This window comes from Enterococcus malodoratus (assembly GCF_027659535.1).
Classification (GTDB): Bacteria; Bacillota; Bacilli; order Lactobacillales; family Enterococcaceae; genus Enterococcus_A; species Enterococcus_A malodoratus.
This window is the reverse complement of the sequence record NZ_JAQDPG010000004.1, coordinates 115,344-230,686: the sequence shown is the minus strand read 5'-3', so window position 1 is coordinate 230,686 and position 115,343 is coordinate 115,344. Positions and strand designations below refer to the sequence as shown.

At 40.6% G+C, this 115,343-nt stretch carries 102 protein-coding genes and 1 other annotated feature (2 of these 103 cut by a window edge); of the genes, 46 read left to right on the top strand and 56 right to left on the bottom strand.

Going from position 1 to position 115,343, the window contains the following annotated elements; all coding sequences use genetic code 11:
* The 13 genes from PGP85_RS08710 to PGP85_RS08650 all read right to left on the bottom strand — a co-directional run.
* Positions 1-971: the 5' portion of a glycoside hydrolase family 1 protein gene (locus PGP85_RS08710; protein ID WP_010741412.1), read on the bottom strand. Its footprint begins 439 nt before the window's first position; only the first 971 of its 1,410 coding nucleotides appear in the window; the start codon lies at positions 969-971; its stop codon lies off the left edge, out of view.
* A 27-nt stretch (positions 972-998) separates the two neighbouring features.
* Positions 999-2,846 carry a beta-glucoside-specific PTS transporter subunit IIABC gene (locus PGP85_RS08705; RefSeq protein WP_010741413.1) on the bottom strand — a complete coding sequence of 616 codons (1,848 nt, stop codon included), beginning with the start codon at positions 2,844-2,846 and terminating at the stop codon, positions 999-1,001.
* A gap of 286 nt (positions 2,847-3,132) precedes the next feature.
* Positions 3,133-3,966: a BglG family transcription antiterminator LicT gene (licT, locus tag PGP85_RS08700; protein ID WP_270327063.1), complete on the bottom strand. Its 834-nt coding sequence runs from the start codon at positions 3,964-3,966 to the stop codon at positions 3,133-3,135.
* A 324-nt stretch (positions 3,967-4,290) separates the two neighbouring features.
* Positions 4,291-4,527, bottom strand: a complete 237-nt coding sequence (locus tag PGP85_RS08695) for a hypothetical protein (RefSeq protein WP_010741415.1) — start codon at positions 4,525-4,527, stop codon at positions 4,291-4,293.
* A gap of 98 nt (positions 4,528-4,625) precedes the next feature.
* Complete coding sequence (glsA, locus tag PGP85_RS08690; RefSeq protein WP_010741416.1) at positions 4,626-5,552, bottom strand: glutaminase A; 927 nt, start codon at positions 5,550-5,552, stop codon at positions 4,626-4,628.
* A 22-nt stretch (positions 5,553-5,574) separates the two neighbouring features.
* Positions 5,575-7,002 (bottom strand): amino acid permease, encoded by a 1,428-nt coding sequence (locus tag PGP85_RS08685; protein WP_010741417.1) that lies wholly within the window; start codon positions 7,000-7,002, stop codon positions 5,575-5,577.
* 19 nt (positions 7,003-7,021) lie between these two features.
* Complete coding sequence (locus tag PGP85_RS08680) at positions 7,022-8,230, bottom strand: ammonium transporter (RefSeq protein ID WP_270327060.1); 1,209 nt, start codon at positions 8,228-8,230, stop codon at positions 7,022-7,024.
* A gap of 196 nt (positions 8,231-8,426) precedes the next feature.
* Complete coding sequence (pgmB, locus tag PGP85_RS08675) at positions 8,427-9,074, bottom strand: beta-phosphoglucomutase (protein ID WP_270327058.1); 648 nt, start codon at positions 9,072-9,074, stop codon at positions 8,427-8,429.
* Between the two features lie 2 nt (positions 9,075-9,076).
* Entirely contained in the window at positions 9,077-11,212 is a 2,136-nt protein-coding gene (locus PGP85_RS08670; RefSeq protein WP_270327055.1) for a glycoside hydrolase family 65 protein, read from the bottom strand.
* 59 nt (positions 11,213-11,271) lie between these two features.
* Entirely contained in the window at positions 11,272-12,714 is a 1,443-nt protein-coding gene (locus PGP85_RS08665) for a PTS transporter subunit EIIC (protein ID WP_270327053.1), read from the bottom strand.
* Between the two features lie 19 nt (positions 12,715-12,733).
* On the bottom strand, positions 12,734-14,167 hold the full coding sequence (locus PGP85_RS08660; RefSeq protein ID WP_010741422.1) for a family 1 glycosylhydrolase: 1,434 nt from the start codon (positions 14,165-14,167) through the stop codon (positions 12,734-12,736).
* Positions 14,168-14,321: 154 nt separating this feature from the next.
* Positions 14,322-15,176 (bottom strand): helix-turn-helix transcriptional regulator, encoded by an 855-nt coding sequence (locus PGP85_RS08655; RefSeq protein WP_010741423.1) that lies wholly within the window; start codon positions 15,174-15,176, stop codon positions 14,322-14,324.
* Between the two features lie 632 nt (positions 15,177-15,808).
* Positions 15,809-16,711: a helix-turn-helix transcriptional regulator gene (locus PGP85_RS08650; RefSeq protein WP_010741424.1), complete on the bottom strand. Its 903-nt coding sequence runs from the start codon at positions 16,709-16,711 to the stop codon at positions 15,809-15,811.
* 95 nt (positions 16,712-16,806) lie between these two features.
* On the opposite strand from PGP85_RS08650, the gene PGP85_RS08645 reads away from it, so the two are divergent.
* Positions 16,807-17,208, top strand: coding sequence for a hypothetical protein (locus tag PGP85_RS08645; protein ID WP_010741425.1), 402 nt, complete (start codon positions 16,807-16,809; stop codon positions 17,206-17,208).
* Between the two features lie 326 nt (positions 17,209-17,534).
* On the opposite strand, the gene PGP85_RS08640 is transcribed toward PGP85_RS08645, so the two are convergent.
* The 4 genes from PGP85_RS08640 to PGP85_RS08625 form a co-directional block, all read right to left on the bottom strand.
* Positions 17,535-18,098 carry a hypothetical protein gene (locus PGP85_RS08640; RefSeq protein WP_270327051.1) on the bottom strand — a complete coding sequence of 188 codons (564 nt, stop codon included), beginning with the start codon at positions 18,096-18,098 and terminating at the stop codon, positions 17,535-17,537.
* Positions 18,099-18,119: 21 nt separating this feature from the next.
* Positions 18,120-18,608 (bottom strand): hypothetical protein, encoded by a 489-nt coding sequence (locus tag PGP85_RS08635; RefSeq protein WP_270327049.1) that lies wholly within the window; start codon positions 18,606-18,608, stop codon positions 18,120-18,122.
* A 444-nt stretch (positions 18,609-19,052) separates the two neighbouring features.
* The gene (locus PGP85_RS08630) at positions 19,053-19,418 is read right to left on the bottom strand and encodes a potassium channel family protein (protein WP_010741427.1); all 366 of its coding nucleotides are present in this window, start codon (positions 19,416-19,418) and stop codon (positions 19,053-19,055) included.
* Between the two features lie 296 nt (positions 19,419-19,714).
* Complete coding sequence (locus PGP85_RS08625; RefSeq protein WP_010741428.1) at positions 19,715-22,237, bottom strand: YDG domain-containing protein; 2,523 nt, start codon at positions 22,235-22,237, stop codon at positions 19,715-19,717.
* A gap of 325 nt (positions 22,238-22,562) precedes the next feature.
* Here PGP85_RS08625 and PGP85_RS08620 point away from each other — a divergent pair, with 325 nt between their 5' ends.
* Positions 22,563-22,913, top strand: a complete 351-nt coding sequence (locus tag PGP85_RS08620; protein WP_010741429.1) for a DUF488 domain-containing protein — start codon at positions 22,563-22,565, stop codon at positions 22,911-22,913.
* 53 nt (positions 22,914-22,966) lie between these two features.
* Here PGP85_RS08620 and PGP85_RS08615 read toward each other — a convergent pair whose 3' ends face one another.
* The 4 genes from PGP85_RS08615 to PGP85_RS08600 all read right to left on the bottom strand — a co-directional run bounded on the left by PGP85_RS08615 (position 22,967) and on the right by PGP85_RS08600 (position 27,467).
* On the bottom strand, positions 22,967-24,115 hold the full coding sequence (locus tag PGP85_RS08615; RefSeq protein ID WP_270327045.1) for a cation:proton antiporter: 1,149 nt from the start codon (positions 24,113-24,115) through the stop codon (positions 22,967-22,969).
* Between the two features lie 368 nt (positions 24,116-24,483).
* Positions 24,484-25,704, bottom strand: coding sequence for a hypothetical protein (locus PGP85_RS08610; protein WP_270327043.1), 1,221 nt, complete (start codon positions 25,702-25,704; stop codon positions 24,484-24,486).
* Positions 25,705-25,792: 88 nt separating this feature from the next.
* On the bottom strand, positions 25,793-27,262 hold the full coding sequence (locus tag PGP85_RS08605; RefSeq protein WP_270327041.1) for an InlB B-repeat-containing protein: 1,470 nt from the start codon (positions 27,260-27,262) through the stop codon (positions 25,793-25,795).
* A complete protein-coding gene (locus PGP85_RS08600) occupies positions 27,222-27,467 on the bottom strand; it encodes a hypothetical protein (RefSeq protein WP_270327039.1) in 246 nt (81 codons plus the stop codon). The genes PGP85_RS08605 and PGP85_RS08600 overlap by 41 nt, the downstream gene beginning before the upstream one ends.
* A gap of 459 nt (positions 27,468-27,926) precedes the next feature.
* On the opposite strand from PGP85_RS08600, the gene PGP85_RS08595 reads away from it, so the two are divergent.
* Positions 27,927-30,476 (top strand): LuxR C-terminal-related transcriptional regulator, encoded by a 2,550-nt coding sequence (locus tag PGP85_RS08595; protein ID WP_270327037.1) that lies wholly within the window; start codon positions 27,927-27,929, stop codon positions 30,474-30,476.
* Positions 30,477-30,650: 174 nt separating this feature from the next.
* Here PGP85_RS08595 and PGP85_RS08590 read toward each other — a convergent pair whose 3' ends face one another.
* The 5 genes from PGP85_RS08590 to PGP85_RS08570 form a co-directional block, all read right to left on the bottom strand.
* On the bottom strand, positions 30,651-31,214 hold the full coding sequence (locus PGP85_RS08590) for a methyltransferase family protein (RefSeq protein WP_270327035.1): 564 nt from the start codon (positions 31,212-31,214) through the stop codon (positions 30,651-30,653).
* Between the two features lie 251 nt (positions 31,215-31,465).
* Positions 31,466-31,930 (bottom strand): hypothetical protein, encoded by a 465-nt coding sequence (locus PGP85_RS08585; RefSeq protein ID WP_270327033.1) that lies wholly within the window; start codon positions 31,928-31,930, stop codon positions 31,466-31,468.
* A gap of 271 nt (positions 31,931-32,201) precedes the next feature.
* Complete coding sequence (locus PGP85_RS08580; RefSeq protein WP_010741437.1) at positions 32,202-33,830, bottom strand: aryl-sulfate sulfotransferase; 1,629 nt, start codon at positions 33,828-33,830, stop codon at positions 32,202-32,204.
* A gap of 26 nt (positions 33,831-33,856) precedes the next feature.
* Complete coding sequence (locus PGP85_RS08575; protein ID WP_010741438.1) at positions 33,857-34,516, bottom strand: ABC transporter ATP-binding protein; 660 nt, start codon at positions 34,514-34,516, stop codon at positions 33,857-33,859.
* 19 nt (positions 34,517-34,535) lie between these two features.
* Positions 34,536-36,029, bottom strand: coding sequence for an ABC transporter permease (locus PGP85_RS08570; RefSeq protein WP_270327031.1), 1,494 nt, complete (start codon positions 36,027-36,029; stop codon positions 34,536-34,538).
* Positions 36,030-36,264: 235 nt separating this feature from the next.
* Here PGP85_RS08570 and PGP85_RS08565 point away from each other — a divergent pair, with 235 nt between their 5' ends.
* Together PGP85_RS08565 and PGP85_RS08560 are read left to right on the top strand one after the other, a co-directional pair.
* Positions 36,265-36,939, top strand: a complete 675-nt coding sequence (locus PGP85_RS08565; RefSeq protein WP_090407154.1) for a response regulator transcription factor — start codon at positions 36,265-36,267, stop codon at positions 36,937-36,939.
* A gap of 4 nt (positions 36,940-36,943) precedes the next feature.
* Complete coding sequence (locus PGP85_RS08560; protein ID WP_270327029.1) at positions 36,944-38,263, top strand: sensor histidine kinase; 1,320 nt, start codon at positions 36,944-36,946, stop codon at positions 38,261-38,263.
* 37 nt (positions 38,264-38,300) lie between these two features.
* On the opposite strand, the gene PGP85_RS08555 is transcribed toward PGP85_RS08560, so the two are convergent.
* The 4 genes from PGP85_RS08555 to PGP85_RS08540 form a co-directional block, all read right to left on the bottom strand.
* Positions 38,301-39,149, bottom strand: coding sequence for an aminoglycoside 6-adenylyltransferase (locus PGP85_RS08555; protein ID WP_010741442.1), 849 nt, complete (start codon positions 39,147-39,149; stop codon positions 38,301-38,303).
* 39 nt (positions 39,150-39,188) lie between these two features.
* Complete coding sequence (locus PGP85_RS08550; RefSeq protein WP_010741443.1) at positions 39,189-39,962, bottom strand: HAD hydrolase family protein; 774 nt, start codon at positions 39,960-39,962, stop codon at positions 39,189-39,191.
* A gap of 197 nt (positions 39,963-40,159) precedes the next feature.
* Positions 40,160-40,474 (bottom strand): pyrimidine/purine nucleoside phosphorylase, encoded by a 315-nt coding sequence (gene ppnP / locus PGP85_RS08545; protein ID WP_010741444.1) that lies wholly within the window; start codon positions 40,472-40,474, stop codon positions 40,160-40,162.
* A gap of 24 nt (positions 40,475-40,498) precedes the next feature.
* Entirely contained in the window at positions 40,499-41,383 is an 885-nt protein-coding gene (locus PGP85_RS08540; RefSeq protein WP_270327028.1) for a sulfite exporter TauE/SafE family protein, read from the bottom strand.
* 879 nt (positions 41,384-42,262) lie between these two features.
* Here PGP85_RS08540 and thyA point away from each other — a divergent pair.
* On the top strand, positions 42,263-43,138 hold the full coding sequence (thyA, locus tag PGP85_RS08535; protein WP_270327027.1) for a thymidylate synthase: 876 nt from the start codon (positions 42,263-42,265) through the stop codon (positions 43,136-43,138).
* Between the two features lie 132 nt (positions 43,139-43,270).
* Here thyA and PGP85_RS08530 read toward each other — a convergent pair whose 3' ends face one another.
* Positions 43,271-44,152: a LysR family transcriptional regulator gene (locus PGP85_RS08530; RefSeq protein WP_270327025.1), complete on the bottom strand. Its 882-nt coding sequence runs from the start codon at positions 44,150-44,152 to the stop codon at positions 43,271-43,273.
* A gap of 131 nt (positions 44,153-44,283) precedes the next feature.
* On the opposite strand from PGP85_RS08530, the gene PGP85_RS08525 reads away from it, so the two are divergent.
* Positions 44,284-45,246 (top strand): DMT family transporter, encoded by a 963-nt coding sequence (locus PGP85_RS08525; protein WP_270327024.1) that lies wholly within the window; start codon positions 44,284-44,286, stop codon positions 45,244-45,246.
* Positions 45,247-45,413: 167 nt separating this feature from the next.
* Here the strand turns inward: PGP85_RS08525 and PGP85_RS08520 are convergent, their stop codons facing one another.
* The 11 genes from PGP85_RS08520 to PGP85_RS08470 form a co-directional block, all read right to left on the bottom strand.
* A complete protein-coding gene (locus PGP85_RS08520; RefSeq protein ID WP_270327023.1) occupies positions 45,414-46,370 on the bottom strand; it encodes a restriction endonuclease in 957 nt (318 codons plus the stop codon).
* 12 nt (positions 46,371-46,382) lie between these two features.
* Positions 46,383-49,535, bottom strand: coding sequence for a type I restriction endonuclease subunit R (locus PGP85_RS08515; protein ID WP_270327201.1), 3,153 nt, complete (start codon positions 49,533-49,535; stop codon positions 46,383-46,385).
* Between the two features lie 11 nt (positions 49,536-49,546).
* Positions 49,547-49,969, bottom strand: a complete 423-nt coding sequence (locus PGP85_RS08510) for a restriction endonuclease subunit S (protein ID WP_270327021.1) — start codon at positions 49,967-49,969, stop codon at positions 49,547-49,549.
* Between the two features lie 95 nt (positions 49,970-50,064).
* The gene (locus PGP85_RS08505) at positions 50,065-50,820 is read right to left on the bottom strand and encodes a M48 family metalloprotease (protein ID WP_270327020.1); all 756 of its coding nucleotides are present in this window, start codon (positions 50,818-50,820) and stop codon (positions 50,065-50,067) included.
* A 17-nt stretch (positions 50,821-50,837) separates the two neighbouring features.
* Positions 50,838-51,521, bottom strand: a complete 684-nt coding sequence (locus tag PGP85_RS08500) for a hypothetical protein (RefSeq protein ID WP_270327019.1) — start codon at positions 51,519-51,521, stop codon at positions 50,838-50,840.
* Between the two features lie 629 nt (positions 51,522-52,150).
* Entirely contained in the window at positions 52,151-54,277 is a 2,127-nt protein-coding gene (locus tag PGP85_RS08495; protein WP_270327018.1) for a hypothetical protein, read from the bottom strand.
* Between the two features lie 207 nt (positions 54,278-54,484).
* The gene (locus PGP85_RS08490) at positions 54,485-54,853 is read right to left on the bottom strand and encodes a hypothetical protein (protein WP_270327017.1); all 369 of its coding nucleotides are present in this window, start codon (positions 54,851-54,853) and stop codon (positions 54,485-54,487) included.
* Between the two features lie 503 nt (positions 54,854-55,356).
* The gene (locus PGP85_RS08485; protein ID WP_010741555.1) at positions 55,357-56,460 is read right to left on the bottom strand and encodes a tyrosine-type recombinase/integrase; all 1,104 of its coding nucleotides are present in this window, start codon (positions 56,458-56,460) and stop codon (positions 55,357-55,359) included.
* Positions 56,461-56,991: 531 nt separating this feature from the next.
* On the bottom strand, positions 56,992-57,975 hold the full coding sequence (locus PGP85_RS08480) for an ADP-ribosylglycohydrolase family protein (protein ID WP_010741556.1): 984 nt from the start codon (positions 57,973-57,975) through the stop codon (positions 56,992-56,994).
* A gap of 1 nt (position 57,976) precedes the next feature.
* Positions 57,977-59,902 carry a beta-glucoside-specific PTS transporter subunit IIABC gene (locus PGP85_RS08475; protein ID WP_010741557.1) on the bottom strand — a complete coding sequence of 642 codons (1,926 nt, stop codon included), beginning with the start codon at positions 59,900-59,902 and terminating at the stop codon, positions 57,977-57,979.
* A 102-nt stretch (positions 59,903-60,004) separates the two neighbouring features.
* Entirely contained in the window at positions 60,005-60,835 is an 831-nt protein-coding gene (locus tag PGP85_RS08470; RefSeq protein WP_270327016.1) for a PRD domain-containing protein, read from the bottom strand.
* A gap of 213 nt (positions 60,836-61,048) precedes the next feature.
* Between PGP85_RS08470 and PGP85_RS08465 the strand changes: the two genes are divergently transcribed.
* On the top strand, positions 61,049-61,195 hold the full coding sequence (locus PGP85_RS08465) for a hypothetical protein (RefSeq protein ID WP_010741559.1): 147 nt from the start codon (positions 61,049-61,051) through the stop codon (positions 61,193-61,195).
* 73 nt (positions 61,196-61,268) lie between these two features.
* Here PGP85_RS08465 and PGP85_RS08460 read toward each other — a convergent pair whose 3' ends face one another.
* From PGP85_RS08460 to PGP85_RS08445, 4 genes are all read right to left on the bottom strand, one after another.
* Positions 61,269-62,414, bottom strand: a complete 1,146-nt coding sequence (locus PGP85_RS08460) for a Fic family protein (RefSeq protein ID WP_010741560.1) — start codon at positions 62,412-62,414, stop codon at positions 61,269-61,271.
* Positions 62,415-62,682: 268 nt separating this feature from the next.
* Complete coding sequence (locus tag PGP85_RS08455; protein WP_010741561.1) at positions 62,683-62,847, bottom strand: hypothetical protein; 165 nt, start codon at positions 62,845-62,847, stop codon at positions 62,683-62,685.
* A gap of 43 nt (positions 62,848-62,890) precedes the next feature.
* Positions 62,891-63,331: a GNAT family N-acetyltransferase gene (locus PGP85_RS08450; protein WP_010741562.1), complete on the bottom strand. Its 441-nt coding sequence runs from the start codon at positions 63,329-63,331 to the stop codon at positions 62,891-62,893.
* 87 nt (positions 63,332-63,418) lie between these two features.
* The gene (locus PGP85_RS08445; protein WP_010741563.1) at positions 63,419-64,117 is read right to left on the bottom strand and encodes a MarR family winged helix-turn-helix transcriptional regulator; all 699 of its coding nucleotides are present in this window, start codon (positions 64,115-64,117) and stop codon (positions 63,419-63,421) included.
* 467 nt (positions 64,118-64,584) lie between these two features.
* Between PGP85_RS08445 and PGP85_RS08440 the strand changes: the two genes are divergently transcribed.
* Complete coding sequence (locus PGP85_RS08440) at positions 64,585-65,457, top strand: cation diffusion facilitator family transporter (protein ID WP_010741564.1); 873 nt, start codon at positions 64,585-64,587, stop codon at positions 65,455-65,457.
* 35 nt (positions 65,458-65,492) lie between these two features.
* Here the strand turns inward: PGP85_RS08440 and PGP85_RS08435 are convergent, their stop codons facing one another.
* The 3 genes from PGP85_RS08435 to PGP85_RS08425 all read right to left on the bottom strand — a co-directional run bounded on the left by PGP85_RS08435 (position 65,493) and on the right by PGP85_RS08425 (position 67,843).
* On the bottom strand, positions 65,493-66,830 hold the full coding sequence (locus PGP85_RS08435; RefSeq protein WP_010741565.1) for an MATE family efflux transporter: 1,338 nt from the start codon (positions 66,828-66,830) through the stop codon (positions 65,493-65,495).
* A 13-nt stretch (positions 66,831-66,843) separates the two neighbouring features.
* Positions 66,844-67,125, bottom strand: a complete 282-nt coding sequence (locus PGP85_RS08430) for a metal-sensing transcriptional repressor (protein WP_010741566.1) — start codon at positions 67,123-67,125, stop codon at positions 66,844-66,846.
* A gap of 175 nt (positions 67,126-67,300) precedes the next feature.
* A complete protein-coding gene (locus PGP85_RS08425; RefSeq protein WP_034709075.1) occupies positions 67,301-67,843 on the bottom strand; it encodes an acyl-CoA thioesterase in 543 nt (180 codons plus the stop codon).
* A gap of 139 nt (positions 67,844-67,982) precedes the next feature.
* Here PGP85_RS08425 and PGP85_RS08420 point away from each other — a divergent pair, with 139 nt between their 5' ends.
* Positions 67,983-69,158: an AI-2E family transporter gene (locus tag PGP85_RS08420; protein ID WP_010741568.1), complete on the top strand. Its 1,176-nt coding sequence runs from the start codon at positions 67,983-67,985 to the stop codon at positions 69,156-69,158.
* A 66-nt stretch (positions 69,159-69,224) separates the two neighbouring features.
* Here the strand turns inward: PGP85_RS08420 and trhA are convergent, their stop codons facing one another.
* From trhA to PGP85_RS08395, 5 genes are all read right to left on the bottom strand, one after another.
* Positions 69,225-69,860, bottom strand: coding sequence for a PAQR family membrane homeostasis protein TrhA (gene trhA / locus PGP85_RS08415; RefSeq protein ID WP_010741569.1), 636 nt, complete (start codon positions 69,858-69,860; stop codon positions 69,225-69,227).
* An 88-nt stretch (positions 69,861-69,948) separates the two neighbouring features.
* On the bottom strand, positions 69,949-70,245 hold the full coding sequence (locus tag PGP85_RS08410; RefSeq protein ID WP_270327015.1) for a hypothetical protein: 297 nt from the start codon (positions 70,243-70,245) through the stop codon (positions 69,949-69,951).
* A gap of 87 nt (positions 70,246-70,332) precedes the next feature.
* Complete coding sequence (locus PGP85_RS08405) at positions 70,333-70,995, bottom strand: methionine ABC transporter permease (RefSeq protein ID WP_010741571.1); 663 nt, start codon at positions 70,993-70,995, stop codon at positions 70,333-70,335.
* An 80-nt stretch (positions 70,996-71,075) separates the two neighbouring features.
* The gene (locus PGP85_RS08400; protein WP_010741572.1) at positions 71,076-72,119 is read right to left on the bottom strand and encodes a methionine ABC transporter ATP-binding protein; all 1,044 of its coding nucleotides are present in this window, start codon (positions 72,117-72,119) and stop codon (positions 71,076-71,078) included.
* A 112-nt stretch (positions 72,120-72,231) separates the two neighbouring features.
* Positions 72,232-73,056, bottom strand: a complete 825-nt coding sequence (locus tag PGP85_RS08395) for a MetQ/NlpA family ABC transporter substrate-binding protein (RefSeq protein WP_090405963.1) — start codon at positions 73,054-73,056, stop codon at positions 72,232-72,234.
* Positions 73,057-73,196: 140 nt separating this feature from the next.
* Positions 73,197-73,431: a binding site (T-box leader), on the bottom strand.
* Positions 73,432-73,569: 138 nt separating this feature from the next.
* Here PGP85_RS08395 and PGP85_RS08390 point away from each other — a divergent pair.
* From PGP85_RS08390 to PGP85_RS08220, 35 genes are all read left to right on the top strand, one after another.
* A complete protein-coding gene (locus tag PGP85_RS08390) occupies positions 73,570-74,637 on the top strand; it encodes an iron-containing alcohol dehydrogenase family protein (RefSeq protein ID WP_010741574.1) in 1,068 nt (355 codons plus the stop codon).
* Between the two features lie 1,088 nt (positions 74,638-75,725).
* The gene (locus tag PGP85_RS08385; protein ID WP_010741575.1) at positions 75,726-76,574 is read left to right on the top strand and encodes a ParA family protein; all 849 of its coding nucleotides are present in this window, start codon (positions 75,726-75,728) and stop codon (positions 76,572-76,574) included.
* A gap of 12 nt (positions 76,575-76,586) precedes the next feature.
* On the top strand, positions 76,587-77,126 hold the full coding sequence (locus PGP85_RS08380) for a hypothetical protein (RefSeq protein WP_010741576.1): 540 nt from the start codon (positions 76,587-76,589) through the stop codon (positions 77,124-77,126).
* A gap of 653 nt (positions 77,127-77,779) precedes the next feature.
* Positions 77,780-78,865 (top strand): replication initiator protein A, encoded by a 1,086-nt coding sequence (locus PGP85_RS08375; RefSeq protein WP_270327014.1) that lies wholly within the window; start codon positions 77,780-77,782, stop codon positions 78,863-78,865.
* A gap of 54 nt (positions 78,866-78,919) precedes the next feature.
* Positions 78,920-80,440, top strand: a complete 1,521-nt coding sequence (locus tag PGP85_RS08370; RefSeq protein ID WP_010741578.1) for a chloride channel protein — start codon at positions 78,920-78,922, stop codon at positions 80,438-80,440.
* A 137-nt stretch (positions 80,441-80,577) separates the two neighbouring features.
* The gene (locus PGP85_RS08365) at positions 80,578-81,648 is read left to right on the top strand and encodes a M24 family metallopeptidase (protein ID WP_270327013.1); all 1,071 of its coding nucleotides are present in this window, start codon (positions 80,578-80,580) and stop codon (positions 81,646-81,648) included.
* Between the two features lie 174 nt (positions 81,649-81,822).
* Positions 81,823-82,581, top strand: a complete 759-nt coding sequence (locus PGP85_RS08360; RefSeq protein ID WP_010741580.1) for a threonine/serine exporter family protein — start codon at positions 81,823-81,825, stop codon at positions 82,579-82,581.
* Positions 82,582-82,639: 58 nt separating this feature from the next.
* Positions 82,640-83,104, top strand: a complete 465-nt coding sequence (locus tag PGP85_RS08355; protein WP_010741581.1) for a threonine/serine exporter family protein — start codon at positions 82,640-82,642, stop codon at positions 83,102-83,104.
* Between the two features lie 513 nt (positions 83,105-83,617).
* Positions 83,618-84,694, top strand: coding sequence for a M24 family metallopeptidase (locus PGP85_RS08350; RefSeq protein WP_010741582.1), 1,077 nt, complete (start codon positions 83,618-83,620; stop codon positions 84,692-84,694).
* A 15-nt stretch (positions 84,695-84,709) separates the two neighbouring features.
* Positions 84,710-85,591, top strand: coding sequence for a proline iminopeptidase (gene pepI / locus PGP85_RS08345; protein ID WP_010741583.1), 882 nt, complete (start codon positions 84,710-84,712; stop codon positions 85,589-85,591).
* Between the two features lie 27 nt (positions 85,592-85,618).
* Complete coding sequence (locus PGP85_RS08340) at positions 85,619-86,980, top strand: peptide MFS transporter (RefSeq protein WP_010741584.1); 1,362 nt, start codon at positions 85,619-85,621, stop codon at positions 86,978-86,980.
* 585 nt (positions 86,981-87,565) lie between these two features.
* Positions 87,566-88,855 carry a proline reductase-associated electron transfer protein PrdC gene (prdC, locus tag PGP85_RS08335; protein ID WP_172463192.1) on the top strand — a complete coding sequence of 430 codons (1,290 nt, stop codon included), beginning with the start codon at positions 87,566-87,568 and terminating at the stop codon, positions 88,853-88,855.
* A gap of 26 nt (positions 88,856-88,881) precedes the next feature.
* Positions 88,882-90,783 (top strand): D-proline reductase (dithiol) proprotein PrdA, encoded by a 1,902-nt coding sequence (gene prdA, locus PGP85_RS08330; RefSeq protein WP_010741586.1) that lies wholly within the window; start codon positions 88,882-88,884, stop codon positions 90,781-90,783.
* 10 nt (positions 90,784-90,793) lie between these two features.
* Positions 90,794-91,099, top strand: coding sequence for a CBO2463/CBO2479 domain-containing protein (locus PGP85_RS08325; protein ID WP_010741587.1), 306 nt, complete (start codon positions 90,794-90,796; stop codon positions 91,097-91,099).
* Positions 91,100-91,102: 3 nt separating this feature from the next.
* Positions 91,103-91,828, top strand: coding sequence for a D-proline reductase (dithiol) protein PrdB (gene prdB, locus PGP85_RS08320; protein WP_081631774.1), 726 nt, complete (start codon positions 91,103-91,105; stop codon positions 91,826-91,828).
* A gap of 148 nt (positions 91,829-91,976) precedes the next feature.
* Entirely contained in the window at positions 91,977-92,714 is a 738-nt protein-coding gene (gene prdD / locus PGP85_RS08315) for a proline reductase cluster protein PrdD (RefSeq protein ID WP_010741590.1), read from the top strand.
* A 26-nt stretch (positions 92,715-92,740) separates the two neighbouring features.
* Positions 92,741-93,220 (top strand): glycine/sarcosine/betaine reductase component B subunit, encoded by a 480-nt coding sequence (locus PGP85_RS08310; protein WP_010741591.1) that lies wholly within the window; start codon positions 92,741-92,743, stop codon positions 93,218-93,220.
* A gap of 69 nt (positions 93,221-93,289) precedes the next feature.
* Positions 93,290-94,306, top strand: a complete 1,017-nt coding sequence (locus PGP85_RS08305) for a proline racemase family protein (protein ID WP_010741592.1) — start codon at positions 93,290-93,292, stop codon at positions 94,304-94,306.
* 18 nt (positions 94,307-94,324) lie between these two features.
* Positions 94,325-95,206, top strand: a complete 882-nt coding sequence (locus tag PGP85_RS08300) for a sulfite exporter TauE/SafE family protein (RefSeq protein WP_010741593.1) — start codon at positions 94,325-94,327, stop codon at positions 95,204-95,206.
* Between the two features lie 302 nt (positions 95,207-95,508).
* The gene (locus tag PGP85_RS08295; protein WP_010741594.1) at positions 95,509-97,002 is read left to right on the top strand and encodes a PucR family transcriptional regulator; all 1,494 of its coding nucleotides are present in this window, start codon (positions 95,509-95,511) and stop codon (positions 97,000-97,002) included.
* A gap of 130 nt (positions 97,003-97,132) precedes the next feature.
* Positions 97,133-98,425: a cytosine permease gene (locus PGP85_RS08290; RefSeq protein ID WP_010741595.1), complete on the top strand. Its 1,293-nt coding sequence runs from the start codon at positions 97,133-97,135 to the stop codon at positions 98,423-98,425.
* Between the two features lie 3 nt (positions 98,426-98,428).
* Positions 98,429-99,526 carry a DUF917 domain-containing protein gene (locus PGP85_RS08285; RefSeq protein WP_010741596.1) on the top strand — a complete coding sequence of 366 codons (1,098 nt, stop codon included), beginning with the start codon at positions 98,429-98,431 and terminating at the stop codon, positions 99,524-99,526.
* On the top strand, positions 99,514-101,097 hold the full coding sequence (locus PGP85_RS08280; RefSeq protein WP_010741597.1) for a hydantoinase/oxoprolinase N-terminal domain-containing protein: 1,584 nt from the start codon (positions 99,514-99,516) through the stop codon (positions 101,095-101,097). The genes PGP85_RS08285 and PGP85_RS08280 overlap by 13 nt, the downstream gene beginning before the upstream one ends.
* Positions 101,098-101,286: 189 nt before the next feature.
* On the top strand, positions 101,287-102,309 hold the full coding sequence (gene selD / locus PGP85_RS08275) for a selenide, water dikinase SelD (protein WP_010741598.1): 1,023 nt from the start codon (positions 101,287-101,289) through the stop codon (positions 102,307-102,309).
* Between the two features lie 13 nt (positions 102,310-102,322).
* Positions 102,323-102,913, top strand: a complete 591-nt coding sequence (gene yedF, locus PGP85_RS08270) for a sulfurtransferase-like selenium metabolism protein YedF (protein ID WP_010741599.1) — start codon at positions 102,323-102,325, stop codon at positions 102,911-102,913.
* A 145-nt stretch (positions 102,914-103,058) separates the two neighbouring features.
* A complete protein-coding gene (locus PGP85_RS08265) occupies positions 103,059-103,325 on the top strand; it encodes a DUF3343 domain-containing protein (protein WP_010741600.1) in 267 nt (88 codons plus the stop codon).
* 4 nt (positions 103,326-103,329) lie between these two features.
* Positions 103,330-105,219: a selenocysteine-specific translation elongation factor gene (gene selB, locus PGP85_RS08260; RefSeq protein WP_010741601.1), complete on the top strand. Its 1,890-nt coding sequence runs from the start codon at positions 103,330-103,332 to the stop codon at positions 105,217-105,219.
* A 34-nt stretch (positions 105,220-105,253) separates the two neighbouring features.
* Positions 105,254-106,378: an aminotransferase class V-fold PLP-dependent enzyme gene (locus PGP85_RS08255; protein ID WP_270327012.1), complete on the top strand. Its 1,125-nt coding sequence runs from the start codon at positions 105,254-105,256 to the stop codon at positions 106,376-106,378.
* A 15-nt stretch (positions 106,379-106,393) separates the two neighbouring features.
* On the top strand, positions 106,394-107,770 hold the full coding sequence (gene selA / locus PGP85_RS08250) for an L-seryl-tRNA(Sec) selenium transferase (protein WP_010741603.1): 1,377 nt from the start codon (positions 106,394-106,396) through the stop codon (positions 107,768-107,770).
* Complete coding sequence (locus PGP85_RS08245; protein WP_333490236.1) at positions 107,771-108,289, top strand: CD3072 family TudS-related putative desulfidase; 519 nt, start codon at positions 107,771-107,773, stop codon at positions 108,287-108,289.
* Complete coding sequence (locus PGP85_RS08240) at positions 108,282-108,827, top strand: CD3073 family putative ECF transporter S component (protein ID WP_010741605.1); 546 nt, start codon at positions 108,282-108,284, stop codon at positions 108,825-108,827. Before PGP85_RS08245 ends, PGP85_RS08240 begins: the two co-directional genes overlap by 8 nt.
* Before the next feature lie 451 nt (positions 108,828-109,278).
* Entirely contained in the window at positions 109,279-110,856 is a 1,578-nt protein-coding gene (gene abc-f / locus PGP85_RS08235; RefSeq protein WP_010741607.1) for a ribosomal protection-like ABC-F family protein, read from the top strand.
* Between the two features lie 198 nt (positions 110,857-111,054).
* On the top strand, positions 111,055-111,414 hold the full coding sequence (locus PGP85_RS08230) for a YxeA family protein (protein WP_270327009.1): 360 nt from the start codon (positions 111,055-111,057) through the stop codon (positions 111,412-111,414).
* A 48-nt stretch (positions 111,415-111,462) separates the two neighbouring features.
* Entirely contained in the window at positions 111,463-112,215 is a 753-nt protein-coding gene (locus PGP85_RS08225; RefSeq protein WP_010741609.1) for an ABC transporter ATP-binding protein, read from the top strand.
* Between the two features lie 10 nt (positions 112,216-112,225).
* Positions 112,226-114,028 carry an FtsX-like permease family protein gene (locus PGP85_RS08220; RefSeq protein WP_270327007.1) on the top strand — a complete coding sequence of 601 codons (1,803 nt, stop codon included), beginning with the start codon at positions 112,226-112,228 and terminating at the stop codon, positions 114,026-114,028.
* Between the two features lie 46 nt (positions 114,029-114,074).
* Here PGP85_RS08220 and PGP85_RS08215 read toward each other — a convergent pair whose 3' ends face one another.
* Both PGP85_RS08215 and PGP85_RS08210 read right to left on the bottom strand, forming a co-directional pair.
* Positions 114,075-114,287 (bottom strand): helix-turn-helix domain-containing protein, encoded by a 213-nt coding sequence (locus PGP85_RS08215; protein WP_010741611.1) that lies wholly within the window; start codon positions 114,285-114,287, stop codon positions 114,075-114,077.
* A 28-nt stretch (positions 114,288-114,315) separates the two neighbouring features.
* On the bottom strand, positions 114,316-114,834 hold the full coding sequence (locus PGP85_RS08210) for a DUF2975 domain-containing protein (protein ID WP_010741612.1): 519 nt from the start codon (positions 114,832-114,834) through the stop codon (positions 114,316-114,318).
* Positions 114,835-115,256: 422 nt separating this feature from the next.
* On the opposite strand from PGP85_RS08210, the gene PGP85_RS08205 reads away from it, so the two are divergent.
* Positions 115,257-115,343 carry the start of an LTA synthase family protein gene (locus PGP85_RS08205; RefSeq protein WP_270327004.1) on the top strand. The gene runs 1,980 nt beyond the window's last position, so only the first 87 of its 2,067 coding nucleotides appear in the window; its start codon is at positions 115,257-115,259; its stop codon lies beyond the right edge, outside the window.

Here is a 115,343-nt window from a genome sequence, read left to right as displayed (position 1 = left end):
ATTCCGCCGATAATATTGCCCTCACCAGCTTCTTTGGTTGGATCGGCCGATTCGCAAATACTCATGTAATAACTAAAGGAAACAAAGTCGACCGTATGCTTCAAGTCCTCCAAATCCTGCGGCCGAATATCCAGTTCAATTTTATTTTCCTTAAACATTCGCTTCGAATAGCTCGGATAATAACCGCGGACCTGTACATCCGAAAAGAAAAAGTTCTCCCGCTCCGTTGCTAGCGATTGCAGCACATCCTCTGGTTTCGGAGTCAGCGGATAGACCGGCACACCTAAAATCATACAGCCGATTTGCGCCTCTGGAATCAACTCATGACACGCTTGAACCGCCCGACTGCTGGCAACTAATTCATGATGGATGGCTTGATAGATATCCTGTTGTGTCAGTTCTTCCTTTGGTGTGTTGATCCCGCCGCTAAGAAAAGGTACATGAGTGATCGAATTGATTTCGTTGAAGGTCAGCCAGTATTTGACTTTCCCTTTGTAGCGATCAAAAACGGTTCGAACATAATGCTCAAAGAAATCGATCATTTTACGATTGCGCCAACCGTCATAGGTCCGCGTCAAGTGCAGCGGCGTTTCATAATGAGACAGTGTGACTAACGGTTCGATACCATATTTTAAACACTCGTCAAAAACCGCATCGTAAAAGGCTAAGCCGGCTTCATTAGGCTCCTGTTCATCCCCTTTTGGAAAGATTCGGGCCCAAGCAATCGATAAGCGAAAAACCTTGAAGCCCATCTCTGCGAACAGCCGAATATCCTCTTTATAGCGATGGTAAAAATCAATGCCGACTAACTTCAAATTATCTTCCAGCGGCTCCTCAGTAGGTGCTTCATGCCAGCCTTTGCGCGTTACATCCTGCACCGTCAGCCCCTTTCCATCTTCTAAATAGGCACCCTCGCATTGATTTGCGGCGACTGCTCCGCCCCACAAAAAATCATTTGGAAATTTACTCATGTTTTCTCCTCCACTCAACCATTTACTTTAGATAACGTATAAAACCGCGTCCTCATAATCTGCTGTTTTCATCTCATCTTTTGGTACAACATCGATAAAGGTATCACTATTAGTGACTACGATTGGGATCACCGTATCATAACCAGCGGCTTTTACCCCAGCGAAATCAACGGTCAATAATGGCTGCCCTGCTTTAACTGTGTCGCCAACTGCGACAAGACTGTCGAAATATTTGCCATTCAATTCCACTGTATCAATCCCCACATGGACCAAAAGCTCCATTCCAGCTTCACTAGTCAGCCCAATCGCGTGTTTCGTTGGGAAAAGTGCCGACACGGTGCCGTCAAATGGCGCGACGATCGTGTTTTCTTCAGGGATGATCGCGATTCCCTGTCCCATCACCTTGCTAGAAAAAGCCGAATCATTCACTTTCTCCAATGGAATGACTTTTCCTTTTACAGGTGCCAACACTTTTTTCGGATCGCTGCTGCCGCTTTCGACAACCTCCAAAACAGCATCCGCTGTCGTAACCTCTTCTTCAATACCAAAGAACCACGTCAACGCAAAGGTGATCACGATCGAAGCCGCAGCTACGATACACGCATTAATAAAGTTTCCATCGATACTGCCGTTAATAAATTGTGGCAGCGCGACAAGTGAAGGTACCGCAAAGGCATAAGATTCCACCCCTGTGATCCCCATGAAGATCCCGCATAAACCACCAGAAATCATGGCCGCATACAATGGTTTTTTGTACTTCAATGTCACTCCGTATAATGCCGGCTCAGTAACACCTGCTAACAGAGCAGAAATCCCTGCCCCAAAAGCGATTTGCTTTAAATTTTTATCTTTAGCTTTCATAGAAACTGCCAGCGCTGCCGCACCTTGTGCAATATTCGCCGCCAGCATTGCCGGCAAGATCAAGACATCTGGTGTCGCTGCCGAAGCAATCAAGAAAATCGGTGCAAATGCCCAATGCATCCCTGTCATAACGATCAGCGGCATCAAAGCCGACATCAAACCAAGTGCCAACCAGCCAGCTTTCGCCTGAATCCAAATCACTGCTGCTGATAAGCCTTGACCCGCAAACGTGCCTAACGGACCAACAACAACCAGTGCGATGACACCTGACAACAATAGAACAGCTAAAGGCTGCAAGAGATTCTTCATAACTGCTGGGATGATCCGATTGAAAAACGCCTCAATGTATTTCATCAACCAAACCATGATCAAAATCGGAATAACCGATGACCCATAGCTGGCCAAAGTGATCGGCAAACCAAAGATACTGACTGGATCACCTGCTGCAACCATCGCTGCAAAGTTTGGATGCAGCATGATGCCGCCCACAGCGACCGCCAGCATCGGTGTTACGCCAAATTTTTGCGCGGCAGTAAAGGCCAGCATCACCGGCATAAAGTAAAATGGTGCATCTCCGAAAAACGACAGAACTGCATAGGTCGAAGAAGTCTCACTCAATACTCCGATCAAAGGCAGAATAATCAACAAAACTTTGACCATTCCGCCGCCAAGCAAGGCCGGAATCAACGGGGACATACAGCCTGATATCACGTCTATTAAGATTTCAAAGACATTTTTCTTCTCAGTCGACGCAACCGGTTCAGCACTAAAATTCCCTAATTTGGTAAATGCCCGATAGTAATTCGCTACGTCATTTCCCAAAATAATATGATATTGCCCCGCCTTTTTCATCACGCCCATCACACCAGGGATTGCTTTGACTTCTTCATCATTCACCTGATTCTGATTTTTTAGCGTCAAACGTAAGCGCGTAATACAGTGAGTCGCCGTTTGAATATTTTCGCTGCCGCCAACGGCAGTGTAAATTTCTTTTGCAGTTTGTTGATACTTCATTTTTTCTCCTCTTTTCTAAATGTAGTAACGGATCTGTTTACCTATCGCTGCGTGACAAACGCAGCTAGTTCATCTTGATTAATTCATTTTTCCAAGTTCGCGAAAAATGAGTTTGTTTTTCGTTGCGCGTACCATTCCACTAAGGTTATTGATCGATATTTTCATGCAAATCTATAATTTGTGAATTTACTAAATAAACTGCGAAGAGTGGAACTGGCAAAAAAAGACCTAAAGCTGCCTTGTTCGACAAGCTCTAGGTCATGCTCCGGTGGGATAACAATCCTAGTTACAAATTTTTCGTGATACGACGAATATGTGCCATTAAGTAAAGCAATTCGGTTGAGCTTAATTCATACTCAAAGTCCTTTTGCACATACTCTTTGATCTCCAATGCACTGGCGTATTCGCCTTCATATTTATGCTTCAATGTATTCAATAATTCCTCGTCTTCATCATCGTAATGATCCCCCGCCAGCAAACGCTGGGCAAAGAACTTCACGTGTGTGATGAAACGATAGTAATCCAGCGAATTTTCATCAAATTCCGTACGGTAATGGTTTTTAATGATTGTTTCAATTTTTTTAGTGATCTCAGCAATTTCATAAGCGAAATCCGATGATCGATCCATCTCGGCATTCACGAAATGAATCGCAATAAACGCCGCTTCATCGATCTCAAAGGTCACGCCTAGATCATTTCGCACAATCTCAATTGCTTTCTCTCCAACCGCGTATTCATCTGGATAGAAGCGGGCGATATCCCAACGCAATGGATTCTTCAAAATAATATCTTCCTGATACCGCTCAATCGCTGAATGGATATGGTCGGTCAAATTGACGTAAATGATTTCATTCAAATTCTTGCCCAGTTTGATTTTTCCAAAATTGATGATCTTCTCAGAGACCAAAATATACTCCATTGGTACATTGATCAACAGTTCTGTAAATTTACTTTGCGTCTCTTTATCCTTCAGCAAAAAAGTCTTTTCGATCTGTTCCATGTCGACCGGCTGTCCCTTTTTCTTTCCAAAAGCAACGCCTTTACCCATCAACAACACATCGACACCCTTGCTGTTAGAAGAAATGACTGTATTATTATTTAACACTCGTTTTATGATCATAAAATAATTCCCTCGCTAGCCACAAAAAAAGCCCATTTACATACACTACGATTGTGCGGTAAATAGGTCCTGCTCACATAAAGTGATAACATCCAACAATTTTCATTTTTTATCCTCGCATGCTTACCCGAAGTAATAACATCAAGAACTTATGGAAAGGTTATCATGCTCCTTGAGTTCTGTCAATATATTTTTTAATCCATTTCTCATAGAAAGCTGGTCCGCAATTTCAGCTGGCATCGTTTTAACTGCGGTTTGCATCAGATTTCTCGTTACGCGGAGAAATCTGAAACGCCACTAATTTGAATAAAGCAAAAAAGAGGGTTATGCCCTCTTCGCCAGATTTTTTATTGAATATTGGACCTTCTTTTTAAATGCCGGCATCTGATACCCCTGCTCTTGTAATTCACTTTTCCTAATCATATAGTGATACACGCCGCAAGAAATAATGACCACATGCTCGCCAAAGGATGTAATGACTCCAGTTTTAACACACTCATCAACTGTTGTAGCCGTAATCGTATCACCAATGTTCAGTTTCTTTATCTCTGTATCGTTCATTCTATGCGCCTTCTCTGTATTTTTCCGTGAATCTGTCTAACTTCTACTTGAAAAAACAGAAATGAAGAGCTTATCGTCTCTCCATTCCTGCCCTTGGTCTATTCAAAAATATCGGCATCTAATTCTTGAATGACATCCGTCAATAACTGAATACCCGCCGCGCTATTGCCGAAGGAATCCAATGCTGGACTGAAAACACCCATGCCGTAACGATTAGGAACAGCTGCCAGCAAACCGCCGCCGACTCCGCTTTTTGCGGGGACACCTACATGTACTGAAAACTCGCCAGATTCATCATACAATCCTGCGATGGTCATGATCGATTTAACGATCGTGGCGCTTTTTTCTGAAACGATCCGTTGACCATTCCAAGGAGCAATTCCTTTATTGGCTAAAACGGCCGCTAATTTTGCTATACCGACTGCCGTGACATTCACGGAGCATTGTTTGAAGTACGTATCCAAAATCGCTGGAACATCTCCTTCGATCATTTGATTTCCTTTCATGTAATAGGCCAATGATCGGTTGATATCACCTGTTCGTGATTCTGATTGGTAGATTTCTTCGTTTAGTGTGATTGCGGGATCATCACAAATTTCCTTCATAAATGCCAATATACGATCGAATTTTTCTTCCGCGTTCTTTCCGTTAATTAACGAAGTCGTCGCAATTGCCCCAGCATTCACAAAAGGATTCATCGGATGTTTGCGATGATTGATTTCCATATTCATGATGGAGTTGAAGGCAAAACCAGTTGGTTCTGTGTTAATTTTTTGAAAGACATGATCTATTCCGTTATCCTTGATCGCAAGTAATAAAACAGGAACCTTGGACATGCTTTCGACCGCAAAACGAACATTCGCGTCGCCTGCTTCAATCAAGTGATTTTCCTGCAAATCATATATCGCCATGCCCAATTGTTTCGGATCGACCTTCGCTAATGCAGGAATATAATCGGCCACGTGGCCTGTTTGATAATAATCAAAATTTTTACTGATTAATTGTGTTAATTCTGTTTTATTCATTTGAAAAACCAACTTTCATCTTTTATTTTTCCCCATGCTGAAATTTGTGCCGACAAGCGTAAATCGCAAATGGGACAACTAAAACAACTAAATAGGACACGACTAGAATTGCTTCATAAACACCATGCTGCCCCGCTGCGATGCTTGCAGGCGGAACGAAAGAAATGCAAAAAGCAAAGAGTGATGTCAAAAGCCCTAAACAAGCGATGATTATTTTAACTATTTTTCCGCCTGGCACTTGATACGCTCTTTCAAGCTGCGTATCTGAAAAGACCAGCTTTAAATACCCCGCGAAAAACAAGAAATACAGCATCAAATAAATCACGACCGTCAAAGACATCGCCGCAAGGAAGGATAAGTTGTTTCCGCCGCCGCTCAAAGTAAAGACCGTTGCCCAGATCGTAGCCACGATCCCATTAGCGATCATTAAGTGTGCAGGAACACCATGGGTATTTTCCTTAGCAAAGTATGCTGGAAGCAGCCCTTCCTCCGCTGCGATATGAAGTGCTTTTGATGGTGAAGTGACCCAAGATGAGATTTCTCCGATGACACCCAAACAAACTAATATCGCTAATACCTTTGCGATCCAAGCAATATGTGGATCGATATTTCGTAATAAGAATTCCAAGGATTGAATCACACCTGTATTCAACGACAATCCATGTTGAGGAACCGTCGTTGCCACAGTCAATCCGCCGAACGTGTCTAAAATGATTGCCAAGATTACGAGCACAAACATTGCCAACGGGTAATTTTTCTTCGGATTTTCCATTTCATTGGCATGACTAGCGGAGGTTTCTACCCCCATGTAGGCCAAAATAAATGACACAAACACGACCAATGTCGGCAATTTAGAAAAATCAGGAATCAACGTCTTCATGGATAAGGTCGTTTGCAAAGGAGCACCCGAAGCAACGTAGTGAATCCCTAGGCCGAATAAAACTAAGGCAGGGATCAAAATCCCAGCGACGAATCCAATCCGAGCAATCAAAGAGGTGTATTTTGTCCCTTTTAATTGCGACAATAAAATCGCCCAAAAAATGATCAGTAAAATAGCTAATTTTAAAAACTTATTATTTTGAATGGCACTGATTCCAGTTGCGTAAGACAACGCGCCAGTCAAAAAGTACAACATGGTCAAATAACCGACCGTGATCTCAAACCATTGGAAAAAGATCGCCGCAAAGCCGAAACGTTTGCCTAGCGTACGACTCACCCACGTGTAGACGCCGCCTTTTTCCCAGCCTTTCACTGTTGCCATTTCCGCCGCGCATAATGCTACCGGAATGAACCATAATAACCCGCCTAATAATAGAAAAAATACTAAACTAAAACCAGATGTCGCAAATGTTGGATACTCGTATAATGAAACCACCATCGAGATCGTCATGGCTAAAAAGCCAAAGAACGTCAATTTCTTCGCAGGAATTTTCGTTTTGCTCTGTTGCATGAATCTTCCTCTTTTCTATTTATTTTTTTGTGAAAAAGGTATAATCGAGGCCTTTTTCCTGTTCCTCTTTTGTCGTCGTTATTTGGGTAAAATGCATGATCCCTTTTAAAATCAAAGTGGTCAGTACATAAGCATAGATCGCTACGATTATCACGCCCAGAATTTGAACACCTAATAAAAACCAGCTCTTCGATTCTGTCAATAAATGGCTGTTGGCAGCAAAGATTCCAATCAGAATGGTCCCCGTAAAGCCGCCCATTCCATGGACGCCCCAGACATCCAGCGCATCGTCCCATTGCTTTTTCTTCCGATAGTCAACCGCCGCATGGCAAACAATCCCTGCGATGATTCCAATCACTATCGCGAACTTAGGCTCAACATAGCCCGCGCAAGGTGTAATCGTCGCCAATCCGGCAACTGAACCGGTCAGCACATCTACAAAATCAAAGCCCTTGCCCTTAACTTTGGCAACGATCAACCAAGTGATCATCGCAAACGCAAGTGCCGTGAAGGTCGAACCAAATGTATTGACTGCTTGATAATCCGCCCGCAGCGCACCGCCAGAATTAAACCCGAACCAGCCGAACCACAGCAGACCTGTTCCGATAGCCGCCGCCATTAAATTGCTATGCTTCTCTCTTTCAGCTAACGGAATCGTCCTTTGTCCAAGAGTCAGAATGCAGGCCAACGAACCAAAGCCCGCCGTTGTATGAATTACTGCGCCGCCCGCAAAATCTCTGAATCCCAGCTGCTCCAAGAAACCGCCGCCCCAGATCCAATGACAAACGGGGAAGTAGATCAGTAGATTCCACAGAATCACAAGCAGCACGTAGCCCTTTAAGTTTAATCTGCCCGCAAAAGCCCCAGTCATCAAAGGAACCGTAATCACCACAAACATCAATTGATATAAAAAGAACATTAAAAATGGGATCGTCGCTCCATGAAACAGATTGGGAAAACTTGTCACATGTCTCATTAAAAAGAAATCGGCCGGATTGCCAATGATGCCTCCAATGTCATGCCCGAAGGCTAAACCAAAACCGCCGAATATCCACATGATCGTTGTGATCCCAACAGACAAGAAAGATTGCCCCATGATGGTCAAAATATTGTTTTTCCGAGCAAGCCCGCCATAAAAGAAGGCCAATCCCGGAGTCATTAAACAAACCATTGCCGTGCATAAGATCATAAATGCCGTATCACCTGTATCAATAGGTAAATGGGTCATTTCTTATCACCTCTTTTCTACATAAACGAGTATAGAAAAAAGTTCTGTTGAATATTTGTTGATTTTTTTATTTTTCGGCGCCAAAAAAATAAATAATAGAGAAGTTATTTATTTTGATTTACTCATTCCCTATCATCCGATGGTTTTATGATTAAATCAAAAAAAGACCGACAGTTTCCTGTCAGTCTCCATTCATTTATAAACAAATCAATTCTTCAACTGTCACTTCAGATAAATCTCGGATCACTCGATCGGCACCGATTAATTGTTCCGAGGTCCCTAGGCCGATCGCATACATTCCGCAGCCTTTGATGCCATCGATGCCGGCTTGTGCATCTTCAAAGCCGATCGCTTCATTCGGCTTAAGCTTCATTAATTGGGCGGCTTTGATGAAAATTTCCGGATCTGGTTTGCCTTTAGTCAAGTCTGCTGGATCGACAATTCCTGCGAAATACTCTCGAATGCCTAATTTATCAAGGATAAAAGGCGCGCTCTTTGACGCTGAGGCCACGGTGCAAGGAATATTGTATTGCTGGGCACTTGCCAAAAACTCTCTGACTCCCGGCAACGCGTCTTCAGGTGATAGCTCGTCTAATAATTCAACATACTGCTGATTCTTCTTTTCCGCCATCGCAGCCGTTTCATGTTTTGAAAAAAACGCCGCTTTGTTCCCGTATTCCAAGATCCGCTCCAATGATTCTTGGCGGCTGATGCCCTTCAACTGTTCATTGAACGCTTCATCAATCTGAATACCGATCTCATCAGCTAACCTTTTCCAAGCAATATAATGATACTTCGCGGTATCGGCAAGGACGCCATCTAAGTCAAAAACAAATCCCTTCATAACTAGTTCTCTTCCCCTTGCTTTTCGATTCGATACTCTTTGTGGCTAGCATAAATACGATATTTTTGGTTTTTGAAATAGGTATAAAACTCAATTTCTTCGATCTCTTTCGGCAGATGTGGATCAATCGTCAATTGATTATCGACCACTTGAAGATTGCAGAAACCATAAACGATCGTCATAAAGGTTCCGCCCATCGATGCCGTATGAATGCCGTCTTTGGTATTTTTATGGCTATTGTCCAAGTCAGTTCGCGCGTTTTTAGTAAAGTGTTCGTAGCCTTTTTCGACCTGCCCTAAACGACTATAGACCGTTGAAAAGGTCGAGTAGGATAGCGAAGAATCATGCGTCGTCACCTCATCATAATAATTGATACTTTTTTCGATCGTAGCTTTCGCGAAAGAATCGGGAAACAGCATTAACGCCAAAACGGCATCCGCCTGTTTAGAAATTTGATAACGATAAATCGTCAACGGATGGTAATTCAATAATAACGGATACTTGGTTTCTTCCTTCGAATACGGCCACGGTCCCTTATTCAAGAAATCGCGGTCTTGCGCAATGATTCCCCGTTCTTGGTCAAATGGAAGTGCCATCGCGGACGCAAACTTGGCCAAATCCTGCAGCTCTTCCTCTTGCAGCTGAAGTTTTTCCGTTAAGGCGGTCCACGTTTCTGAACGAGTGCTTTTGAGCTCTTGTGCTAAGCGATTGATCCATTCAAATTGATAAGCCACTAGTTGATTGGTGTAGTAGTTGTCATTCACGAGAACGGTATACTCATCCGGTCCAGTGATTTTGTCGATATGGAAGATCCCATTTTTCATGTAGCCGATCTCACTGAATACGCGCGCGGTCTCTAACAATACCTCAAATCCGCATTCCGCTATAAAATCGAGATCACCCGTATAGCGATAATATTGAATAAACGCATAAGCAATATCCGCATTGATGTGATGCTGCGCCGAACCGCCTTCAAAAAATGGCGAGGACTCTGTCCCAGAAATCGTGCGCCACGGATAAAGTGCGCCGGTTTGATAGCCGAAAAGCTGGCGGTTTTCCCGCGCCTTGCCCAAAATACTGTAGCGATACATCAACAGCTGCTTCGCCAAATTCGGATTCAAATGCAAGAAAACGGGGAACACGTACATCTCGGCATCCCAAAAATAGTGCCCCTCATATCCGCTGCCACTCAATCCCTTAGCGGCAATACTGGTCGTCCCGTTGGTTCCAAGCGATTGCAGCAGCGCAAACGTACTATAATTGACACTTTCTTCCAGCATTTCCGTGCTTTTTATTTTCACTTGGGCACTTTGCCAAAATTCAGTTAAATAATCAGTTTGCTGCTGAACCAATTCCGCAAAACTACTTTCGATCCCAGCGTGTCCTTGTTGCTGAAACGCGTAGCTTAGGTTTTTCTGATAGCTCGTTCCTTCTAATTTGGTGTGGATCACGATTCGTTCTTCTTCAATCGTTTGACTCATTGTTTGGTTGTCGATCGACCAGGCCAACTCCGCTTCCAAATGTGAAGCATTTGTACCAAATCTGCAGCGTTGATTCGCCAGATCAATCGCCTGAATCGTAATCTTTTGCAGATCGTGGCTCATTCGCGGATCATTTTTATCGATCGTACGCACCGGATAAAAATTCAGGTGAGTCGTTAATTCAATCGTTTCGTCATGATTCAAGCGTTCGAAATCAATTTTCATAGAAAAAAGATTTTTAGAGTGGAATGAGGCCAAACGTGAAATCGTAATTTTTGTTTGGCGTCCCTGCGGAGAAGTCCAGACTAAACGACGCACCGTAATCCCTTTTTCCATATCCAAATAGCGCTCACTGTCGCTGATTTCTCCCGTGGTGATCGAAAACTGTTCACCACCAATCGTGATCAAGGTGGTTTGCCCATCGATCACGCTGATCATCGTCTCGCCTGTTGGAGTAAAACCATACATTTTTTCAGGGTAGTGAAGGTCTTTAGTTTCGTAAAAACCATTGATATAGGTTTCTCGATTGGTAGAAAAATGATCGTAATAGGCTTCTTCTAAATTTCCCCGCAACCCGATAAAGCCGTTCCCGTTAAAGAACAGGCTCTCGGCTTTTTCCAGTGTTTCGGTTTCGTAATCATTTAAATGGATTTTCATCAGATACTCCTTTAAAAAAGTAGAATAGAAGACTCCGCTTCTATCCTACTTTGATTTTTTTATGAATGAACAGCTAAACCTTCAGCCGCTTTTTCAGTTGGTGCTGCGACTTCGTTTTTTTCATCCTTTTGCAGAACAAGTGTCAATACAAAGGATAGAACGACAGACATTAGCATCATGATTAACCCAGCGATCACGTTGCTGGTGCCCTTGTCTCCTGAAAAACCTAAGATTGCCATCAAACTGTTTTGCGGTACATATAACGTAACGTGCATCAAGCCGGCAAAGCAGCCAGATATTCCGGCACTAATACAAGCCGCGACTAATGGTTTTTTGTATTTCATCGTGATCCCGTATAAAGCAGGTTCGGTGATTCCCATGATTGCGGAGATTCCCGCTGCGGCCGTGATAGATTTCACGTTTTTCTCTTTCGATTTAAACGCTACCGCTAACGTCGCACCGCCTTGTGCTAAATTCGCACAGATTTGGGCAACTAAAATCAGTGATTCTGTCCCAGTTGCCGCAAAGGATGCAACAAAAATCGGTGTCAAGGCATGGTGCATCCCAGTCATTACGATAAATGGCATCGCTGCGGCTAGTAAAGCCACCATAATAAAGCCTAATTGTCCTTGCATCAAGTTGATTACCCAAGCCAAGCCTTGACCGGCATAATTTCCTAAAGGACCAATCACGATCAATGCTAACGGTGCCGTGATCAATAAAGTCAACGTAGGATTCAAAAGGATTTTTAAGGATTGCGGCGTGATTCTATCAACGCCCCGCTCAATATATGACATCACCCAAATCGTTAACAAAGCCGGGATAACGGAGGCTGCATAGATCACGCCCTGAATCGGCATTCCTAGAAAAGAGATCGGGTCTCCTGAAGCGACCCATTGACTGAAATTCGGGTGCAGAAAAACTCCAACGACAATAATAGCGATCGATGTGTTGACTTTAAATTTGTTCGCCGCAAAAACAGCTAACAAGATCGGCATAAAGTAAAATGCGCCATCGCCGATAAAATCCAATACGCGATAAGTACTTGAGTCGGTCGACATCCAATTGAATGTAGTCGACAGCGATAAAATCACCTTGATCATCCCAGCAGCGGTCAAGGCTGGAATCATTGGCGTCATACAGCCAGTGATCGTATCCACGACTTTATTGAAAATGCTGGTTTCCTTCGCTGGTCTGTTTGGTGTTGCGCTGGTTCCATCAGAAGACAATTTTTTTACTTCTGCATCCCCATTGGTTACGCCTTGATGAATAACTTCTTCAAAGACCTCCCCAACATGGCTGCCAATAATTACCTGCAGCTGCGTCGGTGTCGGATTCACCCCTACTACCCCATCGATTTCTTTCAACTGATCCAGCTTTGCCGCTGCTGGATCTTTCAAATCAAACCTTAAACGAGTCGCACAATGGACGGCTGAATTTACGTTGTCCATTCCCCCAAGACCTTGAATAATTTCTTTCGATAATTGCTGATACTTTCTCATTGTTTGATACTCCTTTCATCTATTCAAATACGACGGCACCATTTGACGAAATAACCTTTTGATAAAATGCAAAACTATCCTTTTTATATCGCTGATGCGATCCATTGTTTTCATCGTCTTGATCCACGTAGATCACACCGTAGCGCTTACTTATTTTTCCTTCGCTGACACTCGGCAAATCGATAATGCCCCACATGAGATACCCCATTAAATCAATCCCGTCCTCTTCCACAGCCAGCAGCATGTTTTTAACATGTCCGTGAAGATAATGGATGCGATAATCGTCATGCACCTGTCCTTCAGTGAATACATCCTGCGTTCCGATCCCATTTTCTACAATGAATAATGGTTTGTGGTAGCGATCCTGCAATTGATTCAACGTGATTCTTAAACCTAACGGATCATCCTGCCACACGCTCTTGCCTTTTGGCAAATAAGGATTTCGCAGAGTCGTATAGCCATTCGTAGCTACACGATCGATCCCATTTTCTTCAGCCGCGGTACAGGCACTAGAATAATAACTAAAGGAAACAAAGTCGACTGTATTATCTTTTAAAATCGCTCGATCTTCCGGCTGAATCACTAATTTCAATCCTTTTTCGGCTGCAAAGTGAGCAAAGAATTTCGGATAGTCGCCGAACACTTGAACATCGGAAAAGAGCAAGTTTTCCTTTTCCTGCTGCAATGCCGCAAAGACATCTTTCGGATCACAGGTATAAGCATACGTTTTCCCCGCTGCCAGCATCGCACCAAATTGATTTTCTGGATCGATTTGCTTTCCAGCCTTGATAGCTAAGGCATTCGCTACTAATTGATGATGACCTGCTTGATATTGGATCGATAAATTATCTTTCCCTTCTTCAAACAAAATGCCGCCGCCAATAAAAGGAATGTGCAAGACCATGTTCATCTCATTAAAGGGAATCCAATACTTGATCCGCCCTTTAAAACGTCGCATCACGGTTTCCGCATAATGACCGAATAGATCAACAACCCTGCGATTTTCCCACCCGTTGTACTTTTTCACCAGCTGGATCGGAATCTCAAAATGCGACAGCGTCACAATCGGTTCTATTTGATGCTTTTCTAACTCCGTTAAAAGTTTTTCATAAAATTGAATTCCTGCTTCATTCGGCTCTGCTTCTTCGCCAGTCGGAAATATCCGCGACCACGAGATCGAAAAGCGAAAACTATTCACGCCTAATTCCTTTAATAAGGCAATATCCGCTTGATAATGATGATAAAAATCATTGCCGTTTCGGCCAGGATAAATTTCATCCCCGGTTGATTCTAAAATAGAAGCGGCTTGATTCTTATATACTGCCTTCAGCCGGCGATCATCCAATGGTAAATAGTCAAAATTTGACGGCTGGCGCCCATCCGCGAGATAATTTCCTTCACACTGCGCGGCAGAGACCGCCCCGCCCCATAAAAACTGTCTTTCTTTAGTCATCTATTTTTCTCCCTCTTAAATCGTATCCGTTTTCATTCGTGTTGATACTTTTATTATAGCGAGGAAATCTTTTTTTCATTCCCCCATTTTTGTTGTATTATTCTCAAATATTGTCGAAAGGCAATTACCGAATCAGTAATTGCCTTTCTCCTACTTATTCTATTTTCATCGCATTGCGATATTCCAACGGTGCCATCGCCATGGAACTCTTAAATAGACGATAGAAGGTTTTATCACTTTCAAAACCGGTTTGCGTAATGATCTCTGATACTGGCAGATCGCTATTGATCAACAGCCATTTCGCCTTATCAATCCGATACTCATTCAAAAAGGTTAGAAAGGTTTTCCCCGTGTTCTTCTTAAAAAATTTAGTAAAATAAAACGAACTATAGCCCGAAACCTCTGCAATATTCTGCAGCGTCAGTTCTTCCTGATAATGGGCCTCGACATAGCTGAAAATCACGTCCAGCTTTTCCAACACATCCTGAGTCGCCAGCTTTTTGATCTTTTTTGATTGCTTCGCCTGTTTTGGAACGTTGCGTAATAGTAAAGTAATCAGCTGAAAAAGCTCGGCTCTTAAGGCGAATTGGTAGCCTGTTTCCTGTTTTTCGGATTCCAAATTCATGGCCTCAAGTAATCGCCGAACAGTGGCTTCGTCTTCACGTTCCCACTGAGGACTGATCGGCAGAACTTCCGCAAACAGCTTTTGCAAATCAAGATTCTCTTTATTCACCGCGGTAAAATAGGATAGATCAAATTGATAAACAAATCGTTCACTGCCTGGCGAGGCCAAGACATAATGAATCAATCCACCGCCGATAAAAGCGATCTCCCCTTCACTTAACTTATAGGGCACGTCATCGATTCCCAATGAGATCGTTCCCTTGGTCACGTAGATCAATTCGACTTCGCGATGCCAATGAGGCGTCGTCAAAATATCACCGTCATTCACCAAAATCCGAAAAGGAAAATCTTTATCTAATTCAGGCATTTCCAAATAAATCGCCATCACGTTCACCTCTCGCTTCATTTTGACGGAAAACCGATCAAAAGTAAACGCTCCAATAGTTTAAGCCTGATAGGCAAATAAAAAAACACTCCTTCATACCAGTCGGCAGACCGTTTTAAAAGGAGGGAAAAATATTTTTTATTCCATTTGTAATCTCTCGCTGCTAAAAAAAACATCCAGTCGTTCAAATAAACTCCGAACGACCAGATGATAGAGAGCAGATTAATTATTTTTCGTCGCCCCAAACGGAGCGACAGCGAATTCATTCCTGCAAACAGGAACTCGATAGATACAGTCATGGCATAGTCTGCATCACAAGACCAGTATACCACGCGGCTTTGACTGCAAATACCCGATCTTTTTAATGAATATAAACCATTTAAACATTTTGAATTACAAAGCCTTGATTCTGCTTTTTTGTGCTCTCCACCCTATTCCAAAAATCCTAGAGATGGCTTTAAGCAAGTGCATACAATAAAAAAACAGATGACTTTTAAAAATGGTGAGGGAAATTTCAAATGACCAACGACTTTTTCCCATAGTTGGTTTTATCGACCTGCGAACATATTGAAGCTTGCTGTACTGTTAAAGCTTTTTTGAGCAAGTTATTGATGATAGATGCGATACTTCAGTTAATCATCAGCCGCATAATTTGATAAAACTTCAGCTATTTCTTGCTTCATCCTGCACTTAAGACTATCGGGACTCAAAATCTTCATGTGTTTTCCATATGACAATAAGTGTCTAATCAGCCATTTTTGATCAGGCATTTGTGTCGATACGATGGCCGTTCCGTCCGGTTGAATGGCTATTTCATCATGCTTAAATTCATCAAATACCCGGTATAAAATTTCTTTCGAAAAAGACAGCTTTAGAGATAACAGCTCCCCCTCCATTACGGGTTTAGATACTTTCGGAACCGTCATTGATGCAAACGTCTCATCGGTCATTCTGAGTGAACTCATCCGACTGATTTTGAAAAATCTAAATTCGTTTCTATTTAAGCAAAACGCCTGCAAATACCATGTTTGTGATTTAAACACTAATTTCACCGGGTTGCATACCCTTTTTTCGGATTGACTTTTGGAACTTATATAATCAAATTCAACTTGCTTCTTAGCTAAAATCCCTGATTTCAGCAGCTCGAATTGAAGATTGTCTCTTTCCTGATACCACGGCGAAAAATCAACTTCTAGCCAATTATCAAATGAGAGGTTGAATACTGACTGCAATTTTGAATAAGATTGTTCACTGATCTCTGGAGTTACACTTTCGATTCCTTTAAGAGCTAGTAATAGATGCTCTTGCTCCTTCTTTGAAAGCAATACTTTATCCAGTATAAAATTATCCAGTAAATAAATACCGCCATTTCTGCCTGGTTCTGTGCAAATGGGAATTCCGAGAGCGCTAAGTACGTCTAGATCTCTATAAATCGTTCTAGTAGAAACTTCAAATAGATTGGATAATTCAGTAGAAGTAGTTTTCTTCGTGTTCAAAAGGTGATAAATAATTCCAAATAAACGTCCATTATTCACTATTTTGCTCCTTACAAACTTTTTTTATAAACTATGACACAGGATGTCATAGTTTGCATAGTATTATTGAAACATACTAGTTAGGAGGTTTTGAAATGAAGTTTTCAATTTCTAATACAATTAGAACAAATAATTTTACTGATCCTGATATTCAAACAAAATTAATGAACCTATGGAAAGAAAATGCGGCGTTTATTCAGCAGGCTAATGAAAAAAAGCAAACAGTCGCAGCGATATACCATGATTACGAGAGTGATTACAAAGGGGATTATTCTGTTTCGATAGCAAAAGAAAGCGACTCTGATGATGCGTTCGATACGTCTAAGTATCAATGGAAAGAATATAGCGTTGATCGTTCGGATAGTCTGGGCGTCTTAAATGCTTGGAAGCAAGTATGGGCTGATGAGGATGCTCAAGTCATCGATCGCGTATATGATTTTGACTTTGAGCGATATAATCCTTCTGGAGAAATCGCTATTTTGATAGCCGTCCAATAATCGGCTAATGAACACCAGAGTCATGATCCGCAAAAATAGACACAACAAAGAAGACAGCCAGCCTACTCCGGTCGTTGTCTTTTTTTGTGATGCTAATTTTTAGGCCTTGATCACTTCATTTTTAACAAAAATCTTGCCTAAATCCGAAGTCTAAAGGTCATTCACTCATTGCTGCGATCGTAAAAACATCCGCGGTCAAGCCCTTCTTGAAAAAATGAACATAGTTAAATAAAGGTACCGATTTTCTCAGTCCCAAATTTTTCCAAGCGCTCAATCTGACCTTTCAACCTTTATTCAATAATCGAAACTCCTTTTAAAACTAGCCTTTATTTCCGCCTCTGCTTGTAATCCTCCAAAAGTTTTCTTTCTCTTTTACTTGGTCTTTTTTTAATGTTTTGTCCCTTGCTTTTTTCAGGTGGTATTGCCTCGCTAGCACTGGCTGCAGCCCCTACTGCTACTAAGTCTGCTGGCTTATTTTGCACTGATTCAACAGGAGTATCGGACTTTTTCTCTGGAACAATCCTAGAAGCTAGGCTGGTTTCACGACCAGCAGACCAGTCATTGCTCATAAATTCTTCGCTCGGTTTGAGAATTTCTTCTCCCAATTCAGCCTCTTCTGCCGCGGCTTCTTTAACAATCTCTTTGATAATTACAATCAGCTCTCTTTTACTCAGCACAGACAGGTCGAAGCCTTCTAGGAAAGTGTCCTGATCCACTGAAGAATCTGTGGTAGCTGTTAATTCTGACGCGGTATTTTGGGCAGACTCCTCCTGTGATTGTTTTTTTAGTTGGCGCGAACTGGAAATAAGCGATGATCCTGAACAGTCATAATTAACGAATTTAGCAAATTGGCGCACGTTGTTCTTATGGAAAATCGTTAAAGTTGTCAAGATTTCTAGAATCCGTTTCGTTTACTCGATCGTGTTGCTTGGGTCGGCATCCCTTAATCGCCACGTATGTCTTTTCCCATTGGTATCCTCAAAAATCGACACAAGCGAATGGCTTTCGTACTTCTCTTTGACTACCAAGTTGCCCCTATTTCTCAAATGGCTTTCAAATAAACGAGCCTTTTTCGTCGCTTTCAGATATTTCTTTTCACTAGTAAATAGGCGCTTGGTGACTACGTTCCATTCTGAAGCTTCAAAATAATTTTTATAGTATGGGCAAAAGCGCCTCATTGTTTCACTCGGCTCCGCGTAAAGGAAAATTTCACGAACCACGTCCTGAAATAAGAACCTGAAATCCCCAAGAACAAGTGCGTGACGAATCATAATCGCAACTCCGTATTCAATCACGGAATCAATATCGCGTGTTTCATTATAATAAGTGATCACTTTTTTCTCCAAATTTTCTCTTCGCATTGTGAATAATTGACGTCTTGTGAGTTGCTTGATTTCCATACTTTATCGCTTCCTTTCGTTTTGTGCATGCGCTTACTTAATTCTATGATAACCGATAAATAACTGTTTCCCGTACCCTAAATTATTCAAAAAAATTAACGATTTGACTACTGTATGACTTCCTTCAAAGCTCCCATTAGTATAAACAGTCTGAAATAAATACAGTTTCAAATAACATACGCATAAAATTGAATAAAACAACGCCAAACAACCTAAAAATAGTTGTTAAGGAGATAAAAAGTTCAAAAAGAGTAACGAAATAATTATCCAATCATTTAACCTTTTTATCAATTTTTGGTTTGTACCTGACGATTTTTTTGAATAGTTGGTGATACAAAAAAGCAGAAACTATCCTATTGATGATAGTTTCTGCTTTATGTATGCACAGTTACTTGTTCTATTGATTTGAATTTGCAAAATCGATAAACCTGTCAGAAGACCGTATCACATACTTGAATCTTTCATTTTTTCGTCACTATGCTTTTTTCTTTGATGGTACTCGACTAACGCGCGGTTAAAATTGGCGATCAATGCCGTAATAATCCCAACACCTACCAGCACATACACGATTGAAAAAAGTTTGCCTAAAGCGGTATGGGGCGACAAGTCTCCATAACCGACAGTCGCCAAAGTCATGACTGAAAAATACAACGCGTCTAAATACGTCATCCCTTCAATATTATGGTAGAAAACCGTCCCAATCATGAGGATGAACAGGACCGCCAGCATAATCGCCTTTTGCTCCTCTTGGCGAAAGAGAATTTTTAAAATATGCCATAAACTTCTAAATAATAGTGCGAATGCAACCATGAGAACCGCCTTTCTGATCATGCTCGTGCGTTTTGGCTTTCTTATTTCCTATTTTGACCACTTCATTAATATTTTAGCAGATAATGCACATAACCTGAATATCTCAACCAACTATTAATGACCACATTCATTGACTTGCTTGAGTTATAAGCTACCCTTTACCACCATAAATACTGAACCAACGCGATTTGAAATTAAAGTAAACTTTATTTTTTCTTTTTTAAAGTTTACCTTTTATCCGTTTTATGGCATCAAAAAAGCAGCAATCATTACTGATCACTGCCTACTAACTATTTCTATCCATTGATTTTATTTTTGCGTTTCTTCAAATAAATCAAAACAATTCCAACAATACCCATGCCAGCAATGATTGGTAAAACAGTGGATTCTTCTCCCGCTCTCGGGTACGCTTTGACTTGTTTTGGATACGTTTTTGCGTATTTGGGATAGGTCTTCACTTGTTTTATCGCTTCAGGACTCGTAGGTGTTCCCGTTTCTTGAGTCGGTACCATCACTGCCTGCCATTTTGGATACAGGTTCAAGGATTGCATGATCGGTTGTTTGCTGTCAAAGGGTTCGGTCAGCTTTTCATCAAGGAACCAACCGGCGAATTTATAGCCTTCGCGTGTAGGATCTTTTAGCTCCGTTAATTGTTCGCCCTCGTTTATTCTGACGATTTTTGTTGTCCCATCTGGATAATGGATCGTAATCGTGAGCTGCTGTTTAAGAATATCCACCGTAATATCCGTTGGTTGCACCATTTGGTAGTTCTCGGCTTCCTTTCCAGCGAGCTGGATAGTAGTCGTAACGGCTTTGTTTTGACCGATCGCCTTATCAGCTATAACTCCTTCTCCAAGTGCGTAGCTGACGTCAGCTTTATCGGCCTCAATCACACCTGTGAGTTTAGCGTTTGTATCGTCCAATTGTACAACTAATGAGTCGTTGACCGGACGATTAATCGCTTTGACACCAGTAATCGAAACTTTCTTTTGGTTGATAGTCCCTTGAACCGCACCGATTGTAAGCTTGTAATTTTTGGTTTTAAAGCTTGGTGCAGTTGAGTCCAGAACGGCTCCTTCGACCCTCACCGGCTTGTTTGTTCCAACTTTTTTATCCGTAAATGCCGCCTTAGCTTTATCGATAGCTAACGCTAACGGTTCTGAACTTAACTGCCGATCGAATGTCAGATTAGTCGGTTGCAGAAGCTCCGCATCTGTCTTTCCGTTGTACGTTTTATTTGCTGTCTGCAAGCCGTTGACCGTGATCGATCGCGGTGTGATCGTTCCTGCAGCTTCATGGGTGTACGAAGGAACGACCTGATAATTCTCACTATCAGCGCCCGATAAACGAGTCTCGGCCGCTAAAATTTCTTCTGTGTAGCTGCCTGTATCCTTGTCAGCAGATTTGTGATTAACTGTCACCTGATCGCCAGAAATCAAGTTGGCCGGTCTTCCGATAAAGGTTAACTCAGTACCATCATATTCTTTACTGGCGGGTTCCCAATTAATCTTGCTGACCTGTTTCGGGGTAATCGTAAACGTCTCGCCATTCGCGATGTCTTCTTCATAACCAGGGAATTCCGTAGTTTCAGGATAGTGATACTTCACGGAAAGATTGTATACACCAGCGTTTCGCGGTTGTTGCACACTTGCTGCTTCGACCCCTCTTTGATAATAGAAGTCCACATAGTCCTTCCAGGCATCAGGAATAGCTGAAAAGGGTGTCTGCGGATTCCCATCGTAAGTCACGGGCGCTGTTTGACCTGCAGCTGCCAATAGGTCCTCTATCTGAGAATTTTTGATTACTGTCGCCGATCCCACTGATGAGGGAATCATACCGCCATTTTGGTAAATGAAGCCATTCGATAAATCTTTTACCAGGCCGCTATTCATCGAAACAATTGATCCTCCGGACATCGTATTGATTGTTCCGCTATTAAAAATACCCAAGATACCCCCGGTCATTGAGTCGATTTCACTAGGAGAAATCATAGCTTCTACGAGTCCGCCATTTAAATTCCTGATTTTTCCGCCAGTGAGATTTACGATGGAGCCGCCGTTCATTGACTCAATCGTCCCACCAGCAAATGTTCCTAGACTGCCTGAGTTCATCGCGGTGATCAGTGTTCCGAAAGTCACAATCGTGATACTGCCGCCATTCAAATTTTTAATGATCCCATTTTTGACGGTTCCCATTTGTCCGCCATTTTCTATAATATCAATCGTGCTATCTTGAAATTTATTAATAACACCTCCAGTTACTCTACCTATTTTACTGTTAAAAATGACTGACTGGATTTCGCCACCACTCATCGCAGTGACTGTTCCGCCAACCACTTCCGCAATGGTTCCGCCAGTCATCTCTGTGATCGTTGCATTTGATACATGATCTCCAATCGATCCGCCAGCAACCAATTTATAGAATTTTCCTGATGTTGTTGCATTCAAATAATTAGAAACAATTATTGGATTATCCGCCGAATCACCCGTCCCATTCTTAGGAGAAGCCTCTGGAACTGCCCTTGTATTAACGGTTTGCCGATCATTTTCTGCTTGTATACTCGCCTCATCTGATGAGGCGGAAGTAGAATTCCGATCAACGGCTGATGTTTCACTCGATGATGATATTTCCGTGTTTTCCGAAGACTTTGCGGCTTCTGTTAACGAATTCGATGATTGCTTTACCGTGTTTATACTTTGACTGATCTGGGTTTCGGTCGGTTCCGTTTGGGTCCCCGCATAAATAGTTTGCGCCGGTAAGAAACTATGATGCAGCAGAATCGTTAACGTCCCAATGACCGCCCACTTCCTTTTTTTCATTGAAGTTCCTCCTCTAAATCGTTCTTTTTCAAATAAAAATCCTATTAATAAAGAAATTAATTTTCTCTTATCTTTATTTTAATTTGTATGAAGCGAATTTCGTTCACTAAGATAAGCTTATTATACCCAAAATTATTACTTATTTTAATCAAATTGGGTTTTTGGTAATATTTCTATAATTCCGATCAGAAAAAAATGTTTTTTGACTATTCTTCAATAGAAATCATTTTGGAGCTAAATCACTAGATCATCCGCTATATAAGTTTCTTTGCTACTACTTTGTTCTCTTGCCTGCTAAAATAAAGACGTAAAGGAAGTGTTCGAGATGTTGCAAATAAAAAGAGCTTATCTTCCAGCGAGTGATTCAGATGGTTTTCGTGTACTGGTTGATCGCTTATGGCCGCGGGGAAAATCCAAAGAGACCGAGAGCATTGATTTGTGGTTAAAGGAGATCGCTCCAAGTTCCGAGTTAAGAAAATGGTTCAATCATGAAGCGGAAAAATATCCTGTCTTCGCGACTAAGTATCGTGAAGAACTGCAATCAGGTACGCAAAAAGAGGCTTTGATTAAACTAAAATCCACTATCAAAGAACACGAAATAGTGACTTTGATCTACGGCGCAAAAAATGAGATTCAAAACAACGCACAAGTATTGTACGAACTGCTAAACAAATAAAAGCAGGAAAAACCGCCGAGTATGGCTGGTTTTTCCTGCTTTTTTCGTTCACTTTAAGAATAGATCTTCTTCGTAAAATATTTCAATAAAAACGGTGATGATAGGGTCGTAAACAAGATTACGAGAATAAAGGCGGAGTAATATTCCTTAGTGACGAGCTGGGCCTGATAGCCTAGCTGCACGATGATCAAAGCCATTTCTCCTCTTGAGATCATCCCTGATCCCACCATCAAACTGCTGTGATTACTAAATCCCGCAAGCTTACTGCCGATAAATCCGCCAAGAAGTTTTGAGATAATCGCAAGAATCGTCACTATTACAATCAGCAGCAATTGATTACTAATCCCATTAAAGGATATTTCCAAGCCGATACTGACAAAAAAGACGGGAATAAATACCGCATATCCGATCGCTTCGACATTGTGCTGAACATCTTTCCAAACGTTCGTCTGACCAATCGCGACACCTGTAAAGAAGGCCCCAATTACCGAACTCAATCCGATAAAATCAGCCAAGTAAGACATACTCAAACATAGAATCAGCGAACCAATGATCACTGAAGACTCCGCCAGCAATTTTTTACTAAGTCTCATCAAATAAGGCGCACCCCACCGAATCAAGAAAAAGATCGCCGCAAAGAACAGAACCTGTTCGATCAGCATGATTCCAAGCGGATTGTCATTACCGCTTTTCGCGCCTAAGAAAGACATACTTAAACTTACAATCAATACGACTAAAATATCATCCACCACAGAAGCCCCGAGAATCGTTGAACCTTCCTTGGTATTGATCACATTCAGCTCTTTCAACACTTCGACCGAGATCGAAACGGAGGTCGCCGCCAAAATCAAACCTAAGAAAAAGGATTCGTTCCAAGCGATATGAAACACATTTCCGCCTAAAGTTCCTAATAAAACAGGAAACACGATTCCTAAGACCGCCACATACATTCCCGGTCGGAAGTATTTTCGCAGCAGCGAGAGATCACTCTCAATTCCGGCTAAAAACATTAGTAAAATCACACCGATCTCAGAAAAATCCTCCACTAAAATATCTGGATGAACCAATTTTAGGCCGGCACTTCCTAATAAAATTCCGACAAGCAATTGCCCGATCACCGCAGGTATGCCAAATCGTCGTGAAAAATGACTGGCAATCGTGGTGCTGATCAAGATCAAACATAAAACACCAATAAATTCCACTTTCTTCATCCCCTCAGATTAATAACATTACTAGTGTTTAGTACATACTTATCAAGGATAGCGAAAAAAGTATAGAAAGAAAAATAATCCGATTCTACGAATTCAGAAAACAGGTGTGTATATCTAGCTTAAAAATACCTTCGAACTTTCAAGCGATAACGCCGATAGCCTTTTTCAAATTTTTTTTAAATATAACAAGTTTCTGTTCCTAAATGACAAGCTTTCCCTTCTACTTCTCTGTTCACTTTCTTCTGCCAAGTGTGCAGTAGACTTATATCACCTAGTTGTACCTGTGCAGGACGAAAAAAAGGAATCGAATAACTCGATTCCTAAGACGATACGGTCGTTTTCCTATTTGATATGTTTATTTAAGCAAGACCTTCTGTTTTGGCTACAGGATCTTCTATAGGTTTGACAGTTAGACCTAAAAGACCTTTAGAAAATTCATATGAATTCTTCCAATGCTCTTTAGCCGTATTTATATTAGCGCGAATCTCAGATGAATTAATTTTATCAGTAGAATCCTCTAGCCTCTCCTTAAGATTTTTTAATTCTCCATTGAACAAATTCCAAGAAGTTAAAAATGTGATAGTTTCGGCTATAGCTTTATCAGCACTTTTTTGTACATCACTTACCGATAAACTTAAAGCTGTTAGCGCTGCTAATGTACCATCGAGTTGGCGAATCTTGTCCTCTTGTTTTGCAATTTCTCTACGTGCTTCTTTAACTTTCGCCTCATATACTCCCCAAGATATTGCGCCGCCAGCAGTTAAAAGGACTCCCACACCTACTAATATCCCTCCAGCAAGTTTTGTCACAAATGTAGGTTCAGGAATTACTAACAGCCCCAAGCCAGCAATTACTATACCTGATCCAACTCCGACCAATACTTGTCCGGTTCCAACATATGTTTTATATTTTTCTATCTCATCACTACATTTCTTTTTCAAATCATCAGCTGTCTTCTTGTCAGAATCAATAATTCCTTTCTCAGTAATTATTATATCTGATTTTTTCTTTAGATTTCCGTTGGCTTTCGAAAACTCATTGATCCATGCCTTCAACTTTCCCTCGCACAACGTTACATTTTTAACAATATCATCTGTTTTTTTGATTAGCATTGATAAACCGCTCGCTATGTTCTTCCTATCCTTCTCAGACTTAATGTCTTCAAACGGAGCATATTTTTTTAGGATTTCATTGATTTCACTAGTAACATTTGAAAATAGCGGTACAAAGGCTAAAACAGAACGGGGTATTGAATTCGTAATTTCTGCTGCTAAATCTGTATTCCATTTATTTGATACTGTCTGCACTCCTTTGTATACATCCTGTAACTCCTCATACCATTTTGGTTTAGGAGTCACTGGATTAAAGATGGGGTTTTGTATCGCAGTACACGACTCTGTTATTTGTTTCAACGATAAATAGGCAGTCGCAATTTGAACATTCTGTGCCTCATCAGCGCCTAATGTTAATTCAGACTCATTGCTGTTTAATAAGACAATTTTTTTTGACGGGTTTCCATCAACTATAGTAGCAAACTCTTGAGGAACTATAAATTTTCTAAGTTCGCTATCATCTGGCATTAAAACAGATTCGTCATTCTATTCACTCTTTTCTTTTATGTTATAAAAAACTTGACAACAAAATTCTTTGTCTGCTATCACAATTACGTTAATTAAACGCTGAAACCGCATATGTTGGGTATTGCCACCCTTTATCATTTCCCACCATTCTTGCGGTAAAGGGTTCGTACGACCACGCTTGAGTAATGTTTGAAACATTATCTGTGGATGACCATGTATTTTTAGAAAACCAGATTCCACTATCTCTAATTGCTTGGAGTTCTTGTTTTGCCGGCACATACCATATTCCAGTCCGTCCCGAAGAATAGGTAGTTCCTTCCGGATTTTTTCCATCCACCCATGCGAACAATGGATAAGTGTTTTTCCAATCGAGTTGTGACGTTATAACTGCCATGTTCGAAAGCCCGTCCGTCTCATTGGTCGCCTCTGTGCCAGCATTACTAGGACCCCATGATAATCCAGGAGAAGCCTCGGTATTCACTATTTTTCCTTCAATACCGCCCTTACTAACTTCAAACACCTTACCTATAGCTGTCGTGGAATCGCTAGGATCGGGATAATAGTCACCTATTTGATAAACCACTGCAACTTCAAACTCAGCCACCAGCGTCACTGCATTTGCTGGCATGTTGAAGCTGACCGTGGCGCTGTCTGTATCAGTTCCTGCTGGCAATCCAGTTGTCGTTGTCCATGTCTTAAACTTATATCCCGGGTCTGGAGTTGCTGTAACTGAGATTTTGGTCCCTTCTGAATAATCCCCGTTTTCTGTACCGGTTATTGAGCCATTATCTCCCGCTGTGGCACTGAAAGTATGGATTTCTTCAAACTCAGCCACCAGCGTTACTGCATTTGCTGGCATGTTGAAGCTGACCGTGGCGCTGTCTGTATTGGTGCCTGCTGGCAATCCAGTTGTCGTTGTCCATGTCTTAAACTTATATCCCGGGTCTGGGGTCGCTGTAACAGATATCTGCGTTCCATCCGCATAAGTTCCATTTGCTGTACCGGTTATTGAACCATTATCTCCTGCTACAGCGCTAAAACTTTTGACTTCAGGTTCTTTCTTCAATCCATCAAACGCCTTTTGAAGTGCATCCTTAGCACTAGTTACTTGTGCTTGCGTTACTTTCCCATTGACTAACACACTTTTTGCATGGCTTAAGGCATTTTGAAATACATTCCATGTTGTGTCGGTATAATTTTCCTTACCGGTACCCTTAACTTTATTATAAAGTGCTTGTAATTCCGTTTTATTCACTTTAGGTACGCTTGATTTTTTTGCGCCATACCAAGCAATATTTTCGTTTTTCCAACCAACTTTGATTAAATGATTCTGTTCAGCCTTACTAATCGTGTAATTATGACTTCCGGCTCTAGCGTTCGGATTATATGCACGATACAGTGGGATCGTTTTATTTTTATCAGAATACCAGCCGACCCCTTCATTTCTCCAGCCAACTTTTACTAAGTGATCTCGTTCAGATTTATGCGGTGTGTAGTGATGATCTCCCGCATTCGGATTATAAACCCGATATACCCGGGTCACCACTAGTTGGGGCATACCAGCCGATCCCCTCATCACTCCAGCCAACTCGTTTTAACAAATCTCGTTCATGTGTGTTTGCTGTGTAAAAGTGTTCGCCGCTGTTTGGATTATACAATCGATACATATCGTTTGTAGCAGCTTCTGCCTTTGTACTTAGAAATAAACTAAATAATAAACCGATCAACAAAACACTAAGGCCAAAACTAAATCTTTTCTTCAACGTTCTCGCTCCCTTTCTTTTCAAAAATTTATTTCAAAAAAATATAGGTACTTTCAATCCTCCACCTCCTCAATATAATTTTTCTTCATACAACTAAAATGAGATACTCCGAAAACGGCAAGAGATAGCCAAACGATTGCTTTATAGAAGAGCTTCTTACTCTTTAAAAAGCAGCATAGAGTCACAAATATAAAATTAATCAAATACTCTCTTTATTAATTTTAATTTAAAATAATCGCCATTTCATTACAGAGGATAGGGTTGTTTTCAACAAAATAACGGACCCTCTTTCACTCGGAATAGGTTTTTTGTAATATAATTGTAATATAATACGAATACTATCTGGAGCTTCACTACGTTGCATATTCTTTTGCTGTTTCATTTGAAATCACTTAAAATGAATGAGAGCGGAAACAATCCGTTATGAACTATTTGCTGCAAAAGGAGGTTCTCATACTAGTGGTTTCCTATTTAATGATTGATAAATTTTTGGCTCCAGAATTGCCGACTATCTTGGCTCCGCGGGAAGAACTTATACATCACTTTGAAGCAGCGGCTAGGAAAAGAATAGTCTACGTGACTGCCCCGGCTGGTTTTGGAAAAACCGTTTCTACCAAACTTTGGCTAGATAAAGCAGTACGTGAGGTTCTTTGGATCAGCTTGGATGAGTATGATAATGCGCCGGCGGTTTTCTTCAGTCTACTATGTAAATCTCTGCTGTCTCTGCAGCCAAATAATCAGGCGATGCTCACGATTTTCAATGATCCAGCTTTTAGTATTCATCCCTTAGAGTCCGCGATTCAATTGATCAATCACTTTATCCCTGATCCAAATCAGCACGTACTCGTTCTGGACGATGCACATCTAATTACGGATAAACAAATTCGAAAAGCTTTTTTCGCTGTTCAAAAGCGACTGCCGCATTCATTTACTACGCTCATTCTGACACGTGATGATATTGATCCATTTGAGTATCGCACTGCTGGAGGAGACACCTGTTGTGAACAAATTACCATTGAACAACTTGCCTTCTCTTATGCAGAGACCAAGCAGTACTTCCAATTAAGAAAACGGGCCCTCAGTAAAACAGACATCAACAGGATTCAACAAAAAACAAACGGTTGGCCAATGGGAATCAATGCACTAGCTGCTACAGGATCAATAGAGCCAAGCTTTTCAACCAAAGGGTTCTTCCACGAGTATTTCAGTAACGATATTTGGCGTACGTTCAATGTGGAGCAGCAAGAATTTTTACTTAAAACCTCTATTGCAAAAAGAATCACACCCAAACTGGCAGATCAATTGACCGGCCGAACCGACAGTCAAGACATTTTAGAGGATTTATGCACGAGGAATTTTTTTATTATTCGCTATAGCAAAGACCATTACCGCTATCATCAGCTTTTCATCGATTTTTTACAGGAGCAGCTCATGAAGCAAGAGCGTGCAAACGTCGCGCAGCTGTACAAAACTGCTTCAAACTACTATTTGGCACAAAATGAAATTTTCATGGCCCGGGGATTCGCACTGAAAAGCGGAGATCAATCAACCATTCAACAGGTGAATTATCTGATCGAAGGCGGCGGCCATACACAAACAACTATTTCCGTCAAAGAGTTCATCAATGTTTTTTGTACGCATTCAGTCAATACTTTATTTTCGCAAAAGGAGTTCCCTTATCCCTATCTGTATTCACAGTTTGCCGGCTATTATTTTCTGGTAGGTGACGCTTTGATGGCTGAGTACTGTTTCGATCAGATTGAAGCAAATCTGCCGATGATTGCTGAGAAGTATCCAGAATTTTTACCGGATTCATTATTGATCACCCTTATTGATTCCCGAAAAAAACTTGGACAGATCGTTAAGAAACTGCTCAAATATCCGGTGATAAAAAAATTTGAGAGTCGTTTAAAGTGGAGTACACTGACCATGCAATTGCCCTTTTTTCATCGTTCCTGTCGGGATTTCGCCGATTTGAAGCAGTTGTCTGCTATCCAATTTCCAACGTTTCTTGTCCAGTCGATCTTTGGCGACCGTGGAACCATCTTATTACTTTTAACTAAAGCAGGAATTTTGTATGAGAAGAATCAATTAGATAAAGCGTTGGGGGTTGTTACAGAAGCAGGACGCTTACTTCAAAAGCAGAAAAATGATGAGGAAACGACCTTCTGCTGTTTGATGCTGCAGGCGGCGATCTATGCTGCGCTGCCTGATTCAGCAAATCATTTCTCGGACGCTCTTACGTTGGCTCGAAAGTTCTCCCAAAACGCCAATCAGACCTTCCAAGAAAACAATCAGGCCTTTGAGACGGATTTAGCTCTGCATAACGGCAATCAGACTGCCGCGAACGATTGGTTGCAGGCAAATTTCTCAGATGATATAGAAAATTTGGCGCTTTACCGAATTTATCAGCATTTTATAACGGCTCGTGCTCTACTCATTTCTAACAAGACCGTCGAAGCAGCAGCCTTTTTAGAGCGACTAAGAGAGCTTGCTGAAGGCTTTCATCGCCCTACAGATGCCGCCGAAGCCACCATTTTACAAGCAATTTTGGCCTGGAATATCAATCATCAGCGGAAAGCTGTTTCTTATCTAGAATCTGCGTTGATTATCTTGCAGGAATCCGATTATCTGCGTGTTGTCGCTGCTGAAGGAGCCGCTATTTTGCCTATCCTAAATAAGCTTCGATTACTAATTATCAGCGGTAAAAAAACATCACTCGTTGACCTTGGTTTCTTAACGAAGTCCATCACATTAGCAGAACAGTATGCAGCAACACAAAAAGGGATTGCCTGCCATATTCAAACACCGCGAGTCAAACTGTCTAAGCAGCAACACACAATGCTGAAGCTCCTATCACAGGGTTACAAAAACTCTGAGATCGCTGAAATGACCGGTTTGACAGTCCATACAATAAAGTTCCACTTAAGTGCTGCTTATCGCAAGCTTGGCGTAACCAATCGAAAAGACGCCATTCTAGTGGGAAAAAAGAAAGGCCTGCTTAACTAAACACAGAAAAAAGGAATCGAGTTCTTCGATTCCTTTTTTTACACATTATCGTCTGTGCTCCTCGTAACGTTTTTTTTGATAATATTCAGCTAACGAACGATTGAACATTCGGGATTAGCGTCATAATGATCTCCGCCTCAATTAAGACATATACAATGGAGAGAAGTTTTTCATTTAAAAATACCTTCGAACTTTCAAGCGATAACGCCGATAGCCTTCCCCAAAAGTCGTCACTAAATACTTCTCCTCACCCCGAATTTGCTGATCAAACAAAATAATCGCCAGCAGCGCCGTTAAAATCATCAATATATTCGGGAAAACGATCGCCAATCCCAAATACAATAAATCAAAAGCAACAAACGCCGGATTGCGGCTGAAACGATAGATCCCAGTAGTCACCAGTTCGGTCCGCTGAGCGTCATTAAATCCTGCACGCCAATTCAATCCCATCGCTCTGACAGCGATAAAAAATACCATTACACTTAAGAAGATCAGCCCTAACCCAAAACAACGCCCCCCTGTTCCATTCACTTCAAATAGAAAAGGTGCGAGAAATTGAATCACGCCACCGATTCCTGTCATGATCCGCAAAACGATTTCAAAATACTTCTCGCTTGAATTTGCTTTCTCTCCCAACAGATTTACCGTAATTCCTTGCCGTTTCAGCATCAATGCCTTTCCCAGATAGATCAGATAAAAAGCTGATACACCTAAAAATGCAACAATCCTAACCATCATTTCGTTTCCTCCTTTATTCAAATTCACATGACAGTCTATTCATATGTTTATTATTTCATATGAATATTTCCTCGTCAAGAACAATTCTGCCAACACATTTTAAATGGGCCAGCTGATTTGTTTCCTAAAAGAAGAGAACCATCATATTAGCAAAAGAAAAAAGCCACAAAATAACACCCAATGACCGTTCAACTTAGCCATTGGGTGTTTGATTATCTTTATAATTTTTTGTGTTCCTTTAAGAAATGGTCCTATTTCACTTTAATATCCTCAATGTTATCTGTAATAATCCAGTCATCCATATTTTTTTCTCGATTATAATAAAACGGCTCAATCTTCTCTAAATGGCTAACTTCATAGATTCCGATGCACTTTTTCCCATACCATCTAGTCTTTTGTTTTTCAGATAAATTAAGCTCCTGACCAAAACCTTTAATGAATTCAGTCGATTCTTCCGGAGTCATTTTGTATTTCTCAATCACCTTGGTTAAAACACCGCGATGAGTGATTTCCATTTTTCCACCCTTTTCAACAAAGTATAGGATATCGTTCTCTTTTGCTCGTCCACCCAGCGGACTCTTTTTGCCAGCCGCGCCGCGAATGATCATTGATTTCTCACCATTGATCAATTTTTCAAGTTCCTTTCCTTCGTTATCCAAATAGACCAAATGCTCCGCTTGCCCTTCTCTTTTTTGGTACCAATCCTTATTAACCATTCCTTCAGCCCCCATCATCTATAAAGCATTACTACTAATTACTTTATAGTAATACTGAATAAATTTCTACTCTATTTCTGGGTCAGAATTGGTAACCCTCCAACGCGCTTATTCTAAGCATACATCCACTTCTTTATCTAAGTCATACAATCCACAATTCTGATTTTCAAAGAAGCTTATGGCTAAAATAGAGGAACTATCAGCCTATTTTTCGCTAGAGTGATTTTCAAATTGAAAAAAGCCGCGGAACCTCCGCGGCCTTTCCCTATTCCTAATCCAACTGATACGTCCACTTCCCATTATAAAGCGAAAGCCGCTCCGCGCGATAAGCCCAAGCGCTAGTTGGAAAATCAGTGAGGTCAGCATCGAAGACGGTCTCGCCTTCTTCGGTAACTTCCAGAATCGAACTTGTCTGGCCTTCGTCTCGATAGCCAAAATTGACTAAACGGTTGCCGGTGCTGTTTAAATAGCGGGCACTGCCGATGATTTTGGTGTAATAGGCTTTACCTAGTTCTTCACCGAAAGTCCAGACTTCTTCGATCGTCATTTCTTTTTCGTCGATGCGGACTTGGCGAGCTTCCGAGTATTTTTCTGAGGTCGCTTCATCTCCGCGAGTGACCGAAATATTGTTGTCGTAATACAGAATATCCGTTGTATCCGCATTATCATCCTGATCAGGCAGGACGATCGCCGCATGTTGTCCGCCGCTGGCTTTGACATCGCCAGCTAAAAAATACTTCTGATAGCTTTGCGGCCATCCGTCACTGTCCCCCATGATCCATTTGATCTCGGAAGTATCATAGTCAATTTTCATAATCGTATCTTGATGCCTCCCCGAAATAATTATGCTGTTGTCTGCTTCGTCATACTCCACCGAATTTTGGTGGAACCAGTCAATTTTGCCATCCTCACGGCTCGTTGAATCGTAGTCTTCGTAAAAAGCCTCCGGCAAAACATCCTTCAAATCGATTGTTTTCTCGATCTCGCCAGTTTCACGATTCAATTCGATCATCGTATCTTCAATGTAATTACTGCCGTCATTGACCGTCAGCAGTAAATTACCGTTTGGCAGCTCGATGCCGTCGTGATGGATGACCGTCATCTCTCCTTCACTTTTACCTGTATCATTTGCGGCGCTGGAGCTGGAAAAATCATAACGCTTGTAGATTTTCCCCACATAGTCCGTTTCCAACAGCACATTGTAGGTATCGGCATCGTTGCTTTCCTTCGTAAGATAGAGTAAATTACCGTTGCTTAATTCCTTAAAAATATGACTATTATAGCGAGTTGAATACCAGCGCACATCGCCATTTGCATCAAAGGCATATGCGCGCTTCGTACTCGGAACGACAAAGGTCAACTCGCTATCGCCCAAGTCCATTTTGGATGTATCGGCTTCTTTGACATCGATATTCGCGATGGAATCCGGCAGCGTTCCTGTTTTAATCGCCACCGTTTTTTCCACGCTGTTTCCAACCTCATCGGTCAAAGTCACCGTTACTTCATTTTCTGTATCCGCATATAGTCCCAAAACCGGAAGACTATGCTCTGTTGTATAGTCTTCAGAATTATTCTTGATCGTCGTGTTCTCGTCTTTGCCTGCGACAGAAATCTCGACCTTCATCGCTTCATCCGTTTGAAAAAGCAGAAGCGCCGAAAGTGGGCTGGCACCGTAAGGATCAAGCTTTACATACATATTGTCTTCATCGTACTCGCCGCTATTCAACAGTGACTGGTACCTTTTTTCCTTTTCCGTCTGATCTTCCTGCCACTCTTCATTCAAGGAAACGGAAAGCTGATCTATTGCCGTTTCATTTGACACCGTGCCGCTCACACCGCATCCTGCTAAGGAAACTGTCAAACCAATAAAGCAGCTCATCTTCTTTAAGGTTGCCTTCATTCACTTCCTCCTTCATCGATTTGCTTCTAAGAAACTTGACTAAACGCTTGATTTTTCAGCTCATACACCACATCGCACGCTTTGGCGACTTCCTGTTCGTGGGTGACTAAAATAATACATTTCTGCTGTTCATGAGCGATTTCCTGAAACAGTCTGACGATTTCGCCAGAAGTTGCCTCATCCAAGTTTCCGGTTGGCTCATCGGCAACAATCAACTCATGTTCACAACATAAGGCACGCGTGATTGCGACCCGCTGTTGCTGACCACCAGATAAAAGGGTGACTTTTTTCTCAGCCAGCTCTTTAGTGATGCCGACCTTTTCTAAATTAGCCAGAGCATACGCTTTTTTATCTGCCTGCTGGCTTTGCGCAATCTCCATCGCGGTCACTACGTTGTCCACCGCGGATAAATACGGCAGTAAGTTATACGCTTGGAAAACAATCGACACATCCTTGCGGCGATATTCCCGTAAGCCGATCTTTTTCAGCGAGGTATCGTTGTATAGAATCTCGCCGCTTTTCGGTGTATCTAGCCCTGCGATCAGGGATAAAAAAGTCGTTTTCCCTGACCCGCTGGTACCAAGAATGGCGTACATTTTGCCTTTTTCAAAAGTTAGATTGACCTTTTCAAATAATGGTCCGTTGTTTTCATACCAGTAACCTAAATCCTTCGTTGATAATGTCATAAAAAAATTCCTCCTTTGTCTAAGAAATCAAGATTTTCTTCGGATTTAATCGCAGAATTCCAGCTGATGATAAGACGATCGAGAATAAACTGATGCCTAATCCGATCCCTGCAAGACTTAAAATTTCTGTCGGCTGCATTGAGATATTCAGTTCTTGGATTTCTTCTGATTGGGTAAATGGATTGCTGCCCATTTGACCGCCGCCGCGCGGACCGCCATTGCCGCCGCCAGGCGCTTGACCTTGACCAGGTCCGCCGTTTCCTGCTGCATCGGCTTGTCCATCGGTATTTTGAGAAGTCGTTTGCTGGCTCAACAATTGATTGCCCACCGCATTGCCCACAACGTTGCCGCTAGCCGCCGCGATACCTAAGGCAAAGATCATGCAGACAAAGATTTCCACGAAGAATTGTGAAATGACTTTGACCCGTGATTCGCCTAATGAAAGCAGTACACCAATCTCATATTTTCGTTCGCGGATTGACAGCATGATGATCAGCGTTAAAATAATCACTCCAGCTGCCGCGACTAAGATCACGATATTTTTCGCAAAGCTCGAAACGTTGTTCAATGGCTGCAGCATTTGTTGGTACATTTGATCATTGGTTTCTAAACTAAAGGTATCTGTATCGATTAATTTGTTAGCTTGCTTAACGAAACTGTCCATATCTTTCGGATCGGTTAAGTTATAAACAGCTGAATCGATCGTTTTTCCATCCGAACCAGCCAACGTATTGACCATTGTATAAGATGAAAAGATCGTATTAGCCGGGTTCATAAAGTTGAAACGTGCACTCATGCTATCGCCAGAGTTACTCGTTTTATAAATCCCTTTGACCGTGACCTCGACGTCCTTATCGTTGCTGTCTTTAATTTTGAACGTGTCGCCGACGCTTAAATCATTGGCTTCGGCTAAGCTTTGTTCGATCAGCACATTATTGCTACCTTCATCTTTTGAAGTAATCGCCTCACCTTTTACCAGACTGGCGGTTCCGGATGAAAATTCACTGTACGCACTGCTTTGGGATACCCCTTTGATCTGGAAATCTCCTTGGCTCATGCCGCCGGGGGCACCTTGTCCGCCAAATCCGCTGGCCTGCTCATCAGATGATGTCTCTTCACTATCGCTATCACTCGAGATCGGTGTGATCCCTGTGCTTTTGTCCGCTGAGGTGCTAGCTTCAAATGAGTAAGATTTTACATTTGAAAGCTTGGCAATTTTTTCTGCGTCACTCAAATTAACGGGTGTCCGTTCAAAGCTGCCCGGATCAGGCCGCGTCGTTTCTTCATCAGAATCTGTTTCTGACTGCTGATTGAACATCGCCTCCCGATTGGTCGATAGCGTTACTGTCGCTCCGACACTTTTTTTCGCATTCGTCGTCGCCAGTTCGGCGCCGCTGCGGATCGTTAAGCCCGCTAAGACAAAAATTAAGATTGCTGAAAAGACGGCGATCATAATGATGCTGCGTCCTTTCTTTGCCCAAAGGCTTTGAGTGGCCCGTTTGATATAGTTCATACTGCTTCCTCCTCTAATCGCTTCGTCATTCTTCATGTGACTGTTTGTAGAATAGTTAAGCTGGCTTAACCGAAGCTTAAGCACAACGCAAAAAGTTTTAAGGTTGATTTAGGAAAGCATGGTAAACTGAGGGAGTATTAATGAAGAAAGAACGCTCATTAGATTTAGAGCTTTATAAATTTGTGTGCAAGCGGAAAATACTTTTCCTAACACGAAAAAGGAGTGCAAACGTTCGATGATAAACCTATTAATAGTAGAAGATGAAGCGACGCTTTCAGATAATATCAAGGAGATAATTAGTGACCTAGGACAAATCAAGCAGGTCTACGATGGTGAAGAAGGCTTGTTTGAAGCAGAAAGCGGTGTTTACGATCTGATTTTGTTGGATTTGATGCTGCCGGGGAAAAACGGCTATGAAGTCTTAGCAGAATTACGGAAAAAGAATATCCAGACACCGGTCTTGATTTTAACCGCTAAAGATAGTCTGGAGGATAAAATCACAGGCTTTCAAAAAGGCGCTGATGATTATTTAACGAAACCTTTTTATCGCGAAGAATTGATCATGCGGGTCAAAGCCCTATTGAAACGCTCGCTGGGATTGTTTGACGAGAATCAAATCGTCTATAAAAATATCAGCTGCAACCTCGCAACGAAAGAAGTAACGGTCGACGATAACGTGCTGCCGATTCAAGGAAAGGAATTTGATCTCTTGGTTTATTTCATACAAAATAAGGGCGTGATCTTAACCAAGGAACAAATTTTTGATCGCATTTGGGGCTTCGATTCTGATACGACCATCACCGTCGTGGAAGTCTACATGAGTCATTTACGCAAACATCTAAAACCGACCGGCGCCGATCAATTGTTTAAAACATTGCGGAACGTCGGCTACATCTTACAAAAGGATTGACGCTATGAACACAGAAATTTCGAGAAAACAACGCCTAAAATTTTTCTTCATCAATGTCGCGGCCTTTGCGGTGATCTTTCTCCTGCTCGGGTTCATAACCCTGCAGCTGCTGCAAAGCTCCGCCTATCGGCAAACGGACCTTTCCCTAAAGAAGATGGCGGAAAGTGAGCATTTGATCCAAATGGAGATCAATCGCTACCAGCAAGGCAATCCGTTTTTGTCTCAGCAGCCGCCGAATGAACAGGACATGGACCAGATTCCCGACGGAAAAAATCGGTTCAATACTCAGATCATCCTGTGGTCAAAGGATGGTAAAATTTTGAATAAGGAAGTGATCGGCGGGCGCTTCACTGAATTAGAAAAGTTAAGCTTGAATACGAAGCAGCTCGATTCCATCCAAGCCCTGAATCTGAAGAATTCGTCAGATTCAGCACAAAAATTATCCTTCCGTTCCTATACGATCAAGGCCGAGCAAAACGATGGGATCGCCTATATTCAATTTTTGGCCAACACCAACCAAATCGCGGATTCGATGAAGACCTTCGAAACAATTTTGATTCTCTGTATGATCGCCTTTTGGCTGATTTCTATCGGGATAAGTTTCTATATTTCAAAAATGAACATGCAGCCGATCATGAATTCTTGGCGCAAGCAGCAGGAATTTGTCGAGAATGCTTCCCACGAATTGCGCACGCCGCTGGCTATCATTCAAAACAGTCTGCAGCAATTGTTCACTAGACCGGATCACACTATTCTGGAAGAATCCGAACCGATCGCCCAAGCGTTGAATGAGACGCGGCGGATGAATAGCTTGACCGAAGACCTGCTGATTTTGGCCCGCAGTGATTCTAATCAGCTGCTTTTGCAAAAAGAAGACGTCGATCCAAAGGCCTTCATCCAGCAATTAGCCCAGCCCTTCCAAGAAATCGCTGAAATGAACGACAAACAATTCATTCTGGAAAACTTTGCGGATCAGTCGATAGCGGTCGATGAGAAACGCATCCATCAGGTCCTCGTGATCTTGCTGGACAACGCTTTGAAATATACCGAGGCGAAAGAAAAAATCGTCCTGCAATCTGCGATTTCTAATGATAATTGGCTGATTGAAGTCAAAAACAACGGGCCATCCATCAGCGACGAAGACAAGAAACACATCTTCGAACGCTTTTATCGGGAAGATCGCTCCCGCTCTAAAGAAACCGGCGGCTACGGCTTAGGCCTGGCCATCGCCAAACAAATCATCAACCAGCATAAAGGCAAGCTGACCGTTCGTGATTGGCAGCCAAAGGGCGTCGTGTTCCAAATTCGATTGCCGCTGAAATAAAAAACGATCGAGCCATTCAACTGGTTCGATCGTTTTACTATTTATGCGCCTGAATCCACTGCTTCACTTCTGACACTAATTCCTCGGGATATGAATAATCATAATGCGCAGCCAATTTACGTGATAAGTCTTCATAGAGCGTGATCGTTTCTTGCAACGCACGCCAGCTATCCGCTGCGTCAAACCTTCCGAACACACCGTTCAACTGCTGAAAAACATCCTGATCCACCCATTCGGAAATAAAGCGGCCGGCATGCCACGTATCGTAACTCTCTCCATGAACCATTTTTTCATACCATTCGATCGTTTGCAGCAGAACCTGTTTGCATTCCGCATCTCGCAGCTTAGCCGTCCATAGCTCATTTCGTACGATTTGTTTCGCTAAATAAATCGCCAGAAACCAAAACGTATTCACGGTGAACGCGAAACCTTCCGCAGTGATTGGAGAGGAGTCCGTCTTCTCAAATTGCTCAGGAATCAATCGCTGAGCTGTCCCTGTTTTATCCAAAAGAATGCGCGAACCGCGTCGGAACCAGTCCAACGGCACACCCTTAGCCGCTTGTTCTTGGAAAACCGTCAGCGAATCAATCACAAAATCAACTTGATAGCCGCCTTCGAATAACGACAGCCACTCTAACCCTCCTCCGCCATTTTGAAATGGGATCGCGGTATTCAGGTTGCCGAAGTTTCTGATCCAATTATTTTCGTTGAGGTATTGCTTCGGATCATCCACATAAAGCAAGATATCCAAGTCTGAATACTCATCCGCCGCATGATCCAGCCGCGCCCGCGAACCGGCGACATACGCAACATGCACATCCGTTTGTTCCCGACCCCATTCAATAAAGCGCTGTTCGATCTGCTGATAGAACTCTTCACTTTTCATAATCCACCCTCCTTTTTACTCAGATGAACGGAATAAAAACTAGATCCAGCCAAATTTCAGACAGGCGTTATAGATTCCATCATCAACATTGCGATCCGTCACATAATCGGCCTGTTCCTTCAAATCAGCTACCGCATTTCCCATCGCGATACTGGTCCAATTTTTATCAAACATCACCAGATCATTCACGTCATCGCCAAAGACCACCACGTCCTTTTGCGGTCTAGCAAAATAATCCAATACATCGAGAATCCCTTGCTTTTTATTATCATGCTGGCACATCGTATATTCAGGAACAAAGCGCAGCTTCGCGAATTTCGTCGGTTCGGGAATCAAATGGTCCTTTTCCTTCGGCAAGGCCAAATAGAATTTGAAGATATCTGCCACTTCATCCACGTTGAAGGCCGGATCAATGAAATATTCTGTCGGCTCCTGTCTTGGCCCAACCTGTTCTCTAAAAAGATCATTCTGAGCATACACTTTCTCCGAGTCATCCGTCGCAACCAACACACCGATGCCTTTTTCCGCAGCCTGATGAATAACAGCTAATGCCTCTGCTCTATCCAATGGCGTATTTTTCACCAATTTATTTTTGATGACTACACCCATCCCGCCAGAACAAACCATATTTTCTAATCCAAGCTCGCTCAATAAATTGCGGCATTTATAATGCGCACGCCCGGTCGCGATCGACACAAAATGTCCATTCTCTTCTAAAAGCTCCAATGTGCGTTTTGCACTAGGAACGACCTGACCAGTCCTTCGATCCGTCAACGTCCCATCAATATCAAAGAAAAAAAGTTTCTTATCCACTCTTTATCCACCCCTTCAACCTCATCACATTTTTCACTTATTGTATCACACCCAGTAAACCGAAAAACTGATTCGAAAGATCCTTCACCATCATTCAATGCCCAAAACTTACAGTAAATCTGATTGATTCACAAAAAAAGATACCGGAAAACAATTCGTGCTTCCCGATACCCATTTCTCTTTTCAGTTAAAACCGCCTAATCCTCAGTGACATAGTAACATGTGTAATCAGCATATTTTTCGATCTTCACTTGAAAGGCACTGTTTGCTGGAACAATGAACTCTTCGTTTTCGCTAACTGTTTTCCATGATTCCTCATTAGGCAGCAAAACAGTCATCGCACCCTGTGTGACCTTCATAATTTCTTTTTTTTGAGTATTAAACGTATAACTTCCTTCCAACATAAAGCCCAGCGTAACAGCCTCGCCGTTTTCCAAATGAAGCGTTCGGCTGGTAACCTTCCCGTCAAAATAAATATTTGCTTTTGCTTCTACTTTTGCATTCTCAAACATACTCTTTCCCCTTTTTATAAAATTTTAGGCATTCCGTGCAACTTTTGTTTTATAGCTCTTTTGCAGATAAGTAAGACCTGTAAAGATAATAACTACGATCACAATCCATGTAAGAGCCGTGATATCGAGCCCCGTCACGAATTTCGCAGCGATAATAACCCCAATAATTCCGCCAATAGTAATACCAAAACTCAGTTTTCTAGCATACTCATTGGTTTTAATAAAATTGATACTGGCAACCGGCATTAATGCGGCACAAGAGGCCGACATGATTGGAAAAGCCACCAACGGACTCAAACCCAACATATAAACCATCGCCATACAAGGTGCGTATAACCCAACACCCATCGTCATAAGTGCTCCTAAAATAAAGTTCCCAATAATACCAATAATCAATTTGACTCCCGTTAACCCCGTAGCTACATTTCCTTCTCCAAGAATATTGATCATGCCGGTTTGTTTTAACGTCATTAAAATCGCCGTCAAAATCAACGCCAGTCCCATCACAAATTGAACCTTTTGCTCTGGAAGACCCGTAACATATCTCGAACCGATCCATGAACCAACAGTAGCCGCAGCAACCAATAAAAATAATGTCAATGGCTCAACCTTTACCACGGTGATAAAAATAAGCGCTTCCAACAAACAAGACAATGCGTGGCTGACATTCAAGGTTCCCGGCAGCTTTCGATCGTCATCTAACTGTCTTGTAACCTTCACTAAAAGCGTCGTCGGAGCAAAAGCACCGATACCTAACGTATCAAAAAAATCGGTAATAAAGCCGATCCCGATGGAAATCGGCATACTTTCATTTCCCAGATTTTTTCTGTGCTTGAAAATGTCACTGCCGAAGACACTTACATGTAGACCAATGAATCCGACCAATACAACTAGTAAAACTGTTTTCATCTTTTAACTCCTTTTGAAAATTTATTAAAAAGAGCCGCTATCCTGTACTTGACCCAGCCTTGTGCGTTCCTATAAGTACAGCTCTCACTTCACAGCGTCTCTTCTTTTCACTTTATCGATTTAAATCACCCAACTAAACACATCTGATCACCTTTTCCGATTAAAACACCACTAATTTCATTTAAATGAAATTATTAATATCGAAATATTATCGGTTATTGACGAATCCATCCAAATTAACGACGCTAATTTTTTCAATAATTGAATCCGAATTCTCAAAAATCTGATAAATAAAAAATGTGAACCATCGAACTTTAAATCGCAATCGAAGCTTCATTGATACTTCCAAACTACGACGACATACGACTATGAAAACAAATACTATTACTAACATCCAAAAAACATTCACTAAGCACTGCTTAAACTCGATTCAACTGTCGATAAGTTACTATCAAGCAAATAATCAAAATTTCGATAAACATTTGTTACGAAATTCACATTTAACGAGAAAATAAAAAGAATTTGTGCCTATTTCCCGAAATCTCACCGCTTTATTCGGTACTCCTCTTGTCATTTGCAATTATAGTCATAAAAAAAGTTTTTTTCAAGACTTTTTTCATTATTATGAATAATCACTCTATTCATCCGCAAATAATTTCATAATAATGATCAACTCTCTTTCTATCGTTAAACGATTACTGGACTCTGATCAAAAAAGATTTTTATCAAAAATGGCTAGACCAATCCAGACTTAGAAACTTTTTTCTTCTATAAAAATCAGGCTTTACTGTAACCAGATGATTCCTAAAGAATTTTTAATCCACGAATCGGCCGGAATGTGTTAAACTCAGACAAAAGCAAAAAAAGAGGAGAATTCTTGTGACTGAATATACTGGCTTCGACAAAATTTATCGCGACATCGTCATGGATATCATTGAAAATGGCACCGATCAAGACCCTGCTTTGGTGCGGGCAAAATACGCCGATGGCAGCCCTGCCCCAACTCGTTTTATCCAAGGCGTGAATTTTAAAATTACTCCAGAAGACGGTATTCCGATTTTAAAATCAAAACGCGTATTCCAAAAGACTCCCTTAATCGAATTGGAATGGATCTGGCAAGAATTATCCAACTACGTGACGTGGCTGCAAGACCACAAATGTAAGGTCTGGAACGAATGGACCGACGAAAACAATACGATTGGTAAAGCATACGGCTACCAGTTAGCAAAAAAATGCCGCAAGCTGCCTGACCACGCTGAAAAACTGAACCAAGTCGAATACGTTCTGCATCAATTAGAAAACAATCCCGGCTCACGCCGCATCATGACCAGCTTGTGGGATGTTGACGATTTAGACGAAATGACGCTAGAACCTTGTGTCTGGGCTACCAACTGGAAAGCCAACAAGGGCATCCTTGATCTGCATGTCAAACAACGCTCTGCCGACATGGCCCTAGGCAATCCATTTAACGTTTATCAGTATGCCGTCTTACACCGCCTAATCGCTGATCAACTAGGCTTTGAATTAGGTACGATGCACTGGTCGATCGATGACGCTCATGTTTACGACCGCCACATCGATGCCTTGAAGGATCAATTATCACAACCAGTTCCTGACAGTGAACCAACATTGGTTTTACCTGATAAATTCGACGCTGACGGCAATCAACGTTCTTTCTTTGAACGCCGCATGTCCGATGCAAAACTGGAAGGCTACGAAAATAACGGCGTGATCAAGTATGAGATCGCGGAATAAAAATTTATAATTAGCGTTTACTTACGTTCCTTCCTCTTGTGAAGGGACGTTTTTTTGATGCAACCGCCTTTCCAAATAAAAAAGGGACCAATAATTAAATTGGCCCAGTTACTACTGATTATTCACTAATTTTTACCCAAGAACCTCTTCAATCAGCGACAAAAACAGCTGCATTTGCTTGGTAACATACTTGTTTTTATGATAGGCGTACAGAGCGATGATTTCCTCGTCGAGTTCGGTGGCTACTGGAATCAACGTTCCCTGCGCCAATTCTTCGGTTAACGCAAATTCTGGCAAATAAGCGACACCCATGCGGCTCATGACGTTCTTTTTGATGGCCTCCGCGCTCCACAATTGCATCGAACAATTCAACACGATATCGCGTTCCTTTAAATAATGATCGATCGCTTCTTGAAAAACACTGTCGGGATAATAGCTGATCAGATCGATCGTCTTTTTCTGCCCCGGTGTCGTGAAATCAAGCACCTCAGGATCTTCTTCAGGGGAGGCAATCAACAGCGCCTTAAAACGAGATAAAACCGTGCTCACGATCGAGCTGTCCTCCCCGCTGACATCATAGTGAATACCAATATCTACGCTGCCATCCAGCACACCTGCTCGCACACTGTCACAATCCTGGATCAAAATAGACAATTTTACCTGTGGCGCCGCTTCCTTGAACCGCTTCAAGACCGGCTGCATCTTATAAATCAATAGCGTTTCAGGCATAGCAACCACCAATGTGCCCTTCAATTCATTCATTTCCTTCTCGCAATTGTACAGTGAATCCATAGCGTGCAAGATTGCATCGACATGCGGCAACACACTTTCCCCCGCCTGCGTCAGCACCATCTTTCGTCCAACCTTTTCAAATAATTGAAGCTGCAGCTCTTCCTCTAACTGTTGAATGTGAAAAGTAACGGTCGAAGGCGCATAATTCAGTTCACGCGAAGCTCCTTGAAAACTCCCTGTCCGTAAAATCGTTTTAAACGTCTGCAAATATTTCAAATCCATTTTCTTCACCCTTTATTCGGCATTGTCGAATCATCATTTCTAAAGATTCGAATATTCAAAACCTTTTATTAGTGATAGTTTATAGGAAAGGGAATGTTCTTGCAAGGACATTCGGATTTAAGAGGTGCAAAATGAACAAAACATTACAAAAAACCAGTACAGTTACAATCTTGGCCCTCATTTGCTGTGGCCTATGGGGGAGCGCTTTTCCCTTCGTTAAAGTCAGCTATGAATGGTTCCATATTCAAGGAATTCCCAGTCAAATCCTGTTTGCCGGCTATCGCTTTTTCCTTTCCGGCGTGCTGACCTTCATCATTGGCTGCTTAATAGAAAAACGATTGCTGACCATCAAACGGACATCAATTCCCGCTGTCTTCGGTCAAGGACTGCTGCAAACGACGATCCAATACGCTTTTTTCTATATCGGGCTGGCTCACACGACCGGGACGAAAAGCTCCGTCATTGACGCTTCCAGCTCCTTCATCTCGATTATCGCGACACATTTTTTGATCAAATCAGAACGAATGACTTGGACAAAAACGATTGGCTGTACTCTGGGCTTTCTTGGCGTGATCGTCATTAATCTGACCCCCGGCTCGTGGGAAAACAGCTTTCAATTCAAAGGCGAAGGTCTACTATGCATCACCGCAATCGCTTATGGACTAAGTACCGTCACTTCAAAAATTCTGACCGATCGCGAATCACCCGTAGCGATCACCGCCTATCAATTGCTTTTTGGCGGCGGCACCCTGATCGTGATCGGCTGGTTAATGAAAGGTTCGGTTGGCAGCTTTGATACAAAAGGTCTGATACTATTCGCCTATTTAGTCTTTTTATCCGCCGCAGGCTTCGGCATCTGGACACTTCTATTAAAATACAATCCAGTCGAAAAGGTTGCCATCTTCGGCTTCACCATTCCAGTATTCGGTGTCGCTCTATCCGCATTGCTGCTAAACGAAGTACTTTTCTCCATGCGGAATCTGCTTTCACTACTGCTCGTCTCAGCAGGCATCCTGATCGTCAATCGCAACCAGAAAGAACGAGAAAAAACTGGCGAACGTTTATCACGAAAAGAACATCCGCTTGGAAGATAGAGGATTATAAGGAAGTACCTCAATAAGTTTCTCATTCAAATTACTTACTAACGAAAAGCGATATAGACGAATTTAAGATTCGTTTATATCGCTTTTTATTCCCTATCTTTTAGTTAGAATTCAAAAATAATAAAGATCGATATGAATTCCATATCGATCTTAGGGTGCTACAAGCTCTCATCTTCAAAATAATCACTATCTATTCGAAATTGCTTGTATACCTTCGCTAGTTCAATGCCCACACCGTATTGCATCATAAGTTCTGTTAGCTTAATACCATCAATCAAGACAATTCCTTGGCTTTTAGCAAACTCTTGCGCACCTTTAGCAAAATTGGAAGTGGTAATAAACACCCCCCGGTCAGCGTTTACACCAGCCAATGCACCGTAAAAAGATTGTATCGCTGGACGCCCTACTGTATTTCCATCTTTGTAACGTTTCGCTTGAATATAAACAGTACTCGTTCCCAGTGGATCTTGATTAATGATCCCATCGATTCCACCATCATTACTTTGAGTAGTCACTTTGGCATCACCATTTTTTCCGCTATAGCCCATTGCTACGAGTAAATCAACAACTAACTTCTCAAAAAATGAAGGTTCAACTTGACGAACTCTATTCAAAAGTTCAATGGCTACCTCATTATTTTGATTGTTTATGAGGCTCTCCACCTGAATCTCGTTTTCATCTGCTTCAGAAATAGAAATCTTGTTTCCAGTCCGCTGGTTTCGAATAGCCAATTCTTTTTTATATTCTTTAAAAGCAGGCAATTCCTCCAACATTTTCTTGGTTAGTTTATCCCCATGCTTATCTAACATAGCCAGTCCAGACTCAGTAATCTTATAAACACCACGTCTTGGCCTTTGAACTAAGCCAGAAATGTACAGACTACTTAAAGCCCACCCAAATCGATCAATCAAAATACTGTCTTTATGAGGAATATCCGGATAATTTTCATCTAATAAATCTTCAGGAATTTGAAGAAACTCTACTACACGTTTGATAATTTCTTTTTTATGGAATTCCCCACCATCTTTTATGGCTTCTAAGACATAAGGGATCAAGGAATCATTTGTAGGGATTCCATTTACTGATTTCTTCAACTTTTGCCAATCTCTATTCATTGAATGCTCCTCCTACCTCAACTCATCTTCCAATGGTATCAATTCTTCATCAAGAATTCCTCGCCATGCACGTTTCATCTCTTGCGGATATTTAAATGGTTTCGCCTCTGGATGTAACGATTTATACCCTTCAAATCTCTTGCTTTCGATAATCCCTTTGATATTCGGAATCGGATCTTCACCGATAATATATTGCACTCTTGATGATTGAAGTTCATCGCCTGAGACAAACCACTCTTCAGCGAAATGACCTACAATCTGATCAATTGCTTGAGTAAAGTAGAAACGTTTGACGACAAAAATGTCTTCATTTGGCTCAATTTGTTCTTCATCAAAGGCATTCAGAATTTGGCGATAGACGTCTTTGACGCATTCGGTTTTGTTTAATTTTTTCAGTGCCTTTTCGATTTCTTCACGAACATCTGGGCTATTTGCTGCATAAGTCCCTAAGAGTTGATCAATGTAAGATGAGTCAATATCGTACAATTTGATCGAATTATCACTGTAAAACTCGATTGATGAAAAATCAGGTGGATTAACTCCGATTGGCGGTACTTCCGTCAACGATCCTTTTACAGTCTGATAAACGCCCACTTGTTCTTCCAAGATAGAAACTTGATTTTTCAAAGCCTCTGAACCGACAATATCCTCATTGTATTCATCGTAAGTCACCAACGCTTCATAAGAGTTATTCATTTCCTGAAAGGCTTTGACGTACTCTACACGTGTTTCCAACGGCGTATCTTCACTAATTCCGGGCACAATCGTAAACTCTTGCAACTTCCGATAAGCTTTTTTGAACCGTTTTTTTGATTCATTATAGGTTGGATAAATAAGACCGGAGTCTTCTTTTACTTCCGAATATAATTTAGTCGCTTCTGCCACGTTGTATTCCATCGTATTCGGTTTTCTAAAGGTTACAATCAACCCTTTTGTCTTTTCTGGATAGGTCCGATTCGTACGTGAAAAGGCCTGAATCAAACCGGCATATTCCAAATTTCGATCAACAAATAATGTTTGAATCGTCGGTGCATCGAATCCAGTTAACAAACGATCAACGACAATAACTAAATCAATTTGTCTGCCAAACTGTTTAAACTCTGCCTTCTTCTTAGCCAAACGATTATTAATATCCCCGTTATAGCGTTCAATTTCCGCTAAGTTCCAAGCAGTATTGTAGTAGGCATTATACTCACTGATAATTCCTTGCATTTCGGCTTGTTGCTCTTTGGCATTGTCTGTATTTTCATCTAAGGAATACGTAATGGCAATCCGAGGAAAATCAGAATCATCCATTGTTCGCCCTTCACGAATTGGTTGATTTGGAAATTCCCGTTTCACCCAATCTGGATCTTTCGTCATTTTCTTAATCGCTTGATAATACTTTTTCGCCATCTGAATGGAACTGGTTGTTAGAATAGCAGATTTTGTCGGACGCCCATTTCTAAAATCAAATTTTGTGTAAGCATTATTGGGACGGAAAATTTTATGAATCACCTTTTGAATATGCTCATCATTTTCATAAATCACAGGCTCAATGTAACTTTCCTTCTTTATCGGATTCATATTATCAACGATTAGATTGATTTGTTCAGGAGAATAGTCCATGTATTTTTCAACTTTACTTAATTCATTGTGAACCTTATTATCCAAAGAAGTCGTTTCGATCGTATTCTCATGTTCTACCTGAAAACCTAGCACGGAGCCATCTTCTAAGGCATTTTTAATGGTATAAGTATGTAGCACCTCGCCATATTGATCAGTCGTTGTCCGTGCCAACTGTCCTTTAGCTTGCTTTTTATTCACCTCAAAAATCGGTGTACCAGTGAAACCAAACCAAGTTGATTGTGGGAAGAAGCCTTTGATTTCTTCCATATTTTCAGCACTCAAAGCTCGATGACATTCATCAACGACAAAAACGATATGTTGTCCCATCAATTTTTGATAACGATTCGTCCCATTCTTCGCTTCTTGCTTTTTAGCATATTTCAAGGCAGCATCCAATTTTTGACGCGTCGTCACAATCACGACATTCGCATTGGCATCTGCTAGAAGCGTATCACCTAATTCTTTCGCGCTCCCTGTTCCAACAATCAGACTATTCGATTTGGCATTACCAGAAGAAATCCCTGTATTATACTCAGAGGCAAATTTAGTAAATTCACTGGTAGTCTGACTGTCTAAATCCTTTCGATCGACCAACATAATCGTGCGATCAATCCCTGTTTTTCGTGCCAACAGCTTCGTTGAAACAAAACTCGTCAGCGTCTTTCCAGAACCCGTCGCATGCCAAACATATCCAGATTCATGTTTGTTCGCCGCAGTAAACAACGCTTCGATCGCATGGATTTGATAAGGATGTAGCACCATCAAAACTTTATTATCTTGATCTTCACTGACAATTGTATAATCCGCAATTAAACGATGCGCTTTGGGAATGTTTAACACTTGTTTACAAAACTCATACAAGTTTTCAACCTTTTTATTGTCTTTTGTACGCCAACTGAATAAGAACTTCTTGTGCATATCTTTCGGCATCGCATTGGCAAAATAGCGAGTCGTTTGTTCATTCGAAATCACAAATAATTGCAGCGTAGAAAAAATGTTGTTTCGGAACATCCCTTCCTCCGCATACTTTTTGATTTGATTGAAAGCTTGATACACACCATCTTTAGCCGTCGTTTGCTTCAACTCAATCTGAACAATCGGTAGACCATTAATCAATAAGGTCACATCAAAACGACGATCTCGTGCATCAGCACTACTACCTTGCTTCGCAATTTGATTCACCACTTCATAACTAGAAAGCCCGCCACCAATATCTTGATTCGAAAAAATAATCGGTGAAATTGAACCTAAACTAACATCTTCACGCTCAATCGTAATTCGCGCTATCCCATTCTCACCCTTTAACCATTTCGCCGCATCAAAAGGTGTCTGAGTCCGTAATAAAATTTCCGTCTTAATTGTTTCAAATTCTTTATCAGTAAGCGGATGTTCACCAATTTCAGACAAATTATTCTGAACAATTTTTTGACGTAAGTTTCTCCAAAGATCAGCCTCAGATTTCAAATCAGAACGATACGTCCACTGATTATGACCTTCACCTAAAACATCAATTAAATGACGTTCAACTTCTGCTTCTTCTCGATGAGGAATTTTCATCATGACACCTCCTAGACAAATAGTTTCTGTAAGAATGCTTTTTTGGTTAATTGAAGAAGTTCAAGTTCGCGCTGGTGGAGATTAATAGTTTTATCTAAGTTTGAGAAAAAATTCCCTATTTGTTCTTGTTCAAAAATATTTTTTGGAACTTGGAATTCAGTATTGGATACTTTCTTCCAGTCAGATCTAGGCATTTTTGTTCCTGATGTATCATTAGCTGCTCTTTGATATTTATCTGCTTGAATAAGTGCATAAATAAAGCTTGAGTCACAATCAATAGCTCTAAAAACCCAAAAATCACCCAATGCTATTCCTTTAAAATTAGGCATTAGCCAATTTTTCAAATACGGACGAAGTTTGCCGAACAGAATATCATTTGGTTCAAATTCTATTCCTTTTCGACTATCAAATTTTTTTGATATGTCCTTATTCAAACGTCCTTCTCCAGCAGAAATATCTTCAAATTCAACTTTCTTTGACGTTAAGGTAATTACAACATACTATCCAACTAAATCAATGTCCTTTGTAGCTATATCCCATTCCATCCTCTTCTCTGAAACTTCCAGCCCCTTATTCTAATAGCATGTACTATATAATCTTTTATTCCCCAGTCAGATCCGCTCATAATATTATTTACTCTACATTCCCAAGAAGGATGAGAAAAATCTCCAATATTGCGCTTAACATATCTGTAAAATATATTCTTTGAATCAATCATATCACTAGTTTTTTTATCTTTCTTCAATCTATCTAATTGAATTTCCCACAAATCCACATACATTTCTTTTGAAAGTCCGCTAAGAGCGAGGCCTAATTTATCTGCTCTAAGTTCTGCAATTTGTTCCCAGTATCGTTTGTCTGTAACAATATTTGTAAAGAGTAAAATAATTATCATTACTATTAGATATAAGAAAGTCAGTACAGGGTTTGTCATTAATCTACCTAATAGTATGGGTATTCCCAACAGAGTACTGTGAATTACAACAAACCATGCTAGAGCAGCAAGTCTTGTTCGATTTTTATTTTTTCTAGGATCCTCATATTTAACATGAATTAGTTCATGTGCAAAGAAGAAAGATACATAACTCGAATAAACATAAAAGTCTCCTTTAGAAACCTTTTCAAGAAGTAAAAGCATACTTTCTTCAATAACAATTTTCGGAACCTTATTTTTCTCTACATATGCTGCCGCATTTTCAATATTATTCGTTCCTAATTCGACTTCAAGTTTTTCAATCGATATACTTCTGCACATTTCATTAAAAGTATCTTTAAAAGGGTCCAATTGTAGTTTATCCTGAATCATGATTTTTTTTCGCTTAATCTGAAGGTTTTAGCATCTCTAATATCCTTCATCATTTGTTTCCCAAACAAAAAATATATAGTCATAGGTATAAACATAAGTATTTGGATTTCCGAATTAAGGTTTTCTATCCATCTTTTTATACAAAATAGCACGTAGATAAAAAGTATTGAAAAAAAGAATATTGCTAAAGATTTCTTTTTATTGCTAAAAGCGATCGAAAAACTTTTTTCTGAAATTGTTTCATTTTCAATATTCTCTTCAAAGTCATAATTCTGTGCTTCAAAAATTTTAACTAATGCTCTAGCATTTCTTTTAATCCATGGAGTTACTTTCAGTAATTGTCCAATAACGAGTACTTGTGCAGCAAAAAATAATATTATCTTATATGACATTAGATCAGATACATTTATCATTACTCCAGATATATATGGTCCAATAAGTGAATAAATTATTAGTGTCACCACATCATAGTGACCAAGGGTCTCTCTGAGTGTTGTTAATAGATAATCTCTTTTTATGTTTTGAAGAGTAGTTAATTCTTTTTTGTGCATCTGAAAGTAAAATAGTGATCGAAGAACCTTTTTTATAGAGAACGTTGATAGACCATCTTCTAAAACAATTTTTTTCCACCATAAGATAAAAAGAAACATTTCAACTAAATACGAAATAATGATATACACTTTATCCACCTCCAAAATCAATTATCATTTTTCCAATATTCTAGTGTGTACCTGTTGAATTACTATTTTCCACCCTAATGATAACTCACCAAACAGTACTATTGGTATCTTATATAGCTAGCAACTAACTTACTTTCTTAAAAAATACAAAAACACCCGCCAACAACCGACGAGTGTAAAGTTACCTATTTAATCTAGCGTTCTATCTCTTCAACCTCCACAAACCTAATCCGATTCACTGCATCCAAAACAAACGTTTTATTCGACTCTACATAAATTCTTCGAAAATTGCCAAATGAAATTTTCAAAGTGTTTCTCGATCCAATATCCCCTCATGCTTAAGCTATTACTTGAGCAACGTATATTGATTATCGATCGACGGTCTTCCCAAAAAAATCTTTATATTTCTTTTAGTGGTTGCACCATTACCAACGCCTGTATCTAAAATTCGATTATAATGCTTTTCTACCAAAAATGACAATCACCATTTACCATAGGCAAGTATACTTTTTTCAATAGTTTCTTCATGACGCTTCCAGTCGACACATTCTAGAGTAACGGTATTTCTTTGATTCACATGCTACTAGAGGTTTCGTAACTAATAGTTCAACGGAGATTCACATCTCCCTTCACTCCTTCCGTTCTTCAAACTCCAACAGATAACTATCCATCTGTCCATTCTCTATGATCTTCATTTCGATCGTATCCCATTCCTGATGTTCCAGCAGTTTTTGAACCAGATTGTTTTCGATTACTTCTCTCGTTATCGAGCCAACTTCATAAAAATCTAGATCACACAAATCATCGCTTTCACTTTCTTCATCCTCTTCATCGCTTGAGTAGATGTTGTAATTAACCAGAATATCATTGTACTTTTTCGTAAATCTCATCAAGTCATTTAATCGTACGATTTCATTCCCAAAATACTCCAATGTTCCCTCCAGATCATCGTCATACCAATCGTAGCAAGGCTCATTTCTTGTAAGAATGCGTTGAATATCTTTTATTTGTTCCTCAGTAATTGTTCCGTAAGTAATGATATTTTCGATTTCCCCTATTTTATCACTCTTTTGTTCAATGCTAAATAAAACGTTTCCATCTCGATCCAATAGATTAGAATTCAATTTCGGGTCACTTCCGATATGATCTTTGGTGACAATCACGATTTTTTGAACCACTAAATCGCCTATCATGAATTCTGCGAGGTATTCCCCTTCAGGCAGATTTTCAAACTTGTATTTCCCATTTGAATCGGTTTTTATTAATGAGTCTCCAGAACTATCAACAAATTTCTCACCCGTTAAGGGCTTCCTGGTTTGATCATATTCAAATGCGCTTGCATCCCACATCAGTATTGCTTTCAATTCTTGGACACTTGGGTTAGTTGTCATATTAAAATTAGATAGATAGATTGAATCACCTTGATTCAATCTGGAGTTTCCTGTATTGACACCTGTCCATGTATGATTCAAATCAAGACTGATCATTCCCGTAGTTTTATCAGGATTGGTGGCTTTAGTAAATATAGGCCCTCCAACATAACCTCCTCCACCTGTAATAATTGTAGGATAGGTTACACTCGTGTCTGTAGCTGTTGTGAGCCCATCGTAACTTACAGAATCGATATACAGTGACATATCATATCGATTCCAACCATTAGCACTTCCTAAATTGTAAGTGGTTGTTTTATCCCATGCATAAACTACTTCCAAACTCGAAAAACTCTTATCTGTGGCACTCTGTGTTCGATTTCCCGTCATGTTATACGTATAGGGATTTAATACTCCTGCATACCCCGTATTAGAGAACGGGGTTCCACTTGTTGTAGTATTGCCTCCACTGAATTTTCCTGAATCATAGACCCCTATTTTAGAAAGATCTCCCGTTGGTTGTGAAGTATAGAGTCCTTTTGTTATTCCATGGGGTATAGCAAGAGGTTTCTTAAAGTCCCCTTCTTGAACAGTCAAAATTTTGGTCCAGTCTGCCGTTGATCTCGTCTTTAACGCTGCTGCATAACCATGACAATACATTGGCGTGTACTGGCTAGTATTCATCGTGTAGGTTGTACCGCTTCTTTGATAAGTACCTTTTAACTTAATCGTATAAGTAATTGCACCTTTAGGATACGTTGATCCTCTGTAATCTCCAGAAGCCCGTCCAGGTAAAGGCTTCAATGCTGTAGTAACACCTACATCATATCCACTAACACTACTTGCACTTACACCTACAGTAGTCCCAGAAACAACTTCTCCAGCGACCATCTGAACACCCACAGATGGTTTTGCAGAAACGATTGTATCGGCTACTTTCAATTTTGAAAGAGCGGATGAATCATATTGATTATTGAACGTTTCAAGATCACCTGATTCTACGTTTGTAGCATCAACGATCTCTAATTTAAATTCAGGACGTAGCTTTTGACCATTTTCAGCACCATAGACATTCATAATGACTGGGACAAAGACCTGTCCAGTGTCACTAATAACTGATTCCATAACTCCTTCTGAATATTCAGCACCGGTCCCCCCAGGTTTATCTATATAAGTTCCGTTAGCAATCTCTCCATTGTTTTTTGGTGTGCCATCTTTGATTTCTATCGCATTATCCAATGTACTGATTACTCGATACCGAATATTTTTATATTTCGTTAATAATTCTGTATTTTGGATTGAAAAAGAGATTAGATGTACGTCATAAATTAATTTGTCTTCATTGTCACGTTTGGTTTGTGGTAAATAAGCAAAGAATGGTGCCATCGGAGTTGCAACCTTTTTAGAATCACCATTTTCATCAGTATAGGTATAATCCCCGCTGCCATTCGGAACTTCACGGATCAGATAGATGCCATCCGTTGCTTTTCCATTACCAACATTAAAAGTAGTTTTACCAAAATTAGCTCCTGTTGTATGATCTCCAGTTTTTTGCTTAACTGCTGCGAAACTAGAGTCTACATCATAATGTGTTCATTCTACTTGCTTTGTAGGATCATCTAATTTGTAATAGTTACCCGAACCATCTTTCTTAGGAATAACGCGGACTATTTCAAATTCAACATCTCCCATTAGTTTTTTTCCAACTAGATCAGGAGCAGTTGCCGGATCTAATTTTTCACCGTCTCCACGTTCTCCCAATTCAGCTGAACTTTTAATTTCATATTTCCAAAGAGTAATCGTACGATCAGAAGTATTATCTGATAACGCATTAGTACTTACATATGGAATATCTGGTGTTGCATATGCAACTGATCCTAATCCAGCACCCGCTGACCCCAATACTGTTAGTACCCCCAAAGTCATTGCTGCTTTACTTATCCACTTTTTCTTATTTTTCATAATAAGCTCCTTTGCTCTTCTTTGTTTTTTATTCCTAAATTAGTTAAAATAGATGAAAAAGGTTGCCGCCATTTTTCAATCATTTATTTTCCATTACTTATAATGAAGATTTTTCTTCTTGGTAATGGAAACCAATAAAAATTAGTATGTCTGTCCTTCGATAAACATACCTCCTTTCAAAATTTCCAATAAGTTCATCATTCTAGTTAAAACCCTTTATTTCCAGCATATGACTAACGTATTTTATTCTTAGTCTTACAAAAAACTAGAAAAGCCCTCAAATCCTTTTTGTATCAAAGGATTTGAGGACTTTTTGACGACGAATGACGGCTAAAATTTTTTACGATTATTATTTGTACTTTATATTTATTGAGAACCCTCCTTTTTAAAGTATTTCTTTCTTTTGATAAAAAAAGCACCCAAAGTAAGCGCTTACTCTGAAAAAGAAAAAGAAATACACCAAAAGTTCATTATTTCTTTTTTGAAACCAGTTACATCCTTCGTCAACTGATCAAACGATCTAATTCCTTGATCACCCGGTGTCTTTGCTCCAGCATTGCATCCACATACGTATCTAGCGTCATTTGTGTCGATGCGTGCCCTAAAAGAGCGCTCACAGAAGAAATATCTTTATTAGCTTCCAGACAGCGTGTCGCAAAGGTGTGTCTTAGTTGATGAAAATGAATGTTAACAAGTTCAGCTTTTTTGCGAATCCGATGAAAATGATGAGTCAATAAGCGCGGTTCACAGGGTTGCCCGTTTACTGAGAAGACAAAAGGCCCTTTTGTTTGCTTACGATGAGTTACTAGTAATTTTTTTAGCGTCTTACTGATTGGAATCACCCGGATAGACGCTTCTGTTTTGGAATCTGCTAAAAGCAGTTGTGTTTTTTTCGACGGACCTATCATGGAGATTCGTTGATACGTGTGATTGACATAGATTAGATTGGCCTCAAAATCAATGTTCTCCCATTTTAAAGCGGCAATTTCACCAATGCGCATCCCAGAATACAAGGCTAATAGGGCAGGAATTCCATGGCCTTTCTTTTCTTTGGTGGCGGTTTCCATCATTCTTTTTTGTTCTGATCGTGTTAATGCTCGGATTTTATTCTGTTTAGCCTTTGGTATCTTTAATTCAGAAAATGGATTCATTGTAAGCTTTCCGCATTTTTTTGCATGATTCAAACATTTATTAAGGATTCGAAAGACGACTTGGACAGTTGATTTAGCCAATTTTTTCTGAAGTTCACTAAGCACATTTTTTCCAATTTCAATTGATAACTCATTCAAGGGGATATCTTTTAGTGTAGGAAAAATATATTTCGTCAGCTTATAATAGTAACTAGACAATGTGGATGGTTTTACCTCATCCTGCACCTCTATTAGCCATTCCGATGTCCATTCCTCGAAGGTTTCGGCTGAATGACCTTGAATTTGCTGCAAAGATTGATAATGGATGCGTAACGGATAAAGCTTTCTTTTTACTTCGGAATAATTCTTTCCATATATATAGCCGTACTTTATTCTCCCGTCGCTTTTTCTTCCTTTTGGAAAACGACCTTCCCAGCGACCATCTTTTCGCAGATAAATATTCTCACCTTTTCGCACTACTATTTCCTCCAATTTTTGACGGCGTAACAGACGGCGTATACTAGGTTTCTTTTCATTTTTATCTTTACAATAATACAGTAATGAATAGATACGTCTTAGTTTGTTATCATCGCTTTATTTAAAAATAATTATTTTTATGAATCATATTGCCTATTATTAACCAATAATATATAATTGCCTTATGAAATGATTTTTATATATCAAACAAATAAGTTAATATATTTCAATTAGTTCCAAACATTTCTAGTTTTTTGTAAGACTAGGTAAGTATTTGAATACTTTTCAAAGAAGATAAGCCACTATCTTCAAAGAAGGCAGACAAAAGGCATCCTTTCAACGGCAGAAAAGATGCTTTTTTATTATATGTTCATAACATGACAGTAACATTTTTACCACAAAATAAATCAATTAATTTATTTCCACTTTTGCAATCAAATAATCACTATATTTTTATGTTTTAATGATAACGATCGTTTTTTTTGAATAAAAAAAGACGCCCCTCTTGGACGTCTCTTTTACTATTCATTTCTACTTCACATACGGCAATAATTCTTCCGTCAATTGATCAAAATCTAACTGATTGACCTCTTCAATTTGCTGGATCATTTCTTTTGGCAGAGTTGGATTCATTCCTCCGCAAATCGCTGCGCTGATGGCTCCGATGGTATCGGTATCCCAACCGACTGACGCACTTAATTGTGCGGCTTTTAATGGATCACCTTTGGCTAATTCCACGATGACAAATGCGCTTGGAATTGTTTCGATCGTCTCCATTCCGGTACCGATCTCTTCATATAAGCGTTGGAGAATCAGTTGTTCGTCTTCTTCTTGACGCAGGATCTTTCGTGCTTGATTCATGCGGAAGCTTAAAGACGCTGCTGGAAAATCATACCCGTATTCTTTGGCGGTATTAATCGCTTCAAAGGCCAACGACCATATCTCTGCGATTGATTGGCCACCTCGAACGGTGTAGCTAACGGCTGCTGCTACCGCACCGGCACCGGCGATCGCGATCTTTGTATTATGCGTTGGTAAACAGATTTCCGCGACATTTTTTACTAGTGCAGGCAAATCGTGATAGTCGCTGATTAAGCCGATGGGCGCAATTTTCATCGAAGCACCATTCGTTGTTCCCGTGACACCTGTTTCCTCGATCGGCACACCTTGGGCGATTTTTTCTAACGCTTTTAGTGTCGACGGTCCTGAGACAAAGGCTGAAACGGGAGAATGGTCGTTCCATTCCCGCAGCTCTGCGATGTAATCTGCCACTCGGATCTGTCCCTGGTTTTTCTTGATCATAGATAGGATCATCAAGACGTTCAATGTGTCATCGGTGATTGCTCCTGCTGCCATTTTACGACCAAAGACGTCATTTTCGTTTGAGGCGATTAATTCCGTTACTCCGTTGGGAAAATGCTGGCGGATTTTTTCTTGCGACCAGCATTCTGTCGGCATTCCTAGCGCGTCCCCTAATGCTCCGCCTGCTAAAACGCCCCAAATTCTCTCTCTCATTTTATTGAACCTCCGCTAAATTATTAAGCTCTGTTTGATTGTTAAATGGAATCACTGTTAATATTTTATCATTGAATTTTATACTGCCGTCTTGCTGGCAAAGAACGTCTAAAAATTGGTCTGAGTTAGTCACTGTTACAAAGGATTCAATAGAATAACCGGCCTTGGTAATTTTTTCCAAATCCACCTCTAGGATTTTTTCCCCTTGAACCACGCTCTGACCTTTTTCTACTAATGGGGTAAAGCCTGCCCCATCCAACTCAACAGTATCGATCCCAATGTGGATCAGCACTTCTATTCCTGTATCGCTAATGATTCCGATCGCATGTCCGCTCGGAAAAACCGTTTCAATAGTCCCGTTGACTGGTGAAACTACGTCGCCTTTTTCTGGAATAACTACGAAGCCGCTGCCTAATGCTTTTGATGCAAAGCTTGGATCGGCTGCTGTTTCGATTGGTTTGATTTGTCCTTCTAAAGGTGAAACTAGGATTTCTGCTTTGACTAATTCTTTTTCTTCTGGCTGCACGACATCGTCGCTCTTTTTAAAGGTCATGTAGGTCAAAATGAAGGTCACCGCAAAGGTAGCGATCGTGGCGATAATCGCAAGAATCAGACCATTCATGCTCCCTGTTTTAGGATTGATGAAGGCCGCAAAACCTAGAATCCCAAAGGACATCGCGTACATTTTTGTCGCTGAAAATGCTAAAATCAATGAGCCGACTGCCCCGCCGATCATAGAGAAAGCGAAGCGTTTTTTAACTGGTAAACTAAAGCCATAGATCGCTGGCTCGATAATGCAGAACAGCCCTGAAACCATCGCTGGAACCGCCAGCGCTTTTTGATCCTTTGAACGTGTCCGTAAAAAGACAGCTAATACCACGGCTGTTTGTGCAAAGTTGGCTGTAAAGGACATCGGGAAAATGTAATCCATCCCTGATTGAGCCAAATTGGTAATCCCGATCGCCGAAATCGGCCAATGCAAGCCAAAAATTACTAATGGTTGATACAGTAGAGCCACGACTAACGAGGTAATTACTGGCGAAATCGTGTATAGACCTGTCACACCTGCGCTGATCAATGAGCTAAGTACATTCGTGATTGGACCAACGATCAAAATAGCTAAAGGAACCGTAATTAGGATCGTCAAAAAGGAATTTACATTGTGCGCCAGTACTGCTGGAACAACCTTTTTCAGCCATTTTTCAATTTTCGAACCCACATAAACGATAAAAATAATCGGGATCACGGTGTATTGATAACCCGTTGCCGGAAACAGGATCGGAATCCCAAAAAATGTATTATAAACAGGCGTTTGGAACAATGTTCCACTGAACAACGTGTATAATGCGTCGCCACTCACCAGCCCCGTCATCAACTCTGGAATCAACAACGTTGCCCCCAGCATCATGCCGACAAAAGGATTCATTTTGAATGCTTTAGCACTGGTATAGCCTAACGTAACAGGCAGGAAGTAAAAGACCGCTTGTCCCATCGCGTGCAAAATAATATAGGCACCATCATCTATCGATAAAACATGGGTTGCGGTTAATAATGCTAGAATACCCTGTAATAGACCTGAGGCGGTCAAAATTCCTAAAACAGGTGTAATGACCTTTGTAATCGTGTCTATCAGTGTACTGACTAAACCTTTCTTTTCTTCTTCTGCCTCGACCGATTTGCCGTTCAGTTGTTCCTGCACCACTTGAAAAATGTCCGCTACATGTGTGCCTACGACAACTTGAAACCGGCCGCTGGCAAACTGCGCGCTCATGACTTCAGGTGACTTCACGACTTCTTCTTTTTGTACCAAGGAATCATCCTTCAATGTAAAACGCAGCCTGGTCATGCAATGCGTCACACTTAACACATTCTCCTTCCCTCCCACATTTTTCAAAATGAATGAAACGAGTGCTTGATATTTTTCCATCTTGCTTCTCCCCTTTTTTGGAATATAAAAAAGGCAACACTCAAACAAGAGACTCTTCATCCCTTGTTTGGGTGTTGCCTGCATAATCAGTTACAATCCCGTTTATTTAATTAACCGTTGGACATGTAAAATTAAGTACATTTCCTCTTCCGGATAAATCTGACAAGCCAATTTGTCCTGCAAATAGTGCTTGATGATACCGACACTTTCCGTCGCTCGCGGATAAAATTGAACCACCTGGTCAAACATCTCCGGCACCGCTTCTCGTCTCGGTTCGTTAATTATGACACGTTGAATGAAGAATTTCAAGTGGGTCACGAAACGCACATAGTTCAACGATTCCGTATCCAACTCGATCCCCAAACAGTCTTCAACGATCAATACGACCTTTTGCAGCATCTCAGTCGTCAGCAAAGTCTGGGCAGTATCATTGTTCATTCCACCGTTGATGAAGTGCAGCGCGATAAAGCCGGCTTCGTCCTCATTCAGCTCGATGCCCTCATAATACGTAATCTTTTCTAGCGCATTCATGCCTGCGGTGTATTCCCTTGGATAAAACTTCTTGATCTCCAACAGTAAAGCATTGCGAATATGCTCGCCATTTCGAAACCGATTGACCGCATAATTGATATGATCTGCCAAGCCGATATAGGTGTTGCCATCAAAAGTTTTCTGTAATTCAACTTCCGCATTCTTGATGATCAATGTCACCATCTCAAGTCGGTTGATAGGAACTTCTTCGATCAATTGGACAAAACGATCTGCGACATTCGGTGAATCCACAACAAACGTTTTTTCGATTTTATCTTTTTCAACTGTTTCGCCAACCTTTTTACGAAACGCGATGCCTCGGCCAATCAAGATCCGTTCCAGACCTTTTGTATCGATCACCAAAACGACATTGTTGTTAAAAATCTTCTTTATTCTAAGCAAGTCCCATCCCCCTTCCTCCAGTGAACATTCATAAGCTATAGTACAGGTTCTTTTCCTTTTGTCAAGAAGCCAAAGCGTAACGTAAAACATTCGATTCGTTATTTTTTGCTTTTCTCATAGAAGCAGACCATTTGACGCAAATCCCATTAAGCGATTATTCTTTGGGTATTATAAAAAATCGTCTCTGCCTTACCTAGAAAGAGGAGAAGCAAAATGAAATACGTTATTTTCGGATTAGAAATCATCGCAATCATCCTTTGGCTGCTGTTCGGTCAGCACTCGTTATTAACAGCGATCATCGGAGTCGTAGTTATCATCATTATTTCTCAACTACTGCACCATGTGCTGCATGCCAGATAGTGTTCAAAAGTAAAAATAAGTTGTCTAGTATGACAACTTATTTTTACGAATGTGTTGGCGCTGAACCCACTAGTTACACTAAAGTATCATCCTCCAGAATCTCTAAATACTTCGCATAACTAAACACTCGGTTCCGTTTTCCACGTGTGGTTTGAATGACTATACCCAGTTCTTCTAATTGTCTGATAGCATTATTAATGCTGACGAAGCCTAGATCAAAGTACTCCGCTAGCCCATTAACAGTAACCAGAGGATGCTTTAATAAAAATTCATAGATATTTTTAACGGTATTTGATCGATACCTTTTTTCACCAATTTTTGCCCGATCCACGTCAATTAATTTTGAAAGCTGTTCAATTTTTTTAGTCGCATTCTTTGCTGTATGCGTGACGACTTCCAAAAAGAATTTTACCCACTGTTCATAATTGCCAGTAGTTCTCACGGCCATCATACGATCATAGTATTCAAATTGATTTCTTTTCAACTCGAGGCTGATATAGAGAACGGGCGTCTTAATCACCTCTTTTTCTAAAAGAAATAAAATAATTAACAATCTACCCACGCGACCATTTCCATCCAAAAATGGATGAATCGTCTCAAATTGATAATGAATCAATGCTGCCTGAACAAGCGGATGCAATGTATCCGTTCCATGAATATAGGATTCTAACTCACTTAAAGCCTTCTCCATCTCTTGAACAGTCGGAGGAACGTATTTGGCAGTCGCGACTGTGCTTCCTTGAGGTCCGATCCAATTTTGAGAATGTCTAAATTCGCCTGGATTTTTTTCTTGCCCCCTGACCCCTGCCATTAACTCTTTATGGACCTCCTTTAGAAATCTACTGGAAAGAGGAAGTTGTTCTGCTAGCTCCAAAGCGAAATTGGTCGCAGTAATATAATTGACTACCTCTTCTACATCCTTTAGTTTTTCCTTATTTTCAGCAATTTCAGGGTCTAGAATATCTTCTAAAGTCGCCTGTGTCCCTTCAATTTGTGAAGACAGCACAGCTTCCTTTCTAATATACTGATAAAGGAATATCGACATATCAGGGATATATTCACTTAACATATTTAATCTTCCTAATGCTTCACTGGCCTCCGCCAACGTATTACTTAATTCATTCATATTTAATTCTGGATTTGGTGGTAACGGTGATGGTGCAAAATACCTATAAGAGTGTCTTTCTCTCGTTTCCTCATAACGTCCTGATCTTCCCATTTTTTCAGCGACCTTTCTCTATAATATAGAATACGCTTATTCGATTTATTATATAAAATTCTTATTTAAGTATAATATAAAAAGAAAAAAACATCCATATTATACCTAAAATCATTAAAGCTATAATATGGAGGAGGATACTCTTCTATATTATCGATAGAAAATGAATTCCGTTACTTAAAAATAGCCAACCATAAATGAACTGGGTATACAAAAAATCGTCCACCGTCTCCTTTAATATTTAGGAGATGGCGGACGTTCCTGTTTGTTAATTAAGATCGTAAAGATCGTGGTATTTTTGATAACTCAGCATCCCTAGCGACGTGGTAAATAACCGCGACTTCGCTTCGAGTTCGATGCGTAATTTTTCAAATTCTTTTGCTGTATGTTTTTTAGGTTCTTCTTTTCTTTTTGGATCAAATAGCTCCTTCATAATCAATTCCTCCTTTAACACTGAGAGGCGGACAAATTTTACATTAATTTTCTGAAAATACTGGGACTTCTACAGCTGGCAACACTTTTGTCATCCATATAAATTCAATATCATGTTTGGTAAAGTATCCCAATACACGATGATAGTCACGTTTCATATAAAACAGCTGCGCCGTTTTACGTCCGGTTAAGATGATTCGAAAATGTCCTTGTTCTTGGGCAAATTCTTCTAGGCTGCTCATCAATTGATCTCCGATATGTTGTCCTTGATAGTCTGGTGAAACCGCCACTTGGCGAACACGCGCGATACCAAAGGGGTACAACTGAATCGCTGCAGTTCCTACGACTTCATCGTTTTCCACTGCAACAAAAACGGATAAGTTTTTCTCGTTATCCCAATCAATTTTTCCACCTAATACTTGTTTGCGCAATTTCACTGCGCCTGTATGTTCTTTACTAAATAATTCAGCCATTTCAATTTTCATTGTCAACGACCTCCTTTTTCCTATTTCTGTATTGATTTTCAAGCCGTATACTCATGGTAGTCCGGCATCTATTTTAATTCTTATCTCTTACCAATTTTCCCAATCACTGTCATGGGGTTGATCTTGCGGGCCTTTTTTCCGCGGATCGTCTTTCGGATCAATCGGTCCAGGACCAAAAGGACCAGGGCCAAAGCCGCCTCTGCCAAATTGGTTGCGCATCTGTTCTTTCCATGCTCGCTTCATTTGACGGCGTTCGGTTGGCGACATACGGCCGAAATCTTTCATATGAGGATCGAACTGCATCTTCATCGCCTTTAGTGCCTCGATTGCTTCAAATGGGTCACTAGGAAATTCAGGGCGACCGCCAAAATCTTCACTCCAGCCATCAATCACTTTATTCAGCAATTGATCCAATGTTTGACGCTCTTCATCCGTTAGACCAGCAAAAAATTCTTCTGAACGTTCTTGCGGTTTATTCAGATTCGCTTTTTCACGACCGATTTCTGTGATATAGATTCGTTTGATCCGTTTATCCTGTTCGTCTTCTCGACGTTCGATCTCATCGCGGCTCTCCAATTTATTCAAAATCTCGGTGACTGAACTTGGACGCATATCCAAAATCTCTGCTAAAACCCCAGAGGTCACACCATCTTCTTCTGCTAAAATATCCAAAACCAACTGTTGAGTCGGTGCACTTTTCTGACAATTGCCCATATCCATCAAACGACGACTGGCGCTGCCCACATAAGACAGGCGTTTTAATAATTCTTTTGTGTATTCGCTCATTGTATTTCTCCCCTTTTTCGTTTTAAAGTAGTCTATTTCAATCTATTTACCGGTCTCTGCTCATATAAGAAGTAACTCTTGCAATCAATCACTGTTTATTTAGGCACCTATATTTTAGGTACCTAACCTTTATCTGAATTCAGTATACTTCGGTACCTAATCATTGTCAATAAATAAAATAAAAAATGTTTTATTAATTTTACAGAACACAAAAAAAACCTTTAACAACAGCCTGTTAAAGAGTCCTTTTAGCAAAAATTTTTTTTCATTACTGTATTGCGTACTCCTGAATCTCCTGCAAGGGAGTCCTTAGGAATAAAAATTAGTTTTCCAAACATGTTTTTTCAGGGGAAATCTGACTAATTATTTTAGCCGACCCAAAATAATTACAGTTTAGAAAAACGCTTGTTTTCCTTCTGAAATACAGTGTATAGTGATAAAACATTTTATTTTTTGGGGTGTAAAAAATGGTAAATAACCGTTATGAACAATTGAAGAAAGCAGAGTTAGGGGCAGTAATCAGTATTGTTGCTTATATTGCCGTCTCTGCCATGAAACTAACCGTAGGAAACCTGGCAAATTCCGAAGCGTTACGAGCAGATGGACTGAATAATTTCACCGATATCTTAGCCTCAGTTGCAGTCTTGATTGGCCTGCGAATTGCGCAAAAACCTGCCGATGAAGAACACCGCTACGGACATTGGAAGGCGGAAAACGTCGCTAGTCTAGTGACTTCCTTTATCATGCTGCTGGTGGGATTGCAGGTTCTATATAGTTCGATTCTGTCCGTTATCAATAAAAAGACCGAATCGCCCGATATGACTGCAGCCATCGTAGGAATCGTCTCTGCTGTTATTATGTATGGTGTCTATTTCTTCAATAAACGACTCTCCGAAGAAGTCAAAAGTCCCGGTCTGCTGGCCGCCGCTAAGGATAACCGCAGCGACGCTTGGACCAGTATCGGAACGGCCATCGCGGTTTTTGCGGCCTCCTTCAATTTGGGTTGGCTCGATAGCCTCGCTGCCATCGTCGTCGCTTTATTGATTTTGAAAACCGCCATCGATATTTTTAAAGACAGTGTTTTCACCCTTTCTGATGGTTTCGATCAAGAGCAATTGGATCAATACAATCAGGCCATCCGCCGCATCAAACAGATCCAATCGGTCAAGAGTATCAAAGGCCGCAACTATGGCGCTAATATTTATCTCGATGTCACCGTAACCATGCGCCCGGATTTAACGGTCAAGGAAAGCCATGACATCGCTGATCAAATCGAGCATCTGCTGCAGGAAAAATTTCAAATTTTCGAAACGGATGTGCACGTTGAACCAGGTGAATAGCAAATGAATCAACCCGCAAAGAGCCCTCTGAGTAGTCACTCAGAGGGCTCTTTTATCGTCATCGTTTGTTCACTAAGATTATGGTTAAATTTATAGACCAAGAACAGTGACCGAAGATACAGATCAATCGCGATGGATAGCCAGATACCGGCAATTCCTAGTCCCAGATATTTAGACAGGACCATCACACCGACCACTCGAATCCCCCACATTCCGAATGCCGTACTATACAGCGGTGACTTGGTATCACCCATCCCCTGCAAAGCACCTGTCGTGATTAAGCTGATTGCCAGACCCGGTTGGGCAAAGGCATCAATGCGCAGAGCAACTACGATCTGACGCAGTGCTTCTTGATCCGAAGTAAACATTGAAGCAAAAAATGGGGCTCCGAAGAACAAAATGACTCCCAGCAGCGACATGAAGATCACCCCATATTTTGCGGCGGAATAACCATAGCTCTTGGCTAGTTGACTGTCACGAGCACCGATCGCATTTCCCACCAATGTCGTAGCGGCTGTTGCCAAACCATAGGCTGGCATATAGGTAAAGCTTTCGATGTTTCCCGCGATTGAATGCGCCGCAAAGGTTTTGGCGCTAATACTGACGATTAATCCGAAATAAAGCACTTGACCTAACCGCATCACCAATCGTTCTAAAGTCGCTGGAATCGATAAATTAACCAATGGACGATAACTTCCCGACGCGAATAGAGTCGCCCGATCCACAGGACTTTTTGATTGCTGAACCTTGCGATAAAGCAGCCAGCAGCCCAACAAGCGTGACAACACAGTCCCGATGGCTGTCCCTAAAACTCCTAAAGCAGGAATGGGACCCAATCCAAAAATCAGAATGTAATCAATCACGATATTCCCAATATTGACCACTACGCTGATTTTCATCGGTGATTTCGTATCCCCTGTTGCTCGCAGGATACTGCCAAAGATTGTCATCAGCCCCATAAAGACAGCCCCACCGCCTACAACGGTAAAGAACTGCAGCGACTCCTGTAAAACCGCTTCTGAAGCGCCCATTACATGCAATAATGATTCGCCAAAAAAGATAGAAACAACACCCAGCAGCAAGCTGACCGCCAGTGTCAGGATAACCGCTTGATTTGTCACTCTTTGTGCTTCATCCGTCTGTTTTGCCCCGATTTTTTGCGCGATCAGTGCAGAAGCTCCGACACCTAATGCGATAAAAAGAGCCAAGTAAACATTCAAAATCGTGTTGGCGATCCCAACCGCTGTCACAGCCACCAATCCGATTTTTGAGATCATCAGCGCATCGATGAAGCCCACCGCTGTCTGTAAGATATTTTCGATCGTCGCAGGGATTGCTAAAGCTAGAATTTTATTTTCTTTAAGTGAAATCATCTGCTCACCCCACTTAAAGCATCTTGCTGTATTGATGAATCGCCCGCCGCAAACTTTCTAATTCCTTATCCGTCTGACCACTTTCTGCTGCATCCATAAACATGTGGTCAGCGTGCGCCTCTAACAATATTTGAGAAATCTTTTGAATCGCTGATTTCGCTGAATTTAATTGAATGATTACCTCATCAAACGGCTTTTCATCCGCGATCATTTTCTTGATTCCGCCGACTTGTCCTTCAATGCGATTGATCCGTTTTACAAGATTATCTACCTGATGATCCGGTCTATGTGACATAATTTTTCCTCCTTCTCCGTACTAAAAAACCCTTTTTAAGAGTCGAATTTATTTCTCTTATGGAGTATACCCCTATACCCCATACAAAAAGACTAATCCTTTTCAATAAAGAAGTCAATCCGACAGACAAAAAGACCCACAGCAATCGAACTGCCATGGGCCCTATCTTCATTTATTAATCTCCTGTACCTTCATCTGACCAAGGCAGATCCGTCGATAGCAAAGCAGCAAAGTTCTTGTATTCATCGCGTTCCTTCAGCCGATGATTACGTCGCTTTTCATACCCGCCACAGACCATTTTCTCCTCTGCCGTTTCTGGAACGACTGCCGGAACAGTAAATTCAGTTTCTTCGTTCATATGCGAAGGCACCGCTACAAAAGATGTAAAGCAAGTCGCCGCCAAATATCGTTCGCCGGTGGTTAGATCCTCTCCAATTACCTTCACAAAGACCTCCATCGATTTATTATGACTGCCGGAAACGTAGCACTTCACACATACGGAATGATTGGCGTGGAGTGGTTTCAAAAAGTTCAAATTATCTAGCGAAGCAGTCACCGCACCTCTGCGGCAATGGCGTGAGATCGAGATTGAAGCGGCATCATCGATCAACGTCATCAGCTTTCCGCCAAATAAGTAGCCAAAAGGATTTAAATCAAAAGGAAAAATTCGGTGCGTTTGAATCACACGAGATTCGCGGCAAGTTTTTGTTTCAGTCAAACAGTTCACTCTTTCTAAACATTATTTTTCTGTGTTTCGTACAGATTATGCCATCTTCCTGGCTTTTTTTCAAAAATTCGGAAAAGTATACAGGTTTACGGACATTCGGTATACTTGATTCATAAAGGAGGTCTACCCTATGGAAAAAGAAAAACCCTCAAAAATTATTCAATTTTTTGGCGGTAAAACATCGTATTACATTATCGGGCTGATTATTCTAAGTGCTTTAGCTATCTATTTATTGAATACTGTCTCATTTATATTCAGACCGATCGTGGTTATCATCACAACCGTTTTGCCGCCAATGATTTTTGCACTGCTGCTATACTATTTATTGAATCCAGTAGTCAATTTTCTAAGTAAAAAAGGCATTCCGCGAACAATCAGCATCGTGCTCACCTATGTCGTGATTTTCGGTCTGCTTTTCTTTGGCGGAGCTAGGCTCGTACCGGTGATTCAGGATCAGGCGCAGGATTTGATCAAACAATTCCCTGAGTATGTCGATGATTTTCAAAATGCGATCAAAAATATTCTTGACGCGACTCCTTTCGCCGCATCTTCTGATCAAGCGTTGAGTTCATTGGACAAGCTGACGAAAGAAGCCCTGAACTATTTAGGAAATAACTGGCAAGATGGTGCAAAAGGATTAGGTACGATCTTTTCAGCGGTTTCTAGTACTGCAATTACGTTGTTTACCGGACCGATCATCGCCTTCTTTTTGATCCAAAGTCCCCATAAACTCTACAATGCAATCATTGATTTGATTCCGCCGCGCTTTAGAAAGGATTCAAGTTCTTTGATCAAGATCGCCAACCAGCAATTAGGCGCCTTTTTAAAAGGACAAGTCATTGCGTCTTTACTACTCGGTTTGATCTATTGGGTCGTGTTCTTGCTGCTAGGGTTGCAATTTGCGACGGTGATCGCACTGGCCGCCGGAATATTGAGTATTATTCCTTATATTGGATCGTTCTTGGCCTTCTTACCAGGCCTGTTCATCGCCTTCCAAGATTCTACCTTTATGGTGGTCAAATTCGTAATCGCTTGGTTTGTGGTTCAATTACTTCACGGTGATTTGGTCGTTCCCCGCGTCATGGGCGACAAATTGAAGATTCATCCTATCACGATCCTGATCGTCTTATTGGTTATGGGGGATCTTTTAGGTCTGGTCGGCGTGATTTTCGGTATTCCGATCTATTCTATGATCAAATTATTGGTGGTTTTCACCTTCCGAAAATTCAAACAACGCTACAACAAATATTTTTCCGACGAGGGGGCCTATCGCAATACCGGGTTCTCAGAGGATGATTACTTGTAACCTAAAAATGGAGCTGTATCCAATCGGATACAGCTCCATTTTGGCATTTTATAAACTGAACGTTTCTTATAAATAGATCGAAAAGAACATCAGCATAGCACCCAGCATGACAAACAAATGCCACACGACATGCATGTATCGTCTGTTTTTCATACTGTAAAAAACAGAACCCACAGTATAAGCGACCCCACCGCCGACTAGCAGCAGCAAGCCCTTTAATCCCACACTTTGATATAGACTTGGCAAAGCAATAACGACCGCCCAGCCCATCACATTATAAATGATCGTGGACAATTTAGAGACCGATTTTACTTTGCTTAACGTCAAGCTTTTATAAACGATGCCAATGATCGCTGCCAGCCAAATGATACTTAACAATACGATCCCAATCGTTCCGCGAATATACAATAAGCAATAAGGCGTGTAGGTCCCTGCGATCAATAAGTAGATCGAGCAGTGATCGAAGACTTGAAAAACCTTTTTCGCCTTGGTAAAAATCAAGCTGTGATACAAGGTCGACGCTAAAAACAAGAGCAGGAGCGAAACACCATAAATAATAAATGAAACATAATGCAACCCGCTATCGGCCTTCTTCAACAGAAAAATGAATCCCACAATACTCAACAACACACCCACACCATGCGTCACCGCATTCAACACTTCATTTGTGATTAAGTACTTCCGGCTAAACTGTCTTTCCATTCACATATCACCTCGAATTATTTATTAAAGATAATATATCACGGTTAACGAAATAATTCAATCTAGTTTTTAAAACCAGATGATAAATTTAGTCTAAGACAATCCCTTGCTTAACAAGTTTATAGCCAAAAACCAACTCATCTTCCACGAAAAGCTCCGCTTCTTTAGCCTCATTCAGCACCTTTATTAGCTCGTTCAGTGTTAAAAGCTGGTCGTACTGTTTCCTTAAAATGATTTTTTCTGCCTCTGCCTGGACCGCTAAATGATTGGTCTGCTTTTCGCCATCATTCACAAAAACGTAGGTATAAGAGGACAATGTCTTCATTTCCCCTGCTGCATCCACTTGGATTGCCGTCAATAAATCCTTGGCCCTCACCCTTCTCACCTCACTTAATTCCCATTTGTACTTTCATTATAGCAAAAAGAAAACGATGAATCGGGCTCGGATGCTTCCCGGTTCATCGTTAATCACTCAACTTCGGTCTAAACTTTTTGCGATCGTATTTCCTAATGACTGGACGATCTGGACCAATACGATCAATAAAATAATGGTTGTATACATCACTGCCGGCTCATTTCGCAAAAAGCCGTATTGATAGGCAATACTGCCTAGACCACCTGCTCCAACTAAACCAGCCATCGCTGTTGCACCGATCAGTCCGATCATCGCAATCGTCAACCCGCGAATAATTCCTCCTCGGGCTTCTCTCAATAAAACGCTGCGGATTATATGAAAATGACTGATCCCCATTGCCTGATAGGCTTCAATCACGCCGCCATCAACTTCTAAGAGCGACGTTTCCACCAACCGGGCCAAGTAAGGCGCAGTATAAATGATCAACGGCAATAATACGCCCTGCACACCAATCGTGGTTCCCATGATCAGTTTTGTCAAAGGCAAAATCAAAAATAATAAAATGATAAATGGCAAAGAACGCAGCACGTTGATCACACTATTCAAGATAGAGTATAAGGTAAAGTTACTGTTCAAACCGCCCGGGCGAGCGATGACTAAAAGCACTCCTAAGGGGATTCCAATAATGATGGATAGCGCTAATGCTACGCAGACCATCACGAGCGTCTGACCTAAGCCTTCAATCACGACGTTTCCCCATTGATTCCAAAATTCGCTCATTAAACGACCTCCTAATTCGTATTGAATCAATCCTTCTTCAAACTAAATAAATGATTCTAACTCTCATCATACCGAACGTTCTATCTGACTGAAGAGCCGGTACCTAAATCTCCGCTGATATCCTCGATAATAACGCCTTGGCTTTTGATGTATTCTTTGGCCGCTTGGAAATCCTGTTCTGTTCCTCCGGCAAATTGCACTAATAATTGACCATGGCGTTTTTCCTTCAAGTATCCGATATTGCCGCTGAGAATATTTGGACATAGTGGAAAATCCTTTGCAACTTTTGCTAAAACTGGCTCTGTAGCATCGTCCCCAATAAATTGCAGTTGAACCAGACGTCCTGTCCCTTTATACGCCGCTAAAACGTCTTCTGGGACGTTGTATCCATCATTTGCTCCAATGAACCGTTTAGTCGTTTCCTCTTCAGGACGGGTGAACAGATCGATCACAGGCCCTGCCTCCACAATCTTCCCATCCTCCATAACCGCCACTCGATCACAGATCCGCTGCACCACATCAATTTCATGAGTAATTAGAAAAATCGTGATTCCTAACTCTTGATTGATCTTTGTTAATAAAGCCAAGATTGACTCTGTCGTCTCCGGGTCCAGCGCACTTGTCGCCTCATCCGACAACAAAATCTCTGGTTCGTGGGCTAATGCTCGCGCAATCGCTACCCGCTGCCGTTGACCGCCGGATAATTGCGCCGGATAATTATCCTTGCGGTCTGTTAAACCAACCAAATCCAAATATTTATCAACACGTTTTGCGATGACCTCTTTCGAAACACCTTCCAGCTTCAACGGTTTGGCAATATTTTCATAAACCGTCGCTGTTGATAATAAATTATAGCCTTGAAAGATCATCCCAATCTTCCGTCTAGTTAACAATAATTCTTTTTTGTTTAGTTCCTTTAAATTCTGACCGTTGATCGAAATTTCCCCCGTCGTAGGCGGCTCTAAAAAATTGATCATACGGATTAAGGTAGACTTCCCAGCACCAGAGTACCCCACGACGCCAAAGATTTCCCCTTTTTCGATCGTTAAACTGACCTCTTTGACTGCTTCGATTCGCCGTTTCTTTTGTTGGTAAACTTTTGAAACATTTTTAAGTTCAATCATGTGAATTATCCCTTCTCATTCGTATGGATGCTTTCCAGAAGAATACCTCCGACTTTCAGGCCACGTACCATTCAACGAAACATTCCCATCATTTTCTTTTGATATTTTTTGCTTAAAACGCCGGAACAACGGAGCCTTTGAACTTTTCTTCGATAAATTTCTTTGTTTCATCCGATTGATAATACTTTTTGATCTCTTTTACGATCTTGTCGTCCTTGTTTTCTGTCCGAACCGCAAATACATTGTAATTTGGATTGTCTTTCAGTGGTTCATGGTAGATCGCGTTGTCATTGATCGTCAGTCCTGCACCGAAGGCAAAATTGGTATTGATCGCAGCAGCAGCTAGTTCATTTAATTGTGAAGGAATCTGTGAAGCCTCTAACTCAACAATTTCAATATTTTTTGGATTTTCAGCAATATCATTTTTTGTAGCCTTAACTTCAACACCGTCTTTTAATTTGATCACGCCTGCTTTTTCCAGTAATTTCAATGCTCGGTACTCATTCGTTGGATCGTTGGGCACACCAATTTTATCTCCGGATTGAAGTTTACTTAAATTCGAAAGTTTTTTAGAGTAAACCCCTAATGGAAATGCGACCGTTTTAAAGGCTGTTTCGATCTTGTAGTCCTTATCTTTTACTTGCTGCTCCAAGAAAGACAGTGTTTGATAGCTGTTTCCGTCTAAATCCCCATCATTTAAAGCAGTATTGGGCGTGTTGTAATCATCGAAGCTTTTCACCTTAATCTCAATACCATCCTTTTTTGCTTGTTTAGCGACCTCTTCTAAAATTTCTTGATGCGGTCCTGATGTTACTCCGATAGTTACCTTCTTCTCATCCAACGGTTTAGCCTCGCTTTTGCTTCCGCAACCTGCTAATAATCCACTCACTGCTAACGCCGCTACACTTAATAAAATCCCTTTACCTATTTTTTTCATTGTCATTTCCTCCTGCTTTTTATTCGTTTTCGTGCACTAACGTGATCGTAAAACGAGTCGCTCACGCAAATACAATTGATTCTTCAAAGTGCTAGTTGAACAAGAAAAAAAGCCCGCCCTTTTCCACACTATTCGTGTTGGAAAAGGACGAGCTCACTCGCGATACCACCTTCATTTGCAATAATCTCACAACTATTGCCTTAACAAGTACGCATTCATACTTGAGCATTGTTAACGAGCGCTGCCCCGTCACTGCCTACTTATCGGCAATGCCATTCAGAGACCATTTTCTAGATCCATCCACATATCCGCTCTCACCTGCCCGGACTCTCTTTGATGCTTCGCAATCTATACTTTTCTCTTCATCACGTTTCTTCGTTTAGCAAATTGATAAATCGTATCTTACACTTCAAAACAAAAGCTGTCAACATTTTTTTATCACTAAAAACACAGTTGACTTTAATTTTAACTAAGAATAAACTAGTTGAAATCTCACTTAAGGAGCTGAGTTCAATGGACATCACAACAGAAGTACGTCCTGGCGCAAATCGCTACGTCAGCGGAGAAAATATCCTCCAAGATTTACCTAGCTATTTAGTTGGTTTTAAAAAGATCTCTGTTATCACAGGAGAAAAATCATCTGAAGCATTTAAAAAATATTATCGTAAAGAGCTTCACTACCCTACCTATCGATATGATGGCAGCTCTAGTCATGAAAATGCGGTTGAAATAGCTGCTAAAATTGAACAAGCCGAGCTAATTCTTGCTATTGGTGCAGGACGAGTGATCGATACTGCAAAAATGGTTGCAGAAGAATTAAACGCTGAATTAATGGTGATTCCAACTTTGATTTCTAATTGTGCACCATTCACACCAATCGTCGCAGTTTATCATCCTAACCGTACTTTCAAGGAAATGGGTTTTATGAAACGCGCCCCTTTGCTAACCTTAGTCGATTCGAAGTTTTTGTTAGCAACTCCAAAAGATTACTTTGTTGCCGGCATTGGTGATACATTAGCAAAATGGTACGAAATCGAGGGCATCACACGCAACCTCCAAGACGATGAAAAGTCTGCTTATGTTCGTCTCGGAATCGCTAGTGCCAAGGCCATTCAGGAAATCCTGCTAAAAGACGCAATTCCTGCCATCGAAGATCTTAAGAATGATAAAGCGACTCCCGCCTTTAGCAGGGTCACAGACACGATTATTGGTTTGGCTGGCGAAACTGGTGGATTTGCGGCCTCCTTTGGTCGATCAGCTGGTGCTCATGCCGTTCATGATGGACTATCCTATCTGGAATCCACCCACAATCAACTACATGGTAAAAAAGTTGCCTATGGTATCTTGGTTCAATTAGCACATACAAAAGACATACCTGAAATACAAAAGATACGACCTTTTTATCAAGCAACAGGCCTACCGCTGAAGTTAGAAGAGTTGAATGTTTTAGACATTTCTAAAGAAACACTGGCTCCTGTAATCAACCATGCTGCTTCCTCAAATGAAACATTTATTATGGTTGACCCTAAAATAACTCCAGATCAAGTCTATCAAGCAATTCAAAAGGTCGAGTCATTATAAAGTTTACTTTTAACCATTGAGGTATACCTCAATGGTTTTTTTATTTGCTTTAAAGTTTACTTCTTACCAAGCACTAAAGGTTTACCTTTATATGAACGATATTCCGAATAACTATTAACAGTTTACTTCAATTAACCTGTATTTTACAGTATTTATTTAAAGTATACCTTTATACATGAATTCAACTTCTCCAGCAAAAAAGTATACCTTAAATGTGTATTTAAGGTATACTTTTTTGCTGTCAAAACATTCAAATCAAATTTTAAATAGTTTACCTTAATTCTATTTTATCCTAAAGTTTACTTCATTCTACTTTCTACAAAATGCTTATCTAGCAACGTTTTCATTATGGTATACCTCAAAAAGCAAATGCTCGCAAAAAAAGTTTACCTTAATAAATTAAAATGAAGTAGACTTCTATGTAGATCATATTATTCAGATAAATAAAGTTTACCTCAATATGATATGATACGGTATACTTCATTAAAGTATACCGTATTTTTAGAGGTTTACCTCAATAAATGTATATTCAGTTTACTTTTTGTAGGCATAAAAGGTTTACTTATATGATACTAATCAATTTAGTTTACCTTAATTAAACCTTATTAAATGGGTAAACTTTATTAGTATACAGTTTACTTTTTTATTTTTGTATAAAAGTTTACCTCAAATTAAAAGTTTACTTAAAATAGATATTGGAATAATTGAAGTATACTTTTAATAAGTAATAGGTAAACTTATATTTATTTAAAGTATACCTTTATAAGAGTTAATTGCTGATATAAAGCAATTTAAATCTAATTAAAGTAAACCTTTCTTAAATTGAGGTAGACTTTTATAAAAATATCCGTTTACCTCCAAAAGAATAAGAGTTCACCTTTAAGCTTTTAGAGTAAACTTTTTATATCTCATTTAAGTAAACCTTATTGCAATAATTGAAGTAGACTTTATTTTTGTTAATTCAGGTATACTCTAAATTAGTATTTTTTTATAGTTTACCCTATTTTAAATATTTGTAGTAAACCTTATTGATATTTCGAAAGCTTTATAGTAAACTTTAATTGAGAAATTATGATTGGAGAATCTTTATGCCAAAAAAAGCTGAAACCTATGTAGTAGGAAATTTTAAAGGTGGCGTTGGTAAATCGACCACGGTTCAAATGCTTTCATTTGAGAGTGCCTTCCGAAAAAATCGCAAAACCTTAGTGATCGATTTGGACCCCCAAGGGAACACTAGTGATGTCTTGTCACTAACTGCAGAAAATTTTGGAAACGAGAATTTGCCAGAAGAATTTGATTCAACAATTTGGGAAGCTGTTCGATCAGGAAACATTCAATCTTCCATCTATCAGATCATGCCAAACCTTGACTTAATTCCAGCAAATATTTCTTTTTCAGATTTTCCAGATTATATGATTGAAAAATATCCTAGCGATAAACTATCCCAGTTTAAATATATGGAAAAACTTATCGAACCACTAAAGGATATTTATGATGTAATTTACATTGATGTTCCTCCTACAATCAGTACTTATTCAAATGCAGCCATGTATGTAGCAGAATACGTTATTGTCATTTTGCAAACGCAAGTAAAAGCTTTAAAAGGGGCACAAAATTACATTGATTACATGAGTTTCTTCATTGAACAATATGATACTGACTTAGAAGTAGTTGGGATTGTTCCTTTTATGATGCAAAAGCGGGATTCCGTTGACCAAGAGATTTATACTGCTGCGAAAGAGATCTATGGGGCACATCTATTAGATACAGTTGTTTTAAATCAAAGCCGTTTAAAACGTTACGATGGCTCTGGAATTACCTATGATATCAACAAAAACGGCAAAGTTGAGCAATGGGATAAGCGTGCACACGAGGTTTTCGTTAATATTTTGGACGAAATTGATGAACATCGCCTCATATTAAGCGGTGAAGAGTAGGGGAGACGTTAAATGGCGAAAAAAATGAAGCTAGATTCGCTTTTAACGGCGAATAAGAAGAATAAAGGCATTGAAAAAATGTCTGAGTACTCTAATCAAGATAAAGAAGAGAAGAAGCCCAGTTCTCAAGACCTTTTAGCAAACAGAACATTGAGTCCTGAAACAGATTTTCGGCGTTCTTCCATTCATGAAGAACCCAGGCATTTAAATGAACGGACTCCTATCCAAGAAAACACTTTTCAATCGCAAGAGAATGAGGCAGGGAAGAGGGGAAGAAAGCGTCAGTATTATGATCCTCGCTTGAAAGCTCTTGAAATGCAAAAAATCTCGGCACGCACTAAAATTCGGATACAAAATTTAATCAATGCTAAGTTTGATGGCTATACACCGGATAAGATGATTGACTTCTTATACGACTATTATATTGAAAAAGGACTATCTAGAGACGATCGAAACTTCTTAAATCAGTTAGAAGAAGCCTCTATGGAAGAGTACAAAGAGAAGCCAAAGTATCAAAAATTATTCAAAGAATTAGAAAACGATGAGAAATAAAGATAAAAAAAGTAAACCGTAATGGAAGATATACTCGTCATTACGGTTTACTTTTTTTTTGTTTATCCTATAATTCAGTTTACCTTTATTATTGTTAATTATCTTTAAAAGTATACTTTTGAAAAGTTTGATGCGTCCTTTTATAAGCTGTGGATAACTGAAAGACCCCTTATCCACCTTACTTTTTATCCACATCCTTGATTAGAAACAAAAGAGAGATTACTTTAATTAGAGTTTACCAAAAATACTTTTATATCCTTTAATAAAGTATACCCTATTTGATTTTATTTCGTTATTGTGGTAAACCTAAAATCGTTTTATAAACAAATTAAAAGTTTACTCTAAAAAAAGTTGGTCGGAAATCGCTTTACAACAGGCTTTCAATCAATTATTCTATACATGTAGAAAAAAAGCGAAAAAAAGAGTTTAAAGATTTGGCGATCTTTAAACTCAAAGGTTTGAGCTAATTTTGGCGAATTAGCCTGTCACATATAGATAAACTTATTGGGGTTAGAAAAATTGGTGTTTGCCTAACCTTTATTAAGTATACCATATTTTGGTTACTTTCTCAATCAGATATCCTGTGACAGTAAGCATTCCTTTAAAACTTTCGTGAACTATTTTGAAAGTATAAATAAGGAGGTTTTTTTGTTATGTCCACAAACTTAGATAATATTATGACTGCAACTAACTTACCCAACGGAAATTATATTCCGATCGATTTGAATTTAATTAACAATCCACAGTATGAAACTCTTTCTATTGAAGCGATGATGCTTCATGCCTTGTATACCATGCGTATGACTTGTAGTATTTACAATGCTCAAAAAGATGGCAGCTGGCTAGATGAAACTGGCCTTCCATTTATCTATTTTTCTAACGAAGAAGCGGCAGCTTTATTGCGGGTATCTGAACGAAAAGTTACAAATTTGAAAAATAATTTGATTGAAGCTGACTTGATTCAAGTTGCTCGTCATGGATTAAAAAATTATCGTATCTATGTCGCGAATCCCAAAGCTCCAGAAAAAAATAGCGTCGTGCGATTGGCTTTCAAAAATTATACTAGTACTAAATCCCTAAAAACTGTGGAAAAAGAAAGCAAAGAACAATTGCCGGAGTTATCCACTGTGGATAGAGAAGCAGAATCTGCGTCTTCGAACGCGCAAAATTTGCTTACAAGTACACAAAAAAATTTAGCTAAACAAAACACAAGAGCAACAAGAGTAACAACAACGCTGCCTGAACCAACCGCATCAACTCAAGATATGAGCCTCATTGATGGCCTAAGTGCTCGTTATGCACATTTATTACCTGAACAAGCCTTTCAGCGTTTTTTACCATTTTGTAACGGAAATTATCAAAAGGCTCGTTGGTTTGTTGATACGATTTTTAAAGCAAAATATGCCAGTACTCAGCAATATATTCAAGCTGGATTACCAGCAGAGGCAGAAGTTTTAACATTTGAGCATAATGAGTATTTCAAAGCAGATATCGGAGATGCGATTGCTAAAGCGATCGAACAAATGTATCGTTTTAAAACAGTAAAAAATCCTGAGGGGTTCTTTTATGCCTTCATGAAGGGCTTCTTTACTGAAAAAACACGTCAATATCTAGTAGATCATTATCAATTGACAGCTGAATTACAACAAACGCTTTCATGTGTTCAATTGATTATTCAACAAAAAAATACGCAATCAAAGTCGCTAAAAACGCAAAAAGTCGCTAAAAAGGTCTCCTAAGAACCCGAACCTTTGTTATAATGTAGCGGAGTCTAACAGAGAAAGGTTAATTTTATGAATAAGTTTAAACTAGCATTTTTTGGCTACAGTGGACTTTTAGGTCTAGGCGTTGGGATCATTGTAGCTTTATTTATGGGACTGGCGGAATTGGGGCATCAGCTTCTATGGCAGGTCTTGCCAAGGGCACTGGGGGATCCTCGTTTTTATCCCTTAATCGTCTGTACAATTGGGGGCGTGGCCATCGGGTTCTTTGTAAAAAACTTTGGGCGTTATCCCCGAACATTGCAAGAATCGTTTACGGAATATCAAGAAACTCAGCGGATTGATTACCATGACGGCAAGCTGATTCGAAATTTATTAGGCTCCTTGATTGTATTGCTTTTTGGTGCAAGTTTGGGACCTGAAGCGGCACTAGTCGCAATTCTTGGCGGTTTGGTGACCTATATTGCGGATCGAAGAAAAATCGCAGATGAGCAGCGCGCCGATTTGATTGAATTTGGAATTGGTACGTCGCTTGGAGTTATTTTTATGACCCCGCTGTTCGGTGTCGGAAGGTCGGTTGAACGAGACGATTGGCAAGTTGTAACGGAAAGCAAACTTAAGAAATATGTTTTGTATATTTTTACTACTTTTACTGGATTTATCGGATATCTTTTAACCTATAGTGTTTTTCCAAATCAAGAGCAAGTCTTCGCAATTCGGAGAATGGAAAGCAGCTTTACATGGCAGGGTCTTCTATTAGTTATTCCTATGATTCTGCTTGGTGCACTTTTTGGGAAGCTTTTCTTAGTGTTGCAAGACAGAGGCGAGAAATTGAACCAACGAATTCGAAATCCTCTGCCATTAGCTATTTTTGCCGGAATCATTTTAGGTGTATTAGGAATTATCTCGCCGTATTTCTTATTCTCTGGTGAACATAACTTACTATCATTTACTAGACAAGCAGAGACAATGAACTTTTTCATCCTACTGTTGATTGGTTTTGGCAAACTTGCGATTACGATGATTTGTTTGGCCTGTAACTGGCGTGGAGGAACAATCTTTCCAATGATTTTCTCCAGTATTGCAGTGGCCTTGGCTTTTGCTAATTTGTTGCCCTATTCGCCAGGACTACTTGTAGCAGTTTTTACGGCTAGTGCTTGTGCAGTAATTTTGAAGCAGCCATTTGCGACAGCCTGTTTGTTCTTATTATTGTTTCCGGTGGAATTATTCCTATGGATCTGGTTAGCCGGATATTTAGGAAATCTATTTTTACAACGAGTTCCTTTTTTCCAGGAAGAGCAAACAATCAAATCATTCAAATTTCCTGAATTACCGAAACGTCCGAAAAAGCCAACAGTTAAAAATGAAGACTTGGCGGCAACTCGAGATGTTTCTGAGTTAAGAAAAGCAGCTGATCGTAAAAAAGCAGCAGAAATGGAATCACAACCACGAGTTGCTGAACCGAAGAGAGAAATATTGGCTCGTAAAGAAGTTAGAAAACAGCGTGATCAAGCTAGTCAAGTTGAAACAAAGACAGATCAAAAAACGTCCGATGCACCAATGACTCGAATGAGTCGGCATCGACGTAAATAAGATTGAGGGGACGAAGTTGAAAAACTTTTTCCCTTCTTTTTTTTTAGATTTTTTTGAAAGCGTTGACCAAAGTTCTGCTGACTGCTACTCTATTGATTAGAAGGCTAGATCTTCAAAACAGAAAGGAACGTGTGACAATGTTAAACGAAGGAAAGATCCGTGCGTATTTGGAAAAAGAAAAACTGGATGCTTTTTTTATTGCCAAAAGAGTGAATGTTCGTTTTACTAGCGGTTGGACAGGAGACGATTCATTCATTTTGCTCACACAAGAGGGACAATACTTTTTGACCGATCCGCGCTATACCGAACAAGCGGATATTGAAGTATCAGATTATGAAATTATCAATTGGCGCTTGCCTGGACGGACTGTTGGAGATACAGTGGCACGCTTAGCTAGTGAAAAGAACATAAAAACAATCGCTTTTGAAGCTGATTATTTAACTTACGATATGTATTCTGATTTTACCTCGAAAACAAACGCGGAATTCGTACAGGCAGGCGGCGTGATTGATCGCATGCGAGCAATTAAATCTCCACAGGAAATTCAATACATGCGCAATGCCTGCGAGATTTCTTGTCGTGCTTTTAACCGAATTTTAGAGGATATCCGTGTTGGAATGACCGAAAAAGATCTGGCTGCCAGACTTTCGATGTACATGGTACAAAAGGGTGCGGATACACAGCCGTATGGAAACATATTGATCTCTGGAGCAAATACTTCTTTGTTGCATGGGATTCCATCGAAAAAATCAATTGAATATGGTGACTTCGTCTTAATGGATTTTGGTTGTCAATATGAAGGCTATATGTCGGATATGACTCGAACAGTCGTTGTCGGCAAGGCATCCGATAAACAGCGGGAAGTCTATGAACTAGAAAAACAAAGTTTAGAAGCGGCTGAAGCTGTAATGAAAAATGGTGCCGCGGTAAAAGATATTTATCAAGCATCATTGAAACCGTTGGAAGGAACAGAATATCCGCAATACACCTACCGTAATATTGGGCATAGTATCGGTTTGTTCGTACATGAATTACCGTACATCGATGAACAATATGACGATGTTTTAGAAACAGGTATGGTAATGACCATCGAACCAGGAATCTACATTCCGGATTGGGGCGGCGTGCGGATTGAAGATCAAGTTTTGATCACAGATGACGGCTATGAAAATATGATCAGTATTTCTCATGATTTGATTGAATTATAAGCGTGAGATAGGCTATACTAAGACGACGACGGCAGAAAGCTGTCGTCGTTTTTTAGCAGTTGAGTAATACCGTTTCAAATAAAAAATTTTGTCCGTATCACGGATATTCAGTTTTATGATCTGGTCATATTTTTACTAAAAAAATTCTAAAGATTTAAAAAGAGGTGGAAACGGATGAATGAACGGGAAGCTTTTGACTTCGTCTATGATATTGGTGAAACATTATTGAAAAATGGTGCAGAAATTAAGCGAATTGAGACGACTATTCGCCACATTGCAGAGGCTTTGGAGTTAAAAGAATTCGATAGCTTTGTATTGATTAATGGCATATTTATGACGGCAAGGCTGAAGGATCAAACCGTTCAGGCTCGAGTAAGAGACATTCCAATCTCCCCAATCAACCTAGGACGGATTGAACAGATTAATACTTTATCACGCAGGTTAACGGAAAAACGATTGAGTCCAGAAGATGCTAACGAGTGGCTGCAAGAAATAAAACACGAAACTTTTGCATCGAACCCGTTAAAGATTTTTGCCTATGCTTTTGGGAGCGCCAGCTTTTGTTTCATTTTTGGCGGAAGTCTGTGGGACACAATAGGGGCCCTCGTTTTAGGCGTTTTATTGGCTTGTTTCTCAATATACTTATTACCGAAATTTAACATGTCGGACATTATTTCTACGATTACTAGTAGTGGTTTTGTCAGTATTTTGGCTTGCATATTTGTTCATTTTGTTCCAGTCTTGCAGTTGACTAGTTTGATTACCGGAGGGATCATCTCGCTTTTACCGGGGGTGGCTATTGTCAATGGGATTCGCTACTTGTTTGATGGTGACTACAGTTCTGGCTGGGGACAGATGATCAACGCTCTGATAACGGCACTTTGTGTGTCGGTTGGAGTAGGTTTAGTTTTACGAGTGTTTAGCATGTTGTAAATTACTAGGTGTATGAAAAGTATATAAATTCTATCAAGTTGTGAAAGGTGTGAAGTCAATGATCAATATTTTGTTTCAGATTTTGGCCGGTTTTTTAGGAACGATCTCTTTTGCAGTGCTGTTTGAAGTTCCGCGTCGATATTATGTCCATTGCGGAATGATCGGTGCCTGCGGCTGGTTCATCTATTTATTAATCATGCAATTTTGGGTAGCACCGGTAGCGGCAACTTTTATTGCTTCGTTGGTCCTGATTTATCTTTCACGAGAAGCATCGTTTGCTTTGAAGGCGCCGGTGACGATTTTCTTAATTTGCGGTATTTTCTGTTTGGTTCCGGGAATGGGAATTTACAACTTTACCTATAATTTTTTTATTGGTGACTCTTTGAAAGCAGCTCACCTTGGTGTTCAAGTTTTGAAAATTGCGATTGCGATTGCAGTTGGGATTACGGTAGGGTACGAGCTATCACCCAAATTTTTCTATTCCTACCATAAAATGAAAAAGAATAAAAATTCACTCTCATGAATAAAACGATAAACAGCCTTGTTGTATAACAGAGCTGTTTTTTATTTTTATGGAAGCAATTAAAAAATCAATGGTCGCTTTCAAAGGTGTTATTGAAAATCTCATTATTTTAATAGAAAAATAAATTCATGAGAAAAAAATAAGGAAGCTAAATTACGCGAGATATAATAGAATAAGCGCCGTTTTTTTTGAGAATTATTCCAAATAAGCGCCGATTTGGAAAAAAAAATTAAAGAATTATTTAAATAAGCCGAAAGATATAGTAAACTAGTGGAAGCGGATACGAATAATTAAATTTGATTTTTTTCTGTGAAAGGCTTGAAATTCAAATGGTTTTATGGTTATTTTAAAACTAGTGATAGGTGAATAGTTGCACAATTTTTATTGCTAATTTCAAACTGTTGCATAGCAGTTTGTCTCCGCGGAAAAAGATTACTAACAGCTACGTGAAAGCAGAGCTGTTTTTAATAATGCCAACAGGCAAATAATATCAATCAAAAGGAGTGAAACATTTTGAAAGAACGTCGCGTTGAAAGAGTAATTGAAAAAATGAAGGAACAAGGTTATGGCCAACTGTTAGTTTCAGATCCAACAACTATTTTCTATCTAACTGGTCGCTGGATTCATCCTGGTGAACGGTTGTTAGTATTAGTGATTACTCCGGATAACAAAAACACATTGATCGTTAACAAATTATTCCCAATCGAAGAAGATTTGGGCGTGGAAAAAGTATTTATTGATGATACCGACGACGCTGTGAAGAAGGTACTTGAGTATGTTGATACTGACCAAAAAATTGGTATTGATAAGAATTGGCCAGCTCATTTCTTATTGCACCTGCTGGAACTTGCTCCAAATGCAAAACTAGGTAACGGTTCAGAAGTTACCGATGCTGTACGTGCTATTAAAGACGAAGAAGAAAAGCAATTGATGCGTGATGCACAAGCGGATAATGAGATTGCTATCGATCGTTTGAAGAAATTATTACCGCAAGAATTAACTGAAGCTGAAATGGCAGACAAATTAGGTGAGATCTATAAAGACCTAGGCAACACGGGGTTCTCATTTGATCCAATCGTAGGTTATGGAGCAAATGCGGCAGATCCTCATCACGAAACAGATGATTCAAAAGTAAAACCGGGCGATTCTGTCATCTTGGATATCGGCGGGATTAAGAACTCATATGCATCAGACATGACTCGGACGTTCTTCTATAAAGAAGTGTCTGACAAGGGCCGTGAAGTTTATGAAATCGTAAAGGAAGCCAACCAACGCGCGATTGATACTGTGAAACCGGGCGTGAAATTGTCTGATATCGATGCAGCAGCTCGTGATTATATCACTGAGAAGGGCTATGGCGAATATTTCACTCATCGTCTTGGACACTTCATCGGAATTGATTGTCATGAAACCGGAGATGTTTCCGGCGCAAACGACAATGTTGCAGAAGTTGACAACGTATTTTCAATCGAACCAGGAATTTATATTCCAGGAGAAGTTGGTGTACGGATTGAAGACTTGGTGATTGTAACAGAAGACGGTTGCGAAAACTTGAATCATTACCCTAAAGACTTAGAAGTAATCGGTTAGGAGGCCGCGCAACGTATGAAAATCGAAGAAGGATATATGCCTTATCTAGGGCATCAAACTTATTATCGGATTGTTGGTGAACAAGCAGGTAATAAAAAGCCATTGATTGTCATGCACGGCGGACCTGGATCAACTCATAACTATTTTGAGGTACTAGATGAAATGGCGGTCGATGGCCGCCAGATCATCATGTATGATCAACTGGGTTGTGGAAAATCCGCGGTACCTTCACAGCCGGATCTTTGGACGGCTGAAACATGGGTCAATGAACTGATTGCTTTAAGAGAGCATCTAGGTTTGGACGAAGTTCATCTATTAGGACAATCTTGGGGCGGCATGCTAGAGATTATTTATGTTTGTGACTATGCACCGAAAGGCGTTAAGAGTATGGTACTTTCAAGTACGTTACCTTCTGCAAAATTGTGGGCACAGGAGCAACACCGTATGATCAAATTCATGTCGGAAGAAGATCAAGCAGCCATCGCAAAAGCCGAAAAAACCGGCATTTATGATGATCCCGCTTATCTTGCAGCAAATGATCGCTTTATGGTACGCCATGCAGCACCTGTATTTACCGAAGATGATCCTGAACCTTTGCGCCGTAAAAAAGTTGCAGGAACAGAAAGCTACGTAACGGCTTGGGGACCAAATGAGTATTCACCTGAAGGTACTTTACACGGGTATGACTACACAGATAAATTGGCTGATGTCACTATCCCAACACTTGTTACAAGCGGCACAAATGATTTGTGTACGCCTTTAGTAGCGAAAACCATGTATGACGCGATTCCGGGAGCGAAATGGGAATTGTTTGCCTACAGCAGACATATGCCATTTGTTGAAGAACGTGAAAAATACATGAAACTATTGGAAGAATGGTTAGCAGCAAACGATTAATATTTTTTAAAGAGAGAAGGAATGATAGTGGAAACAACTCCAGTAAAAACTAAAAAACCTTTTGGGTTTTATGTCTGCGCAATGGGCTTCACCTTCGAACGTATGGCCTTTTACACAGCGAAATACATGTTGGCGATCTGGATCGCTACACGGACAACGGCTTCAACTGGCGGACTGGGAATGACAACAGCACAAGGGGCAATGATTTCTGCCTATTTCGTAGCAGCAACATACATCACGCCGACAATCGGTGGAATTATCGCCGATTATTGGATAAGTCCTCGGATTTGTGTACCGGTGGGAATGTTAATGATGGGTGCCGGCTATTCCTTAGCCTTTTGGGCAAATTCCATGAGCATGGTAATTTTGATGACTGTTTTAGTGGCTCTTGGAACAGGATTATTTAAAGGAAATCTATCAGGGGTCAATGGGCTACTTTTTGATGATGAGAAAGCTTTAAACGAAGCCTTTTCCATTCAGTATTCATTCGTAAATATCGGATCATTCATCGGAACAACGTTCTTGGTATTGTTAATTCCTAAATTTGGCTTTAACTTTGTATTTTTGATTTGTGGTCTATTATTAATTTTCGATGCTATTTGGTTTGTTGCGAATGGACGCTCTTTAGGAGATGCAGGGAAGAAACCATTTAAAGTTGACCAACGTAAATTCGAATCTGCTGGTAAAAAAGCAGAAGGCGCGGATACGAAATTAACTTCGGGCGATAAAAAACGGATGATTGCAATTTTCTTAGTAACGATGTTCTCTGTAATCTTCTGGATGGTGTGGTATATGGCATATATGCCAGCGTACTACTATTTTGGTTATGGCGATGGTGCTGGATTCTTAGAGCGCGCGAACTGGGTAGTGGGCAGTTTCAAAGTGCCAACTTCTTATTTTGACTCAATGAATGCCTTAACTTGTATCATCTTAGGTCCAATTTTAGGACGCTTATGGACAAAATTAGCTGCTCGTCCTAAGGGTGACATGAGTATGTTCAAGAAAACAGCATTAGGTATGATGTTAGTAGGTGTTTCTTACCTTGCAATGGTATTAGGTGATGTGGTTGGTAAAGGGCATGCAAGTATCTTGTGGTTAGTCCTTGTCAGCTTATTGATGTCAGTCGGCGAAATGGTCTTTTCTCCATTAGGGAACTCCTTCATTTCAAAATTGGCACCAGCCAAATTCATGGGAATGCTGTTAGGTTTCTGGACGATTGCAGTATTTTTCTCACAATTGCTCTATCCGATCATTTATGCGAGATTAGAAACAGATGTACCGGGCGACTTCCAAATGGGCTACGGTGTTCTTGGGGCAATCGTTATTGTCCTAGGATTAGTGTTATGGATTGGTAGTAAAACTTTGGACAAATTGGAAACAGCTGAGTAACTTGTTTATCAAAGCTCTCACCTCAATGAGGTGAGAGCTTTTTTTGTAGAAATAATTATAAGCCTGTTTGTGTATGAACGAATAGTTTAAATCAGAAAATAGAGACAACGTTATCACTATCTGATTTCTATCTGCTCGTTTAACTATTTAATGTGAACTGGTATACATATAAATCTAAATTAATAGTGAGCTGCAAATTGATAAAATGCATTTATAGTCGTGGGGTTTAATTGATAACGCCTATCAATTAAATAACGGAAATTATCTCTAAGATAATTTGTGAAATAACGCAGTATGTTCTCAGTGATTTGTAGAAAAAGATCGCATTGTCGATTGTATACAAAGGGTATAAATATTGTAAAAAAGGCATTTGCAAACGTTTTTTGGATAATTGTAGCTTTTGATGAAAATTTAATTAGAGAATTCAAAAAAATATGGTTATTCTATATTTTTTTGTCAGAAAATATCAAAATTATCGAGAAACGACCTTTTACATGAGGTGTGATTATGCTATTATTTACTTGAACTACGGGTGGCTGATTTGCTCAAGTTCGAACAAACGAAGAAGCGAGGAGGTGAAATAATTTGACACAAATTCTTATACCATTAAAACAACATGTCGGCGCTCCTTGTAAAGGAATCGTGAAGGCAGGTGATCAAGTCCAACGAGGACAACTGATTGCTGAACCAAATGGCTTAGGTGCAAATATCCATGCAAGTTTTTCTGGAAAAGTAGTAGATGTGGATGGTGACAATATTGTTCTGACGATTGATGATGAACAAGATTTCTCTAAGTATCTGCCTATCCCTGAGACAGAATCGAATGCAAAAGCTGTCGAAGCTGCCGGGATTGTCGGTGCTGGGGGAGCAGGTTTCCCAACATTCTTGAAACTTGCTTGTGATATTCCAGAAGGAACATTTATCGCAAACGGTGCAGAGTGTGAAGCGTTGCTAGCTCATAACGTGAAACAAATGAGTGAGCACATCGATCAATTGATCCGCGGGATGAAATATTGTATGGAGATGACTAATGCTCCAAAAGGTGTGATCGCTGTAAAAGGCAAACACCGTATGTTAGTTACACGTTTATTAAAAGCAGTGGACAACGAACCAACACTCGATGTTTATCAACTGCCGGATATCTATCCAGCTGGGGATGAGCGAATGATCGTTCGTGAAGTAATGGACATTGTTTTAGAACCGGGTCAATTACCAACAGAGGTTGGTGCAGTGATTGATAATGTGGAAACGATCAAACGTATCGCGGAAGCAATTGAAGATCGCAAACCGTTCATTGACAAAGATGTGACCGTATCGGGTCGCGTAAAACAAAAAGAAACTGTATTTGTTGATGTGCCAATCGGTACACCAGTTAAAACATTGATTAACAATGTTGGCGGATACGTTGAACCTCATGGTGAAATCGTAGTTGGTGGGCCAATGACAGGAAGAAGCGGCGATGAAATGACACCAATCACTAAAACTAGTGGCGGTGTGTTAGTCGCAATGCCATTCCCGCAAGAAAGTCGGAAAGTCGGTCTTTTAATTTGCGAATGTGGTGGTTCTGCTGAACGTATGACCGAGATTGCCAACAACATGGGCGCAGAAGTTGTCGCTGCTGAAAGATGCAAGCGAATGGTAGAAGTAAATGGAAGATATAGATGTGCCCTGCCAGGTATTTGTCCAGGTCAAGCTGCAACTGTTATGTCCTTGAAGAAACAAGGAGCAGAAGTAGTGATGACTGGATCTTGTTCCGATTGAACGAACACCGTAATGGGTGTAGCTCCTAGGTTAGGAGTTCCGGTTTATCATCATACAGATCATGTACTGCGGGCAGATGGTCACAGACTATATCGTAAATTACCTACAAACTAATTTAAAATTTTAGGAGGATTTAACGAATGTCTATTACAGCAGAAACTGCTAAAGAACATGCCAAAGACCCTGCAGTACTATGTTGCCGTGCAGAAGCAGGCAAAGTAATTGCACCAGATGATTTAGAAGATCCAGCGATCTTCCCCGATTTAGAGGATTCAGGCCTATTAGAATTGCCTGAAAACACTCTAACAATCGAACAAGTACTTGGTACGACATTGAAAGAAACAACGGATGCGTTGGTTCCATTAACAAGAGTATTATTAGATGGTGTTTCTGAAGACACTGAAGAAGTAGCGGAAGAGGAAGCTCCTGTTGAAGAAGCAGCTCCGACTCCAGTTGCTCCTATTGCTCCGGTAGCACCAGTTGCGCCAGTCGGCGGACAAACAATTAAAATCCATATTGCTGAAGGACGCGGCATTGATTTAGAAGTACCAATGTCTATCGCAGGCCAAATGGGCGTAGCTCCAGCAGCACCAATGGCTCCAGTTGAAGCGGCACAAGCCCCAGCAGCACCAGCGGGTGAAGTTGCGGCTCCAGAAGCTAAAGTCGAAGAAAAAGTAGTTCGTTCGGTTCGTCGTGACCACATGAAGATCGAAAAAGTCATCTTTGGTGATGAAACGAAAATCGATGGAACAACTTTAGTTCTACGCAAAATGGAAGATATGTGTGCAGAAGCAGCGGAACTAGAAGAACTAGTTGAAAGTGTTACTTTTGAAATCATTACACCAGATAAATACAACGAATATAGTGAAACGATCATGGACGTACAACCAATCGCTGCTAAAGTTGATGGCGCGGATATCGGCCATGGTGTTACTCGTGTGCTAGATGGCGTTGTAATGGTTCTTACAGGTACAGACGCAAATGGTGTTCAAATCGGTGAATTCGGTTCGTCTGAAGGCGAATTAGACCGCAACATCATGTGGGGACGTCCTGGTGCACCAGATAAAGGCGAAATCTTCATCAAAACACAAGTAACGATCAAAGAAGGCGCGAATATGGAACGTCCTGGACCATTAGCCGCTCATAAAGCATCTGACTACATTACTCAAGAAATTCGCGAAGCAGTGAAAAAAGCGGATGAATCTTTAGTTGTAGAACAAGATGAAATCGTACAAAAACGTCGTATTGGTAACAAACGTGTGATCGTCGTTAAAGAGATCATGGGTCAAGGTGCAATGCACGATAACTTGATTATGCCAATCGAACCAGTTGGAACATTGGGAGCAAAACCTAACGTTGACTTAGGAAACTTACCAATTATTTTAGCTCCGACTGAAGTATTAGATGGTGGGATTCATGCATTGACATGTATTGGACCAGCATCAAAAGAAACTTCTCGTCACTACTGGAGAGAACCATTAGTGCGCGAAGCAATGGAAGACGAAGAAATCGATTTAGTCGGTGTTATGTTTGTTGGTTCTCCACAAGCGAATACTGAAAAATACTATGTTTCTAAACGTTTAGGTATGACAATCGAAGCGATGGATGTTGATGGCGCGATTGTTACGACTGAAGGATTTGGTAACAACCATATCGACTTTGCTTCACATATTGAAGAAATCGGCAAACGCGGCATTAAAGTTGTCGGGGATTCTTACTCAGCAGTACAAGGTGCGTTAGTTGTCGGTAACACAGAAATGGTTGCAATGGTAGACAACAACAAATCAATGCAAGGGATCGAAAACGAGATCTTGTCTAATAACACACTATGTAAAGAAGACGCAATTCGTGATTTAGCAATGCTGAAGACATTGATGGGCGGCGGTACAATCAAAGCGGCCGAACGTAAATGGAATCCAAATGTTAAAGCAAACAACATTGAAATCATTGAAAAAACTACAGGCAAGAAGATTGACCTAGTAGATAACGAACAAGTCTTACCTAAGAGTAAAAAACGCCAAGAAATTTACGAAGTAGAATAAAGGTGAAGTAATGGATGGAATGAACAAACTCAAATATATTTCGACGGAACAGATGTTTGAAGGGATCATCGTTGAACTTCATGATGCCAGCGTGACGATTGACTTAAAAGGTCGATTGGGTCAGCTTAAAATACCTCGTCGAATGATCATTTCTGAGTACAATCTAGAAATCGGTCAAGAAGTTGGGTTTTTAATGACTTATCCAGAAGTTTTGGCAGAAGAGCCGGATGAACATTATAAAACTGCTATTTATGAGCATGAACGTCGTCGGGCCGAGGCCAGAAAAAAACGTGAAGAAGCAAGAGAGGAGAATTAACACATGGGCTTAACAGTCTTTGAAGGGTTACAGTCAGAAATTTTTGTGCCGATTACGCCAAAATCTGTCTTTACCCCTGTTAAAAAAGAGCTTAAAGAAATGCGCGTGGCATTAGCAACTGCAGCCGGCGTACATTTGAAAACAGATAAACGGTTTAACCTAGCGGGTGATACTACTTACCGTGAAGTACCAGATACTGCATCAGTAGATGAATTGATGGTTTCTCATGGAGGATACGATAATGCCGATGCGAACCGCGACATTAACGCGATGTTCCCATTAGATCGCCTACACGAATTAGCAGCGGAAGGATTCATCAAAGAATCTGCCCCTGTACACTACGCATTTATGGGTGGTGGTGGAGACCAAGATGCATTCCACGATGTGACTGGTCCTGAAATCGCACAAAAATTAGTAGAAGAAGAAGTCGACGCAGTTATCTTAACCGCTGGCTGAGGAACCTGTCATAGAACTGCCGTGATCGTGCAGAGAGCTATTGAGGAAGCAGGGATTCCTACTATTTTAATCGCAGCATTACCACCAGTTGTACGCCAAAACGGTACTCCACGTGCTGTTGCACCGCGCGTACCAATGGGTGCCAATGCTGGTGAACCAAACAACATTGAAATGCAGACAGGTATCATGAAAGATACTTTGGAAGCACTAGTATCAATCGAAACGCCAGGGAAAATTGTTCCTTTACCTTATGAATACATTGCCCACGTCTAGATCAAGAGGCTGATTTAATAAGTGCTTAGCGTCGAGAAATAAGACGGAGATTCCTAAAATTATTTTCAAATTTTTTATGAATTTTCGGCTTATTTCTGAAGACGCTACTTATCTTAATCACCGTTTACATTGAAAGTAGGTGTGAATAATGCGAGGCGAAACTTTAAAGATCAAAGTTTTTCATATGGAAGAAGTCACCATAGGTAGCGACTTCCATGTCGAACCAACTCGTTTAAAAATCAAGCAAGACTTTGATTGCAAGGACGCCGTTATTCAGAAGCTGACGATTCGATTACTCCCACCACAGCAACATAATGTTGAAACCAACACCATCATGGATATCATTCCGATCTCTACGAAGGTGTTGGGTGTGTTGGGTACAGGGATCACGCATACACTTACAGGGGTTTCGATCGTTATGACCGGAGCCATCGAAGAAGGAGAACAAATGCATGAATTTGGTTCTTCTGAGGGTGTTTTGCGTGATCATTTAGTATTGAATCAAGCAGGGACGCCTAAAGCCGAGGATTACATTATTTTAGTGGATCTTTTAGCGAAAAAGGGGACCCCTTTTAATCGTGAGCTTTGTCTCAAAATGTTTGCAATCGTGGATGATTTTGTTCAAGAAATTCGCGAAAGAATGAAGATGCTGGAAGGAAAAGATGCTTGCGAGTCTCATGTCTATGAAGAGAGTAGCAATCCAGGAAAACCCAAAGTTGCTTTGGTTAAGCAAGTGGCTGGTCAGGGAGCAATGTATGATATGCTGCTTTATCCAAATGAACCGAGTGGTTTTAAGGGCGGCTGTTCCATTATCGACATGAACAATATGCCTGTCTTTTTATCAGCAAATGAGTATCGCGATGGAGCGATTCGTTCCATGGTTTAACTGAATAACGGATAGGTGGTGGCGTTATGGGAATTGGCCCATCAACAAAAGAAACATCACTGCATCATTTTCAAGATCCGCTCGTTGACCTTTTAGGCAAGGACCCTGATATCGACTTTCAAGGAGTCGTAGTAGTTGGGACCCCGCAGAGCAACGCAATGAAATATCTAGTCGGACAGCGTACTGCTGCATGGTTGGAAGGAATGCGCACGAACGGTGTGATTGCTGCAACCGATGGCTGGGGAAATTCAGATGTAGACTTTGCGAACACCTTAGAGGAAATAGGCCGTCGAAATATTAGCGTGATCGGCCTCAAGTTCATTGGTACACAAGCTAAATTTGTCGTGGAAAATGACTTTACGAAGCACGTTTTAGACTTTAATAAATCGGCCGCCGGTATCGAGACGGAAGTGGTTGGTGAAAATACGATCAATCAACGGGATGCAGTAAAAGCGCTTGCGTCAATCAAATTAAAAATGCGAAAAGATAATCAACAACTACGTTAAAGTAATTTTTTATGAATATGAATCACCAAAGTACTATTTTTAATTAAGTAGGAAACAAGGAGGATAATCATGAAAGTATCAAAAATGATCTCAGCAATCGACACTCACACAGCAGGTGAAGCTGCTCGTTTAATTATTGGTGGAATTCCTAAATTCCCTGGCGAAACAATGGCAGATAAAAGAGCTTATTTGGAAACAGAAGCAGACGACCTGCGGAGAATGTTGATGCTGGAACCACGTGGGCATCGTGATATGTTTGGTGCCTTTATTACTGAACCTGTCCATAAAGAAGCGGATTACGGAATTATCTTTATGGATTCAGGCGGCTACTTGAATATGTGTGGTCACAACACGATTGCAGCAATGACTTCAGCAGTGGAACAAGGCTGGGTTGATGTTAAAGAAGGCGGCCGTGAAGTAAAAGTTGTTCAGGATACACCAGCGGGAATCGTACACGGTACAGTACATTTAGATGAAGACTACTCAGCAGAGTCAGTGTCATTTGAGAATGTGGAATCATTCCTTTATAAAGAGAACGTGAAAGTAAACGTTCCTGAACTTGGTGAGATCGCAATGGACATCTCTTTTGGCGGCAGTTTCTTTGCTATCTTGCCGGCAAAATCAGTTGGTTTAGAAATTAAACCAGAAAATGCGTCAAAATTTAACGACTTAGGTATGATTATTCGCGATGCAGTGAATGAACAAATCGAAATTCAACATCCGACATTGGATCACATCAAAACTGTCGATTTGGTCGAATTTTATGGTCCAGCAACAAGTCCAGATGCGACATATCAAAATGTTGTGGTCTTTGGTGATGGACAAGTTGACCGTTCTCCTTGCGGCACAGGTACAAGTGCAAAACTTGCGACATTATACGGCAAAGGCGAAATGAAAGTTGGCGACACGTTCGTGTATGAAAGTATCTTATGCACGAAGTTTAAAGGTGAAATTGTTGAAGAAGCGGAAGTTGGGGGATATAAAGCAATTATTCCTCGAGTAACAGGTTCGGCGTATGTCACTGGATACAACTCATTCTTGGTTGATCCGAAAGACTCCTTGAAGGATGGTTTCCTTCTGGGATAAAGATGAAGGAGGGGTAATATGGTAACAGTACTATTAGCGATTTATATTGGTTTGATCTTATTACACACGGCAAATATGGGACGCGATTTGGTCAAAAATAAAGATGACTTGGGACATGGAAATTGGTTTGTTTCAGGAATCATTGGTTTCATTACAGATTTTTTAGATACGTTAGGGATCGGAAGTTTTGCACCAACAACGTTGCTTTTGGACTTTACAAAACAATTAAGTTCTGACCGTTTGTTACCTGGAACTTTAAATGTGGGTCATGGGATTCCGGTATTGGTTGAAGCATTTATCTTCACTCAGGTAGTTGATGTATCGCCAGTAACCCTATTTGCTTTAGTTGGTTCTGCAACGATCGGCGCGTTTATTGGTTCAAGATTTGTAACTGGTTTGCCGGAAAAGAAAGTTCAACTTTGGATGGGCTGGGCATTGATTGTTACGGCTATATTGATGTTCGCACGTCAACAAGGTTGGATCGATATCTTAGGTGCAGATAATACAGCGACTGCATTGACAGGAATTAAATTGATCATTGGTGTTGTGATTAACTTCTTCTTAGGAGCATTGATGACGATCGGTGTTGGTTTGTATGCGCCATGTATGGCAATGGTTTATATGTTAGGTTTGAGCCCGCTAGTTGCTTTCCCAGTAATGATGGGTTCATGTGCAGGTTTGATGCCAATCGCAAGTTTGAACTTTGTTAAGACAGGTGATTACGCGCGTAAAGTTAGTTTAGCGATCACTGTCGGTGGGATTATCGGGGTAATTATTGCTGCGAAATTCGTAACTGGCTTAGATTTAGAAATTCTAACTTATATCATCATTTTAGTAATTATTTACACTGGTATCACTTATATTCGTAAGAGTATGAAGCCGTCAGCAGCAAAAGCGTAAAAAAAATAATTTGAAAACTATCAACTCAATTGAGTTGATAGTTTTTTTGTATGTTTTGATAAACATAGGCCGAGCCAGTGGTTCAGTAGAAATTTCAGCGAGAAAAACGATTCTCACAGTTGTCATGATTCATCCAAGATAATTTTTTCAAAGTAGTTATTTTCATCGCTCAACAACTTGAAATGGTTTGAGTTATGTATTTTTCGAATGGATTTATTTTAACAAAACATTTAGATTTCAATGAAATTTTATTCATTTTTTGATAGAATAAGCCAAACGTTTTCAAGAATGGAGGAATACATTTGAATGTTCAAGATATATTGAGATTGCCGTCAATGAAAGGGGCCCAAATAATTGCTGGCGAGCCGCAAAAACATCGTTTAGTCACCACGATCTCTGTTCTAGAAGTATCTGAACCCAGCTTATATAGTCAAATGCCTATTAAGGGTGAGTATTCCGGGAATGAACTGGTACTTACATCCTTTGCTCAGATTGCAGAAAATGTAGAGAAGCAACTTGAGATTGTTTCTATTTTGCACCAGCATAACCAATTAGGCATTATTCTATATTATGTCGGACTCATCATGCCGAAGGTTTCCGATGAATTATTGACTAAGATGAATGAGCTGAAAATGATTTTGATCTTGATGCCGGTTAATCGAATTGATTTAAGATATAGCGAGGTTATTTCTGAGGCTTTATCCTATATCAATGGGGAAGAAAATGAGCTCGATCCTCAGCAGGATATTTTACTTGAGACGATTCGGCAATTGCCGGCTCCTAATCAAATTGAGACCGCCTTGAGCATTCTGTCAGACAAATTTAAATGTAGTCTATTCATTAAAAGCCGTGAGAATGAGGTCTTATTATCGAAGGCATGGCCTAGAAGCTTAGATCAAAGTTTAAGGGAGATTATTGCTGACAAGAGTGAGAGCGATGCGACGAAAAATTCACCGATAGAACTAAATCAGATCTACTATTTTCAAACCAATACTAGGTTAGCACTTGCCGCATTAGAAACACACTATTATTTAGCCATTTTCAAAAAGGAGCCTTTAGCGGAAAAGCAGCATGCAGGAATAAAGACGATTATTGAAAAAACGATTAAATACTTTGGAGAAGAGCAGCTGCTGAATACAGGGCAACAATTTTTTTCAGCATGCCAAACAGGTGATTATCATACGGCCGCTTTATTGGCTCAGAAGGAAGGCATCGACATAAGTAAACCTTTGAAACTGTATTGCATGCAAAGGGAAAAGGTAAAAAGGAGTGGACGGATTTCTCAGTTAAATGGAATTTATTATAAGGAGCAGGATTTAGAATGGATAGTTGGAAATGTTGAGGAGCAATCACTCCAGAACATTTTTTCTACAAATGAGTTGAATTCTGACTTTTTCTTTATCAGTGGAGAATTTACAGGTCTTATTTCTATTTCAACTCAGATGACGGTCATAAAAAAGCAAATTGATGACAGTAAAAGGGTCTTTCCCAAAAAGCACTGCTTTTATCCAGAAGATCTATATTTACTGCAAGATGTGACATTAGATACAGAGCTGATTTACTTAGAACGTTATCTGGAAGAAGAATTGATTGAGACACTGGCAGTATATTTTTTAGACTGCGACGAGAATATAAACGAGACGTCCAATGTACTTTTTTTGCATAATAATACGATCAAATATCGTTTAAAACGTGCACAAGAGCGATTAAAAGTGTCTTTCTCTCATACAGCTTCACGCTATCTGCTGATTAAAAACTTGATTTATTTTCGAAAATATCCCCAAAAACGGCTATAGGAGGCTAGTTTTGTCAATAGTGACAAAACAGCTTCTTTTCTTTTGTCTTAATAACATAGCCATGGTTTTCTCATTTGGTTATAATGATAAAATATTTATTTATCAGAATATTCAGAAATGAGGGGGATATATGGAGGAAGTAGCAGAAACAAATTCGGGAAATTATGAAAGAGAGCGGGTACCTGAGAAAGATCGAAAACGCTGGTTGTCTATCAGCATGGTTTGGATCGCGATTGGGATTGATTTATCTGGGATGTTTATGGGGGTGGCGTTGTCACAAGGAATGGCCTTTTGGACAGCGATATCCGCAGTGGCGATAGGATCGATTATTCTAGGAGTTTTGGCAGTCGGAACGACCTATATCGGTGCCAAAGCGGGCTTATCTACAGGAATGATATCCAGAATTTCTTTCGGGAAAAAAGGGGCTTCATTGATGGGCGCGATTATGGGGATTTCTTCATTGGGTTGGTTTGGTGTCCAGATCGGTTTCTTTGCGGAAAACATCGGCTCTGCGATTAGTCAATTGACGAATACGGCAGTCCCCTCTTGGCTATTATCTTTGATTGGCGGCAGTTTAATGATGCTTTCGGCATTTTGGGGTTATCAAGCGATTGAAAAGCTTTGTACTTATTCAGTTCCGTTGTTAGCGGCGCTGATCATTATTGCGACAATCATGTCGATAAATAAAAACGGTGCAGCAGGCTTGGCTATTCCACCGCAGGGGTCTACTACTTCCTTTGGTCTGGCGGTCTCTCTTGTAATTGGGGTGTATATGGTAGGCGTGGTGATGGCTCCGGATGTTGCTCGTTGGGCACAAAATCCAAAACAAGCGATGATTGCGGGCTTTGTTGGTTTCACGATTGGGAATAGTTTCATGATCATTATTTCATTGATCTTAGTGAAAGTAATGAATACTTCTGATCTTACAGCTGTATTCTTTACTTTAGGACTGGGAATTCCGTCTATTTTGGTTTTGACCTTGGCACAATGGACAACTAACACAAACAATCTTTATTCTGCATCTTTGGATTTTTCGATCGTATTCAAACGAGTGAACCCTAAAATCATTACTGTTACTTGTGGTTCCTTAGGCATTTTGATGGCGATGTTTGGGATTTATGGCATGTTTGAAAATTTCTTGTCGATTGTTACAGTTTTAGTTTCTCCGATTGCTGGAATCTACATGATTGACTATTTCTTTTATAAGGAAAAGTATGAATTCTCTTATGAGGAAAAATTACAAGATTATTATCCAATATCAATTATCTCTTGGGTGATTGGCAGTACCATTGCGTTTATGACAAGTCAGCCTCCTGCAGGTTTTGGTCTGTTTACTTTGACGAACGTCTCTGCACTGGATGGCATTTTAGTAGCTGGAATTAGCTATTTTGTTTTGACAAAACTGAATAAAGGACGGAAATAGTTCATGAAATGGATAACAGTAGAAGATTTAGAGAATATTTCAATTGGGGCTACCTTGTTGGGAACCGGTGGAGGGGGCGATCCCTTTGTTGGCAAATTAATGGCGTTACAGGCGATTCAAAAATATGGACCGGTCAAGGTTTTACAATTAGACGAGCTGAATGATGATGATTTAGTCATGCCTGTTGGCTCAATAGGTGCGCCTTCTGTATCCAATGAAAAAATTGCATCAGAGGAAGAAATATATGCTCCTGCAGAGGTATTAAAAGAGTTTTTCCCTGAACGGACACAAGCGATTATGCCGATTGAAATTGGTGGTGGAAATTCGTTGTTGCCGATTGCCTGTGCGGCCAAAATGGGCCTGCCGATCGTTGATGCTGATGCAATGGGGCGCGCCTTTCCAGAGTCACAAATGGTGACGTTCTTTTTGAAAGGCTATCAGCCGGAAATTGTCGCGATGGCGGACAGTCAAGGCAATCGCATTGTTTACTATCCGAAGGACGGAGAGTGGTCGGAAAAAATCGCACGCTCGATCACAGACGTTATGGGCGGCAGTGCCAATATGGTAGATAATGTTTTCCCCGGGAAAATCGTTAAAGAATGTGGAATCGGTGGAACGTTAACATTGGCAAAAAAAATTGGTGAAGAATTAACAAGTTTCAGCGAAACCACGTCTCCTGTAAATCGACTGTTAACAATTTTGAATGGTTTTTCATTATTTGAGGGAAAAATCAATCATATTGAACGAAATGTAGAGGGCGGATTTACCAAGGGAAGAGCTACGCTTGCCGGAATAAGCGGAAACAAAAATGAAACATTAGAGCTGCTTTTTCAAAATGAGTTGCTACTTGCCAAGAAGGATGGTGCCGTTCTTGCTTCGACACCAGATTTGATTTGTGCATTGGATTATGAAACAGGGCGGCCCATTACTACAGAGACATTACGCTATGGTTCGCGGATTCATGTTATTGCGTTACCTAGTGATCCTAAATGGCGAACTGAAAAAGGAATTGATGTTGCAGGTCCGAAATACTTTGGTTACGACATAGAGTTCAAACCTGTGGAAGAATTGATGGGAGAAAAAAGTATATGTATCGATTAGGCATAGATGTTGGTGGCACAAACACAGATTGTGCGATTCTAGATGAGAATTTAAATTGTATAGGAAAAACCAAAAGTCCTACGATGGAGGATGTTAGTCAAGGAATTAATGTAGCGATAAAAAAGATTTTGAAAGAAACCAAAATTTCAACAGAAAAAATTGATGTTGTGATGTTAGGAACCACTCATTGCACAAATGCGATTGTCCAGCGAAAAGAATTAAGTAAAATTGGGATCATTCGTTTAGCAAAACCGGCAACAACTGCGGTTGCTCCGATGGTGGGATGGCCTGAGGAACTTTCGACTCAAATGAACACACAAATATTTATCGCTTCTGGCGGTTATGAATATAATGGGAAACAGATTGCTGAAGTTGATGAAAATGAAATTCGCGAAATTTGCCGGCAGATGCGAGGAAGAGTTGAAGCCGTAGCCGTTGTAGGAGTTTTCTCTCCAGTGAGCAATGTGCAGGAAAATCAAGTTGCAGCAATCGTGGAAGAAGAACTGTCTGTTCCGGTAACTTTATCAAGTGAAATTGGATCAGTTGGACTGTTAGAAAGAGAAAATGCGAGTATTTTAAACGCAGCTCTTACACAAACGATTTCCAAGATGATCAACGGGTTAAAACAGGCTTTGAAAAATAATAAACTCGAAGTAGATGTGTTCATCTGTCAAAATGATGGGACATTGATGGACTTGGAAAAGGCCTTAAATTATCCAGTGCTCACGATCGGATGCGGCCCAACAAACTCTATTCGTGGCGCTGCACATTTGAGTTCTCTAGATGATGCTCTAGTAGTCGATGTTGGTGGCACGACAACAGACATCGGTGTATTGAAAAAAGGATTTCCACGCGAATCCTCATTGGCGACGACCATTGGCGGAATTAGAACAAATTTTCGAATGCCAGATGTTCTTTCCATCGGTTTAGGTGGGGGAACCATTATTCATACAGAGGGTGGGCTGAAAGTCGGGCCAGATAGTTTAGGCTATCGCATACTGGAAGAAAGCCTATCTTTCGGTGGAGAGGTCTTGTGTACGACGGATATTGCGATTGCTAATCAGAACAGTCACCCAGTAAACGGAGCGGTTTCGCAGAGTTTAGATGAAACGATCGTTTGCGATGCCAAGCAAACAATTAAAGAAATGATCGAAGATGCGATTGACCAAATGAAAACGGACAGCCAAGAAATACCGGTTATTTTAGTTGGAGGAGGAAGTATTATACTGCCTCAAACGATGGATGGAGTATCTGAGGTGATCATTCCAGACAATTATGATGCTGCCAACGCTATTGGTGCAGCTCTTGGGGAAGTTTCCGGTGAGGTGAACTCTGTGTATTCATTGGAGAAACAGACACAAGAAGAGGTAGTAGCGATTGCTATTGATTCTGCTAGACAAGAAGCGATTCATTCTGGTGCAGCACAAGAAACGTTGAAAACAGTTTTTGTGGAAGTTATTCCATTGGCGTATTTGCCAAAACAAGCGGTAAATATCAAAGTAAAAGTGGCAGGTAAGTTAAGTTTTTCAAAAATGCCAACAACCAAGGACCGTGTTAAAAGTTTCACTTAATATGTAGTAGTCAAAAAGCATTTCCTAACATTTAGGAGATGCTTTTTATGATAGATCGGTCTTGAACCGAACAGAGGTATTTAAAACGGTTTTATGAAGCAGTAGAATCGTTATAAATTGAGTAGAAATATACGTGGAGAAACAAAAAGTAAACTGTTATAATAGAAACCGTGAAGGATGGTGGAACGTATGGAGACAGTCCAACAATTGATCGTCTGCGGCGGATGTAATGCAAAAATTGGGCCAGGAAATCTTGGCGATTTATTGGCAGATTTGCCAAAATCAACGAATAAGAATTTGTTGGTGGGATTTGATTCGACCGATGATGCTGCTGTTATTAAATTAAGAGATGATTTAGCGATTATTCAAACACTAGATTTTTTCCCAACAATGGTAACTGATCCCTATCTTTTTGGAAAAATTGCAGCCGCAAATGCTCTAAGCGATGTGTATGCGATGGGCGGCGAAGTGTTGTCAGCACTTAATATTGTCGCTTTTCCAGAAGAAAAGGATTTAAATATTTTAAAGGAAATTTTACGCGGTGGCGCTGAAAAGGTACAGGAAGCCGGTGCAATTTTGGCAGGTGGACACTCAATTCATGATCAGTCGGTGAAGTACGGATTATCCGTTACTGGTACGATTGATCCAAATAAGATTTATCAAAATAATACTTGTCAGTTGGGAGACCATCTGATTTTAACCAAACCATTGGGTGTGAGCATCATTACCGTGGGCTACAGTGCAGAAGAAATCAGTGAAGAGGCATTTGTGAAAGCAACCACGAGCATGGAAACATTAAACAAGTATGCGATGGATATCATTCGCAAATATTCGATTAACAGCTGCACGGATGTGACTGGTTTTGGTTTGGCTGGACATTTACATGAGATGACGAATGGTCGTTTCAGTGCAGAAATTCAATCAAAGAATCTTCCTTATTTCCCGGAAGCTTATCAAGGCGCGAAAGAGTTTATCTTAACTGCGGGTGGGCAACGGAATCGGAATTATATGGAAGATAAAATGGATTTTCAGATTGATGATTTTGGTATTGAAGAATTATTGTTTGATCCGCAAACTTCAGGCGGTCTTTTAGTAAGTGTGCCGGCGGAGGAAGTGGAGGCCTTACTCCAAGAATTACAAGCGGCTGATATTCCGGCGCAAGATTTTGGTAAGGTTGTTGAAAAACAAGAAAAAGAACTAATTGTTTACTAGAAAGGTGGATAATATGTTTAAAATTGATGCTTTAGGTAAGGCTTGTCCGTTACCAGTAATTGAAACGAAAAAAGCACTGCGGGAACATGAAGTGGTGCAAACGTTAGTGGATAATGAAATTGCTACGCAAAATTTAAGGAAAATGGCGGAACAGCTTGGCTATATTTACCAAATGGATCAGGATGCGCCAAATCATTATATCGTGGTTATTTCAAAAGGGAATGCGGATCTGACTGACGAAACGCTGCAAGTATCTGAACCCGCAGCTACGGTGGACGATTATATCGTAGTAGTGGACACCAATGTTATGGGACGCGGTTCCGATGAATTAGGGAAAAACCTTTTGAAAGGCTTTATTTATTCGTTAACAGAACAAGACGTATTGCCGGAAAAGGTTATTTTCTATAATGGCGGTGTGCATTCAGTTGTAGCCGATTCTGACTCTTTGGAAGACTTGAAAGGATTGTCAGAGCAAGGGGTGGAAATTTACGCGTGCGGTGCTTGTTTGAACTTTTATGAGCTGACCGCTGCGGTTGGTGAAGTCACTAATATGTATCGCATCGTAGAGATGATGCGCCAAGCGCCAAAAATTGTTAAACCATAAAACGTTCTTTTTCGCGCTGCAGCAGGCTGATAGATAGAAAAACCGCTCATTATTTATGAGCAAACTAAATTTTAGATGGCTTGAAAATAAGGTTAATTTTTCCCAAGAGAAATTAATACTTCATCATGAAAAAGGAGCAGTTTTTATGCAGACATACGGAGTTGCATTGTTTTATTCAACCCGGGAGGCCATGAAAGCTGAGAAAATTGCGAAGGAAGCCCAACTTGCCGTTCGAATCATTCCCACACCGGAAAAGATTCATGCTAGTTGCGGCTTTTCTTTGAAATATCCGCTGAATGAGGAGGACTCTTTATCCTCATTGCTCGCTGAGGGAGAGATTGCTTCAGAGGGATTTTATCATGCGATCCAAGAGGGCTTGAAGACAGAATATACGTTGATTCAGAAAGGATAAATAAATGGCAAATATTGTGATTGGAACGGCCGGGCATATTGATCATGGAAAAACAACTTTGATCAAGGCCTTGACCGGAATCGAGACAGATACGACCAGCGAAGAAAAGAAGCGCGGGATGTCAATCAATTTAGGTTTCGCGTATTTAGATCTGCCTAACAATAAACGTGTCGGGATTGTTGATGTACCGGGTCACGAAAAATTTATCAAAAATATGGTGGCAGGATTGCCAGGAATTAATCTGGTTTTGTTAGTGATTGATGCGGCGGAAGGAATCATGCCGCAAACGAAGGAACATATAGATATTTTAACTTTGCTGGGGATTCGCGATTTCTTGATCGTTTTGACTAAAGTCGATACGGTCGATCCTGATTTGAAAGAATTGGTTGTTGAGGATATTCGTGAGCAGTTGGCGGATACACCGTTGGCTGAGGCGGATTTGATTGAGACAGATGCGGTAACTGGAACCGGAATCAAGGAGTTGCTGGAGAAAATTCAAGAGCATTCAGAGGAAGTAAAGGAACGTTCTGGGAGCGGCTCGGCCCGCCTGAATGTTGATCGCGTTTTTAGCGTCAAAGGTTTTGGTACGGTCGTTACAGGAACGCTATTGGATGGCTCAATCAATGCAGGCGATGATCTATATCTTTATCCAAGTCAGAAAAAAACGCGGGTACGGAATATTCAAGTTCACGAGACGGATGTAAAAAGTGCTCAATCGGGACAACGAACGGCCTTGAATTTGGCAAATATTGCTACTGATGAAGTTCAACGGGGCGATGTTTTATCGGTGTCGGAAAAACTGGAAGATACTTGGATGTTGGATGTGAAAGTCACCTGCCTGTCTGAAGTAGAGGGCGGAATAGGTTTATGGGATCGTGTCCGCTTATTAGTTGGCACGCGCGAAGTGATGGCGCGAACGGTACCGTTAGGAGTCGATTGGATTGGACCAGGTGAAGAGGGGTTCTTGCAGCTGCGTCTAGAAGAGCAAGTCGCAGTTAAGGAACGCGACCGATTCATCTTACGATCGTATTCACCGATGCGCACAATTGCTGGGGGTGAGGTATTAGATGCCGCACCGCACAAACATCGTCGCTTTAAAGTTGAGATTCTTGAGAGTCTAAAAGCGAAAGAAGAAGGCAGCTTGGATGAATTAATTATTGATTTCATGATCAATAAGAAACAGCCTTTCACGAAGGAAAAAGAATTACTTGAATATTTGGGGACAGCTAAAGAGGAATTGCAGCCGATTGTAGCCGAGATGGTTACTGAAGGTCGCGTGATCGAAACCAAAGTAGGGTATTTGGCACAAGCAAGCTACAAGAAATTAGCGGATCGTTCAACAGAAATTTTGGCTGCTTATCATAAGCAATATCGTTTACGTTATGGAATGCCTTTGGAAGAATTCCGTTCGCGGATGCGCAGTGTTCTTGCCGAAAAAGAAATTTCAGCTTTGATCGGGTTGATGAAAGAGGACTTAGTCAAAGAAGCGAATGACAAAATCGCTTTAGTAGATTTCGAGGTTACCTTTAATAAATACCAGCAGGAAGCGAAAGAAAAAATCGAAAAGGTTTTAGCTAAAAACAGCTTCACCCCGGTTAAAAAAGAAGAATTATTCGATCTGGATAAAAATGCCGAGGAAGTGTTAGAAGCTTTGGATGGTGATACGGTTGTCTTCTTGACCCACGAGTATGTTTTATTAGGCAAAGTATTCGATCAAGCGGTAAAAATGATTCAGGACTATATCGCAGAACATGAGCAGATGACTTTAGGCGATTTTCGTGATTTGACCAACTCTAGTAGAAAAGCATCGATGTTGATTTTGGAATATATGGATAAGCAAGAAATCACAAAACGAGTAGAAAACTATCGTGTTTTAGGGAATCGATCCAATTAAATCAATAATAGAATTAGGAAAGGAGGGAAATTAAATGGGGATTTATATGGATAATGCTGCCACGACGGCTCAAAAACCTGCGGATGTGGCAGAGGCGATGACGAAAATTTTACAAGGCGAGTACGGCAATCCTTCTCGGGGGGCGCATGGGTATTCTTTAGCCGGTTTTCGCGTCGCTGAAGAGGCTCGTGAACAGGTAAAAAAATTATTTCAAGCAGATCAACGTTATGAAGCGGCTTTTACCAATAATGCTACCGTTGCATTGAATGAAGTGTTAAAAGGCTTGATTCAAGCAGGGGATCATGTGATTACCACTGATTGGGAGCATAACTCAGTTTTACGCCCGTTGTATCAGCTGGAGAAGCAGGGTGCTAGTTTTGACGTGATATCCAGCGAGGCTGTGACTGGTCGTTTGAATTATGGGGAGTTTGTGGAATATCTCCGCCCGGAAACGAAGGCTGTAATCTGCAATCATGCCAGCAATGTTACGGGCAATCTATTAGATCTTGAATGGGTCAAAGATTTTTGCGAGAAGCATCAGTTGTATCTAATCATTGATGCCTCACAAACAGCCGGGGTTGTTCCAATCGATCTTAGTGATGGGAAAATTTCAGCGGTGTGTTTTACCGGTCACAAATCTCTCTATGGTCCGCAAGGGACGGGCGGTGTTTGTCTGCGAAAAAATCTGCCCATAGAACCTGTTTTGACTGGCGGAGACGGCATGCAGTCTTTCTCAAAAGTGCAGCCTAAGGAATTACCGACTTTATTAGAAGCAGGCACATTGAACATCCCTGGATTGGCTGGATTAACTGCTAGTATTCAGTGGCTGCAAGCAAAAGAAGCAAGGCCGGAGCTGGGTGAGTATTTTTATCAAGGATTAGAGGAAATAGCCGGCTTGACGATTTATGGGGATTTTACTGGTGCACGGGTAGATGTTTTTTCTATCAATATCAAAGATGCCGAATCGGCGATCGTCAGTGATCTTTTGTGGGAGGGGTTTAGTATTGCTACTCGCCCCGGATATCATTGCGCTCCGTTGATGCACAATGCGTTAGGAACGGCTGATCGCGGAACGGTCCGCATCTCTTTTTCAAGTTTTACTACCAAGGCTGAGGTCGACGAAGTTTTGGCAGCACTAAGAAATCTGGCGTTACGCTAAGAAAGCAGGTGGCACATGTCAAAAGAGATTCAAAAAATTTTAGCAAGCTTGCCTTCAGTGGATATTTTATTGAAGCAAATCGATTCGAACTATCCTCATGGAAAAGCGAAAGAGGCAACACAACAAGTTTTAGCGAACCTTCGGAAAGAAGTGGTTGAGGGGACACGGCAAACAGCGTTTGATCAAGCAGAAATCTTATCGCTGGTTCAAAAACAGTTAGAAGAAAAGGAATTTTCATTGCGTCGCGTGATTAATGGAACGGGAACGGTAATCCATACGAATTTAGGGCGTTCTTTATTGAGTGCCAAGACGCAAGAACAATTGCTGGCGACCAGTTTTCATTACTCAAATTTAGAACTTGATTTAGAAAATGGAAAACGCGGTTCACGTTACAGCCATTTAGTCTCAATCGTGAAGAAACTCACAGGGGCAGAGGATGTCTTAGTCGTAAACAACAACGCAGCAGCGGTGCTGTTGGTTCTGAGCAGCTTGACGAAAGAAACAGAGGTACTGGTTTCGCGGGGTGAGTTAGTGGAAATTGGCGGAGCATTTCGAATCCCGGATGTGATTACTTCAAGCGGCGGGACAATCGCAGAAGTAGGGACTACTAACAAAACACATCTAACTGACTACGAAAAGGCGCTGACTGAAGAAACCGGGGCTATTTTAAAAGTACACACCAGTAATTATCGAATCGTCGGATTCACTGAAACACCAGCATTAACTGATTTAGCCGAACTGGCTCACGCGAATAATTTGCCGTTAATCAACGATTTGGGAAGCGGCTTATTATTAGATATGCGCCCATTCGGGTTACCTTACGAACCAACAGTAAAAGAGGTTTTGGACCAAGGCTGTGATGTTGTGACTTTCAGCGGTGATAAATTATTAGGCGGACCACAGGCGGGAATCATTGTCGGCAAACGAGAGTACATCGAAAAGATGAAGAAAAATCAATTGCTGCGGGCATTGCGGATCGATAAGATGACGCTGAGTGCCTTAGAAGCAACACTGGCTTTGTATCTTGATGAAAAAGAAGCCTTACAATCAGTGCCAACGTTACAAATGATTGGGTTAAGCGAAGAGGATTGTTTAGGAAAGGCTGCTGAACTAGCGGCAATGCTGCAACCCCTTGCTGAACTAAGTGTGAAGATCGAAAAAGACACGAGTAAAATTGGCGGCGGTTCTTATCCGGAGCATTTGCTGCCGACCTATGCTGTAGTTTTAAGCAGTGAGCGCTTTACAGCCGATATTTTACAAGAAAAGCTGCGTTTTTCGGCGACACCAATTATCACGCGGATAAAAAATGATTGCAATTATCTTGATCTACGGACGATTTCATTGGAAGAATTTCCAACGATCTTAGAGAGCTTGCAAGAAATTTTTAAATAAATCAAAGGAGGAAGGAGTATTCAACCACAGAAGCAATTAGTTGCCGTATCTCATTGTGTTTTGAATCAAAATGCAGTGATTCATGGCTGGGAGCGGGCACGCGGAGCATTTCCATTTGCGATCGATTTGTTGAGTCGCGGAGTTGCTCTGATTCAATTGCCGTGTCCAGAATTTATTGTATTAGGTGGCGGACGTCCGCCGATGACCTACGAAGAGTATCGAGATTTACCCGCTTTTCGTCAGCAGTGTCAAGCAATGCTGCAACCGATGATCCAGCAGATCCAAGCTTATCAAATGGAGGGGTATCAGTATCTCGGCGTAATCGGAATCAATGAAAGCCCGAATTGTTCGATTAGCGGACAACGCGGCGTTTTAATGGAAGAGTTTTTTGCGGAATGTCAAAAGGCTCAAATTGGAACCAATTTTTTAGAAGTGCCCACGTGGTACACCGAGGAAGCTCGGGGTGATTTTAATGAACAGTTGCAAATGTTTTTAGAAAGAGGGGTAAGGAATGAATAGTAAAGCAAAAGTGATCGCGATGTGTGCCATCGCGGTAGCGTTGAATGTTGTGTTGGGAGAAGCGGTATCGATGTTGAGTATTCCGTTATTGTTCTTAGATACGATGGGAACGATTTTTATCGCAGCAAATTTCGGCATGAGTTATGGGATTTTAACAGGGGTGTCAACGAACCTATTGATGGGAATGATCAGCGGTCCGTTATCAATTCCATTTGCTTTAGTGAATGTGGCAGTAGCGGTCATCGTAGCATTGCTGGCGAAAAAAGGCTTTGGTTATAAACAAGCACTGATCGCCGGCGTATTATTAGCATTTATTTGTCCAATGATTGGTGCACCGATTCGTTTGGCCCTATTTGGCGGATTTACCGGATCGGGTACGGATATCGTTATTATGGCGCTTAGAGCTTCAGGGAAAGAAATGATCAGTGCAACATATTGGGGCGCTGTAACCGGCAATTTCGTTGATAAAATCGTCTCGTGTTTATTAGTCGCTTGGTTTATCAAATTGCCGCAAATGAAACGTTTCGCAGTTAAATGAGCATGAGTATCTTCTAAGGCTGAGGTTCTTAGTCTAGAAAATTTAGAGTGAGCTAGTATCAACAGTAAAAAAGTTGAGACTAGCTTATTTTTTTGTCTTTCATTCAGCTAAGCGGTTTGTGGAAAGGTTTTCTTTTCTATCGGATTCGATTATGCTATTCTATAGGTAATTATTAAACGAGGGGAGGAATTTACACATGGTCTGTATGTCAAAAATAACGATGAATCAAGATAATTTACGATTCCATATCAGCTTTTGTCATACGCTTACCTTTAAAACTGTGGTCAAGGGAGCAGTCTGCCCAAAATTACATGATTTTAAAGAAAATACGTGACCATGCGATAAAATCCTTCATAAATGGAATTTTAATGAATAACAAGGTCGTGTATGGGTCAACCCTGCACGGCTTTTTCTATTTTTCGCTTGGTCTTGATCTAAGGAGACGAAGACGATGCTGATTCAAGCAAACAATATAACAAAGAATTTTAGTACTACTCCAGTCTTTAGAGAGTTGACGATCGCAATTAATTCTGGCGATAAGATTGGTTTAGTTGGAATGAATGGGTGCGGCAAGAGTACCTTATTACGAATTTTGACCGGGGAAGAAGGAATCAACGGCGGTACTATTGCCCGTCAAAAGGGCTTAACAATCGGCTATGTTCCACAAAAATTATCTTCTAGTGAGAAAATTGTCAAAGATTATTTGTTCGACAGCTTTGAGGAAGTAGGGAAATTACGGGAGAAGTTAGGATTATTGGAAGAGGAAATGGCCGATCCGAAGGAAGATATTGAGCGGTTGTTGATTAAATATGGCCGACTGCAAGAAATATATGAGGAGTCTGGCGGCTACACCTTGGAAGATCGAATTAGCAGTACGTTGAAGGGGCTGGGTGTTGCGGATAAACTTGAGGTTCCGCTATCTTCGCTGAGCGGTGGTCAGCGAGTTCGGGTCGAATTGGCGCGAGCGCTGACAGAATCGGCGGACGTATTGTTATTGGATGAACCGACCAATCATTTGGACATTGCGGGGATTAATTGGTTAGAGAGTTATTTGAGCCACACCAAACAGGCATACTTAGTGATTTCTCATGACCGGGAATTTTTAGACAATGTCGTTGACCGAATCGTGGAGATCGAAGGCGAGCAGGCCATCAGTTATCCAGGAAATTACAGCAAGTTTGCGCAGCTCAAGCGAGAAAGAATCGCGTTATTACAAAAGAATTATGCATTGCAGCAAAAAGAAATTCAGCGCCTTCAACGAATGAGCCGGCGTTACCGTCAATGGGGTCAGGAATCGGATAATGAGGATTTTTTCCGCAAGGCCAAAGAAATCGAACGACGAACGGAAAAATTGAAGCAAGCTTTAGTAAAGCCGCCGCAATCAGGCAAGAAACGATTGCAGCAGGTTACTCAAGCCAATCGATCGGGAAAAGAAGTTCTGATAGCAGAGGGTATCGGTAAATTAGTTGGGGATCGTCTTTTATTTACGGAGTCGGATTTTATTATTTATCGGCAGGAACGTTTGGCACTAATTGGGGCTAATGGAAGCGGAAAGACGACCTTGCTGCGGTGCTTGCTGGGAGAAGACTCACCAGACGAAGGAAATATTAAGCTAGGTGCCAGTGTCAAAATTGGTTATCTGCCGCAGAAGCTGCGTTTTAAGAAACCAACGCAGCAAATTTTAACGTATGTGCGAGAAGTTGTTACGGATGAGCAAAAGGCTCGCCGCATGCTCGCGCGTTTTGGATTTTTCGCTGAAGATGTTTCCAAACGAATTCAGGATCTATCTGGCGGGGAACAAATGCGGCTGTATTTATTGCTGCTGTTACAAAGTGAAATTAATTTCCTCGTATTAGATGAACCGACGAACCACTTGGATATTGATGGCAAAGAAGAGCTGGAGGAGATTTTGACTGCTTTCGACGAGACTTTGCTGGTAGTTTCTCATGATCGGTACTTTTTGCGAAAAATCACCGAAGGGCAACTAATCATTAAAGACGAGGCGATTCGCAAAGTAGAAAAAAAGTAGTTCTTTAGCAAAACGCATAAAAATAAATCAATCGTTCGAAAACGGCTAGTATCAACGAAGTAATCGTTGGCATTAGCCGTTTTTTTGCGTAAAAAGTTCAAAATGACAAAACTGTTAGCTGATTTTAGGTTGTATCAATGGTTGAAAATTCGGGAATTTTGTATAGTTGCTCTAGAAATAAAGAAGGAGCAATTAGTTATGAAAAAAATTTTGATTGGTTTAGTTAGTTTGATCATCATCGCCTTTGTGGGCTTAAAGATAGCAGAAAAAGTTGTAGTAAGCGGAGATGGTTATTATGTCCAGATCACCACTGACGGGCAGCGTGTTGATGGTAAAGATGACAGCGGACGTCCTTATATTGATTATAAGTATTCGCTTCCGGGTTATGACAAAGAAGGCCAGAAAAAGCAGTTAGAATTTAGCGCAGCAAAAGATCGTCCCCTTCGTCGGGAAGCTTTCCTTAAAGTAACTTGGAAGAAAAGTAAGGGCGTCACCTCTTATGAAGAGGTTCAACAAAAACAAATACCGAAAAAGGCCGCGAGTAAATTAGGGCTATAAGTCTGGTTTACATTCAGGCATGGAATAAAAGGAATGAGGAGTGAAGATATGGAAAAAATCGTATCCATAAATGAAGTAAAGAAAACATATGGAAAAGGCAATCAGAAAAAGACCGAAGCCTTAAAAGGAATTTCATTTGAAGTAGAAAAAGGCGAATTTGTCGGAATCATGGGCGCTTCAGGCTCAGGTAAATCGACCTTGTTGAATTTATTAGCGACATTGGACAAGCCGACTGGTGGCAAAATCACTATTAATCAAGCCGACGTTACCAAACTATCGGGAAATCAATTAGCGGATTTTCGCAGTCGTGAGATTGGATTTATTTTCCAAGATTTTAACTTGCTGGAAAATTTAACCGCCGCCGAAAATATCGCTGTTCCACTGTCCCTTCAAGGCGTCAAGGGAAAAGAGATTCATCGACGAGTCGCCGCAGTTGCACAGCGTTTATCGATCGAAAGCATTCTGAGCAGTTATCCGGCTCAAATTTCCGGGGGACAAAAACAACGGGTCGCCGCGGCACGGGCTTTGATTACCCAACCGACCATTCTTTTGGGCGATGAACCAACGGGAGCTTTGGATTCAAATAGTGCGCGAGATTTATTGGATACAATGGAAGAATTGAATCAAAAGGATCAAGTATCGATTCTTTTAGTAACCCACGATCCTTTTTCAGCAAGCTATTGCCAACGTATTTTATTCATTAAAGACGGCGTGATCTATCAAGAGGTCAAACGCGAAAATCAAACGCGAGAAGCTTTTTATCGTCAGATTTTAAGTATTCTCGGTAATTTGGAACAGTAGGAGGGATTCGATGCTTTTAAAATTATCGCTTACTGGAATAAAAGGCCGCCTGCGAGACTATATCGTGCTCTTTTCAGGACTTGTGATGGCTTCGGGGATCTTTTATATGTTCGAAGCCTTGGCCACGAATGAAACGTTTTTAAAAAGCAATTCGATGATTTCTTCTGTCGTATTGATCTTTCATTTAAGAACCGTACTACTTTCGATTATCACGTTTGTATATATACTGTACGCCAACTCGTTCTTGATGACGATGCGGCAAAAAGATTACGCGATGTTTATGATGTTAGGAGCCAAAGGCCGTAAAATCGCCCAGTTGATCTTTATCGAAACATTTGTCGTGGGTGTCGGTGCAACGGTGGTAGGAACTGTATTGGGAATTGGTTTGAGCAGCGTAGTCCAACAATTATTGGTTCAACAATTGGCAATTAAGATTACGCATTTTACGGCAGTCAATTCATCGGCGGCCTTGTTGACCTTAGTCTTTTTTACGATCATTTTCTTGTTAGCGGCATTAGTAAATGCCATGACGATCGTGAAAAAACCGATCTTGACCTTGCTGAGAGCAAGCGAAACACCGTTGCCGGCTAATCGTAAACGGGTGACATTGGTATTTGAAGTGTTGGCAGGAATTGTTTTCTTAGGGATCGGCTATTTCATGATGGCTCAAGTAATGAAATTCGCTTTTCTAGCGTTGATCGTGGCTTTGATTACGATTATTCTTGGCACGTATTTTGTTTTTCATTCGATCTTGATTTTCGTTTTGGATGTATTGAAGCGGCGTGATGGAATTGCGTTAAAAGGCTTGAATAATTTTACGCTGTCTCAATTAAGCTTCCGAATCCAAGATTACACGAGAATTTTGTCTATGGTGGCGATGCTCTTTGCTTTGGCCTTAGGTGCAATTACGGTGGGACTAGGGTTTCACAATGAAATCACGAAAATGACCGAAGCCACATCAACCTATGATCTAGTGTTGAACAATGGACAAAACGTCAGTCAAAAGGATCTTAAAAAGATCCATTTAGCTTCTGACAACAGTTATCAGCAAAAAGAAGATAACGATACGGTTTATTATGATCGCACACAATTTGATCAGGCACCGTTATTGGTTAAGGAATTTACAGGGAGCCGTCAAACGAAAAAAGTTCACTATACTGGCGAGCAATTGGCGAATAACTTGACTGCATCCGATAAATTACGGTCTTTGGAATTGCCGGAACAAAGCGCGAAAAAGCATCAATTTTTATCTAGTGAGGAATTTGCGGCTTTACCAAGTAAAACAACCGAGCTGCGGCTAATTATGGTAGCAGATTTCGCAAAAGATAAATCCGCGTTGAAAGATTTAGCAGAAGAAAATTTCCGGCTGAATCCAACGTTGAATAAAGAAGAAGGCAGTATGACGCAAAAAGTATTGATGTACGAGCTGTATAATGCCTTATTCTCAGGTTTTGAATTCATGGGCTTCTTCTTAGGGATCGCCTTCTTGACGATGCTGGCCAGCTGTTTGATGTTCAAGATCTTGTCTGGTGCTAAAAGTGATATCCAACGTTACAGCATGCTGGAAAAAATCGGTACACGCCGCCAGCTATTACTAAAATCCATTCGGAAAGAAATTGGTGTTCTGTTCTTAGTTCCAGGTCTGTTAGGAGTCATTCATGTGTTGTTCGGACTGCAGATGTTTAAGACACTTTTGAGTGAACCCTATAACAGTATCTGGCTGCCGTTCCTGATTTTCTTTGTTCTGTATTTTGTCTATTATCTATTGACTGTATGGATCTATACAGGGATCGTCATGAAACGTGAGGCATAAAAAAACTTCCAGTTAGCAGCTGGAAGTTTCTTTTATAAGAAAGTGTTTAAAACGATTCCTCTTCAAGATAAGCGAGAATATCTCCCGGCTGGCATTCCAACACTTTGCATATTTCATTTAGTGTGGAAAAACGTACGGCTTTGGCCTTTCCGGTTTTTAGTACAGAAATATTGGCATTGGTCATGCCAACTTTTTTGGCCAGTTCACCGGAGGACATCTTTCTTTTGGCTAACATTACATCTAAATTTACTTGAATCATTTTGCTGGGCTCCTTTCGTTCGTCGGGCTTAAATCGTTAATTCGTTTTCTTCGGCAATGGCATTGGCCTTTTCTAAAATCTTAGCTAATGCCCAGACGATTGACGCACCAACGATATAGGTTAAGTCAAGAGCGGCGCCATCGACAGCAAGTCCTTGCATTGAAGCATAAACATCTGGTAAACAAGAAACGACCGATAGAAGCAACAGCACAACCGTAATTTTTTTAGCCGTTAAAACATTTGTATTTACAAAGATCTGATCCATTTCCAGGTTTTTGAAAAAGCTGCGTACAAAGTAGAACAGCAGACCGTATAAAAGAATATTCGCCATCAATGTCAAAATAAAAACAGGTGAGGCAACAATTTCATACGTGTATGCGCCAAAAGGCAGCTCGCTGACGTTAATGACCGACAGTTCTTGTGCAACAGCAGGAATATTGAAGACGATTACGATAATGACCAAACCTGCAGCGGCGATTCCCATGATACCGACAAAAAAACTAAACAACCATTTCAACCCTTTAAAAACACTTTTTTCTGAATTCATAATAATTTACTCTCCTTTTTTGTTTGAATTACTTGTTGAGTTAACTATAAAGCACGATTTAAACAAAGTCAATAAAAATTTATCGAAAAACGATAAAAATATATCGAATAGAATGCTATGTTGTCTGTTAATCGATATTTAACTATTTAGGGAGTTATATGAAGAAAATAAAAAACGAATTGAGGAGATGTTGTTATTTTATGGATAATTATTAAGAATATGAATTTTTTGTGTCTTAGGAAATTTTCATTTAGCAGGAAAAAACGGACAAACTTGCGGTTCATTCCTTAAATTTTGAAAGAAATCTCACATTCTATTTAAAAAAGATAAAATTACGTAAGCAACTGCAAATAAAAAGGCATATTTTTTAAATCTGCTCTATAGTAAGAACGGACAATTTAATAGAGAAAGAAGTGTTCCGGATGAACCGGGTAAAAAAAGCGTTTACCAATCGTTGGCTCATTTTATTGACGGCCAGCGTACTGTTTTGGGCAAAGACCATCTTAGCC

Coding starts and splice junctions, on each gene's coding strand:
- PGP85_RS08705 (WP_010741413.1), bottom strand. CDS start 2,846: ATGAAGTATCAACAAACTGCAAAAGAAATTTACACTGCCGTTGGCGGC.
- licT (WP_270327063.1), bottom strand. CDS start 3,966: ATGATCATAAAACGAGTGTTAAATAATAATACAGTCATTTCTTCTAAC.
- PGP85_RS08695 (WP_010741415.1), bottom strand. CDS start 4,527: ATGAACGATACAGAGATAAAGAAACTGAACATTGGTGATACGATTACG.
- glsA (WP_010741416.1), bottom strand. CDS start 5,552: ATGAATAAAACAGAATTAACACAATTAATCAGTAAAAATTTTGATTAT.
- PGP85_RS08685 (WP_010741417.1), bottom strand. CDS start 7,002: ATGCAACAGAGCAAAACGAAAATTCCTGCGAAGAAATTGACGTTCTTT.
- PGP85_RS08680 (WP_270327060.1), bottom strand. CDS start 8,230: ATGACCCATTTACCTATTGATACAGGTGATACGGCATTTATGATCTTA.
- pgmB (WP_270327058.1), bottom strand. CDS start 9,074: ATGAAGGGATTTGTTTTTGACTTAGATGGCGTCCTTGCCGATACCGCG.
- PGP85_RS08670 (WP_270327055.1), bottom strand. CDS start 11,212: ATGAAAATCCATTTAAATGATTACGAAACCGAAACACTGGAAAAAGCC.
- PGP85_RS08665 (WP_270327053.1), bottom strand. CDS start 12,714: ATGAGAAAGTATCAGCAATTATCGAAAGAAATTATTCAAGGTCTTGGG.
- PGP85_RS08660 (WP_010741422.1), bottom strand. CDS start 14,167: ATGACTAAAGAAAGACAGTTTTTATGGGGCGGGGCGGTCTCTGCCGCG.
- PGP85_RS08655 (WP_010741423.1), bottom strand. CDS start 15,176: ATGGCGATTTATTTGGAAATGCCTGAATTAGATAAAGATTTTCCTTTT.
- PGP85_RS08645 (WP_010741425.1), top strand. CDS start 16,807: ATGAAGTTTTCAATTTCTAATACAATTAGAACAAATAATTTTACTGAT.
- PGP85_RS08635 (WP_270327049.1), bottom strand. CDS start 18,608: ATGGAAATCAAGCAACTCACAAGACGTCAATTATTCACAATGCGAAGA.
- PGP85_RS08630 (WP_010741427.1), bottom strand. CDS start 19,418: ATGGTTGCATTCGCACTATTATTTAGAAGTTTATGGCATATTTTAAAA.
- PGP85_RS08625 (WP_010741428.1), bottom strand. CDS start 22,237: ATGAAAAAAAGGAAGTGGGCGGTCATTGGGACGTTAACGATTCTGCTG.
- PGP85_RS08620 (WP_010741429.1), top strand. CDS start 22,563: ATGTTGCAAATAAAAAGAGCTTATCTTCCAGCGAGTGATTCAGATGGT.
- PGP85_RS08610 (WP_270327043.1), bottom strand. CDS start 25,704: ATGCCAGATGATAGCGAACTTAGAAAATTTATAGTTCCTCAAGAGTTT.
- PGP85_RS08605 (WP_270327041.1), bottom strand. CDS start 27,262: ATGCCCCAACTAGTGGTGACCCGGGTATATCGGGTTTATAATCCGAAT.
- PGP85_RS08590 (WP_270327035.1), bottom strand. CDS start 31,214: ATGATGGTTAGGATTGTTGCATTTTTAGGTGTATCAGCTTTTTATCTG.
- PGP85_RS08585 (WP_270327033.1), bottom strand. CDS start 31,930: ATGGTTAATAAGGATTGGTACCAAAAAAGAGAAGGGCAAGCGGAGCAT.
- PGP85_RS08580 (WP_010741437.1), bottom strand. CDS start 33,830: ATGAAGGCAACCTTAAAGAAGATGAGCTGCTTTATTGGTTTGACAGTT.
- PGP85_RS08575 (WP_010741438.1), bottom strand. CDS start 34,516: ATGACATTATCAACGAAGGATTTAGGTTACTGGTATGAAAACAACGGA.
- PGP85_RS08570 (WP_270327031.1), bottom strand. CDS start 36,029: ATGAACTATATCAAACGGGCCACTCAAAGCCTTTGGGCAAAGAAAGGA.
- PGP85_RS08565 (WP_090407154.1), top strand. CDS start 36,265: ATGATAAACCTATTAATAGTAGAAGATGAAGCGACGCTTTCAGATAAT.
- PGP85_RS08560 (WP_270327029.1), top strand. CDS start 36,944: ATGAACACAGAAATTTCGAGAAAACAACGCCTAAAATTTTTCTTCATC.
- PGP85_RS08555 (WP_010741442.1), bottom strand. CDS start 39,149: ATGAAAAGTGAAGAGTTCTATCAGCAGATCGAACAGCGCTTTATTGAA.
- ppnP (WP_010741444.1), bottom strand. CDS start 40,474: ATGTTTGAGAATGCAAAAGTAGAAGCAAAAGCAAATATTTATTTTGAC.
- PGP85_RS08540 (WP_270327028.1), bottom strand. CDS start 41,383: ATGAAAACAGTTTTACTAGTTGTATTGGTCGGATTCATTGGTCTACAT.
- PGP85_RS08530 (WP_270327025.1), bottom strand. CDS start 44,152: ATGGATTTGAAATATTTGCAGACGTTTAAAACGATTTTACGGACAGGG.
- PGP85_RS08525 (WP_270327024.1), top strand. CDS start 44,284: ATGAACAAAACATTACAAAAAACCAGTACAGTTACAATCTTGGCCCTC.
- PGP85_RS08520 (WP_270327023.1), bottom strand. CDS start 46,370: ATGAATAGAGATTGGCAAAAGTTGAAGAAATCAGTAAATGGAATCCCT.
- PGP85_RS08515 (WP_270327201.1), bottom strand. CDS start 49,535: ATGAAAATTCCTCATCGAGAAGAAGCAGAAGTTGAACGTCATTTAATT.
- PGP85_RS08495 (WP_270327018.1), bottom strand. CDS start 54,277: ATGGCACCATTCTTTGCTTATTTACCACAAACCAAACGTGACAATGAA.
- PGP85_RS08490 (WP_270327017.1), bottom strand. CDS start 54,853: ATGAAAAATAAGAAAAAGTGGATAAGTAAAGCAGCAATGACTTTGGGG.
- PGP85_RS08480 (WP_010741556.1), bottom strand. CDS start 57,975: ATGAGAGAGAGAATTTGGGGCGTTTTAGCAGGCGGAGCATTAGGGGAC.
- PGP85_RS08475 (WP_010741557.1), bottom strand. CDS start 59,902: ATGGAAAAATATCAAGCACTCGTTTCATTCATTTTGAAAAATGTGGGA.
- PGP85_RS08465 (WP_010741559.1), top strand. CDS start 61,049: ATGAAATACGTTATTTTCGGATTAGAAATCATCGCAATCATCCTTTGG.
- PGP85_RS08460 (WP_010741560.1), bottom strand. CDS start 62,414: ATGGGAAGATCAGGACGTTATGAGGAAACGAGAGAAAGACACTCTTAT.
- PGP85_RS08455 (WP_010741561.1), bottom strand. CDS start 62,847: ATGAAGGAGCTATTTGATCCAAAAAGAAAAGAAGAACCTAAAAAACAT.
- PGP85_RS08450 (WP_010741562.1), bottom strand. CDS start 63,331: ATGAAAATTGAAATGGCTGAATTATTTAGTAAAGAACATACAGGCGCA.
- PGP85_RS08445 (WP_010741563.1), bottom strand. CDS start 64,117: ATGAGCGAATACACAAAAGAATTATTAAAACGCCTGTCTTATGTGGGC.
- PGP85_RS08440 (WP_010741564.1), top strand. CDS start 64,585: ATGGTAAATAACCGTTATGAACAATTGAAGAAAGCAGAGTTAGGGGCA.
- PGP85_RS08435 (WP_010741565.1), bottom strand. CDS start 66,830: ATGATTTCACTTAAAGAAAATAAAATTCTAGCTTTAGCAATCCCTGCG.
- PGP85_RS08430 (WP_010741566.1), bottom strand. CDS start 67,125: ATGTCACATAGACCGGATCATCAGGTAGATAATCTTGTAAAACGGATC.
- PGP85_RS08420 (WP_010741568.1), top strand. CDS start 67,983: ATGGAAAAAGAAAAACCCTCAAAAATTATTCAATTTTTTGGCGGTAAA.
- trhA (WP_010741569.1), bottom strand. CDS start 69,860: ATGGAAAGACAGTTTAGCCGGAAGTACTTAATCACAAATGAAGTGTTG.
- PGP85_RS08405 (WP_010741571.1), bottom strand. CDS start 70,995: ATGAGCGAATTTTGGAATCAATGGGGAAACGTCGTGATTGAAGGCTTA.
- PGP85_RS08400 (WP_010741572.1), bottom strand. CDS start 72,119: ATGATTGAACTTAAAAATGTTTCAAAAGTTTACCAACAAAAGAAACGG.
- PGP85_RS08395 (WP_090405963.1), bottom strand. CDS start 73,056: ATGAAAAAAATAGGTAAAGGGATTTTATTAAGTGTAGCGGCGTTAGCA.
- PGP85_RS08390 (WP_010741574.1), top strand. CDS start 73,570: ATGGACATCACAACAGAAGTACGTCCTGGCGCAAATCGCTACGTCAGC.
- PGP85_RS08385 (WP_010741575.1), top strand. CDS start 75,726: ATGCCAAAAAAAGCTGAAACCTATGTAGTAGGAAATTTTAAAGGTGGC.
- PGP85_RS08380 (WP_010741576.1), top strand. CDS start 76,587: ATGGCGAAAAAAATGAAGCTAGATTCGCTTTTAACGGCGAATAAGAAG.
- PGP85_RS08375 (WP_270327014.1), top strand. CDS start 77,780: ATGTCCACAAACTTAGATAATATTATGACTGCAACTAACTTACCCAAC.
- PGP85_RS08370 (WP_010741578.1), top strand. CDS start 78,920: ATGAATAAGTTTAAACTAGCATTTTTTGGCTACAGTGGACTTTTAGGT.
- PGP85_RS08365 (WP_270327013.1), top strand. CDS start 80,578: ATGTTAAACGAAGGAAAGATCCGTGCGTATTTGGAAAAAGAAAAACTG.
- PGP85_RS08360 (WP_010741580.1), top strand. CDS start 81,823: ATGAATGAACGGGAAGCTTTTGACTTCGTCTATGATATTGGTGAAACA.
- PGP85_RS08355 (WP_010741581.1), top strand. CDS start 82,640: ATGATCAATATTTTGTTTCAGATTTTGGCCGGTTTTTTAGGAACGATC.
- pepI (WP_010741583.1), top strand. CDS start 84,710: ATGAAAATCGAAGAAGGATATATGCCTTATCTAGGGCATCAAACTTAT.
- prdA (WP_010741586.1), top strand. CDS start 88,882: ATGTCTATTACAGCAGAAACTGCTAAAGAACATGCCAAAGACCCTGCA.
- PGP85_RS08325 (WP_010741587.1), top strand. CDS start 90,794: ATGGATGGAATGAACAAACTCAAATATATTTCGACGGAACAGATGTTT.
- prdD (WP_010741590.1), top strand. CDS start 91,977: ATGCGAGGCGAAACTTTAAAGATCAAAGTTTTTCATATGGAAGAAGTC.
- PGP85_RS08310 (WP_010741591.1), top strand. CDS start 92,741: ATGGGAATTGGCCCATCAACAAAAGAAACATCACTGCATCATTTTCAA.
- PGP85_RS08305 (WP_010741592.1), top strand. CDS start 93,290: ATGAAAGTATCAAAAATGATCTCAGCAATCGACACTCACACAGCAGGT.
- PGP85_RS08300 (WP_010741593.1), top strand. CDS start 94,325: ATGGTAACAGTACTATTAGCGATTTATATTGGTTTGATCTTATTACAC.
- PGP85_RS08290 (WP_010741595.1), top strand. CDS start 97,133: ATGGAGGAAGTAGCAGAAACAAATTCGGGAAATTATGAAAGAGAGCGG.
- PGP85_RS08285 (WP_010741596.1), top strand. CDS start 98,429: ATGAAATGGATAACAGTAGAAGATTTAGAGAATATTTCAATTGGGGCT.
- PGP85_RS08280 (WP_010741597.1), top strand. CDS start 99,514: ATGTATCGATTAGGCATAGATGTTGGTGGCACAAACACAGATTGTGCG.
- selD (WP_010741598.1), top strand. CDS start 101,287: ATGGAGACAGTCCAACAATTGATCGTCTGCGGCGGATGTAATGCAAAA.
- yedF (WP_010741599.1), top strand. CDS start 102,323: ATGTTTAAAATTGATGCTTTAGGTAAGGCTTGTCCGTTACCAGTAATT.
- PGP85_RS08265 (WP_010741600.1), top strand. CDS start 103,059: ATGCAGACATACGGAGTTGCATTGTTTTATTCAACCCGGGAGGCCATG.
- selB (WP_010741601.1), top strand. CDS start 103,330: ATGGCAAATATTGTGATTGGAACGGCCGGGCATATTGATCATGGAAAA.
- PGP85_RS08255 (WP_270327012.1), top strand. CDS start 105,254: ATGGGGATTTATATGGATAATGCTGCCACGACGGCTCAAAAACCTGCG.
- selA (WP_010741603.1), top strand. CDS start 106,394: ATGTCAAAAGAGATTCAAAAAATTTTAGCAAGCTTGCCTTCAGTGGAT.
- PGP85_RS08240 (WP_010741605.1), top strand. CDS start 108,282: ATGAATAGTAAAGCAAAAGTGATCGCGATGTGTGCCATCGCGGTAGCG.
- abc-f (WP_010741607.1), top strand. CDS start 109,279: ATGCTGATTCAAGCAAACAATATAACAAAGAATTTTAGTACTACTCCA.
- PGP85_RS08230 (WP_270327009.1), top strand. CDS start 111,055: ATGAAAAAAATTTTGATTGGTTTAGTTAGTTTGATCATCATCGCCTTT.
- PGP85_RS08225 (WP_010741609.1), top strand. CDS start 111,463: ATGGAAAAAATCGTATCCATAAATGAAGTAAAGAAAACATATGGAAAA.
- PGP85_RS08220 (WP_270327007.1), top strand. CDS start 112,226: ATGCTTTTAAAATTATCGCTTACTGGAATAAAAGGCCGCCTGCGAGAC.
- PGP85_RS08215 (WP_010741611.1), bottom strand. CDS start 114,287: ATGATTCAAGTAAATTTAGATGTAATGTTAGCCAAAAGAAAGATGTCC.
- PGP85_RS08210 (WP_010741612.1), bottom strand. CDS start 114,834: ATGAATTCAGAAAAAAGTGTTTTTAAAGGGTTGAAATGGTTGTTTAGT.